This window comes from Spirillospora sp. NPDC047418 (assembly GCF_040643275.1).
GTDB lineage: Bacteria > Actinomycetota > Actinomycetes > Streptosporangiales > Streptosporangiaceae > Spirillospora.
This window is the reverse complement of sequence record NZ_JBEYTW010000005.1, coordinates 55,617-166,640: the sequence shown is the minus strand read 5'-3', so window position 1 is coordinate 166,640 and position 111,024 is coordinate 55,617. Positions and strand designations below refer to the sequence as shown.

The following is a 111,024-nucleotide window of genomic DNA, read 5'->3' as shown; positions in this document are numbered from 1 at the left end:
GCTGCCGGCGTCGACGCTGCCGGTGGTCTCGCCCTGCTCCTTGGTGAGGCTGTTGATCGTGTCGCTGATGGCGTCGAACACGCCGAGGCCGGACAGGATCGCGTACAGGACGATCACGGCGACGAGCAGGACGACGAAGCAGACCAGCGACATCACGAAGCTGAACTTCATCACCGACCACGGCTCGAGCCGCGACAGCTGGAGCTGGGCCTTGCGGGCCGGCTTGCCGTTCGCCGGTTTGGTGGAGTTCGCCGGGGTCATGGCGGTGGACGGCCGGTCCTTCAGGACGGTGCCCGCGAAGCCGCGGCCGGAGCCGCCCGAGGAGGGCGAGGGCGAGGGCGAGGGCGACGAGGCGGCGGCCGAGTTCCCCCCGGCCGGGTTCCCCGCGGCGGCGGAGTTGCCGGGGGACCGGTTGAACAGCTTGCGGGCGCTCTCCGTACGTCCTGCCGAGACCGAACCGGACGGCTCGGCGGGTTTGGCCCAGCCCGCCGAGCCGGAGGAGGACGACGGCGACGATGACGGCGAGGACGGAGAGGAGGAGGCCGCGGCGGACGGCGCCGAGGGCTTCGCCGGCGAAACAGACGAATCCCCGACAGTGTCCTTGACCGGGGCGATCTCGGAACTGCCGGAGTCCTTCGCCGACTTGTCCTCGATCTTCGCCAGGTCGATCCGGGTCGTGTCGGCGCTCGACGAACCCGACTTTCCAGACGAGCCCGGCTTACCGGCGGCGTCCGACGTGTCGAGGTCGACGGTCGTCTCGTCCCGCCCGGACTTGGCGGACGCGGCGGCGACGGTCTTCGCCGGCTTCGTCCCGGGCTTGGACGATCCCGACCCCGATCCCGCACCCGGCTTCTTGCCGGCGCCACCCGTACCGCCGCCCGTGCCCTCCGCGCCCGTGCCGTCCGCGCCGGGCGGTCCGCCCTTGTTCTTGCCGGGCTCGGTGCTCACGTGTCCTCCTGGCCTAGCGGCTCGGTGACGATGCAGGATACGTCACTCACCGTCGCCCCCTTCGCCATCGTCCGAGTCCTCGGCGGACTCGGAGTCGTCAATGGACTCTACGTTCCTCGCGATCGCCACGATGCTGTTCCCGTCCGCCAGGTTCATCAGGCGGACGCCCATGGTCTGCCTGCCGGACTGCTTGATCTCCGCGGCGGTGGTACGGATCACGCCGCCGTTCGACGTCATCGCGAACACCTCGTCATCGGGGCCGACCATCAGCGCCCCTACCAACATCCCGCGCGATTCAACGATCTTAGCGGTGAGGACGCCCTTACCCCCACGTCCTTGGAGCGGGTATTGGTCCACTGGAGTGCGCTTGGCGTAGCCGCCACGGGTGGCCACCAGGACATCGTCCGAGCCGTTGTGGACGACGAGCATGTTGAGGACTTCCTGGTCCTCGTCGAAGCGCATGCCGATGACGCCGGACGTGGCGCGTCCCATCGGCCGGAGCGACTCGTCGTCCGCGTGGAACTTGATCGCCTGCGCGCCGGAGGAGATCATCAGCAGCCGGTCGTCGGCGGAGACGAGCCGCGCGGCGATCACCTCGTCGCCCTCGACGAGGTTGATGGCGATGATGCCGCCGGTGCGCGGCGAGTCGAAGTCGCGCAGCGCGGTCTTCTTGACGCGGCCCTTCTTCGTCCCGAGGACGAGGTAGGGCGCGACGTCGTAGTCGCGCAGGGTCATGACCTGGGCGATGCGCTCGTCCGGCTGGAAGGCCAGCAGGTTCGCGACGTGCTGGCCGCGCGAGTCGCGGCCCGAGTCGGGCAGCTCGTACGCCTTGGCCCGGTAGACGCGGCCCTTGTTGGTGAAGAACAGGATCCAGTTGTGCGTCGAGGTGACGAAGAACTGGTCGACGATGTCGTCCTGCTTGAGCTGCGCGCCGCGGACGCCCTTGCCGCCGCGCCGCTGCGCCCGGTACAGGTCGGTCTTGGTGCGCTTGGCGTAGCCGCCGCGGGTGATCGTGACGACGACGCCCTCTTCGGCGATGAGGTCCTCGTAGGAGACGTCCCCGTCGAAGGGGATGATCTCGGTGCGCCGCTCGTCGCCGAACTTCTCGACGATCGGGGCGAGCTCGTCGGCGACGATCTGCCGCTGCCGCTCAGGGGAGCCCAGGATGTCGTTGTAGTCGGCGATCTCCGCCATGAGCTTGTCGTACTCGTCGATGATCTGCTGGCGCTCCAGGGCGGCGAGCTTGCGCAGCTGCATGTCCAGGATGGCCTGCGCCTGGATCTCGTCGATCTCCAGCAGCCCCATCAGGCCCTGCTGCGCCTCGGACGCGGACGGCGAGCGCCGGATCAGCGCGATGACCTCGTCGATCCGGTCGAGGGCCTTCAGCAGCGCGCGCAGGATGTGGGCGCGCTCCTCGGCCTTGCGGAGCAGGAACCGGGTGCGGCGGACGATGACGTCGATCTGGTGCGTGACCCAGTGCCGGACGAACTGGTCGATGCGCAGGGTGCGCGGCACCCCGTCCACCAGCGCGAGCATGTTCGCGCCGAACGTCTCCTGTAGCTGGGTGTGCTTGTACAGGTTGTTCAGGACGACCTTGGCGACGGCGTCCCGCTTCAGCACGATGACGAGCCGCTGCCCGGTCCGGCCGGACGTCTCGTCGCGGACGTCGGCGATGCCGTCGAGCTTGCCGTCCTTGACGCCGTCCGCGATCTTCAGGGCGAGGTTGTCCGGGTTGACCTGGTACGGGAGTTCGGTGACGACGAGGCAGGTGCGGCCCTGGATCTCCTCGACCTCGACGACGGCCCGCATCGTGATGGAGCCGCGCCCGGTGCGGTACGCCTCTTCGATGCCCTTGCGGCCGACGATCAGGCCGGCGGTCGGGAAGTCGGGGCCCTTGACCCGCTCGATCAGCGCCTCGAGCAGCTCCTCGTCGGACGCGCCGTAGTTGTCCAGGAACCACCGGACGCCGTCGGCGACCTCGCGCAGGTTGTGCGGCGGGATGTTCGTCGCCATCCCCACCGCGATGCCGGCGGACCCGTTGACCAGGAGGTTCGGGTACCGGGACGGCAGGACGTCCGGCTCCTGGGAGCGGCCGTCGTAGTTGGGGGAGAAGTCGACGGTCTCCTTGTCGATGTCGCGCAGCAGCTCCATCGCGAGGGGCGCCATGCGGCACTCGGTGTACCGCATCGCCGCGGCGGGGTCGTTGCCGCGCGAGCCGAAGTTGCCGTTGCCGTCGACCAGCGGGTACCGCATCGACCAGGGCTGGGCCAGCCGGACGAGCGCGTCGTAGATGGCGGAGTCGCCGTGCGGGTGGTAGTTCCCCATGACGTCGCCGACGACGCGGGCGCACTTGAAGTAGCCGCGGTCGGGCCGGTAGCCGCCGTCGTACATCGCGTACAGGACACGGCGGTGGACGGGCTTGAGACCGTCGCGCACCTCGGGCAGCGCGCGCGCGACGATGACCGACATCGCGTAGTCGAGATAGCTCTTCTGCATCTCGACCTGGATGTCGACCGGCTCGATCCGTTCGCCGGGGTAGCCGCTCTCTGTGGTCACGTCCGTCACTCTCAAAACCTCTTCTGCTCGGTGGGAAGCTCAGCGGGAGAAGTACGCCTGCCTGCGGGAGTCGCGGGAGCCTGGGAGCCGGCTGGCGGTGGGCCGGGGCCCGGGACCGGGGCCGTCCTACGGCCGGGTGGGCCGATGGGCCGGGTGGCCGGTGCCTGGCCGGGTGGCCGTCGTGGTCAGGCCGCTGGGAGCTCGGCGCGCGGCGCGTACCTCAGATGTCGAGGAAGCGCACATCCTTCGCGTTGCGCTGGATGAACTCCCTTCGGGGCTCGACCTCCTCGCCCATGAGCACACTGAACAGCTCGTCCGCCTGGGCGGCGTCGTCCAGCTGGACCTGCAGCAGGACCCGGTTGTCGGGGTCCATGGTGGTGTCCCACAGCTCGTTGGCGTTCATCTCGCCGAGGCCCTTGAAGCGCTGCACCAGGTCGCGGGGGCGCGGGTCGCGCTTCCCGGCGGCGATCCCGGCCTCGATGACCGCGTCGCGCTCGGCGTCGGAGAAGGCGTAGTCGGCCTCGTTGCCCCGCGCGTCCCACTTGATCTTGTAGAGCGGCGGCTGCGACAGGTACACGTGGCCGGCCTCGATCAGCGGCTTCATGAACCGGAACAGCAGCGTCATCAGCAGGGTGTTGATGTGGTGGCCGTCGACGTCGGCGTCCGACATCAGGATGATCTTGTGGTAGCGGAGCCTGCTGATGTCGAACTCGTCGTGCACGCCGGTGCCGAGCGCCGTGATGATCGCCTGCACCTCGTTGTTCTTCAGGATCTTGTCGATCCTGGCCTTCTCCACGTTCAGGATCTTGCCGCGGATCGGCAGGATCGCCTGGAAGTGCGGGTTGCGGCCGCCCTTCGCGGAGCCGCCCGCCGAGTCGCCCTCGACGATGTACAGCTCGGACTTGGCCGGGTCGGTGGACTGGCAGTCCGACAGCTTGCCGGGCAGCGACGTCGACTCCAGCAGGCTCTTGCGGCGGGTCAGGTCGCGCGCCTGCCGCGCCGCGACCCGCGCCCGCGCCGCCTGCGACGCCTTGTTGATGATCTCCTTGGCCTCGCCCGGGTTCTCCTCGAACCAGTCGCGCAGGTGCTCGTTGCACGCCTTCTGCACGAACGACTTGGCCTCGGTGTTGCCGAGCTTGGTCTTCGTCTGGCCCTCGAACTGCGGGTCGGCCAGCTTGATGGAGATGATCGCGGTGAGGCCCTCGCGGACGTCCTCACCGGTGAGGTTGTCGTCCTTGTCGCGCAGCAGGCCCTTGTCGCGGGCGTACCGGTTGACGATCGTGGTCAGCGCCGCCCGGAAGCCCTCCTCGTGGGTGCCGCCCTCCGCCGTGTTGATGGTGTTGGCGAACGTGTGGACGGACTCGGCGTAGGACGAGTTCCACTGCATGGCGATCTCGATCGACATGCCGTCGGTGTGGTCGTCGAAGTACACGACCGACTCGTGGACCGCGTCCTTGCGCGCGTTGATGTAGCGGACGAAGTCCTCGATGCCGCCCTCGTAGTGGTACCGGACGACGTGCGGCTCACCGTTGGAGTGGTCGGGACGCTCGTCCCGCAGCGTGATGGCGAGGCCGCGGTTGAGGAACGCCATCTCCTGCATGCGGCGGGAGAGGGTCTCGAAGTTCCACTCGGTGGTCTCGAAGATGTCGGGGTCCGGCCAGAACCTGATGAGGGTGCCGGTGCCGGAGGTCTCCTCGCCCTGCTGGAGCGGCGCCTCGGGCCCCCGCCACGTGTACGCCTGGCGCCAGACGTGGCCGTTCCGGCGGACCTCGGCCTCCAGCCGGCTGGACAGCGCGTTGACCACGGACGAGCCGACACCGTGCAGACCGCCGGAGACGGCGTAGGACTTGCCGTCGAACTTGCCGCCCGCGTGCAGCGTGGTGAACACCAGCTCGATGGCCGGACGTTTCTCCACCGGGTGCTCGCCGACCGGGATGCCGCGGCCGTTGTCGTCCACGCTCACGCCGCCGTCGGCCAGCAGCGTCACCACGATGCTGTCGGCATGGCCGGCAAGGGCCTCGTCGACCCCGTTGTCCACGATCTCGTAGACGAGGTGGTGCAGGCCGCGCTCACCGGTCGAGCCGATGTACATGCCGGGTCGCTTGCGAACCGCCTCGAGTCCTTCAAGGACAGTGATCGAACTAGCGTCGTACGCCAAAGGAGATCCTCCTGCCGGGGATGTCTGCCGCTCCGCGCCCGAGGGAGGCGCGGTGTGCCCCGTAACACACATGGGGGCACCCGGTTCGTGCTCTGTTCACGTTGGTGAGAGCCCCGGGCACCCCATGACGGCGCAGCATCCTGAACCCTCAAACATTCTACCGGGTGACGCGGCGAAAAGTGGCACTCACGAGCGCTGTATGCGCGTGTGGCGGCCGATCTGACCGGGAGCCACATCCCCCCATAGGTCCCAGGGCGTTCTCTGGCCTACGTGGCGCTGGCCGCTGAACTGGGCACCCCGCCCCCGAACAGATGTTCCCCGCCACCCACCGCGACCCCACCGCGACCCCGCCGCGACCCCGCCGCGACCGCGCGCCTCACCGGACCCGCCAGGCGCCGGGGCGGCGGGGGCCGGACGACGGGCCCACGACCTTCACCCGGCGGACGGTGCCGTGCCCGAGTTCCTCGTTCAGCCGCCGGACGAGGGTGGACGACAGCAGGCGCAGCTGCGTCGCCCATGTCGTCGAGTCGGCGGCGACGGTCAGCACGCCGTCCTCGAAGCGGTCCGGACGGGTGTGCTCGGCCAGGTCGGCGCCGACGATGCCCGCCCAGTTGCCGAAGACGCCGCCGACCGCCGCGCGCTGCTCCCAGCCGCGGGACGCCATCAGCTCGCGGATCGCCGCGCCGAACAGCTTGGGATCACCGCCGCGGCTGGGGTCCCTGACCCGGACGACACGTCCGGTGCCCTTGCGCCTGCCGTTCTGGCCGGGGAGGGTGCCGCGCTTCAGCGCGTCGGCCTTCGCCTGGGCGAGCGCCTCGCGCGCCAGCTCGATCCCCGACTTGGCCGGAGGGGTCCCAGCCTCGACGGAGTTGTCCACATCCTGTGGATCATCACTCACACGCTCGCCCCTTTCCGCTCAGTCCGGAGACGCCCCGGGTGACGGCCTTCCGCGCTCAGTCCCGGACGACCTCACCGTCGGAGACGGTATACGAACCCCCTGTCAGTTCGGCCGGCACGTCGGCGGGGACGGCCGCCGTGATGAGGACCTGCTCCGCCGTCACCACCATGTCGGCCAGCCGGTCGCGGCGGCCCGTGTCCAGCTCGGCGAACACGTCGTCCAGGATGAGGACGGGGTCGTCGCCGTCCGCGCGCAGCAGTTCGTACGCGCCGAGCCGGAGGCCCAGGGCGAACGACCACGACTCGCCATGGCTGGCGTAGCCGCGCGCCGGAAGCTCCCCCAGGCGCAGGACGAGCTCGTCCCGATGCGGGCCGACGAGGCTCACGCCCCGTTCCAGCTCCTGCTTCCGTGATTCGCCCACAGCCGCCATGAGCTCCTCGGAAAGTTGTCCACGGTCTGTGGACAACTCCACGTCACCGAGCGAACTCCGGTAGACGAGGTCGGCCGCGCCACTGTGCGGAGCGAGAGCGGCATAGGCGCGCGCCACCAGCGGACGCAGCGCATCGATCAGCTGCAGCCGCCCCGCCAGCAGCTCCGACCCGGTGCGCACCAAGTGTGAATCCCAGACGTCGAGGGTCGCGAGCACCTCCTGGCCGGGGGAGCGCCTGTGCGCGGCCGCCGACTTCAGCAGGGCGTTGCGCTGCTTGAGGACGCGGTCGTAGTCGGAGCGCACCCCGGCGAAGCGCGGAGCCCGCGCGGTGAGCAGCTCGTCCATGAACCGGCGCCGCTCCCCCGGGTCGCCCTTGACGAGCGCGAGGTCCTCCGGGGCGAACAGGACCGTCCGCACCATCCCCAGGATCTCGCGCGGCCTGGGGACGGGGGACCGGTTGAGCCGGGCCCGGTTCGCCCTGCCCGGGTTGATCTCGAGCTCGATCAGCGCCTTGCGGTCGTCCTTCACCACCCCGGCCCGGACGATCGCACGCGCCGCCCCGTGCCGGACGAGCGGCGCGTCGGTCGCCACCCGGTGGCTCCCGTGCGAGGCGACGTACCCGATGGCCTCGACCAGGTTCGTCTTGCCCTGCCCGTTGGGCCCCACGAACGCCGTGACCCCCGGCTCGAGCGCGACCTCGGCGGCCGGGTACGAGCGGAAGTCCTGCAGCGAAAGGTGGGCGACGTGCACGAGACACGAGAGTAGAGCCTTCAGCACCCTGCCCATGCCCCACGCACCCCCGCCCGCGAGTACCCGCACGGGCCCCGCCGGCGGCGGGGCTCCGTGACATCACCCGACATCCTCCGGGCACGGCGGGGGCGCCGTCCCGGAAACCACAACCTGTGGATAACTCCGCGGGCGGACGATCACACCTTCGGCGGGTCGACGTCGGCGCCGGGGGAGTCGGCGCCCTTCGCGGTCTCCACGGCGTGACCGCCGAACTGGTTGCGGAGGGCGGCGACGACGCGCATCGCGGGGGAGTCGTCCTGGCGGGAGGCGAACCGGGCGAACAGCGAGGCGCTGATGACGGGCAGCGGCACGGCGTGCTCGACCGCGGCCTGCACCGTCCAGCGCCCCTCGCCCGAGTCGTTGGCGTAGCCGCGCAGGTCGTCGAGCTCGGGGTCGTCGGCGAGCGCGCGGTTCAGCAGGTCCAGCAGCCAGGACCGGATGACCGTGCCCTCCTGCCAGCTGTGGAACGTCTCCGGCACCCGGGTGACGATGGGGCTCGCCTCGATCAGCTCGAAGCCCTCGCCGAACGCCTGCATCATCGCGTACTCGATGCCGTTGTGGACCATCTTCACGTAGTGGCCCGCACCGATCTCACCGGAGTGGACGAAGCCGTACTCCCCCTCGGGCTTCAGGGTGTCGAAGACGGGCATGAGCCGCTTCACGTTGTCCTCGTCGCCGCCGACCATGAGCGCGTAGCCGTTCTCCAGGCCCCACACGCCGCCGCTCACCCCGCAGTCGACGAACCCGATGCCCTTGGCTGCGAGTGCCTCACCGTGCTTCTGGTCGTCCACATAGTGTGAATTGCCGCCGTCAACGACGACGTCACCCGCCTGCAGGACTTCCCCGAGGCTGTGGATGGTCTCAGCGGTGGGCTTCCCTGCGGGCACCATCACCCACACCGCGCGCGGCGGGGACAGCCGTTCGACCAGTTCCTGCAGCGAACCGACGTCGCTCACCTGCGGGTCACGGTCATACCCGACGACCGTGTGGCCGCCGCGGCGCAGCCGCTCGGCCATGTTGCCGCCCATCTTGCCCAGGCCGATGATCCCAAGCTCCATGAAGCTCACTCCCCTGTGCGTAACCCTGTGCGTAACTGCCTATGCCTCTGCCTTACCGCGCGAACACGCGACCGTGCGAACGCGCGAACGCCAAGACGCGCGTGTCCGACCGCCTGGGCGGCTCCCCCGCGCGGGTCGTCGTCCCCGGCGTGCCCCGGGGCATGCCCCAGGGCACGGTCCTCATCCGGACAGCCGTACAGGCATGATCAGGTAACGGTAGTTCGGGTTCTCCCCGTCCTGCGGCGGCTTCCCGGTGAGGACGGCCGGCTTCGTCGGCGTCGTGAACGACAGCCGCGCCACGTCCGAGCCGATCGCTGAGAGCCCGTCGAGCAGGAAGCCGGGGTTGAACGCGATGTCGATGTCCTCGCCCTCCAGGGACGCCTCAAGGGCCTCCACGGCCTGGGCCTCGTCCCCGGTGCCCGCCTCCAGGACGACCTCGCCCTGGCTGAACGAGAGCCGGACGGGCGTGTTCCGCTCCGCGACCAGCGAGACGCGCTTGACGGCCTCGATGAACGGCGCCGTCGGGATCTCGGCGAGGCCGGCGTACTCGCTCGGCAGCAGCGACCGGTACTTGACGAAGTCGCCGTCCAGCAGCCGGGACGTGGTGCGGCGGCCGCCGCCCTCGAACCCGATCATGCCCTCGCCGGTGCCGCCCGTCCCGCCGAGCGCGATCGACACCTCGGCGCCGGCCGTCAGCGACTTGGCGGTGTCGGCGAGCGTCCGCGCCGGGACGAGCGCGACGGCGGAGAAGTCGGGACGCTCCGGCTTCCAGTGCATCTCGCGGACGGCCAGCCGGTACCGGTCGGTGGACGCCAGCGTGACCGTCTCGCCCTCGATCTCCACCCGCACGCCGGTCAGCATCGGGATCGTGTCGTCCTTGCCCGCGGCGATCGCGACCTGGGAGACGGCGGCGGCGAACTCGTCACTGCCGACCGAGCCGGCGGCGGGCGGCATCTCCGGCAGCGTCGGGTAGTCCTCCACAGGCATCGTGAGGAGTGTGAACTTCGCGCTGCCGCAGCGCAGCATCACCTTCGCGCCGTCCGTCGTGACCTCCACAGGGTGGGGAGGAAGGCTGCGCGAGATCTCGGCGAGCAGGCGCCCGGACACCAGGGCCGTCCCCGCCTCCTCGACGTCGATCTCCGTGGACACCTGGGCGGAGACCTCGTAGTCGAACGCGGACAGCTTGAGGCGGTCGTCGTTGCCCTCGCCGCCCGCGACGAGGTGCATGCCCGCGAGGACGGGCACCGGGGGACGGACGGGCAGCGTGCGCGCGGTCCACGCGACCGCGTCGGCCAGGGCATCTCTGTCGATGCGGAACTTCAACGGGACCAGCCTCCTGCAGGTGTCGGGCAAGGGTGAGGTGCTCTCGGCCGGGGCGGGGCGCTCGCGGCACGTTGTCCCCAGGCCCTGACTTGAGATGGATCTTTTCTTGGATAGAGAAGTAGAGCAGTACTAGTAATAGGGGCGGTGGATAGTGTGGACAGAGCTCGTTTCCGCAGGTCATCCCCCGTTTCTCTGTCCACCGGGCCTGTGTACGGCCGGTGGACGGCGCGGAGCCGCCTGGGGACGGCGAATCTGTCCCCACAGGTCATCCTCATGTCATCCACCGGTTTTCCACGAGTTCTCCACGGGTATGTGACCGGATTCGACGCCCTGTGTACAGCGGGCGGCTGATCGCGGGGCCGGCCCACCTGCCCGTCCCCAGGCCGTCCCCAAGGTGTCCCCAGGTCGTCCACCGGTTTTCCCCAGGGCGGCGGCGCGGCCGCTCGGCCGATCCACATCCGTCCACACTTCATCCTCAGGTTTTCCAGTGGTCGTCCACCGGGTTATCCACGAAAATCCCCAGGGTTTTCCACAACCTGTGAGTAGCCGCCGCGATTCTCTGGGGAAGCGCGCATTTTGTCGGTTCTTTGCCGTCGACCGGCTGTGGACAGCCGGACGGCGGCTCGTCCACAGGGGCGAAACGGGGCTGTCCACAGTGTGTACGACGGGTTGCGTCAGCGCTTGCGGGCCTGGTGCTTGATGCGTCCCGTCAGCTCCGTGACCTGGTTGTATATGGCACGGCGCTCGGCCATCAGCGAGCGGATCTTGCGTTCGGCGTGCATGACCGTGGTGTGGTCGCGGCCGCCGAACTGCTGCCCGATCTTGGGAAGGGACAGATCGGTCAGCTCCCGGCACAGGTACATCGCTATCTGCCGGGCGGTGACGAGCATCCGGGAGCGGGACGGCCCGCACAGGTCCTCGATCGTGGTGCCGAAGTACTCGACCGTCTGCGCCATGATCATCGCGGCGGTGATCTCGGGGCCGGAGTCGTTGGGGATCAGGTCCTTGAGGACGATCTCGGCGAGCTTCATGTCCACCGACTGCCGGTTCAGGCTCGCGAACGCCGTCACCCGGATCAGCGCGCCCTCCAGCTCGCGGATGTTCGTCGCGATCTGGGAGGCGATGAACTCCAGCACGTCCGGCGGCGCGGCGAGGCCCTCCTGGCGCGCCTTCTTCTGCAGGATCGCGATGCGGGTCTCCAGCTCGGGCGGCTGGACGTCGGTCGTCAGCCCCCACTCGAACCGGTTGCGGAGCCGGTCCTCCAGCGTGACCAGCTCCTTCGGCGGACGGTCGCTGGAGATCACGATCTGCTTGCTCGCGTTGTGCAGGGTGTTGAAGGTGTGGAAGAACTCCTCCTGCGTCTGCTCCTTGCCTTCAAGGAACTGGATGTCGTCGACGAGGAGGATGTCCACATCCCGGTACCGGCGACGGAACCCGTCGGCCTTACCGTCGCGGATCGAGTTGATGAAGTCGTTCGTGAACTCCTCGGAGCTCACATAGCGCACGCGAGCCCCGTTGAAGAGGCTCTGCGCGTAATGCCCGATCGCGTGGAGAAGGTGCGTCTTGCCGAGACCGGAGTCGCCGTAGACGAACAGCGGGTTGTACGCCTTGGCCGGCTGCTCGGCGACCGCGACGGCCGCGGCGTGCGCGAACCGGTTGGACGAGCCGATGACGAACGTCTCGAACGTGTACTTGGGGTTCAGGCGGGCGTGTTCGGACGCACCTGCTCCCTGCGGCGGGGCGGGGGCGGTGCCCGGGCCCTCGTCGTCCCGGAAGGATGTCTCCCCCCGGTACTGCTTGTCGCCTCCGGGGAACTCCGCGCCCTGGAAGTCGTCGTTGTGCCCGAGCGGTGGCTCGTTCCCACCGTGCTGGGGTTCGCGACCCTGCTGCTCTGGGCGGCCCCGTAGCGGGCCTAGCGTGCGGTCATTGAGATGGGAGTGCGGCGGCCGTCCGGACGACTCGCCACCGAACCCTTCCTGGCCCCCGAACCCCTCTTGGCCCCCTCCGAACCCCTCCTGGCTTCCACCAAAACCTTCTTGGCCCCCACGGAAGACTTCCTGCCCGCGATAACCGGGATAGCCGTGACCCTCGTACGGGTTCCGTCCCCCTGGGCCCGTCCCATAGGACGGTGGACGCGGGGCAGGCGGATAGGTACCGCGGTCGTCATCCGCAGCCTGTGGATAACCTCCGGGCGGACCGGGGCTGTGGGTAACTCCCGACTGCGACCGGTACCCCTGGTCGCCATAAGACTGATCGCTGTACGGCTGCTCCGGGTAAGGACGGTCGGACCGCTCCCCGTAGGAGGAGTCACCGTTGTTGTAGGAGCGATCACGGTCACGGTCTCCTGGCGGCCGTTCACCGTAGGACTCGCCATAAGAAGAAGGAGGCTCCTGCATACCGAGCCCTGCACCGGGCCCGGGAACGGGCGCCGAGAGAGGCTCGCCGGACCGGGAACCGGGGCCCGGCCCTGAGCCGGTCGCCGACCCCGCCGGCGGCTCGGGCTGGACGGTCACCGCAACGCGGATCTCCCTGCCCAGCTCATGGGAAAGGGCCTGCGTGATGAGGTTCCGGAGGCGCGTCTCCAGGGCGTCCTTGGCGAACTCGTTCGGCGCGGCCAGCAGCGCCGTCCCCTCGACGAGGGCCAGCGGGCGGACCATCGGAAGCCATGCGCGATAGCTCGGAGACAGATCGCTCTCGGCCAGTGCGATGAGAGTGCGGGCCCAGACCGATCCGAGATCCTGACCGTCCATGCGCAAGGTCCCCCTCCCACCGACTCCGCCGTACGGAGTACCTGACTACCCGGCTCTCCCACGGGACACGAATCGCCTCTCAGGGCACGACCGTGACGCGGAAGCCTTACTCTCTCACGAGTTGTCCACAGAGTTGTCCACATGCTGTGCATAGGCATGCGGCGCCTGTGTAAAACCCGTGAGGCGGGTCTCAGGGAAACGGGGTGGGAAAGACTCCGGCCTTCGTGCGGCCGGTACGGGGCGGTTCTCGGAACGGGGGGCTTGAGGGGCGGAAGGCCGACATCAGCTCGTCGAGTTCGTCGAAGGAGCGTCGGCTCGCCCGGACGACCCTAACCGCTGCCGCCCCCACCCGCAACACGATCCCCGCCCCACCCACCCGCTCCTCACCCGCACGCGACCGGGCCCGGTATGCCGCTCCCCGCGGATGCACGGAGGGGTACTCCGTTTGACCGGGTGCCCCGTGAGCCCGTAACGTGCTGAGGTCGAGTCGCATCGACGGAGATGCCGCGTGCCCGCCGGCAGCCCCTCCAGGCGAGTCCGGGTGGGCCCCCGCTGCGGGGGACCGGACGCGGCCCTCGACGCGACCTATCGAGCCTTTCGGAACCGACCGCAGCACTGGAGCCCCAAAGTGAGCAAGCGTACTTTCCAGCCGAACAACCGTCGCCGCCACAAGAAGCACGGCTTCCGGCTGCGGATGCGCACGCGCGCCGGCCGCGCCATCCTGGCCGGCCGACGCGGCAAGGGCCGCGCCCGCATCGCGGTCTGAGCCACCCCAGCTGTGCTGCCGTCCGGCAATCGGATGCGGCGGCGGGACGACTTCACACTGGCCGTCCGGCGCGGTCGCCGCGCCGGACGGCCGACTGTCGTAGTTCACCTGCTCCGCCAGGACGAGGCACCGGCGGCGGACGCTCCGCCGCTGGTCGGGTTCATCGTGGCGCGCACCGTCGGCAACGCCGTCGTCCGCAACCGGGCGCGGCGCCGGCTCCGCCACCTGATGCGCCCGCGCCTCGACCTGCTTCCAGCGGGTAGCCTGCTCGTAGTGCGCGCCAACCCCCGCGCGGGAACGGCGCGTCCAGACGAACTGGCCGCGGATCTGGAGTCGGCACTCGGCCGGCTGCTGCGGCCCGCGTCCAAGGGGCGAAGATGAGGAGTCGGCAGGGGACCGCGTCCCCCGCGCAGCACGAGACGGGCCGCCACCCCGGTCCCGTCGCGACCGTGCTGATCCTTCTCGTCCGCGCCTACCGCCGCTTCTTGAGTCCCCTGCTCGGGCAGCAGTGCCGTTTCCACCCCACCTGCAGCGCGTACGGCCTGGAGGCTCTCCAGGTTCACGGGGCGCTGCGCGGGACGTGGCTGACGGCCCGCCGGATCGCGCGGTGCCATCCCTTCCATCCCGGGGGTTATGACCCGGTACCGCCGAAGAAGACGTCCGGAACGGTCGGAACGAGCCCCACCGGGGAATCCGACGACTCCGGGCAGACGTTGTCTCTTGGACCGTCGGTCTTCTCCGGGGATTCCGAGGGGACGACCCCTCAGCAGCGATCCGCGGCGGTCTCCTCGAACTCCGGCCGTGAGGAAAGCGGCCACGCCCCAGCAGAGCCCAAGGAGCTGCCCGGTGCTTGATTGGTTGTACGAGATCGTCTCTCAGCTCATCGTGTGGATTCACACGGGGCTCAGTACGGTCGTCCCCAAGGACAGCGGATGGGCGTGGGGCGGTTCGATCATCCTGCTCACCGTCCTGCTGAGGCTCGCCCTCGTGCCGCTCTTCGTGAAGCAGATCCACGCCTCACGGAAGATGCAGGACCTGAACCCGAAGGTTCAGGCGCTGCGCAAGAAATACAAGAACGACAAGCAGCGCATGAACCAGGAGGTGATGAAGCTCTACCAGGAGAACGGGGCCAACCCGCTGGCGGGCTGCCTCCCCCTCCTGGTGCAGATGCCGATCTTCATCGGCCTGTTCCAGACGCTGAAGCGGATCTCGGACGCCAAGCCGGGGCAGAGCGTCTTCGCCGTCTCGTCCGACCTGGTCACGAGCGCGCAGAACGCCAACATCTTCGGCGCGCACATCCCCGACACGTTCCTGAACGCGTGGGGCGCCGACCCGAAGAGCTGGACCGCGATCATCGTCACGGGCATCGCCGTGGTGATCAGCTCCTGCACGACCTTCTTCACCGTCCGGGCCAGCATGAAGCGGCAGCCGGTCGCCGACGACGCGAACCCGATGATGCAGGCGCAGAAGATGATGGTCTTCTTCGCGCCGCTGTTCGGCCTGTTCGGCCTCGGGTTCCCGCTGGGCGTGCTGATGTACTGGGTCACGTCCAACAGCTGGACGCTGGCGCAGCAGCACTACATCTACAAGAAGTACCCGCCGCCCGGCACCGACGGCGACACCGCGACCACCACCGCGAAGGCCGGTACCAAGGCGGGTGGTGCGAAGGCGGGTGGTGCGAAGGCCGCCGGCACCGCGAAGGCGGGGACGAAGGCGGGGACGAGGACGGCCGGTTCGAAGGCCGCCGCCGCCAAGAACGGCCAGAGCCAGTCCGGCACGCGGGCCAAGGCCAGGCTGAAGAAGGAGCCGGAGCCGGAGCCGGAGGCCGAGGAGAAGCCGAAGGTCGTGCGCAACCAGCCGACCCGCAAGTCGCGCAGCAAGCGCAGTGGCACCCAGAAGCGCTAGTTTGAACCCCGAGCAAGTGCCCGAGAAGGAGACCCCGTTGAGCCAGACCGACACCACCGAGGTCGACGTCCAGGCGCTCGAACAGGAAGGCGAGATCGCCGCCGACTACATCGAGGGCCTGCTGGACATCGGTGACTACGACGGCGACATCGACATGGACGTTGAGGGCGAGCGCGCCCTCGTCGCCGTCGTCGGAGCCGAACTGGACGAGCTGGTCGGCAAGCGCGGGGAGGTCCTGGAGGCGCTGCAGGAGCTGACCCGGCTGGCCGTCCACCGCCAGACCGGCAACCGCACCCGCCTCATGCTGGACGTCGGCGGCTACCGGGAGCGCCGTCGCGCCGAGCTCACCAAGCTCGGGACGGACGTCGCGGACGAGGTCAAGCAGGCCGGCGAGTCCAAGCCGCTCGCCCCGATGACCCCGTTCGAGCGGAAGATCGTCCACGACGCGGTCGCCGCCGCCGGCCTCCGCAGCGAGTCCGAGGGCGAGGAGCCCGACCGCTACGTGGTGGTCTATCCCGCCTGATTCCCGTCCCTCCACGGCCGTCCGCCGAGAACCTGGACGGCCCGCTTGGACCAGACCTCCGAACGGCCCCGGCTGCACCCGCACCGGGGCCGTTCGCATGCCGGCAGATCCCCGCGACCCGGCGGCCTGCCGCAGTGGCGGGGGTGGAAAGCCTCGCGGTGGCATGGGGTGGGCCCACCGTGGCATGGGGAGGGCCCCGCGCCCTGGCCGGCGCGGGGCCCCTGGTGCTCGGTGTGCTTCGCCGCCCGAGCACACCGAGCTGGTACCCGAGTCCTCTGCTATCGGCGCGCGGTGCGCCGCCACCTGCGACGCGGCGGCAGACGATCGCCGGAGTCCACGACGGACGGGTTGTTCTCCTCCGCCGGATCCTGCGCGTAGGCGGGATCCTGGGCGTAGGCCGGGTCCTGAGCGACGTGGCCGTGCGGCACGCCCTCGTCCGCCGGGTGTTCGATCACCCGTTCGACCCGCTCCGCCGGGCGGCCCATCGGGGCAGGGTCCTCGATGATGTGCTCTTCGCGGACGATGGTTCCGGGCTCGTCCCCGTAGGCGGGGTCGGCGCCGACGACACGGCCGGCGCGGCGCCGCGGTCGCGTGTACTTGTAGGTGAAGGCCATGCTGGCGAGCCCCACCAGGATCAGGATCCAGCCGACCATGTGGATATCGACGCCACTGAGGTCGACGCGCAGGGCGAACGCGAGGATCGCGCCCACGGCGATGAATGCGAGGCTGACTCCGATTCCCATGTGTCGGAGCTCCTTCCGGGGGGACGGTCGGGCGACACACAGCCCCTACCCGACGAGCCTCGAATATGCCGCGGGGTCATGTGGTTCTTGCCATAACGCAAGGGTCTGGGCAGGGGGCCGCCCGGCGTAGGCGCCCGAAGTTATCCACAGGGACGTTTCGCGTGTACGCCGCTGCCCCGTCATGTGGAACGATTCGTCTGGTGGGGATTGGACGTGAGGTATTTGGTGACGCGCTGCCGGTCGCGGAGCGTTATGCGGCGTTTCTCGCCGAGGCCGGGGTCGAGCGCGGGCTCATCGGGCCGCGCGAGGTCGACCGGCTGTGGGAACGCCACCTGATCAACTGCGCGGTGGTGTCCGAGGCCGTTCCGGGTGACGCGCATGTCGTGGACATCGGCTCGGGTGCCGGGCTTCCCGGCATCGTGCTCGCCATCGTCCGCCCGGATCTGCGGATCACGCTGCTGGAGCCGCTGCTGCGCCGAACCACCTTCCTGGACGAGTGCGTCCAGATGCTCGACCTGGGCAATGTCGAGGTGCGCCGCGCCAGGGCCGAGGAGGTGGTGAAGGAGTTCTCGGTGGACGTGGCCACCGCGCGGGCCGTCGCGCCCCTCGAACGCCTCGCGAAATGGGCGCTGCCGCTGCTGCGTCCGGACGGGGAACTCCTCGCGCTCAAGGGGGAACGGGCCCAGGCCGAACTGGACGAGGCGGAGCCCGTTTTGAAGCGGCTGGGGGCGCGCTCGACGGAACTGCTGCAAGTTGGGCGCGGTATGGTCGACCCGCCGACAACACTCGTCCGTGTGGTCGCCGGCCGAGGAGAGGTTGTCGGGCGACGACAGCGCGCGCCCCGGCGTGCCAGAGGGTCGAGGAAGAGGTCTTCATGAGCACGGGACCAGGACTGGGCCGGCCTGACCGCGCCGACGAATCCCCCGACGAGCAGCCGTCCGGCCCGGGCGGATCGGGTGCGACCAAGGGCGCGCAGCCACCGTCCGCCGGGGAGGCGCAGGCGGGTTCCGGCTCGGGGGCGACGCCGGGGACCACGCCCTCGGGGCACGCGATGTGGGGCAACACGACGTCTGGTACCGCGGAGAACGTCGGATACGTTCCGACGCACTCCGGCGCACAGCCGCCGGGGCCGCGCAAAGGACCGAATCAGGGGGAGTCAGAACTCGTGCGCGAGGCGCTCAAGGACGCCAAGGTTTCACATGAAACAACGGTGACCGCACTCAAAGCGATGTCGGGCCGCAGGGAGCAGGAGTGGCCGCGGCCGGACAGTTGCCGGATCATCACCATCGCCAACCAGAAGGGCGGCGTGGGCAAGACCACCAGCTCGGTGAACCTTGCCGCGTCCCTCGCCATGCACGGCGCACAGGTGCTCGTGGTCGACCTCGACCCGCAGGGCAATGCGTCCACTGCGCTCGGCGTCGAGCACCATGCGGAGATCCCGTCGATCTACGACGTGCTGATCGAGGACATGGCGCTGGCCGACATCGTCGTCAAGGCGCCCGAGATCCCGAACCTGTACTGCGCGCCCGCGACGCTCAACCTCGCGGGTGCCGAGATCGAGCTCGTCTCGAAGGTGGCCCGCGAGTCGCGGCTTCGGCGGGCTCTCGAAGCCTACGAGACCGAAAAGTTCGACTATGTGCTGATCGACTGCCCGCCGTCGCTCGGTCTGCTCACCGTGAACGCGCTCGTCGGCGGGGACGAACTGCTCATCCCCATCCAGTGCGAGTACTACGCACTGGAAGGGCTCGGGCAGCTCATCCGCACCGTCGACCTCGTCAAGGCGCACCTCAACCCGCAACTGAAGGTGTCCACGATCCTGCTCACGATGTACGACGCCCGGACGCGTCTCGCCGCACAGGTGGCCGATGACGTCCGCAACCACTTCGGGGACGTCGTGCTCAACACGGTGATCCCCCGGAGCGTCCGAGTGTCGGAGGCCCCCAGTTACGGGCAGTCCGTCATGACCTACGACCCCGGTTCGAGCGGGGCGCTCGCCTACAGCGAGGCCGCCTCCGAGATGGCCCATGGAGGAGCTGTCCAGTGAGCCAGCAGCGACGCGGTCTGGGCAAGGGGCTCGGCGCCCTCATCCCCACCGCTCCGCCTCCGCCGACGCGGGACGAGCCCGGCAGCGCGGGAGAGCCCGGATTTCCCGGCGGTCCCGCCTCGAACGGCACCGCCGTCCATGAACCGGCCCTCGAACCGGTCGCCGGCGCCCACTTCGCGGAGCTGCCCGTCGGGTCCATCACGGTCAACCCGCGCCAGCCGCGCGAGCACTTCGACGAGCAGGCGCTGGCGGAACTCGCCGAGTCGATCGGCATCGTCGGGCTGCTGCAGCCGATCGTCGTCCGCACAACGTCGTCGGGCGAGCACGACTACGAACTGATCATGGGGGAGCGCCGGTGGCGGGCCTCCCAGATGGCCGGACTGGACGTCATTCCGGCCATCGTCCGCGACACCGGTGACAACGATCTGCTCCGTGACGCGCTCATGGAGAACCTTCACCGCCAGCAGCTCAACCCGCTGGAGGAGGCCGCCGCGTACCAGCAGCTGCTGCAGGACTTCGGCGCCACCCACGAGCAGCTCGCCGGGCGCATCGGCCGGTCGCGTCCGCACATCACCAACACGCTCCGGCTGCTGAACCTCCCGCCCGCGGTCCAGCGCCGGGTGGCCGCCGGCGTGCTGTCGGCCGGCCACGCCCGCGCCCTTCTTTCCCTCGACAGCATCGAGGCGCAGGAGCACCTGGCGCAGCGGATCGTCCAGGAAGGCCTCTCCGTCCGCGCCCTCGAAGAGATGATCGCCCTCCGCGAGGTCGACGACGAGCCGAAGGCGCCACGGCAGGGCCGCCGGAAGAAGCCGGTCGCCCCGGGCCTGAAGGAACTGGCCGACCGCCTCTCCGACCGCTACGAGACCAAGGTTCGCGTGGACATGGGCCGCAACAAGGGCAAGATCGTGGTCGAGTTCGCCACGCTCGAAGACCTGGACCGCATCATCAAGTCAATGGCCCCTGACGACAACGACGTAGAGGACGCCTAGCGCCCACCCACCCGACGCGCCCCGGAAGCCACCCACCTCCGGGGCGCTTCTCATTGCCCCCGCTCCCCCAACGACCACCCGACGAGGATGGCCAACCCCAGCGCCGGCAGCCGGGATACAGGCATAGGCCGGGACATCGACGGCGAACCAGACCGCATAGTCCCCGTCATCACCAGGCCCGCCCAGACCGGCACCGGCCGCATCGCCACCGGCGACACCGGCCCCACACCCACGGTCTCCTGAGCACCCGCCTCACCCCGCCGGCGGCTGGCACCCCGGACACCAGAACAGGTTCCGCGACGCCACCTCCGCCGCCGCCATCGGCGTCCCGCACACCAGGCACGGCAACCCCGCACGCCGGTACACGTACACCTCACCACCATGATCGTCCACCCGCGGCGGACGCCCCATCGCCTCCGACGTGTGCTCCGGACGGACCGTGTCGATCACCGTGGCAGCGTGGCTGGCCGTGCTGCATTCGGGGCGCGGTCGATGGCGTCCCGCTGTCGCTCGCTTCCGCACGCCGTGCAGACAGCGGCGTTCAGGCCCTGGGGCGCATCGCGGGTGCCTTGGCGGTGTGGCTGCGCGTGATGCGCTCGGAGTACGTCGGCGTGCTCGAGGCGCGCCCAGGGCCTGGACGCAATCGGTTCGCACGGCGTGCGGAGGCGGTCGATGGCGGAACGCCGTCGGTCCGTACCGGCCGTGCGGAGGCGGGCGACGGGCGGGACGCCGGACGGCTGCTTGCGGCGAGCAAGATCGAGCCGAGCGGTCGTTTCTAATGTTTCACCAGAAACCACGCGACCACTGTCGGGCCACACACCTCCTAGCGGCCGACTTGGCCCCAGGGCCCTTCCGATGCCACTAGAGCTATCGCTTGGCGGCCTCGTAAGTGCCTCCGGCCGCGTCGGTAGAGCCACGGCCACAGCGGACACAGTCCACGGGGCGTGAGTGGGCGCCGCGGGGCGGGACACGAGCGCGGGATCGACAGCGAGGGTGCGGACGTAGACCGGAAGCCAGGAGGTTTGCAACGCGACTGGATCCGGCCGGGGACGCCGATGTTTCTCGTGAAACATTGGGGCGGCCGTGCGGGTGGAAGTGAGGACCCCTGCGATGCTGCTGGACCCGGGTCTGCGGTTTGGGCGCGTGGACGTTTCACGAGAAACAGCGGTACTGGAGCGTTAGGTACTCGGTGGGCGCGTCCAGCCGCGCGGAGAGCGCGTCCCAATCGCCGCCGACCGCCAGCGCCACCGTCCACGCGGCCGAGCCCCGCCCACGCCGCCGGCGGCAGCGTCCGACGCGGCAGCCGCACCGCGAGCGCGGGCAGTCCCCGACTGTGATGCGACCACACTGCACCAGGAATGGCTGGCCCTCCTCGGCCCCCCTGGACCCCACAAAGTCCAGGGAAGCCGGTCCGATGTTTCCCGTGAAACATCGACGGCGACTACTCACCCGATCAGCAGCGCCGCAAGCGCTCCCGGCGGGTTCAGGCCGCCACCCTGCACGCGCCACTCAGACGGGCGCGCTGAGCCGGACACCGACCTAACTCAGAGGAGGACGACACTCCGTTCCCCTTGACGAACGCCACGAGCACCGCAGAACAGCCGGGCCGGACCGTCCGACGTCGCCCTGGCGCCGGATGAGTCGTGCCACGGCACGATGATGTCGAAGCGTGTCCGAATCAGGCAATGACCCGGCCGAGGAACCGGCGCCCACCATCGGCCAACGGTCAACGCAAGGCAGGGGGCGGGTCGAAGAGCTCGAAGCTGGCCTAGCAAGCAGATGCTCCCCGAATGCGCGGCATGCGCCCGTGCTGCTCGTAGACATGAGGGCAACATCGACGGTCGGGCAGGCACTGAGTCGGCCACGCCCCCACGGCCAACCCATAAGCGTCGCCCCAGTTTCGCGGGGCGCGTAGTCGCCCACGCTTCGCCCGTTCCCGCCAGAGAGCCCTCACCACCAAGCATCCAATCCACACAGCGGGGCCGACGGTCTCTGAGTAGCCCTCGGAGGAAACCGGAACCGCTCCCGAGATCGTGTCCAACGTGACCACCCAGCGGCGCGCGTGGTTCCCGGATGCGGCGGCGGTACAACTTCGCATTCGCCGGCCGGCGCGACCACCACGTCGGATGGCCGCTGCGATGCTTCACCCGCTCCTGCCCCGACGAGGCGCTCGCGACGGACGCTCCTCCGCTGCAGATGGGGCGCGCACGCATCACCTGATACGCCCTTCTCATCGGAGCCGCCGCACCGCCTGAGCCGCCGCACCGACTTCGCCGCGACCGGCGGAAAGGAAATCGCGTCCGAACCCCGTCCATCTCACATGCCTCCCGGGGATTCACGCCTTCTACCTCGCTTCGGTGGGATGCTTCCTCCTCTTGCGCATCCACCCTCCCTGGTGCTCTTACGCGCTCAGCAGCGTGACCCCGCGGTCTGGCCTTCCAGCGGTGGACCGTGGACGTTCGGGCTTGGCGGGCAATATCCTCTGGCGGAGCGGGCTCCCAGTGGTTCGATCTGAGGGGGTTCGGTTGGATCGCGAAGAGATGTGGCGGCACATCGGTGGACAGCGGCTGGCCATCGCGGAGAGCCTCACTGAGATTCGCTTGGACGAGTGGGAGCGGCCCTCGCTGTGTGAGGGCTGGCGTGTCCGAGACGTTGTCGCCCACATCGGCCTAGCCACGGAAATCACCTTGGGCTCGGCCCTGCGCGAGCTCGTGCGGGCGCGCGGGAACTTCCACCGATTCGTTCGGGAGACGGCGATCGAGCGCGCCGGCCTCCCGAACGATGAGCTGATCGCCATCCTGCGAAGAACTGCGGCTTCTCGACGACTCGCGCCAGGCACCACGACCAAGGAGCCGCTCCTGGACATCCTCGTCCACGCGCAGGACATCTTCGTTCCGCTCGGTCGCGAGTTCGCGATGCCGGAGCGTGCCGCACTGGTGGTGGCCGACCGTATCTGGCAGATTCCGCCGCCCTTCGGCTTCGGTGCCAAGAGGCGCCTGCGCGGACTTCACATCAAGGCAACGGACGCTCCCTGGTCGCGGGGTGAAGGGCCGCCTGTTTACGGCCCGCTCAATGTGATCATCCTTCTCATCGCCGGACGAGTCCCCGCGGCCCTCCCCCATCTTTCGGGGGATGGCATGGAAGTCCTCGCTGCCCGCCATGGCCAAGTCGGGACGGCGGAGTAGAAACCCGCGCCCACCCAGAATCGACTCCGGTGGATCAACCGGCCAAACGGACGGTCCCCGTCGCGCCGATCAAGAGACGGTCATTGCATGTCTGCCGTGCCGTCGCAGGTGACGGCCTGGGGTGAAGCGGTGTAGCACCAGCCTCCTCCGCCGAAATACCGTGTGCACCGTCGTACCGCTCTGACTGTCTCTCCAGAACACATCGACCGAGCAAGTGCTGTCGTTCGGTTAGGGACCGAGCCTGTTCGGGAGTTTCCCAGAAGCAGGGGCCGACGGCCGGCGGCCCGAACGCGGTCGTTGTCGACGCCTTCAGGGCTTCCCATGTTTCACGTGAAACCGAAGCAAGCGTCCTGGGCTCAGTTCGGACTTCGTCGCGTACCCGATGTGGCTGGGACGTCGCTCCACCATCGGCCGAAGCACCATCACACCATCCGCGAGGCGGCAGTGTCGGCGACGACCCGCCCCTCATCACAACCATTGCTGGCGTGATGCTCGGTGATCGCCAGATCAAGCTCGACGGTATCAACATCACCTACGAGAATCTGATCCCGCGGATGCGCAAGTCGTTCCCGGGGACCAGGAGCCGACGCACCGCACAGCGCACATCCGCGCGTTCGTGGATCGGGTGATCAGCTTCAGCGCCCGCCGCGGGGCAGCGCGGTGACCTTCGCGTGGCCGCGCGCCGGTGGTGGAGGGGACGCCAGCAGCTCCGCGTCGCGGGTGCCCGCCGGGGACGGGTCGGCGGCGCAGACCGCCAGAAGTGCGGCGAATGGGAGCTGGCCGCACCTGCCGGGGCGGCCCCGACACGTCCAATCCTCCGCGGGCCTGGGCGCCATCCACGATCTAGAAGCCACACGGACACCTGTACCGACCCCCGGTGGTGACTGAATGGGCGGATGCTGGCGGACGCGCACGCGCACGGTAAGCATCTTCTACTGGGGGTTCGACGACGACCTGACGCTGCCCGTCCACCCGGGAATCTACGGCGGGCTTGGAATACCACGCTCGCCGACCCGCTCAACGAGCCGTCACATCGGCCGCGATGGGGAGCAGCACTGGGCCATCATCCGACGGGCGGCCGGCAACGGCGTCCGACCGAGGATCAGGTGCGTCGTGGTCGCCGAGGACAACTCCACACCGACCCAGGGAGCCGCGCCGTGGAGTGGAGGTCGGGGCCGGGCTCGCCGAGGCTATAGGCCATCGCGGTCAGGCTCGCTCGCCTCAGGTGGCGGCCGCCCTTCAGCCACTGTGCCTCTCCGTCCGACAGGTTGTGGGTTCCGCGGTCCAGGGGAGACAGTCAAGGCGTGTTGCCCGGCAGCTGGCGCGAGGTGAAGCCAGCCATCCGGATACGGGCGGAGCGCGGGAAGTGCCCTGGTGTGTGTCCCGTGTGTCCGTGGTGTGAGGCGCTGGACCGGTGTGTGATCCGCCGATGGCATGTCGGCCATGGGGCCTCGGCCAGGGGCCAGCGGTGGATGAAGCCGTGGTTTCGCTAGGGCTGTGTGTGGCGCCGCCCGGGGTGGGGAGTTAGGTGATGCGCGTTTGGAGGAGGGACTCGCAGACTTCGCCCAGGTCCAGGCCGGCGACGCTGATGGCGCGGGGGAGAAGGCTTGTCTCGGTCATGCCGGGGGCGACGTTGACTTCGAGGAAGTGGACCTCGCCGTCGGGGGCGACGATGAGGTCAGTTCGGGAGATGTCGCGGAGGCCCAGGGCACGGTGGGCGGTGACGGCGGCGGAGGTGGCGCGGGCGGCGGCGTCCGGGGCGAGGCGGGCCGGGGTGACGAACTCGGTGTCGCCGGCGTCGTAGCGGGCCGTGTAGTCGTACAGGCCGCCGGGCGCGACGATCTCGACGGCCGGGAGGGCGACGGGGGCGCCGTCCTGCTCGATGACGCTCACGGAGACCTCGGTGCCGGAGATGTAGCGCTCGACGAGAGCAGCGTCGCCGTAGGCGAAGCAGCCGACCATGGCGGCCGAGAGTTCGGACGGCTCATGGACGACGGACGCGCCCAGGGCCGATCCGCCGCGGGTCGGCTTGACGAACAGGGGGAGGCCCAGGGCGCTCAGGATGCGGTCGAGGACGGATGCCGCACCGAGGTCGTGGAAGACCTCCTTCGGGAGGGCGACCGACTCGGGGGTGCGGAGGCCGGCGCGGCGGATGACCGCCTTGGCGGTCGGCTTGTCCCATGCGACACGACAGGCGTCCGGACGGGCGCCGAGATACGGCACATCGAGGAGTTCGAGGACTTCGCGGATCGAGCCGTCCTCCCCTGCGGCACCGTGCAGGACGGGGAAGACGATGTCCGGCGGGTCGTCCGCCAGGGAGTCCAGGAGTGTCGCGTCGGCGTCGCGTAGTTCGACCGGGATGTCGCGAGCGCGGAGCGCGTCGGTGACGCGCCGGCCGGACCTGAGCGACACCTCGCGCTCGTACGACAGTCCCCCGGCGAGGACGACGACATGCCTGAGTTCCACCGCGCTGCCCCTCTTGCTGGTGTCGTGCGCGTCCGCCGACGACCATCGGCGGACGCGCGTTTCACGTGAAACCTTCAGACGACGTCCGGTCCGGGAGCCTGGACACCGGTAGAGGTACCGCCGACGGAACCGCCGAACATGTCCCGGAGGCGGATCTCCTTCTCGACCACGTTCGCGAGCCGCCGGACGCCCTCCCGGATCCGGTGCGGCTCGGGGAAGCAGTACGACAGCCGCATGTGCCGGTGTCCGGTGCCGTCGGCGAAGAAACCGGTGCCCGGGACGTAGGCGACCCGCTCGGCGATCGCGCGCGGGGCCATCGCCTTGGCGTCGAGGCCCTCGGGCAGCGTCAGCCAGACGAAGAAGCCGCCGGCCGGACGCGTCCACGTGCAACCGTCCGGCATGAGCTGGTCAAGGGACTCCAGCATCGCGTCACGACGCTCCCGGTACAGCTCACGGAAGTCCTTGATCTGCTCCCGCCACGGCTGGGTCGCCAGGTACTCGCGGACGGCGAGCTGGGAGAAGTTCGACGGGCACAAAATCGCGGACTCGGCGGCCAGGACCAGCTTGGCCCGCACCGCGTGCGGCGCCAGCACCCAACCGACGCGGAGGCCGGAGGCGATCGTCTTGGAGAACGAACCGAGGTACAGGACGCGCTCGGAGTCGTCCGCCCGCAGCGCCCGCATGGGCTCGGCGTCGAAGCCGAGCAGCCCGTAGGGGTTGTCCTCGACGATCAGCACGTCGTACTCGGCGCAGATCTCCAGGATCTGGGCACGGCGCGCCGTGGTGAGGGTGACGCCGGCCGGGTTCTGGAACGTCGGCACCGTGTACAGGAACTTGACGCTGCGGCCCTGCGCGCGGAGCGACGAGAGCGTCTCGCGGAGCGCGGACGGGATGAGCCCGGCCTCGTCCAGCGGCACGTGCACGACCTCGGCCTGGTACGACGCGAAGGTGCCGAGCGCGCCGACATAGGACGGTGCCTCGGCCAGGACGACGTCGCCCGGGTCGACGAAGATCTTGGTGATGAGGTCGAGCGCCTGTTGCGCGCCGACCGTGACGACCACGTCGTCCGGGGACGCCTGAACGCCCTCCAGGGACATGACCTCGCAGATGTGCTCGCGGAGCAGTTCGTCCCCCTGCGCGGAGCCGTACTGCAGCACCTCGGCGCCCTTGCCGGCGACGAGGTCGCCGATCATCTGGCCGACGGCGTCGAGGGGCAGCGCCGACACGTACGGCGCGCCGCCCGCGAGCGAGACGATCTCCGGGCGAGCGACCATCGCGAACAGGGCCCGGATCTCGGACGGCACCATCCCGGCGGCGCGGGCGGCGTAGCGATCGGCATAGACGTCCGTCCGCGAATGCTGTTCCACGTGGCACCTCCGAGATGTGATGGCTTCCCAGAAAACTACGGCATGGCGGCCGCGCCGGACCGCTCCGGGTGTGGCGTGCCGCCCGGTCGGGGAAACTCCTGTCCGATACGATGCCCGCGGGTCCCGGTTTGTTGCCGGGAAGTTCCACCGCTACGGGTCCAGGCCGGGCGGGCGAGGATCGAGGCAGGGGGTGCCGACCCGGTGTCGCGTCGTCTCGTCAACATCACGCTGGACAATCTCGATGATCTACCGCACCGCTGTCGCGGCTGCGTGTTCTGGGAGCTGGATCCGGTCAGCCGGGACCGTGCGCTGGAGAGCGGCGACTCGGGACTGGAGAAGGAGGCGTGGATCTCCTCGACGCTCCTGGAGTGGGGCAGCTGCGGCAAGATCGCGTACGTGGACAACGTGCCGGCGGGCTTCGTGATGTACGCGCCGCCGCTGTACGTACCGCGCTCGGTGGCGTTCCCGACGAGCCCGGTCAGCGCGGACGCGGTGCTGCTGATGACCGCGCACATCCTGCCGGAGTTCGCGGGCGGCGGCCTCGGCCGGATGCTCGTCCAGGGCGTCGCCAAGGACCTGACCCGGCGCGCGGTGAAGGCGATCGAGGCGTTCGGCGACCTGAAGGGCGAGGACGGCGGGTGCATGGTGCCCGCCGACTATCTGCTGTCGGTCGGGTTCAAGACCGTCCGGCCGCACCACCGGTATCCGCGGCTGCGCCTGGAGCTGAAGTCGGCCCTGTCGTGGCGTGAGGACGTCGAGGTGGCCCTGGAACGGCTGCTGGGCTCCATGACCCCGGAGGGGGCGCTACGACCCGTCTGAGGGGATCTGAGGCGCTTTGACGCGTGTGGCCCGCACCCCGGCATGGGGTGCGGGCCACACGCTTTCGCGCTCGCCGCGGGAGACGGAGAGGCGGCTCGTTGGATCCCGCTCGTCGGATCCGCTCAGATGAACTCGGCGAGATCCCGCAGCAGGGCGGCCTTCGGCTTGGCGCCCATGATCTGCTTGACGACCTCGCCGTCCTTGTAGATGTTCATCGTCGGGATCTGCATGATCCCGTACTGCTGCGGCACCTGCGGGTTCTCGTCGATGTTCATCTTCACGATGTCGATCTTGTCGCTGTGCTCCTTGGAGATCTCCTCCAGGATCGGCGACACCATCCGGCACGGGCCGCACCACTCGGCCCAGAAGTCGACGAGGACGGGCTTGTCGCTCTTCAAAACCTCGATCGCGAAGTCGGCGTCGGTCACGGCTTTCATGGTTCTCCTTCTGTTCTCACGTGGCCAGGGCCCCCGGCCGTTCGTCCGTTCGCGTAGGCCGCGCGGGTCGGTCAGCGGGACGGGGACTCCCGCGTGCCATCAGGCTCCGAACGTGCGGTCACATCGACCTCCGCCCTGCCACCCTCCGCAACTGCGGGTTGGGCTGTGGAGCGAGGGCCTTCCGGGGCTTCGGGCCGCTGGTGTGCAGTCCCGGTGCAGTGCCGCTGTCGTGCGGGCTCCGGCGCCGCGGAGCCGAGGGCCCTGCGGGCCTTCGCGCCGCTGGCACGCGGTCTCAGTGTTGTCGTCGTGTGGGCTTCAGTGCCGCGGTTCGGCCGCGGAGGCGGGCCCTGTCCGGCTGTTTGGGCCCTTGGTCCGCAGGTCCGGGGTTGTCGTGGACTCCGGCGCCGCGGTTTGGACGCGGTCTCGGGGCCCTGCCGGGGGCTTCGGGCCCTTCGTACGCGGTCCGGGGGGTTGTCGTCGTGGAGGTTCCAGTGCAGCGGGCCTGGCCGACCCAGGGCCCTGTGGGACGTCGGGCCGCTGGTGCGGCGCAGTCCCACAGGGTGGCTCGACGGCCGCCGGGGAGGGTGGTCAGGCCTGGGGGACGGTCTCGGCGGCGTCCTGGTCCTGGAGCCAGCGCTCGGCGTCGATCGCGGCCGAGCAGCCGCTGCCCGCAGCGGTGATCGCCTGCCGGTAGATGTGGTCCACCACGTCACCGCACGCGAACACCCCCGGGATCTTCGTCCGGGTGGTGGGGGCGTCCACCAGCAGGTAGCCGTCGGTGTCGGTCTCCAGCTGGCCGGCGAACAGCTCGCTGCGCGGGTCGTGGCCGATCGCGATGAACAGCCCGGTGATCTCCAGCGCCGACTCGGCGCCGGTCTTGGTGTTGCGGACCGTCACGCCGGTCACCCGGTCCTCGCCCTGGATCGAGGCGACCTCGCTGTCCCACAGGAACTTGATCTTCTCGTTCGCGAACGCCCGATCCTGCATGATCTTGGACGCGCGCAGCTCGCCCCGCCGGTGAACCACGGTCACCGACCTGGCGAACTTGGTCAGGAAGATCGCCTCCTCCATCGCGGTGTCGCCGCCGCCGACGACGGCGATGTCCTGCTCGCGGAAGAAGAAGCCGTCACAGGTGGCACACCACGACACGCCGCGACCCGACAGCCGCTTCTCGTCCGGCAGCCCCAGCTCCCGGTATCCGGAGCCGGTCGCCACGATCACCGTCTTGGCCAGGTAGGTCTCGTCCCCGACCTTCACCACCTTGGGGTCGGCGGTCAGGTCCACCTCGGTGACGTCGTCGGTGATCAGCTCGGCGCCGAACCGCTCGGCCTGCTTGCGCAGGTTGTCCATGAGGTCCGGTCCCAAGATCCCGTCGGGGAACCCGGGGAAGTTCTCCACGTCGGTGGTGTTCATCAACGCGCCCCCGGCCGTCACCGACCCCTCGAACACCAGCGGCTTCAGATCGCCGCGAGCCGCGTAAACGGCGGCCGTGTAGCCCGCGGGTCCGGACCCGATCACGATGACGTTACGGACGTCGCTCACTGTTCTGCGCCTCTCCTCGTTGGCCGTTCGGTGCCGCACGACCCGGCCTGCCAGTCGCGTCAACCGATCCTAGGCCCCGGGGATTCCCGGGACACCCCGACCGGCCGTCCACCAGGCTCTACCCCCTCTAGGGTGAGGTGCATGGCACGCATTCTGCTTCTCCACTCGATGTACGGGCTGCGTCCGGCGGTGCACCAGGCGGCGGACCGGCTGCGCGCGGCGGGCCACGACGTCCACGTCCCCGACCTGTACGACGGGCGGGTCGTCGACGACGCCGAGGCCGGCATCGAGATCAAGGAGGAGATCGGCCGGGACGAACTGCTGCGCCGCGCCATCGCCGCGGCCGCGCCCCTGATCGGCGACGGCGGCCTGGTGTACGCGGGGTTCTCGCTCGGCGGGTCCATCGCGCAGAACCTCGCGTTCGCGGACGAGAGGGCAGGCGGCCTGCTGCTGATGCACGGCACGTCCGACATCGCGGAGGACGCGTCCACGGAGGTCCCGGTGCAGTTGCACGTCGCCGACCCCGACACGTGGGAGCCCGTCGACTGGCTGAACGCCTGGTACCTGCAGATGCGCAAGGCGGGCGCGGACGTGGAGGTCTACCGGTACCGCGGCGCCGGCCACCTGTTCACCGACCCGGACCTCCCCGACTACGACGCCGAAGCGGCGGAGAACGCCTGGACGACCGCCCTGGCCTTCCTCGACTCCCTGTAATTCCGCGCTACCGGATAGATGCCGCGGGTTGGCCCTGAACGATGAGCGCGACCGGTCGCCCGGCCCGCCCGCTGCCAGCTGCGCCCTGACGCCCGGCCAATGCCCCGCACACCCTCGACTCACGCCCGGTTCGTGGGGAGTTCGCATCCGGCTCATATCTAACTGGTGGCGAGTTCGCGCCCGTTTGTGGCCGACTCGCGTAGGTGTGTGGCCCGGCTCGTGGGGAAGCTCGGCGCCGGTTTGTGTCCAGCTTGTGGCGAGGTCGCGCCCGTTCGAGGCGAGTTCGTGCGCGGCTCGTGCCCGTTGGTGGCGAACTCGCGTCGGCGCGTGGCCCGGTTCGCGGCGAGCTTGTGCCCGGCTCGTGGGGAGTTCGCGTTCAGCTCGCGGGGAAGCTCGGCAGCCGGCTCGTGTCCCGGCCTGTGGTGAGCTCACGACCGTTTGTGGCGAGTTCGAGGTCGGGGTGCTTTCGGGTTGTGGTCGTTGGTGGGGGCCGTTCTCGGGGGTGAGCCGAGAACGGCGGGCGGTGGCGGTTGTGTTAGGCGTTGTCCAGTTTCTTTAGGACGTGCTGGTTTCGGGCGGAGCAGTCCGCTCCGACGACCCAGATGTTCCATTTGCCGGACTGGTCGCCGTGGACGGCGATGACGGTCGCGGGCCGGCCCTCGTACTTGGCGTTGTCGACGAGGGCGGGCGTCAGCCCGTGGGTGACGCCGTTGACGCACCCCTTGAGCTGCGCGGACGGTTCCCTGGAGGCGTTCTTGGCCTGCCGGTCGCCGACGAGCAGCCGGTCGACCTGCGCGCCCAGCGTCCCGGAAAGGTAGTCGGTGCCGCTGCTGGCGACCGTGAACGCCGCGGCCGGGGCGGCGTTCGGCGCCAACCCATGTTCCGAACTGGATTGGTCGGGATTGTCCTGTGCGGGGGCCGCCGCCTGACCGTGGTCGCCGGACACACCGTCCAGCGCCATCGTGCCGATGGTCGCGCCGCCTCCGGCGACGATCACCGCCGCCGCGGCCGCCGACAGTATCCGCCAATGCCGCCTTCCGCGCCGCTGCTCCATGCTCACCACGGTGGCGCTGTGCATCGATTCCGCGGCGATGGCGGTATCGATGCGCTCGGCCAGTTCGGCGGGCATGGACGGTACGGGTGCCTCCGCCAGGATCCGTGAGACGTCCGCAAGGTCGGCGGACAGGTCACGGCATTCGGCGCAGGTGTCCAGGTGCGCGTTGACGGAGGCGGCTTCGTCGTCTTCGAGCAGTCCCTCGGCCAAGTCGGCCAGGATGTCGTAGTCGTAGTGTGCGGGGTTCACTTGGGCATGCCACCTCCTTCCACACCTCCGACGTTTTTGCGATCCCGTCGGTTCCGGTGGTGGGTGAGAAGCGGCGCGAGGCGGGCGCGTCCGCGCGCGCAGCGGCTCTTGATCGTCCCGGCCGGGACCTCCATGACCCGCGCGGCGTCGTCGACGGAATAGCCCATCATGTCGACGAGGACGAGGGCGGCCCGCTGCTCGAACGGCAGCTGCTCCAGCGCGGTGCGGACGTCGAGGGACACGCCGTGCGCGTCCGTCGGGTCGGGCATCTTCGGCGCGACGGCGTCGAACGTCGCGTCGTCGCCCATCGGCGTCGCCGGCCGGACGGACTTGCGCCTGATGCGGTCGAGGCACGCGTTCACCACGATGCGGTGCAGCCAGGTGGTGACGGCGGCGTCCCCGCGGAACCGTCCGGCCGCGCGGAACGCCGAAAGGCACGCGTCCTGGAGCGCGTCGGCGGCCTCCTCCGGGTCGCCGAGGGTGCGCAGCGCGACCGCCCACATGCGGTCGCGGTGCCGGTGGACCAGTTCGGCGAACGCGTGCGGGTCCCCCTGGGCGTGCCGGGCGAGGAGTTCCTTGTCGGGCACCTCGCCCACGCGATGCATGCTCACCGACGTCATGAGCGCCCGCTTTCTCGTTCGGAACGCGGGGTCGGCGCCGGGCGTCCGCGACCGGCTGCTGGGGTAGGCACCACGGATTCCTGGGGGCGAGGGGATAATCTGCTCACAGGCACGATACAGACATGCGCCGCTCCACGTCACAGCGCTTCCGTACCGCGCGGACGCGGGTCAGCCTGCGGCTCCGTAGACGGTGACCTCTCCGAGCCGCCCCTTGAAGGACGCCGGCAGCTTCGTGAACCACACCACGACGTACTGCCCGGTGGCCTGCGGCGACGCGGTGATGGTCAGCTTGCCGCCGTTGGCGGGCTGCTCGCCGACGCGCTTGAGGTCGCTCGGGGACCGCGAGTCACCGACCCTGACCTGCAGCGTTCCGCCGCTCTCCGGCGAAATGATCTCGACTCGGGAGACCTTCACCGGCTTGCCCATGTCGAGCAGGACGCCCATGCCCTTGGAGTAGTTGCCGAAGTCGGCGTCCCGGTAGCTCTGCGTCTCCCACTTGCCGCTCGGCTTGCCGTCGATGACCGATTCGGCGTCCTTCGCGATGGACGTGTCCGGGTGGTCGGGCCGCGACTGCTGGACTCCCTCGATGTGCTGGACGTCCAGCTTGACCACGGTCGGCTGGGCGGGCGCGCTCGTCTTGGACCCGTCGGTGGCGCCGCCACCGCTCGGGTCGTCGCCGCCGCCGGTGCTGGTCAGCGCCCACGCGCCGATGCCGACGATGACGGTCAGCGCGGCCGCGGCGATGCCGAGCAGCGCGCGGTTCGCGGGGCGCTTGGGCGCGCCGGGACCGTGCGCCGGGGCCGTCCGGGTGGACGTGGACGGCGGCGGCGCGCCGTGCTGCGCGCGCGGCGGCGGGACGTGCGACGCCGTCGGCTGCTCGTGCGGCGGCTGCCGGTGCGGCCGCGCCGGGCCCGGTCCGGGCGCGGCGGGACGCTGCGGCGCCGCGGGACGTGCGGGCGGCGGAGCGGTCTGGCCGAGCCCGGCGAACAGCGGCAGCGGGGTGCGCGGCACGCCGCGCAGTGCCCTGGCGAGGTCGGCGGGGGACGCGAGCGGTTCGCCCGGCCCGATCCCGAGGCAGCGGCAGACGATCGCGTCGACCGCGTGCGAGATGCCGGCCTGCACCTGGCGGGGCGCGTGCGGGACCCCGTCGGCGGCGGGCGGGGCGGGCAGGTCGGAGGCGCTCTCGTCGCCGGGCCAGTGCGCGGTGAGCGCCGCGTACAGCATCCGGCCGAGGCCGCGGACGTCCTCGGCGGCGGGGTCGTCGGCCTGCCGGTCGTTCAGCACCGCGTCGGTCGCGATGCCGAGGATCTTGACGGTGCCGCCGGTCGTCCAGACGAGGTCGCGGGGGGTGAGGCAGAGGTGGGAGAGCCCGGCGGCGTGCGCGGCGGCGACGGCCTCGGCCGCCTCGTACAGCAGCGTCGCGGCGCGGCCCGGCTCCAGCGGGGCCTTGCCGAGCATGCCCTCGAGGGTTTCGCCGACCACCCATTCGCTGACGACGTAGGCGCTCTCACCGGAGTCGTCGGCGTCGAACACCTGGGTGCAGCGGGGGTCGGTCAGCCTGCTGGCCGACCGGGCGGAGGTGACGGCCTCGGCGATCCGGGGGAACTCGGGATCGAAGGTGCGGACGGCGACCGCCCGCGCGAGGATCTCGTCGATGGCCTTCCAGAGCGACGATCCACCGGAATCGCTGATGCGCTCTTCGAGGCGGTAGCGGCCGGCGAGACGCGTGCCGGGCTCGATGACTGACGTGCTCACGGCAACGTCCTGCACAGGTGGTCAGATCCCATGTTCGTGGCGTGGCAGCTTACGCCTCCGACCCTCCTCTTTGCGTTCCCCAGGGTGTCGCCCCGCAAGCCGTAGTCCCCCACATGGTAGTGCTTACTCGCCTGAGTGGCCGCCTTATCGCCGCGCGTCCTTTTTACTTTCCGATGTGATCCGCGCCCGTCGCGCCCGTCGCGCCCGTCCTCACCGTGCCCGTCCTCACCGTGCTCGTCCTCACCGGCCGGGCAGCCGGCGCGCGAACGTCCCGATGGCGGTCTGGATCTCCTCGACCCGCATCAGCTTGGCGAAGACCACGTACAGCAGCCCGCCGCCGACGGACCCGACGACCAGGGTGACCAGCGCGGGGACCATCGCCGAGGTGTTCCCGACGGCGTCGGCGACGGTGTGCGCGGCGTAGGCGAACCCGATCAGCGGCCAGACGGCGACGAGGAGCTTCAGGTGGCCGCCGATGATCCGCCGGCCGTCGATCCCGCCGAGCTTGCGGCGCAGCACCAGCCAGCAGGTGATGGTGCCGACCACGTTGGCGATCGCGAACCCGCCGGCGATGCCGACCACGATCCACTTGACGCCGAGGAGGTTGTAGGCGGTGAACGCCATCGCGATGTTGGCCGTGGTGACGACGAGGCCGATCAGCGCGGGCATCTTCGTGTCGCCGTGGGAGTAGAAGACGCGGAGCATGAGCTGGTAGATCGAGAACGGCACGAGCGCGATCGCGAACATCTGCATGACCCGCGCGATGACCAGCGCGTCGTCCGGCGAGGTGTTGCCGTGCGCGAACAGCACCGTGGTGATCTCCGGGCCGAGCACCAGCATCAGCGCCGCCGCCGGCATGATGATCACCGAGGAGAGCCGCAGCCCGCTGGAGAACGCGGCGCGCACGTCGGCGGTCTTGCCCTCGGCGGCGAACCGGCTCATCCGGGGCAGCAGCGCGGTGATCACCGAGACGCCGACGATCGCGTAGGGCAGCTGGAAGAGCTGGTAGGCGTTGAAGTACGGGGTGTAGCCGTAGCCCTCGCCGAGCCCCTCGTCCACGGCCAGGTTGCCGGCCGCGTTGGCCAGCGCGGTGACGACGGCGAGCGCGGCCTGGGTGGCGATGACGTACAGCAGCGTCCAGCCGGCCATCCGGCCGACCTCGCCGATCTCGCCGCGCTTGAAGTCCAGCCGGGGCCGCCAGCGGAAGCCGACGCGGCGCAGCGACGGCCACAGCGCGACCGTCTGCAGGACGATGCCGCCGGTCGTGCCGAGGTACAGCAGCATGAGCTGGGAGTCGGAGATGCTGGACGGGTCGACGCGTCCCGTGGTGATCGCCAGGAACGCGCCGCCGACCGCGATCACCACGATGTTGTTCAGGACCGGCGCCCACATCGGCGCGGCGAAGCTGCCGCGCGTGTTCAGGATGGCCCCGGCGAACGCGCCGACGCCGTAGAAGAACAGCTGCGGCAGGAAGAACTGCGCGAACAGGACGGCGACCTTGCGCTGGTCGCCGGTGTAGCTGCCGGCCAGGATGTCGATGAAGAGCGGCGCGCACAGCACGGCGACGATGGTGAGGGCGCCGAGGCCGATCACCGCGAGGGTGAACACGCGCTGCTCGTACTGCTCGCCGTAGGCGCGGTCGCGCTGCTTGGCCCGCACCAGCAGCGGGACGATGACGCTGGTCAGGATGCCGCCGAGCAGCAGGTCGTAGATCTGGTTGGGGATCGTGTTGGCGGTGTTGTAGGCGTTGGCGAGCAGCCCGGTGCCGAGCGCGGCGACGATGACGGCGGTGCGCAGGAAGCCGGTGATGCGGGACGCGAGGGTGCCCACCGCCATGATCGCGCCGGACCGCAGGATGCCGCCGGAGGTGCCCTTGCCGCCGTCCCCCTCGCCGGGCGGGGGGACGGGCGTGTCGACGACCGTCTCGGCTACGGGCGCGTGCCCGCCGGGGACGGGAAGGTCAATCGCCGTCTCGGCGGCGATGTTCGCCGCGCCGCGCGGAGGGCCCATCGGCGGCGGGCTCGGATATCCCGCCGGATTCGGCGCGTTCCGCGGCGGCGGTCCCGGTGGGCCCGGCGGGACCGGTGGCCTCTGGGAATGCCTCCCCGGAGGCGGCCCCTGCGGCCCCTGTGGGCCCTGCGGAGACTGCCCCTGTGGCCCCTGGTGCGGCGGGCCCTGACGCGGAGGCCCCTGGTGTGGAGGCCCCTGGGGAGGCGGGCCGTGCGGCCTCTGCCCCGGGCCCGGTGGCGGCGGACCCGGCGGATATCCCTGACCCTGGGGATATCCCTGGTCCGGCGGGTTGCCCCCCGCCGGACGTCCCTGCCCCGGGCGCCCCGGGGAATTCGGCGGCGGGTATCCCGGCCCCCGGGAACCCGGGGCCGGGGAATCCGGTCCCCTGTTCCCCTGCTCCCGCCGATCCCATTCCGGTCGACCCGTCACCGGCTGCCTCCGCTTTCCGGCGGCGCCTCGCTCTGATGGCCCGCACTCCGACGCCCACGAAGAGTACGGCAAGTCCGCCGCCGGTGATGAGCAGTGCGAGGCGTCCGTAGCCCGTGACGGTCACGGTGATCGATTCGCCGTCCCCGTACGTCCGGCCGCCCGAGCCGGGGATCTGCAACTCCAGCGAGACGTGGAAGTTGCCGTTGCCGGCCGCCTGGGCGGGGATCCAGCGCTGGGCCCGCTCCCCGGGCGCCAGCTCGATGACGGCGTCCTCGGGCGCCAGCGCCCCGAGCCGCAACTTCGCGCTGTTCTCCGACGTGGCGACGAGCCGGACCTTGACCGCCTGGTCGGGCAGCGTGTTCTCCACGAGCACCGGCAGCCGGCCCGAGCTGCCGCCCATCAGCACCCGTTTGCTCTTGGTGGTGACGATGCGGACCAGGTGCATGTCCCCGGTGAGCTCGTCCTCCAGCTGCTTGCGCGCGGCCCTGGCGTGTCGCGGCGAGGTCCGCCACGCCGCCGACTCCATGCGCAGCAGCGCCCGCTCGTAGGAGATCCGGGTCGAGCCGGTCATCACGGCCTCGAACGACCCGGCCTGCCGGGCGATCTCCTGCACCTGGGCGAGGTGCGCGTCGCCGAGCTCGTACTGCTGGTAGTCGTCGGAGTAGCCGTTGAAGACGCGGCCCTGCGGCTGCGCCGACTCGATCTTGCTCAGCGGCACCTCGCGCAGCCATTTGGCGCCCTTGGTGTACTTCAGCAGGTTCTTCGCGACGCCGTCCGCCGGGTTCCAGTGCCGGTCGGGGGCGAGGACGACGGTGCGCGGCCGGTTCGGCGCCTCGCCCGCGATCATCGCCGTCTCGGCCAGGAAGCGCTGCTCGGTCAGCAGTCCCCCGGAGACCGATCGCGACCCCTCGCTGACGATCTTGTTGAGCTTCTCGTCGTACAGCAGCGCCTTCTTGTCGCCGTAGTGCGTCGGGAGCGTCGTCGTCGCGTTCGGCAGCGCCCCGGCCGCCGGGTTCTGGAACTGCGAGCTGCTCATCAGGAAGGCCCCGCCGCCCTTCAGGGCGTTCTTGGCCAGCTGGTCGACGGTGCCGGGCCCGGCGGCGCCGGACGGCGGCCAGGCGACGTGCGCGTCCGCGGCGCGTCCGAGGACCTGCGTCGCGACGCCGGTGTTCCGCTCGTCGAACGCGACGCCGATGTCGCGGGGCGTCTTGCGGCGGACGAGCGCCACGACGTCCGGGTCGGCGTAGGGCAGGGTGAAGTAGGGGTCCTTCTTCGAGGCGTTCTTCAGCGCGGTCAGCCAGGCCGCCGCGGCCGCGCTCTTCTTCTTCTGGACGCCCTTCTTCGCGCCGGGCGCCCGGACGGTGTAGTCGCCGGACGCCATCTGCCGCACGTCGTCCAGCAGCGCCGGGTCGATCCCCCACGTGACGGGCGTGTCGGTCGCGGACGCCGCGTTGACGAGCCTGTCGAGCCGGCCGCCGGGCGCCACCGACTTGGCGAGGTCGTCGTCGATGAACGTCCGGTCGTTGGTGCGGTGCATCCCGTCCACGAGCGGCCAGACCCAGCCGACCGAGACCGGCGTGAACGCGGCCTTCTTCGGCATGAACGTCAGGAATGTCGTGATGCCCCCGACGACCTGCCGCGCTGAGTTCAGGACCTCGACGCCGACCGGGTAGACGCCGGGGGTGCCGGTCGGTGCGCGGAGGCCCAGGTCCTTGACCGTGGTCTCGAACCGCCAGCTCTGCTTCACCCCGGGTGCCGCCGCCCCCGGGATCTGCTTCTCCGGGCCGACGTTCGGCAGCGCGTTCGGCGGGCTGGCCGCGAGCTGGTCGAGCTGGCTGCGGCTGAGGACGGGCGTCGTGCCGTACCGGAGCCGCAGGCGGAGGCCGGGCAGCTCGTGGCCGGTGCGGTTCTTGGCCAGCCCGGCGATCTCGATGCGCGACTTCTCGTTGACGCTCTTCGGATCGACCTTGGTGAGCGCCATGGCGACCTGCGCCTTCGCTTGTGCCCGGGTCTTCGCCTGCGCCTGTACCGGCGGCTGAGCCTGCGCGGAGGCGGGCGCGCGGCGCGCGAGGTCGGGGGACGCCAGTGCCGCCGGCGCCGCCATCGCCATGCAGGGCAGCAGAGCGGCCAGCGCCACCGCGCGTTTGACCGTCCTCACGCCTTACCGGCCGCCTCGGGACGGCGGGCGAACATTTCCCGCACCACGGCGTCGATGGTAGTCCGTCGGGCTGATGGAGAGTGCCCGCGCGCCGGAGGCGGGTCAGGTTCGGGAGCGGGTGGTCTCCGGAGCCGCGGCGGGAGCGGGGACGGCGGGCGGGGCGAGAGGGTCGACCGGCTTGGCGTGGCAGAGGGCGTAGAGGGAGCCACCCCTGATGCCGAGGGCCGTGGACGCCTCCCCGGTCGCGGTGTAGACGACGTCGTCGGAGCCGACGCCGTCCACCAGGCGGTGGTCGATGAGCAGAGGCATCGTGTCGGGCAGCAGGAGCGGGCAGACGAGGCCGGCCGCGTACTCGGTGACCGCGTTGACGAGGTCGGGGTGCGCGGGGCGGACGGTGCGGGCGCCGACCGTCCGCCGGACCGCCTCCATGACCGGCCGCTCACCCGCCGGGACGATCACGCCGGTCAGGAAGCGGCGGCCGAGCCGGCCGCCGTCGCAGGCGTAGACGCGCGTCACCAGGCACCGCTGCGCCGGGAGCCCGAGGGCCTTCGGGAGTTCGTCGGCGTGGGACATCGCGACGGGCAGCCGCACGATCTCGTGCACGGCCTCCCATTCGAGCAGCGCGCGGTGGATGGCGAGAGCGTCCTTCATGTTCGGCTCCATTCCGCGGGGGTCTCCCCGCTCACCCCCCGGAACTGGTTTCGCTGAGTCCCCGTGCTTCGCACTCTGCGGGGGGTTTCCCCACATACCCGGATCGACTGGCCTAACGCGCGTCATACGTCACGTAAACCCTTACGATGCGCCGCAGCCGCACGTGCGGCGGACCGGGGCCCTTGTGGATCCCGCTACCGTTGTCGTGCGGGAGGCTCACCGGCGGTCGCGCTGGCGTCATCGGGGTGTCCAGAACGTAACCCGGAGATCGCGGCATGTGAAGGGGCCCGTCCGGCTCCGGCCCCGCAAAGGCTCCGCGCGGGGCTGCGGCGATCACCAGAAAGTCCTTTGTCAGCCCGTCAATCAAGGAAATACGCTCGATGGCCGTGCCCAACCAGAACGTGACCCCAGAGTCCTCGCGGCGTACCGCGATCACCGAGCTGCTGCACGGGATCGCCCCCGTCGCCGACGACCTCGGCGCCCTGTTCGCGGCGGCCGGGCACGAGCTGGCGCTGGTCGGCGGGCCCGTCCGGGACGCGCTGCTGCGCCGCCGCAGCAAGGACGTCGACCTGACCACCGACGCGCCGCCCGAACGCACCCTGGAGATCATCCGCGACTGGGCGGACGCGCACTGGACGATCGGCATCGATTTCGGCACCGTCGGCCTCCGCAAGGACGGCGTCGAACTGGAGATCACCACCTACCGCAGCGAGTCCTACGACCCGAAGTCCCGCAAGCCGGACGTCTCCTACGGGACGTCCCTCGTCGAGGACCTGCGCCGCCGCGACTTCGCGGTGAACGCGATGGCGGCGCGGCTGCCCGGCCACGAGTTCGTCGACCCGTTCGGCGGCCTCGCCGACCTGCAGCGCAAGGTCCTGCGGACGCCCGGCAGGCCCGAGGACTCCTTCAGCGACGACCCGCTGCGGATGCTGCGCGCCGCCCGGTTCACCTCGCAGCTCGGGTTCACCGTCGCACCGGACGTCGTCCGCGCGATGAAGGACATGGCGTCCCGCATCGAGATCGTCTCCGCCGAGCGGATCCGGGACGAGCTGTCCAAGCTGATCTGCGGCCGGTACCCGCGGCAGGGCCTCGCGCTGCTGGTGGAGACGGGCCTCGCCGCGCACGTCCTGCCGGAGCTGCCGAAGCTGCGGCTGGAGATCGACGAGCACCACCGGCACAAGGACGTCTACGAGCACTCGCTGATCGTCCTGGAGCAGGCCATCGCCCAGGAGCAGGAGGGGCCCGACCTCGTCCTGCGGCTGGCGGCGCTGCTGCACGACATCGGCAAGCCGCGGACGCGCCGGTTCGAGGACGGCGGCCGGGTGTCGTTCCACCACCACGAGGTCGTCGGCGCGAAGATGACCCGCAAGCGGCTGACCGCGCTGCGCTACCCGAAGGACGTCATCAACGACGTGTCCCGCCTCGTGGAGCTGCACCTGCGCTTCCACGGCTACGGCACCGGCGAGTGGACGGACTCGGCCGTCCGCCGCTACGTCCGCGACGCCGGGCCGCTGCTGTCCCGGCTGCACAAGCTGACCCGCGCCGACTGCACGACCCGCAACCGGCGCAAGGCCGACCGGCTGCGCCGCACCTACGACGACCTCGAAGTGCGCATCGAGCGCCTCGCGGAGGAGGAGGAGCTGGCCGCGATCCGCCCGGAGATCGACGGGAACGAGATCCAGGACATCCTCGGCATCACGCCCGGCCCCCTCGTCGGCAGGGCCTACCGCTTCCTCCTGGAGGTCCGGCTGGACCGCGGCATGATCGGCAAGGAGGCCGCCGCGGACGAACTCCGCGCCTGGGCCGCCACCGAGGGCATCCTCCCCGCCCCCGCCGAGTCCTCCGCCGATGGCACCGACGGCGGGGGTGCGGCGTGATCCCGCTGCAGCTCGGGCGGATGAGCCCGCAGGAGGCCGAGCGGATCCTGGCATTCGATCGGGAGCACATCTGGCATCCGTACGCGCCGATGCCCACGTCCGCGCCGGTGCTGCCGGTCGTGTCGGCGAGCGGCGTGCGGCTGACGCTCGCGGACGGCACCGAGCTGATCGACGGGATGTCGTCGTGGTGGGCGGCCGTGCACGGCTACAACCACCCGAAGCTGAACGCGGCCGTCACCGGGCAGCTCGGCAAGATGGCGCACGTGATGTTCGGCGGGCTCACGCACCCGCCGGCGGTGCGGCTGGCCGAGCGACTCGTCGAGATCACGCCGGAGCCGCTGACGAAGGTGTTCTTCGCCGACTCCGGGTCGGTGGCGGTCGAGGTCGCGATCAAGATGGCACTGCAGTTCTGGCGGTCGCAGGGGCGGCCCGAGCGGCACCGGCTGCTCACCGTCCGGGGCGGCTACCACGGCGACACGTTCGGCGACATGGCGGTCTGCGACCCGGTGAACGGGATGCACCACCTGTTCGGCGACGTCCTCGCGAAGCACGTGTTCGCGCCGCCGCCCCCGCTCGGGTACGCGGCCGAGCCCGACGGCGCCTACCTGGACGAGCTGTCCCGGCTCGCCGCCGAGCACGCGGGCGAGCTGGCCGGGATCATCGTCGAGCCGATCGTCCAGGGCGCCGGCGGGATGCGCTTCTACGCCCCCGAGTACCTGGCCGCGCTCCGCGGGATCGCCGACGAGCACGGCCTGCTGCTGATCCTGGACGAGATCGCCACCGGGTTCGGCCGGACGGGTGAGCTGTGGGGCTGCGACCACGCCGAGGTCACGCCCGACATCATGTGCGTCGGCAAGGCTCTGACCGGCGGATACATGACGATGGCCGCCACCCTGTGCACCGACCGCGTCGCGTCCGGTATCGCCTCCGGTGAGGCGGGCGTCCTGATGCACGGCCCCACGTACATGGCGAACCCGCTGGCCGCCGCCGTGGCGTCCGCGTCCATCGACCTGCTGCTGTCCCGCGACTGGCGGGACGAGGTCGACACCATCGAGGCGATCCTCACCAGCGAACTCGACGACGCCGCCGACCTCCCGGGGGTGGCGGACGTCCGCGTCCTCGGCGCGATCGGCGTGATCGAGGCGCGGGAGCCGGTGGACGTGCCGTCCGTCCAGGAGATCGCCATGGCGCACGGCGTCTGGCTGCGCCCGTTCGGCAAGCTGATCTACACGATGCCGCCGTACGTCTGCACGGAGGACGAGGTCCTCCACATCGCCGCCGCCCTCAACGCCATCGCCGAGTCCCTCTAGCGCCGCGCCGCGCCGTGCCGGTCCGGGTCGGACCGGCCCGGGTCGGGCCCGGCCGGGTCAGCGGAGGGCGGGGGCGGTGCGGCGGATGCGGGACGCGGCCGTCCGGTAGGCGACCGCGCCGGCGGCGTAGGCGGCGATCACCGCGAGCAGGGTCGGGACGGCGCGGCCGTCCGACGGGAGCCAGGTGGCGGCGGCCGCCGCGGCGGCGGCGAACGTCGCGTTGAACAGCATGTCGTAGACGGCGAACACCCGCCCCCGGTAGGCGTCGTTGATGATCTCCTGCAGCGTCGTGTCGACGCACAGCTTCACGCCCTGCGACACGACGCCCAGCAGGAAGGCGCCGACCGCCCAGGGACGCTCCGCGAACGGCGTCCCGAACAGCAGCAGGCTGAGCGCCGCCGCGGCGAGCAGCCACGCCGTCCACGCCTGCTTGCTGATCCGCCGCACCACCGCCGGAGTGATCAGCGCCGCCGCGAAGTACCCGGCGCCGGACACCCCGAGCATGAGCGCGAACGTCTCCAGCCCCCGGTCGGGGTCGTCCGCGAAGTGGTTGCGGCTCAGCAGCAGCGTCATGATCAGGACGACGCCGTACAGGAACCGGTGGAACGAGATCGCGCCGAGCGCCAGCGCCGCCTGCGGCCGCCGCCCGATGTGCCGCGCCCCGTCCACCAGGCCGGACACGACGCCGCCGAGCGTGTCGCGGACGCGGGACAGGTCCGGCGCGTCCGGCCCGAGCAGCCCCTTCGGCAGCGTCGTGGCGACCAGCCCCGCCAGCAGGTACAGCGCCGCCGCGGACACGAGGATCAGCGTCGTCCCGTCGTCCCCGGCGCCGAACAGCAGGCGCAGCAGGTAGCCGAGGCCCGCGCCGGCGAAGGCGATGATCGTCCCGGAGGTGACCGTGAACGCGTTCGCCGTCACCAACTGCTCCCGCCGCACCACGTGCGGCAGCGCGGCCGACAGTGCCGCGAGGAAGAACCGGTTGACGCCGAGCACGACGAGGACGCCGAGGAAGAGGCCCGCGCCGTCCTGCCCGGCGGCGACGAGGCCGGCGACGAGCAGCACCAGCACGGCCCGCAGCACCGGCGCCCACACGAGGATCTGGCGGCGGCGCCACCGGTCGATGAACACGCCGGCGAACGGGCCGAGCACCGAGTACGGCAGCAGCGTCACCGCGAACGCCGCCGCGGCCTTGCCGGCCGTGGTCTGCCGCTCGGGGGAGAAGAACACGTAGCTGGCCAGCGCCACCTGGAACACGCCGTCGGTCAGCTGGGAGGCCAGCCGCGTCGCGTACAGCCGCTGGAAATCCCGTTCTCGCAGGATCTCCCGCAGCTGACCGGCCTTCACCCGATCACCCTACGTGCTCCACCCCACCACCCGCCCCGCTTGGCGCTGTGGCCCGGTGGTGCTGGCGCCGCCGGAGACCGTCCGGCGGGGTGGTCGGCCCGGCGGTGCTGCGGCCCGCCCGGGGCTGTGGCCTGGCGGTGCTGCGGCCCGCTCGGGGCTGTGGCCTGGCGGTGCTGCGGCCCGCTCGGGGCTGTGGCCTGGCGGTGCTGCGGCCCGCTCGGGGCTGTGGCCTGGTGGTGCTGCGGCCCGCTCGGGGCTGTGGCCTGGTGGTGCTGCGGCCCGCTCGGGGCTGTGGCGCGGTGGTGTTCGGCGTGGGTTATTGGTGGCGGGAGGTGGTGCGGGTCAGGCCGTCGAGGAGCGCGTTCAGGCCGAACTCGAAGGTGGCGTCGGTGTAGCCGGTCGCGGCGGCGGTCTCCAGGCGGGCGCGTAGGCGCGGGTGGTTCGCGGCGATCTCGTGGGCGGCGGTCATAGCGGCGGCCAGCCGTTCCCGGGCGCCGTCGCCGCCCGGGGCGAGGCCGCGGGTGAGCGAGGCGGTCGCGGCGACGGCCGCCGCGTTGCCGAGGACGTAGGTGAACACCGCGGCGGCGGCCCGGTCGGCGACGGCGCCGGTGAATCCCGCGGCCTCGTAGACGGCGAGCTGGTGCTCGTCGTGGCGCGCCCTGCTCTCCCCGTAGACGACGTGGCCGGCGAGGACCTGGACGAGCCAGGGGTGGCCGGTGAACATCCGGTACAGGTCGGTGGCCATGGCGGTCGCGGCGCCGCGCCAGCCGGTCGTGTCAGGGTCGGGGAGCGCGAGGTCGCCCCAGACGAGGTCGGTGGCCAGCAGTACGAGGTTGTCCTTGCTCTCGACGTGCCAGTAGACGGCCGTGGCGGCGGAGTTGAGCCGCCTGCCCAGCGCGCGCATGTTCATGCCCTCGAGCCCCTCGGCGTCGAGGACCTCGACGGCGGTGCGGACGATCTGGTCGCGGGAGAGCGTGTCGCGCGGCATGACCTCCACCGTAGGGACGACCTTGCACAACGTTCAAGTGGTGGTGGCGTCCTCGCGGAGGCCGCTCAGCTGAGCCAGAGGCGGGTGTAGTCGTAGCCGGCGGTGGTCGGCAGGTAGACGGCGCCGTGGACGCGGGACGAGTGGAACAGCGTCTGCGCGCGGTCCAGGAGCGGCACGATCGCCGCGTCCTCCATGATCTTCTGGTCGGCCTGCTGCCAGTAGCCGGCCGCGTGCTCGGCGTCCGGTGCGGTGAGGGCCGCGTCGATCAGGGCGTTGACCTGCGGGTTGTCGTAGCCGCCGTAGTTGGTGGAGTTCTGCCCGTAGGTGCGGCCGTCAAAGAGCGGCTGGATGATCGAGCGGCCGTTGTTGCCGTACCAGTCGGGCACCCAGCCGGGGGCGGCGATGTCCCACTCGCCGGCGCGGGCGCGGGCGGGCGTGCCGAGGGTGCCGGCGTAGAACGAGCCGCCCGAGTCGGCGACGAGCTCGGTGTCGACCCCGCAGGCGTCCAGGTTCTCCGCGATGGACTGGGCGATGAGCTTGTGGACGCTGTTCGTCCGGTAGGGGAACTTCAGCGTGAGCTCCGGCTGCCCCGCCTTCCCCAGCAGCTCGCGGCATTTGGCGGGATCGCCCGACTCGCCGGGCGTCGGGTAGAGGTCGGTCGCCGAGTACCCGGAGTTGCCCGGCGGGATCACCGTGTGCAGCGGCTTCGCCACCGACGGCCCGCCGACGATCTTGATGAGCGCGCTGCGGTCGACCGCGTACTCCAGCGCCTGCCGGACCTCCCGCCGGCCGAGTGCGCCGCCGTTGTTCGGGCTGCGCGTGTTGAACACCAGGTACGGGCTGTTGTTCGGCGTCTCCCTGATCGCGAACCGGTCATCGTCGCGGAGCCGGGGGATCGCCGACGTCGGGACGGGCTGGTCCCAGGCGAGATCGGCGGTGCCCTGCTCGATCTGCTGCTGGACGGCCTCCGGCGAGTCCTGCCCGAGGGTGATCCGGATCTTGGCGACGTGCCGCTCGCGCAGCGGGTCGGCGCCCGCCTGCCAGGCCGGGTTGCGGGACAGCAGGTACGACAGCCCCGGACGGTACTCGGTGATCTGGTACGGGCCGTCCGAAATCGTGTGCCGGCGGAGTTCCGGGCCGTCCGGAACGTAGGCGTCGTACTCCTTCGGCGCGGCGGCGGTGTACGGCAGCGTCAGCAGGTTCAGGAAGTCGCTCGCCGGGCTGCGCAGCGTGAACACGAGCGTCCGGTCGTCCTTCGCGCGGACGCCCTTGATCTCGTGGTCGCGCTGGTAGGCGGCCATCGCCGCGGGGTCCTTGCCGTCGACGCCGCCGTAGCCGCGGCAGAACTCGTCCATCCCCTTCAGGGTGGACAGGAAGTAGCCCTTGCCGGCGGACGGCGCCGCCGGGTTGCACAGCCGCTCGAACCCGCGGACGAAGTCGTGCGCGGTCACCGGGCGCGGCGGCTCGGTGTTCCACTGCACGCCGTCGCGCAGCCGCACCGTGTAGGTGCGCCGATCCTTGCTGAGGCCGCCGTTCTCGCGGGTCGGGATCCGCTCGGCCACGTCCGGCCGGACGGGGACCGTCTCCTGGAAGTCGTTGGACGCCCGCGTCCCGAACAGCGTCCGCGCGAACGTGCGGGCGAGACCGTAGGCGCCGACGCTCGCCACCGCCGTCGGGTCGAGGTGCTCGACATCGGACGACCCGATGATCCGCAGCGTCCCGCCGTCGCGGCCCTCGCCCGACGCGGACGCGTCGTCACCTCCTCCCGCGCATCCCGCGAGGGCCACCATCAGCCCCGTCAGCCCCACCGTCACCTTGAACACTTGGCGTGCCGTCACGTTCCCACCTCGAACTCCGAACCTGGCGCGCAGTCACCGGCAGTGTCACAGTAGGGCCACAGAGTGACAAAGGACCGGTACATCACCGTTTTCTCTCCAAAAGTAAGGACGCCCTGACAGTGGAAGTCCACTGTCAGGGCGTCCCTTGGAGACTTTGTGATCAGACTCTCAGCGAGCCTTCATCAACGGTCGACCTCGCCGCGGATGAACTTCTCCACCGCCTCGTGCGCCTGGTCGTCGGTGTACTGCTCCGGGGGCGACTTCATGAAGTAGGAGGACGCCGACAGGATCGGGCCGCCGATGCCGCGGTCCTTGGCGATCTTCGCGGCGCGCACCGCGTCGATGATGACGCCGGCCGAGTTCGGGGAGTCCCAGACCTCGAGCTTGTACTCCAGGTTGAGGGGCGTGTCGCCGAACGACTTGCCCTCCAGCCGGACGTAGGCCCACTTGCGGTCGTCCAGCCACGGCACGTGGTCGGACGGGCCGATGTGCACGTCGGCCTTCGCCATCTCGTGCGGGATCTGCGAGGTGACCGACTGCGTCTTGGAGATCTTCTTCGACTGGAGGCGCTTGCGCTCCAGCATGTTCATGAAGTCCATGTTGCCGCCGAAGTTGAGCTGGTACGTGCGCAGCAGCTCGACGCCGCGGTCCTCGAAGAGGCGGGCCATGACGCGGTGCGTGATAGTCGCGCCGACCTGCGACTTGATGTCGTCGCCGACGATCGGGACGCCCGCGTCGGTGAACTTCTGGGCCCACTCGGGGTCGCTCGCGATGAACACCGGCAGCGCGTTCACGAACGCGACCTTGGCGTCGATCGCGCACTGGGCGTAGAAGCGGTCGGCATCCTCCGAGCCCACCGGCAGGTACGACACCAGGACGTCGACCTCGGCGTCCTTCAGCACCTTCACCACGTCCACCGGCTCGGCGTCGGACTCCTCGACCATGTCGAGGTAGTACTGGCCGAGGCCGTCGAAGGTGTGCCCGCGCTGAACGGTGATGCCGGTCGGCGGGACGTCGGCGAACTTGATCGTGTTGTTCTCGCTGGCGTGGATGGCCTCGGACAGGTCCATCCCGACCTTCTTGGCGTCCACGTCGAACGCCGCGACGAACTCCACATCGCCCACGTGGTACTCACCGAACTGCACGTGCATCAGGCCGGGGACTCGCGTGTCGAGGGCCGCGTCCTTGTAGAACTCGACGCCTTGGACGAGTGAAGAGGCGCAGTTGCCCACACCCACGATGGCTACGCGCACCGAACCCATCCGGTTGCTCCTTCTCTCTTGCGGAACATGTGGTTTCACCCGCCCCCGAGGGCGCCGGGTCGCCGCTCAGCGGCCCTCGTCCCGAGGCATGTCCTGGTCAATTCGTTTAGCTGACAGTGCTTGCTGTTCCTGCTCGGCCCGCTCGCGCCCGATGAGCTCGTTGAGCCACCTGACCTCGCGCTCGACCGACTCCAGCCCGTGGTTCTGCAGCTCCAGGGTGTAGGAGTCGACCCGCTCGCGGGTCCGCGCCAATGCGGCCCGGACGCTCTCCAGCCGCTCCTCCAGCCGGCTGCGCCGGCCTTCGAGGATGCGCAGCCGGACGTCGGCGCGGGTGTGCGAGAAGAAGGCGAAGTGCACGCCGAACCCCTCGTCCTCCCACGCCGCCGGTCCGGCCTCGGTCAGGAGCCGCTGGAGGCGCTCCTTGCCGTCGGCGGTGAGCTTGTAAACGATCTTCGACCGGCGGCTCTGCAGGGCCAGGGGCGTGTTCTCCTCGGCCGAACGGTCCTCGACGATCATGCCGTCCGCGAGAAGCTGCTTCAGGCACGGATAGAGGGAGCCGTAGGAGAACGCCCGGAACATGCCCAGCAGGGCGTTGAGCCGCTTGCGCAGCTCGTAGCCGTGCATCGGGGCCTCGTGCAGCAGCCCGAGCACGGCGAGCTCCAGCACGCCCGCGCCCTTCCTGGCCGCCATCCGGTTCCCTCTTCCGCAGAAGCCGATGTCTCGATCCGATGTATCGAGTGAATGTATCGACTCGATACATCGACAAGATACGTACGGCGCCCCGTCCTGGCAAGTGGACCGTCCAAACCCGGTGGCCGGCGCCGGATCGAGCCGCGGCGGGCCGCCGCTTCGTACTGGACGGTGTGACCTCACCCCTACGCGCCGCCGGCCCGCGCGAAGACGATCTTCAGCCGCACGGGCGGGACGACCGCCGAGGTGGGACGCGGAATGCGGAGAATTCAGGGTGTATAGGGCCGAAGTGTGCCAAAGTTGCGGCTGATACCACCCGGCCATGTCGAGCGTCCTCGGCCACGGGGCCAAGCGCCCCGGACGGCGGACGAACAAGGAGGATCAACCCGGCCGTTTCCATCGGCGGGGGCGTTGACCAGCCGGGATGGTCTTTCGCGGTGCACGCGCTCCCCCCGCTCACCAGCCCGCACAGTACTCTTCGGACGGCGCACGAGTCGCAACAAGGGCCGGAGGGCCGCCCCAGGGCCCCTGGCAACCACCGTTGTCCCCTGTTGATGAGGTCGCGTGAGTAATCCAAGCCAGCCCCGACCGGAACCCGGGTCGCACGGGCCGGGCGGGCAGCAGAACCCCCGTCCCGGCGACTCCGCACGCCCGGCCGCCTCCGGCATGCCCGCCGAGTCACAGAACTCTGGCGCCCCGGAGACACCGGACACCGGTTTCCCAGGGGGCCGCGCGGTCCCGGGCGGCCCGGCCGCCCCTCCGGGCGGCGCCGCACCGACCGCACCGACTCCCGCGATCCCGTCGGCCCCCGCCTCCCCCGGCCGCCACAGCGCCGGGCGGCCCCCGGCCCCGGACGGGTCCAGCGCGTGGAGCGGTCCCGGCGGTTCCAGTTGGTCGACCCCGACGGGCGCGTCCGGTAACCCGGCGCCGGGTGCCCCCCTCCCGCCCGGCGGCGGACAGTTCACGCCCGGAGCACCCGCGCCGAGCGCCTCCGGCCCCTGGAACCCGGGCGGACAGACTCCGCCCGGCGGCCCGTCCGCACCTGGCGGACAGGCCCCGTACGGCGGGGGCGCGCCTGGTGGGCCTCTCGGTTCCGGTGGTCAGGCCGCGCCTGGTGCGCGCGGTGGGCAGGGCGCGCTCGGTGGTCCTGCTGGGACTGGCAGGCAGGCGGCTCCGCACGGCGGGCCGGCGTCGGGCGGGCATGGCGTTCCCGGTGGAGCGTCCGGGCCCGGTGGGGCGATGGTGCCGAGTGGACGGAATGCGCCTGGTGGCCCCGGTGGACCTGGTGGCCCCGGTGGCGGCGGCTTCGGTCCAGGTGGTCCTGCTGGTCCAGGTGGTCCAGGTGGTCCTGGTAGGCCAGGTGGTCCGGGCGGTCCCGGTGGGCCCGGTGGGCCGAATGTAGCGGGGATGGGTGGGATGCCCGGTGGGCCCGGTGGGCCCAGTGGGCCTCGGGCGTTGAACGGGCCCGGGGCTCCTGGTGGGCCCGGTATGGGCGGTGCGCCTGGAGTGGGCGGGATGGGCATGCCCGGTCCTGGGATGGCAGGACCCGGGATGGCCGGGCCGGGGATGGCCGGAGCTGCCGGGTTCGGCGCTGCCGGAGTGCCCGGGGCGGTGCCCAAGCCGGGTGTGCGGGCGAAGCTGAGCGAGCTCGGGAAGGCCGGGCAGGAGCTCGGGTCGAAGGTGACCGCGAAGTTCCAGAACAAGGGCGTGCGGGTGGCGAACCGGACCGGCGGGCCGGGCGGGCCCGCGGGACCCGGCGGGCCGGGCGGTCCCGGTGGGCCCGGCGGCCCCGGGGGACCTGGTGGTCCCGGCGGGCCGGGTGGTCCCGGGCGGCGCGGGGCGCCGGTGCCGCCGCAGAAGAAGGGGATGCTCGGGCATCTGCGGTCCAGGGAGACGGGCTGGCGGCGGTTCATCCCGTCCTGGAAGGTCGTGGCCGGTGTCTCCGGGCTCGGCATCGCCGCGTTCGTCACGCTGATCTGGGTCGCCTACACCAACACGCCGACCCCGGCGGAGCCGACGGTCGCGGGCGTCGAGGACCAGGCGTCGATCTTCTACTACACCGACGGCACCGAGATCGGGCGGATCGGCAAGAAGCGGCAGAGCGTCGAGCTGAAGCAGGTCCCGCCGTTCGTCCAGGACGCGGTCCTCGCGGCGGAGAACCGCAGCTTCCGCACCGACCCGGGCTTCTCGATCAAGGGCACGACGCGCGCCGTGTGGGACAACCTGACCGGCGGGTCCGGCGGCGGTTCCACGATCACGCAGCAGCTCGCGAAGAACTACTACTCCGACCCGACCAACCGGACGGTGGACCGGAAGTTCAAGGAGCTGTTCATCTCGGTGAAGCTGGAGGACAAGTACAGCAAGGACGAGATCCTCAAGCTCTACCTGAACACGATCTACCTCGGCCGCGACACCTACGGGATCCAGGCGGCGTCGCGGGAGTACTTCGGCAAGGACGTCTGGGAGCTGAAGCCCGACCAGGCGGCCGTCCTCGGCGGCATCATCCAGAACCCGAACCGGGACGCGGGCGACGCGAAGAACAAGGCGTGGGTGACCGCGCGCTACCAGTACACGCTCCGCGGCATGGTCTCCATGGGCAAGCTGAGCCAGGCCGACGCCGACAAGTACCTGCAGCGGCTGCCCAAGATCAGCAAGCCGGGCAGCGACAAGCAGCTGTACGGCGGCCAGCGCGGCTACATGCTGACGCGCGCCATGGAGGAGCTGCGCCGGCAGGACATCGACCGCAAGGAGCTGACGACCGAGGGCCTGCGCGTCTACACGACGTTCGACCGCAGGCGGATGGCGATGGCCAAGCGGGCCGCCGAGAAGACCGTCCCGCAGGTGAACCCGAAGAAGCTCGCGAAGAAGAAGATCCGCGTCGGGCTGGTGTCGGTGAACTCGGCGAACGGCGAGGTCGTGGCGTTCTACGGCGGGCCGGACTACCTGGACCAGTCGTTCAACAACGTGTGGCAGGGCTCGGCGCAGGCCGGGTCGGCGATGAAGCCGTACGTGCTGGCGACGGCGCTGAAGCAGAACTACAGCCTGAAGAGCATGGTCGAGGGGCGGTCGAAGACGCCGATCGGCCCGGACGGCAGCGTGGTGTCCAAGGACGATCCGAACGCCACGATCGTCCCGAACAGCCATGACGTCGGCCCGGCGATCAACCTGATCACGGCGACGCAGGACTCGGTGAACACCGCGTTCATCCAGCTGATGGGCAAGGTCGGCATCGAGGAAGTGATCAAGACCGAGACGGACGCCGGTATCGCGCCCGACCTGCTCGAACCGCACAAGTGCTGCCTGAACCTCGCGCTCGGCGTCAACAACATCCGCCCGATCGAGCAGGCGGCGGGCTACTCGGTGTTCGCGAGCGGCGGCGTGTACCACGAGCCGCACGTGATCCGCGTGGTCAGGTACAGCGACAACAAGAGGGTCCGGCTGAAGCCGAAGGTCAAGACGCGCCGCGTCTTCAGCCCGAAGGTCGCGGCGGACGCCACGTACGCGATGCAGCAGGTCATCAAGGCCGGTACCGCGACGGCGGCGGCGCTGCCGGACGGACGCCAGGCGGCCGGCAAGACCGGTACCACCGACCGGAACGTCTCGTCGTGGTTCGTCGGGTACGTCCCGCAGGTCTCGACCGCGGTGACGATCTACAACGACTCGGTCGGCCCGGACGGGAAGAAGAAGTCGGTCATCCTGCCGGGGATCGGCCAGGTCGAGGGCGGTACGATCCCCGCCCGCATCTGGCGGTCCTACATGTCGAACGCGCTGAAGGGCATCGACGCCAAGGCGTTCCCGCCGCCGGCGTGGGGCGGGATCGTGCAGAAGTGGGCGAAGCCGCCGGAGAAGAAGAAGGACGACCGCAGGCCGCCGTGGTGCAACAACCCGATCGGCCAGCACGACCCCCGCTGCCAGGGCGACGGCGGTGACACCGGCAACCTCCCGCCGTGCCAGGGGCCGTTCTCCAACGGCAACTGCGACCCGAACAAGCCGCCGAGCAACCCGCCGCCCAGCTGGTGGTGCCAGATGCACCGCGGGGACCAGGCCTGCCGCGGCCGCCGCGGGGGCCGGGGCTTCGAGCCCGAGGCGCAGCATCTGACGCCGCTGCTCCCGTTGTCGAGGCCCCCGGGATGACCGCCGGGACCATCGCCGGAACGGCCGGCGCGACCAGCCGGCGGCCCGGACCAGCAGCCCGAACCCCGCGGCCCGAACCGGCGGGCTGCCGCCATCCCGCCATCCCGCCATCCGAACCGTCCATGGAACCTGGGGGTGTGACATGAAGCATGTCCGCGAGTATCCGCATGCCAGCGGCACCGTTCGCGTGATCCCGTCCGGCCGGAGGAAGGGCAGCCTTGCCTCATCGGCCTCCCCCGTCACGGGAGCGCAGTACGCTCGGACGACGCATAGCCGTCCCCCAGTTGATGAGGCCGCGTGAGCAACCCAAGCCGGTTCGGACCGGACCACGGAGAGAGTGCTGGCCGCCGGGGCTCCCCCCGCCCCGGCTCCGCGGGCATGCCGTCCGGCGGGCAGCGCGGCGGGCCGTCCGGCTCGCCGACGCCCGGCCGGACGCCGCGTCCCGGCGGCAGGGCCGGCGGACGGGGCGGCGGGCCCGCGCGGATGGGCGGGGGCGGTGGCGGCGGACGCCGCCGCGGCACCCCGGCGACCTCCCGGTCGGGCCCCGGCGGGCCCCCGCCGCAGCACGGCCAGGGCGGTTCCGGCGGACGTCCGGGCGGCCCCGGGCGTCCGGGTGGGCCAGGCGGGCCAGGCGGGCCCGGAGGCCCGGGAGGTCCCGGCGGCCCGCCCGGAGGCCCGGGTGGCCCCGGTGGACGCGGTCCCGGTGGTCGCGGCCCAGGCGGTCCCGGCGGCGGTGGCGGGGACGACTTCTGGGGCGGCACCGAAGGACGCGGCCGCCGCGAGAAGCGTCCCGACGACCCGGACAAGAAGACCGGCTGGCGGCGGTACGTCCCGTCCTGGAAGATCACGGTCGCGGCCGTCAGCGTGCTGATCCTCGGCATATCCGTGCTCGTCGTCGTCGCCTACGCCAATACCCCGCTGCCGACGAAGAAGCAGCAGGACGCCCTCCGCCAGGAGTCGGTGATCACCTATTCGGACGGGTCGACGCTCGCCCGGATCGGCACCCACCGCGAGGACATCGCGCTCAAGGACGTCCCGCAGTTCGTCCAGAACGCGGTGCTCGCCGCGGAGGACCGCAACTTCTGGACCGAGCCGGGCATCTCGCCGACCGGCATCGCCGGCGCGATCTTCCGCGCCGCGACGGGCGGCGAGGTGGCGGGCGCCTCGACGATCACCCAGCAGCTGGCCCGCAACTACTGGGCCAACCTCAGCCAGGACCGCACGGTCAGCCGGAAGTTCAAGGAAATCCTCATCTCCGTCCGGATGGGCAAGGAGATGGACAAGAAGAAGATCCTTGAGCTGTACCTCAACACCGTCCCGTTCGGGCGGCGGTCCTACGGCGTCCAGGCGGCGTCCCGCGCGTACTTCCACAAGCCCGTCACCGAGATCAACGAGTCGCAGGCGGCGATGCTCGCCGCGATGATCCAGCGGCCGAACTACTTCGCCACCTACGGCCCGTCGTCCAACCCGGCCAAGCAGGCGCTGATTAACCGCTGGAACTACGTCCTGGACGGCATGGTCGAGAAGGGCTGGCTCGACCAGACCAAGCGCGCGGGGGCGAAGTTCCCGCAGACGCAGAAGAACTGGAGCGACGCCCCCGACGACCCGAACACCGGCTACCTCCAGGACCGCGTGCTCCGGGAGCTGAAGAGCCTCGGTATCGACGAGGCGCAGATGGAGAGCAGCGGGCTGAAGATCACGACGACCTTCGACAAGGGCCTGCAGGACTACATCAACAAGCTCGTCAAGCAGATGCGCAAGGAGAAGGGCCTCAAGTCCGACATCAAGTTCGGGCTCGCGACCATCGACAACAAGACGGGCGGTGTGCTGGCCGCCTACGGCGGGGCCGACTACCGCAAGCAGCAGTTCGACAACTCCTTCCAGGGCAACGTGCAGCCCGGTTCGTCGTTCAAGCCGATCGTGCTGGCCACCGCGCTCGACCAGGGCATCAGCCTGAAGACGACGATGGACGGCGGCTACAAGCGGACGATCAACGGCGCGACGTTCACCAACGACAGCCGGAGTGAGAACGGCGTCTACAACCTGAAGCAGATGACGGCGATGTCCATCAACACGGCGTACGTCGAGCTGGGGCAGAAGGTCCAGCTGACCAACGTCATCGACATGGCCAAGAAGATGGGCATCCCGAAGGAGACCGAGAACCTCAACCCGACCTATACCTCGCTGCCGCTGGGTGTCATCGACGCGAGCCCGGTCACGATGGCGTCGGTCTACTCGACGTTCGCGGCCGGCGGCAAGCACCGGCAGGCGCACGTGATCGCTAAGATCACGGACGCCCGGGGCAACGCGATCATGAACAACGAGCACAAGTCGCTGGAGAAGCTGCCCTGGCAGAAGCCGACCACGGCCTTCTCCGAAGGGGTGGCGGCGGACGCCACCTCCGCGATGCGGGCGGTCGTCACGTCCGGTACCGGTAAGGGCGCGAGCCTCGGTTCCCGTCCGGTCGCCGGCAAGACCGGTACCACGGACGAGAACAAGTCGGCCTGGTTCGTCGGCTACACGCCGGAGCTGTCGACGGCGTCGGCGATGTGGCGGGAGGACAAGAACGGCAAGCGCAAGTCGCTGATCGGCGTCGGCGGATACAACCAGGTCTACGGTGGTACGGTCCCGGCCGAGATGTTCAAGCGCTTCATGACGAAGGCGCTGGACGGCAAGGAGATCAGCCAGTTCCCGCCGCCGGTCAACGGCGGGCAGCTCGCCCCGTGGGCCAAGGCGAAGCCGGAGCCGAGCCCGTCGACCACGCCGAGCACGACGGCGACGCCGAGCTGCCGTCCGGGGCAGCAGAACCCGCAGCAGCCGGGCTGTACCCCGACGACGCCGACGACGCCGACCTCGCCGACGCCGACGACGGGGGCGGGCCAGCCCTGCAACGATTTCAACATGCCGATCGGCTGCGACCCCAACCTCCCGCCGGAAGGGGACAAGAGCCGGTGGTGCGCGAAGCCCGAGCACCGCAACGACCCCGCCTGCCGGGAGGAACCGGATCCGAACGGAGTCCAGGGCGGCTAGCGGAACCGGCATCGTGAGCGGCGGCCCGGAGCCCATGGCGGCTCCGGGCCGTTCCCGTGCCGAGCGGGAGGCGCGGCGCCCGGTGATCGCGGAGTGCCGCGGGACGAATAGTCTTGCTGTCCATGTCGTCGTCTTCTGAGAGGGTCGCGATGTCCGCCGGCAGCGACACGGCGGATCGTCCCGGCCGGCTGATGCGGCTCGCCCCGGTGCTGACGGGGCTCACCGCCCTCGTGTGCCTGCTCGGCTGGCTGCAGAAGCAACCGTGCGCGTCGGTGCGGTTCGACTTCCTCAAGACGACGGCGAACGCCTGCTACACCGACATCTACCCTCTCTACTACGTGCGCGGGCTGAGCGACGGCAAGATCCCCTACTTCGACGCGCTCCCCGGGTCCGACATCCACTATGTCGAGTACCCGGTGCTCAGCGGCGGTTTCATGCAGCTGGTCGCGTGGCTCGTCCAGCCGTTCGGGGTGGACGCGCGCGGGATGGCGTTCTACAACGTCACCGCGCTGATCCTCGCCGTCCTCGCCATCGTGGCCGTCCTCGCCACGGCGTACGCGGCGGGACGGCGCTCGCTGCGCGTCGGGCTGATGGTGGCGCTGTCCCCCGCGCTGCTGCTCACCGCCTACATCAACTGGGACCTGCTCGCGGTCGCGCTGTCCGCGCTGGCGGTCGCCGCGTGGGCGGCGCGCCGCCCGGCGCTCGCGGGCGCGCTGCTCGGGCTGGCGATCGCCGCGAAGTTCTACCCGCTGCTGTTCCTCGGCCCGCTGGTGCTGCTGTGCGTCCGCGCCGGGCAGTGGCGCGCGATGGGACGGCTGTTCGCCGGGACGGCCGGGGCCTGGCTGGCCGTCAACCTGCCCGTGATGGTCTTCGCGTGGGACGGCTGGAAGGAGTTCTACTCGTTCAGTCAGGAGCGCGGCATCGACTGGGGCTCCATCTTCTTCGTCCTGCAGGACCACGGGCTGGAGAAGCCCGCCGCCGACACCGGTCTGCTCAACATGCTCGGCACCGGGACGTTCCTCGTCCTCGCCGCCGGCATCGCCGTCCTCGCGCTCGCCGCGCCGCGCCGCCCGCGCCTCGCGCAGCTGATGTTCCTGGTGCTGGTCGCGTTCATGCTGCCGAACAAGGTCTGGTCGCCGCAGTACGTGCTGTGGCTGCTGCCGCTCGCGGCGATGGCCCGCCCGAAGCTGCCGGCGTTCGTCGCGTGGCAGGTCGGGGAGGTCGTGTACTTCTTCGGGATCTGGTGGTTCCTGCTGTCGGTGTCCGGCCAGACCCCGGGGCAGGACCTGTCCGGCACCATGTCGGCGGTGCTGAGCTTCGACGCGCCGGAGGGCGGCATCAGCCAGGACGTCTACTCGCTGGCCCTGCTCGCCCGGTTCGTGACCGTTCTGCTGCTCGCGGCGCTGGTGGTGCGGGACATCCTGCGACCGTCCGCGGACACCGTCCGGTCGGACGGCGAGGACGACCCGGCGGGCGGCCTCCTCGACGGCGCCGCCGACGTGATCTCGCTGGGACGCTGGCGCGGCGCGCGCCACGCCGGCGTCCCAGCGACGTCCTAGCCGACGCCGCCCTGGTCGCGCAGGGCCTCGGCGAACCATTCGAACGACGGGGTCATCGCAGGCCAGACGGGCCAGCCGTTGATGATGGCGATCAGCTGCCAGTACCGCTCGGCGCGCCGGTCGGTGCCGATCTCCGTCCGCCTCCGCAGCTCGCGCCGGAACTCGGCGCCGTCGGTGGCGCCGAAGGCGTCCGCGTAGGCGGCGACCAGCTCGTCGACGATGGGACGGGCCGCGTCCGAACCGGGCTCGATCCCGTCCGCGATCGCCGCCGCGACCTTCTCCCCCGTCAGCCTGCCGAGGTGCGCCGGGTCCTCCGGATAGGAGCCCTTCCCGATGTCGGCGGCCTGGTACTCGGCCATCCGCCGCACCGCCGCCCGGAAGTCCGGGTCGCCGACCAGTTCGGCCAGTTCGACCCAGGCGTCGACCTGCTCGGGTTCGGGGTCGTCGGGCAGGTCCGGCAGCGCGGACCGCATCTTCGCCTCGAAGTCGGGGTTCACGTCGAGTCCGGCGAACGACGCGTCGATGAAGTCGGTGATGATCCGCCGGCGCTCCTCGTCGGACAGCCGGGCGAGCTTGTGCATGAGTTCGATCTCCTCGGGGTCGGATCCGCGTTCGGCCACCGCCCGCAGCACGGCCCGGCGCAGCCGGAGCGTCCGGATCTGCGCGTCCAGCGCCTCCGCGTGCGCCGCCGCGACGTCCCCGACAGCGATCTCGCGGTCCAGCACCCGCTGGATCGTGCCGAGGTCGACGCCGAGGTCGCGCAGTGTCCGCACGAGATCGAGGCGTGCGGCGGCGTCCGCGTCGTACAGCCGGTAACCGGCTTCGGTACGGCAGGTGGGCGGCACGACACCCTCGTCGGAGTAGAACCGGATCGTCCGCACCGGAAGCCCGGTGCGCCGTGCCAGCTCCCCGATCGTGAACAAGGTGTCGCCGTCCATGCCCCTCACCTTGCGTCCTCCACCCACTGGAGACTCAAGCGCGAAGAACAGCGGCGCACCCCCACCCCCATGACGGTGCCGATGGCCGGCGTCGGGGTGGAGGTGGAGGTGGCGGGCGTCGCCCGGCTCGTCCGAGCGGTCAGTAGGTGGTGCCGCTGCTCGCGGCGAACATCGCGATGCCGAGGATGTAGAGGACCCAGAAGATCAGCCACCCCGCGCTGACCAGGTAGCCGAGGATCAGGCCGGTGACGGCCATGCCGTGGCCGCCCTCGCCGGTCCGCTTGATCTGGCTCAGCGAGACGTGCCCGAAGATGATCGCCAGGATGGACGTGACGCCGCAGGCGAAGAAACCGATGAGCCCGCACACGAGCGACGCGGTCGCCATGCCGTTCGTCGGCGGCGCGACCGGCACCGACCCCCCGTAGTAGTGGTGCTGCACGGCCGGGGGCTGCTGCGAGTACGACTGGGCGTAGGGGTCCTGCTGGCCGTAGCCGTAGGGGTCGTAAGGGGGCTGTGCCATGTGCATCCCGATCGGTTCGCGCGCCCGCCGCTGGAGAGAACGCGCGTGCGCTGGGGGCTGGGTTCCGGATTATGCCAGTGTGACGTGACCTTCTGATTTTGTCGTCAGGCTGGTCGTATACGGCTTAGATGTCGCGCACACGCTGCGGGTTCCAGTGACGCCCCCGACTTTCCCCGCTCAGAGCTTCGAACGCAACCACGAGATGTCGTCGGCCTGCCCCGCCGCTGGCGTCTCCACCACCACGGGGGCGCCCGCGGCCCGGACGACGCCCAGGATCAGCTCCGGGTCGATCTTCCCGTTGCCCAGGTTGGCGTGCCGGTCGGCTCCCGACCCGAACGCGTCGCGGCTGTCGTTGCAGTGCACCAGGTCGATGCGGCCGGTTATGGCCTTGATCCGGTCGACGGCGTCGACGAGTTCCTCACCCGCCGCGTGCGCGTGGCAGGTGTCGAGGCAGAAACCGAGCTTGGACTCCAGCCCCGGGACGCCGGACAGCACCTCCCACAACCGCGCGATCCGGTCGAACGTGCGGGCCATGGCGTTCCCGCCGCCCGCGGTGTTCTCGATGTAGACCGGAATCGGGCACTCGATCCGCTCGAACACCTTGCGCCAGTTCTCGAAGCCCGCCTCGGGGTCGTCGTCCTTCAGCACGTGCCCGCCGTGGACGATCAGCGCCGTGGCCCCGATGGACGCGGCCGCCTCCAGCTGCTGGGCGAGGTTCTTGCGGCTCGGGATGCGGATCCGGTTGTTGGACGTCGCCACGTTGATCGTGTACGGCGCGTGGACGAAGACGTCCACCCCGGAACCCGCCAGCGCCTCGACGCCCTCCGGCAGGACGGGCTTCTTCCAGCCCTGCGGGTCGCCCAGGAAGAACTGGACGACGTCCGCCCCGACGGCGCGGGCGTTGTCGAGCGGATTCTGCTGGTCGACGTGGGCTCCGATGCGCATGCCCACGAGCCTATCCGCGCGCTGCGACACCCGGCACGCCCGTCGCCGCCCGCGCGCGTCCGGCCGCCCGGGGCGGGGGGGCGGGTCAGATCGAGAAGCCTCCGTTGCTGAGCGCGAAGCCGGCGCCGATGAAGGAGGCGACCATCCCGATCACGTTCAGCCAGCGCTCGTTGGTCGTCGCGGAGATCATCTGCGAGTACAGCGCGAGGGGCAGCCCGATCACGCCGAGCACGGCGCCGGGGAAGTGGGTCGCGGGGATCCAGCCCAGGATGAGGGCGGCGATCCCGATGGTGACGGCGGCCACCGCCAGCACGTCCTGCAGCCGATGGGACTCCTGCCGGGTCTCGGTGCGGGCGGGCGCCCGCCTCGCGCCGGTTGCCTGCTGCGGCATCGGGAACCTCCTCAGGTCATGGCTCCCGCGCCTGGGGCGCATGGTGAACGCGGGACCGGACGGACCATGCCGGTAAAGGGATTCCCTTCCCGGGCGTAGATCAACCAGCGTGGGCGGGCGGAAAATGTCGGCGGCACCCGGTACTGTCGAACATGGATTCGAGAACACCGGCTCGGTCCGGCCCCCCGAGGGGAAGCGGGGGAGAGCAGGAGGTGCACACCGTGGTGACGAAAGCGGAGTTGGGGCTCATCGGGGACGCGGAGCTCGTGGAGGAGCTGTCCGTGCTGACGACCCAGACCGCCCGAATGCGCGCCCGCATGGCCGACATCATGGCGGAGCTGGAACGCCGCCGCTGTACCAAGACGGCCGCCCGTGCGCGGGCACGCCACTGACGTCCGCCGTCCGCGGAGGCGTTCGCCGTCCGCGGCGGCGTCCGGTGGAGACGGCGCCGCCGGCGCTCTGCGCCGCGAACCGGCCCGTACGCTGCCGACTGTTGGTAGCCTGTACCGGTCTCGTGGCAGGTGCCCCCGGCGATCCGGGGTCCGGCGCCGCCGCGAGGGACGCAACAGCCCTCCTGTCACGGAGAGACCGTGACCGCCTGAGTCCAGAGGAGGTAGGGACACAGCATGCGTCGTTACGAACTCATGACCATTCTCGACCCCGCCATCGACGAGCGCACCGCCAACACGGCGCTCGACCCGTTCCTGAAGGTCGTCCGGGACGGCGGCGGCACCGTGGAGAAGGTCGACGTCTGGGGCCGCAAGCGCCTGGCGTACGAGATCCAGAAGAAGTCCGAAGGCATCTACGCGGTGATCGACCTGTCGGCCGAGCCTGCCACGGTCAAGGAGCTCGACCGGCAGCTCAACCTGAGCGAGTCGATCCTGCGTACCAAGGTCATCCGCCCCGAGGTCCACTGAGCCGGGCTCAGCCCTCCAAGCAGCCGGAGCAAGCCCCATGGCAGGCGACACCGTAATCACGATCGTCGGGAACCTCGTCGAGGACCCGAATCTGCGCTTCACCCCGAGCGGCCAGGCGGTCGCCTCCTTCCGCATCGCCTCGACCCCGCGGTTCTTCGACCGCCAGTCGAACGACTGGAAGGACGGCGAGGCGCTGTTCCTGACCTGCAACGTCTGGCGGCAGGCCGCCGAGAACGTGGCCGAGACGCTGCAGCGCGGCATGCGGGTCATCGTCCAGGGACGCCTCAAGCAGCGGTCGTACGAGACCCGCGAGGGTGAGAAGCGCACCGTCTTCGAGATCGAGGTCGACGAGGTCGGCCCGTCGCTGCGCAACGCCACCGCCAAGGTCAACAAGACCCAGCGGCAGGGCGGCGGCGGTGGCGGCTTCGGCGGCGGCGGTGGCGGCGGCCAGGGCGGCGGCGGTTTCGGTGGCGGCGGCCAGGACGGCGGCTTCGGAGGCGGCGGCGGCCAGCAGGGCGGCGGCGGCTTCGGAGGCGGCGGCCAGCAGGGCGGCGGCGCCCCCGCCGACCCGTGGGCCACCGGCGGCGGTGCCGGCGGTGGCGGCGGCTACTCCGACGACCCGCCGTTCTAGTCCCGCCGCTCCGGCGCGACCACGGCAACATCCAGTACACGTCCATTCCCGCGTGAGCGGGGCTCTCCCAAAGGAGCACCACGATGGCGAAGCCACCTCCCCGCAAGCCGAAGAAGAAGGTTTGCGTTTTCTGCCAGGAGAAGATCTCCTACGTCGACTACAAGGACACGGGCCTGCTGCGGAAGTTCATCTCCGACCGCGGCAAGATCCGTGCCCGGCGGGTGACCGGCAACTGCACCCAGCACCAGCGGGACGTCGCCACGGCGATCAAGAACGCCCGCGAGATGGCGCTGCTGCCGTACACCAGCACGGCGCGCTGAGTCCGGGGGTTATAGATCATGAAGCTCATCCTGACCCAGCAGGTCTCCGGGCTCGGCGAGCCCGGTGACGTCATCGAGGTCCGCGACGGCTACGGCCGCAACTACCTCGTCCCCCGCGGGTTCGCGATCCAGTGGACCCGGGGCGCCGAGAAGCAGATCGACTCCATCAAGAAGGCGCGTTCGGCCCGCGAGATCGCGACCGTCGAGCACGCCAAGGAGGTCGCCGACCGGCTCGGCGGGCTGCGCGTCACGCTGCGCACCCGGACCGGCAGCAACGGCCGCCTGTTCGGCGCCGTGACCGCCGCCGACATCGCCGAGGCGGTCAAGGCCGCCGACGGTCCCGACCTGGACCGCCGCCGCATCGAGATCGGCAACCCGATCAAGACGGTCGGCACCCACCGGGTCAGCGTCCGCCTGCACAGCGACGTCAACGCCACGATCGACGTCGACGTCGTCGAGGCCTGACCCTCCGCACCGCACCGAACGGCCCCCGTCCCCACCAGGGCGGGGGCCGTTCTGCGTCCACCGACCGGGCCGGGTGGTGGCGGATCCCTGTAATGACTTGCACAAGGGCGGGGTGGCGGGCGTCCAAAAACGGGGGCGGCGCGCTGGGTTTCATGTGAAACGTCCCTGAACCGCCCTGTGTTTGGGGGATCGGCAGAGCGGCCATTACGTTCCGTGATCAGTGATCGCCGGAACGAGGGGGGACGGTGTTGATCGCGCATTCGGGGGACGGCGCGGACGACGGGGGGCAGGCCGGCCGGCCGGTGACCCGCCGGGCGATCATCGGCGGCGTGGCCGGGGCCGGCCTGCTGGAGATGCTGTCCATGGCGGCGCCGCTGCGGGATGAGGCCATGGCCGACGAGTCGGCCGCGGGCCGCGCCCTGTTCACGGCGGAGGCCCCGCACGTCTACACGCGTGCGCAGTGGAAGGCGCGGCCGCCCAGGCGGCCCGCCAAGGTCCTCGACCGGGCACCGGACCACATCATCGTCCACCACACGGCCACGGCGAACTCCAGCGACCGGTCCCTGTCCCACGCCTTCGCCCTGTCGCGGGGCATCCAGAACATCCACATGAACAAGAACGGCTGGGACGACACCGGCCAGCAGCTCACCATCAGCCGCGGTGGCATCGTGATGGAGGGGCGCAACCGCAGCCTGAAGTCGATCCGGGCCGGTGACCTCGTGGTCGGCGCGCAGGTACTGCACAACAACGACCACACGATCGGCATCGAGAACGAGGGGACGTACACGTCGCGGGCGGTGCCCGGCAGCCTGTGGAAGTCGCTGCTGGAAGTGTGCGTGTGGCTGTGCCGGGAGTACGGCCTCGATCCGTCCGAGGCCATCGTCGGGCACCGCGACTACAACAAGACGTCGTGTCCGGGGGACAAGCTGTACGCCCGGCTGCCGGAACTGCGCCGGGCGGTCGCCGCGCGCCTGGAGGGCGCCCCGAGTTCGAACAGCACGACCACGGACCCTGGCCTGTCGCTGTTCCCGGCCCTGGACGGCCTGACCTGACCCGGGCTCGACCGGATCAGGTGTCCGGGGTCGTGTAGCGGGTCCGGCGGCGGGCGATCTCGGGGTCGATGCCCTCGACCAGCGACCAGATGCCCGTCACCCGTTCCACGAGGGTCTCCGGAGGCAGTCCGGCCAGGCCCTCGGCCGCCAGGTCGTCGATCGCCTGCGTCAGCCGGGCCATCCGCTCGCCGTGTGTGGAACACATGTTCGAATAGTAGCGGGTGGGGCGGCCGGTGCGGGTGCGGTTTCGCCGAATCGGGTCAGCGGACGGCGCCGGTGACCAGCCAGCGGTCGCCGCGGGCGCGCAGGCCGAGGGTGATCCCGCGGGTCAGCATCCACAGGCCGATCGCCGACCAGAGGCCGACGATGCCCGCGTCCGCCCGGTACAGGACGATCGCGGCGGGCAGGAAGACGACGGTCGCGACCAGCGTCGTCACAGCGAGGTAGGCGCCGTCCCCGGCGCCGATCAGGATGCCGTCCAGGACGAACACCACGCCCGCGACGGGTTGCAGCACCGCGACGAGGAGCAGCGAGGCGAGCAGCAGGTGCCGGACGTCGCCGTCCGCGGTGAACAGGCCCGGCAGCCAGGGGCGCACGGCGAGGATGCCCAGCCCGAACACGATGCCGCAGCCGACGCCCCACCACACCATCCGGCGCGTGACTGCGCGCGTGCCCGTGATGTCGGACGCGCCCAAGTGGCGTCCGGTGATGGCCTGCCCGGCGATCGCGATGGCGTCGAGCGCGAACGCCAGCAGCGTCCACACCTGGAAGCCGACCTGGTAGGCGGCGATCTCCGCGTCCCCCATCCGGGCGGCGATCGACGTTCCGACGATGAGGACGACGCGCAGTGCGGCCGTCCGGACGAGGAGGCCGAAGCCCGCCTTGGCCGACGTCCGCAGCCCGTCCAGATCGGGACGGACCCGGGCGCCGTACCGGCGCGCCGCGCGCAGGACGACGGCCACGTAGACGGCCGCGCTGCCGGTCTGGGCGATCACGGTGCCCCAGGCGGAACCGGCGATCCCCCACTCCAGGACGATCACGAACACCACGTTGAGCAGCAGGTTCAGCGAAAACCCGCCGACGGCGACGAGGAGCGGTGTGCGGGTGTCCTGCAGGCCGCGCAGGACGCCGGTGCCGGCGAGCACGACCAGCATCGACGGGATGCCGAACAGGCTCACCCGGAGGTAGGTCTCGGCGTAGGGCGTCACGGTGGGGGACGCGCCGAACGCGTCCACGATCCAGGGGACGAGCGGCAGGCCGACGGCGATCAGCGCCGCCCCGATGGCGATCGCGAGCCACATCCCGTCGATGCCCTGCCTGATCGCGGCCGGCATGTTCCCGGCGCCGACCTGCCGCGCGACCCCGGCGGTCGTCCCGTAGGCGAGGAAGACGCACAGGTAGACGAGGGTGTTGAGGGCCTGACCCGCGACGCCGAGCCCGCCCAGCTGGGCGGTGCCGAGGTGCCCGATGATGGCCGAGTCGGACAGCAGGAACAGGGGTTCGGCGACCAGTGCGCCGAAGGCCGGCACGGCCAGGCGGAGGATCTCGCGGTCGTGCGTGGTCGCGAGCCGCCGGGATGTCGTCACCGCGTCGAGGCTATCACCGGCGTAACTGTCCTCATGACTTCAAGCCTTACATCGCCGAGCGCGGCCGACTTTCTTTCCCGCACAGCCGGTGGATGACGTTACCGCAGGTCAGTGCGCGGTCGCGCGCGTCGTCCACGGAGAATCCACAGAGTTGTCCACAGGTCGTGCACAACCAATGCGGCGTGTCTGCACAGGGAGTCCACAGGGTTGTCCACAGGCGGCTTTGCTCAGGGAGGCGCGGGGTCGGGAGAATGTCCGACGCGTCAGGTAGACGTTAGGGACGGTCGGCGATGGGCGGACGGGGCCGCCGCCCGGCTGAGACGAAGGGGGTGCGGCGGTGAGCGTGGCCGATATCGGATCGCAGGAGCACGAGTTCGAGCGCACCCCGCCGCACGACATCTCGGCGGAGCAGGGCGTGCTCGGCGGCATGCTGCTGTCCCCGGACGCCATCGCCGAGGTCGTCGAACTCCTGCGCACCCCCGACTTCTACCGTCCGGCGCACCAGATCATCTACGACGTCGTCCTCGACCTGTACGGCCGCGGCGACCCGGCCGACGCCGTCACCGTCGCCGGCGAGCTCACCAAGAACGGCGAGATCGCCCGCATCGGCGGCGCCCCCTACCTGCACACCCTCATCTCCCTGGTGCCCACGGCGGCCAACGCCGGGTACTACGCGAAGATCGTCCACGAGCGCTCGATCCTGCGCCGGCTGGTCGAGACCGGCACCCGCATCGTCCAGATGGGCTACGCCGCCGACGGCGCCGACGCCGACGACGTCCTCGACCGCGCCCAGGCCGAGGTCTTCGCCATCGCCGAGAAGCGCGCCGGCGAGGACTACGTCGCCCTCTCGGAGATCATGCCGGGCGCCCTGGACGAGATCGAGGCCATCGGCAGCCGCGGCGGCCAGATGGTCGGCTGCCCCACCGGCTTCGCCGACCTCGACGCCCTCACCAACGGCCTGCACCCCGGCCAGATGATCGTCGTCGCCGCCCGCCCCGCCATGGGCAAAGCGCTCGAATTGGGCACACCGCTGCCAACCCCCACAGGTTGGACGACGATGGGCGACGTGCGGGTGGGCGACCACCTGCTCGGCGCAGACGGCAGGCCGACCCGCGTCGTCGCCGCGACCGAGGTGATGCACGGCCGTCCCTGCTACGAGGTCGAGTTCTCGGACGGCGAGGTCATCGTCGCCGACGCCGAACACCAGTGGCGCACCACAACCACCGCCTCGTCGCCGCGCGCGGACGAGACCGCGTCCGGGTCCGGCGAGGGCGCGGCCGGCTCCGGCCGTATCCGCCAAGGCGCGCTCCCCGGCCGGACGCCGGGGGACTTCGAGGAGATCCTCCACATGGCGGTCTCCGGGCAGCGGGGCGACGGCATCGGACGAGCCGGGCCCGCTGTCGAGCCGGGGGCGAACGGCTCCGGCTTCACCCATTTCCTCGGCACCACCAGGAGCGTCGGCCGCTGGCCGACCAAGGAGATCAAGGCCCAGGCCGGAAGGGCGAGCGGGCACCGTTCGCCTGTCGGCAGGGTGCACCACCCGCACGGGTCGCCAGGGTCTACCGGCGCGGCCGGGACGGGGACGGATCTCGGGCACGGGCGATCCGCCTGCCTCGCCGTGGAGGCGGAGAGCGCGACCGGCACGTCCGTGACCAGGTCGTCCGAGGGGCATCGTCGGCTGATCCGGGACCGCGACGGCACCATGCCCGCCCCCCCGCACGCCGGCCGCTCGGCGCCCGGCGACCGCGCCGGGATCCGGACGACCGAGGAGATCTTCGCGGCGCTGCGGCATGAGGGACACCTTCTCCACGCCGTTGAGGTCGCCGCCGCCTTCGACCTCCCCGAGGCCGACCTCCCCATCGCCCCCTACGTCCTCGGCGTGTGGCTCGGGGCGGGAGAACCAGACACCGATCAGATCACCTGCCTGGACGGCGAGGTCATCGCCCAGATCGAGGCGACCGGCCAGCAGGTCGAATCCGAGCCGATTCCCGGCTGCTACCGCCTGCCTGGGGTGGGCGGCCACCTCGGCTCTCTCGGTCTGCTGTCCGGCGCGCACGTCCCGGCGGGATACCTGCGGGCGTCCACGGCCCAGCGGCGGGCGCTGCTGGCCGGGCTGCTCGACATCCGCGGGCACGTCTCCGCCGACGGAAGCGTCGACCTGCTGTTCTCCTCCGCGCGACTCGCCGAAGGGGTCCACGAACTCGTCCTCGGCCTCGGCCACCGCGCCGAGCTGGCGACCGGCCCCGCCGGAGACCTAGCGGACGAGCCGGTGCACGAGATCACCTTCACTCCCACCGCCGCGCGGGTGTTCCGGCTGCCGCGCAAAGTGGCCCGGCAGCGCACGGCCGCCCGCGCGAAGGCAGGCGTCCACGCGAAGGCGGGCGTCCACGCGAAGGCGGGCGTCCGCCACATCGTCGACGTCCGGCCCGTCGAGAGCGTGCCGGTGCGGTGCGTCCAGGTCGACAACGACGACCACATGTACCTGGCGGGGCGGCACTGCGTCCCGACGCACAACTCGACGCTCGCGCTCGACTTCGCCCGCGCCGCGTCCATCAAGCATGGCCTGACCTCGGCGTTCTTCAGCCTGGAGATGGGGCGCAACGAGATCACGATGCGGCTGCTGTCCGCGGAGGCGCGGGTGGCGCTGCACGCGATGCGGTCCGGCACCCTGCAGGACGAGGACTGGACGCGCCTCGCCCGCCGCATGAGCGAGGTCGCCGAGGCGCCGCTGTTCATCGACGACTCGCCCAACATGTCGATGATGGAGATCCGCGCGAAGTGCCGGCGCCTCAAGCAGCAGCACGACCTGCGCCTCGTCATCATCGACTACCTGCAGCTGATGACGTCCGGCAAACGGGTGGAGAGCCGCCAGGTCGAGGTCTCGGAGTTCTCCCGCTCGCTGAAGCTCCTCGCCAAGGAACTGGGCGTCCCGGTCATCGCGCTCTCCCAGCTCAACCGAGGCCCGGAACAGCGAACAGACAAAAAGCCCATGGTGTCCGATCTGCGCGAATCGGGATCTATCGAGCAGGATGCGGACATGGTGATTCTGCTGCATCGCGAGGACGCCTATGAGAAGGAGTCGCCGCGCGCCGGTGAGGCCGATCTGATCGTCGCCAAGCACCGCAATGGCCCGACCGCCACCGTCACCGTCGCGTTCCAGGGCCACTACAGCCGTTTCGTCGACATGGCCCAGTAGCCGCCTCCGAGCGCACGTCCCCACCTGCCCCAACACCGCATGCCCGGCGGCCGGGCGGTGATGGCGTGGCGCACCGTCCGCGTCGGGAGTCGGGAGTCGGGAGTCGGGGGTACTGCGTCGTCGGCGGCCCGTTCCCGGCATCGACGCTGAGAACCTTCGCCCGGTGGGACGGTTGCCGGTAACGATGGTGGGGGTCTCGACACGTACGGGGTGTCACCGCAGTGAAGGAGAGACCCGTGCGTCATGAGAGACCTTGCCATCGGGGCTTCGATGGATGATCGCGAGGCCGGGTTCGAGGCGATCTATGCCGCGACCTACGAGCCGATCCTGGGGTATGTGCTGCGGCGCTGCGCGTCCCCGGACGATGCCGCCGACGTGGTCGCCGAGACGTTCACGATCGCGTGGCGGCGGCTGGACGAGATCCCGCCCGGTGCGAGGGCGCGGCTGTGGCTGTACGGCGTCGCGCGCCGGGTGCTGGCCAATCACCGTCGGGACGAGGCGCGGCGTCGGCAGCGCACGACGAGCCTGCGCGACGAGATCGCGGCGGTCGAGACCGACCCCGTGGAGGCGTCGGCGATCGCCGCGGCGTTCCGCGGGCTGTCCGACGACGACCGCGAGCTGCTCGGGCTGGTCGCGTGGGAGGGGCTGGACCATTCCGCCATCGCGGCGGTACTCGGCTGCTCGGTGGGTGCCGCGCGCGTCCGGCTGCATCGGGCGCGCAAGCGCCTCGACCGCGCGCTGCGCTCCGATGCCAGGCCCGCGGCCGCCCAGCGTCCCATCACCGAACGGAGGTCCCTGACATGAAGCCCCATTCCACCGACGAGCTGGTGCGGTCGATGGCGCGCGTCCGCGACGAGTCCCTGGCGGGGTTCGCCGAACGGCCGGCCGCGCAGAGCCTGAAGGAGGACGTCGTCCGGGACGGGACCGGGCCCGCGTCCAGGGCGGTGAAGCCGGCGCGCTTCCGGCTGGGCGTGCGGCTCGCCGCCGTCGGGGTGCTGGCGGCGGTCGCCGTGGCCGGCGTCGCCCTGCGCGGGGCGGACGACGCCGGACCGGCCGGGGCACCGCCCGCGGACATCGCGCTCGGTACTCCCGCCGAGGCCGCGCACGTCCTCGACCGGGCCGCCGCGGTCGCCGCGACCAGGCCGTCCGCCGCGGCGGAGCCGCGCCAGTGGGTCTACACGAAGATGCGGCTGACGTCGGCTGCGAAGCCCGCCGGGCTCGTCACCGGAGGCCCGTACAAGACGGAGACCTGGGAGGTGTGGCGGCGCGGCGACGGCAAGCGGTACACCGCCTACGAGGATGGCAAGCCGAGGGCCGGACACGAGCGGGTGTCCTCCGCCGTCGCGACCAGGTTCGAGCCGCTGCCCAGTGATCCGGGGGCGCTGCTGCGGAAGGTCCGCGGGGGGCCCAAGGGCGGGGGCGGTGACCAGATGGCCTACGAGACGCTGGTCACGATCCTGCGGGACAGCCTCCACTCCCCGGAGACGGAGGCGGCGATCTTCCAGGCGATCAAGCTGGTCCCCGGTGTGACGCCGGTGGAGGGCGAGGTCGACATCGCCGGCCGGCCGGCGATCGCCCTCGGCCTGACGGTGGACGGGTGGCTGCACGAGGAGGTGCTGCTCGATCCGAAGACGTTCGCCTACCTCGGGGAGCGGGCGATCGCGGTGAAGACCCGCACGTTCGCGTCGGAGGGCGATCCCACGGTCACGGTGAAGGCGGGGACGCTGCAGCGCCTCATGGTCCGTGTCGCGATCGGGGTCGTCGGGAAGTCGGGTCAGCGCCCCTGAACGAGCGCCCGCGGCCCCGCCGCACAGGCGGGGCCGCGCCGCGCAGGCCGCGCAGGCCGTGCCGCGCGGGCGGGGCCGCGCTGGGCGGGCCGGGCGGGCCGTGCCGGGCGGGCCGTGCAGCGCCGGCGGGGCTGGGCGGGCGGGGTTGCGGGCTAGGTGTCGAGGCCGGACGGGCAGGACGTGGGGGTGCGGTTGGTCAGGATCGTCAGGGCCTGTTCGCACCAGCGGAGGTTCTCGCGTTCGAAGGCGAGGCCGCGCATCAGGGTGAGGTAGGGGCCGATGCGGTCGGCGGTGGCGAGGTGCTCCTGCTCGGTGCGGCCGTCCAGGAGGCGGGCGCGGAGGCGTTCGAAGCGGGCGACCTTGGACTCGGCCCAGGTCATGCGCTCGCGGATCGCGTTCATGACCGCCCTGGCGTCGCCGGCGTCGACCGCCTGCACCTGGACCATGAGCTCTTCGCGGATCGCCCCCGGGCGGGGCGGCGTGGCGGTGAAGTCGTGCAGGGCGCGGCGGCCGGAGACGGTCAGGGAGTACAGGCGCTTGTTGGGACGGCGTTCCTGCTGGACGACGCGGGCCTGGATGAGGCCCTCGACCGCCATCTTGTCCAGTTCCCGGTAGAGCTGCTGCGGGGTGGCCATCCAGAAGTTGGCGACCCCGGCGTCGAAGCTCTTCGCCAGGTCGTATCCCGATGCCTCGCCCTCCAGGAGCGTGGCGAGGACCGCGTTGCGCAGCGACATGGCTACGAGCGTAGCGGCGGCGGTGGGTGCTTCGGCCATTAATCAACTTCGTGACTATCCGCATGCCGCGCCGCGCTGGACTGGCGGGTGCGGCCGCGACTAGTGTTATCCGCACCTAGTCAACTAGTTTCATATCGGGGGGCTCTCATGCATCCGTTCCGCCGAGCGGTGGAGACCGGCGACGTCGCGGCCCTGGAGGCGCTGTTCGCGGCGGACGCCGTGTTCACGAGCCCGGTGGTGTTCAAGCCGTACGAGGGGAGGGCGATCACCGCGGCGATCGTGCGCGGCGCGGCGCGGGTGTTCCAGGACATCCGCTACACGCGGGAGATCGCCGGCACGGACGGCCGCGACTACGCGCTCATGTTCCAGGCGACGGTGAACGGCCTCCAGGTACAGGGCTGCGACTTCCTGCACATGGACGAGGACGGCCTGATCGACGACCTCACCGTGATGGTGCGCCCGCTCTCGGCCGCCAAGGCGCTCGCCGAGGCGATGGGCGCGCAGTTCGATCAGATAGAGCGCGAGGCGTCCGGCGCCCAGGCGGCCGCGGCAGAACCGCAGTAGGGCCTGCCCCGGCCGGTGCTCCGGTCAGGTCGCGGGCAGGTGGGAGCGGCGGGCGGGACGGTCGAAGATGAGTTCGCGGCCGTCCTCCTCGTCCCATTGCTCGCCGATGTAGGTGAAGCCCTGGCCCGCGATCGTGGCGAGGGACGCCTTGTTGTCCGGGCTGATCGTGGCGCGGACGGTCGTGACGGAGGGCTCGGTGGCGGCGCGTTCCAGGAGGGCGGCGAGCATCGCGCGGGCGTAGCCCTTGCGGCGGTGGGCCGGGTCGACGGAGTAGGCGATCGTGACCGTGCCGTTCTCCGGTGCTCCGTGGAAGCCGGCGTGGCCGACGACCTGCCCGTCCGGTTCCGCGACGGCGGCCCGGACGATCCAGGGGGCGTGGGACGGGTCACTGCCGAGCTGGGCGAGGCGGAAGGCCCAGAGCGACTTCGCCTCGTCGGTCGTGAAGTAGCCGGTGAGGGGGATCCCGGCCGCGGCACTGGCGAGCGGCAGGTCCGCGTCCAGTAGTGCGGTCATCGCGGCGGGCGGGAGTTCTGCGAGCCGGATCGCGGGAGGCATAGGCGGGTTCCTTTCGGGCGGGGGCCGAGCCCGCGGCCGGGCGTGCCGCGGCCGCGAGCGATCTACCGGCTCTTCGCGTGGTGGTCGGCGAGCCGGGCCAGCAGGCCGGTGAGCTGATCGCGTTCGGCCGGGGAGAGCGGCGCGAGAAGCTCCTCCTGGATGCCGGTCAGGACCCCGTCCAGCTCCAGGAGGTGGCGGGTGCCGTCGGCGGTGAGCGTGACGATGTTGCGGCGCCGGTCGGACGGGTCGGGGGTGCGGTCGACGAACCCCTGGGCGGCGAGTTCGTTCAGCGCGGCGACGACGTCGCTGCGGTCGACCGCGGTGGCGCGGCCGAGTGCGGCCTGACTGGACGGGCCGTACTCGTCGAGGGCGGCGAGCAGCCGGTAGTGGTACCCGCGGGCGCCCGCCGCGGCGAAGCCGGCGCCGACCAGGCGATGGCTGTGCGCCGAGACGAGACTGATCAGCCAGCTCGGGGTATGCCGGAGGCGCGCGGGCGTCCGGGCGTCGGCCGTCGTCATGCCGCCCAGTGTACGGGCTTGTTGGCGTGGCCAACGATATGTATTGTTGGTTGCGCCAATGTTGGCCCGACCAATACAGGAGTGGTCATGGACGACCGTCAGCAGCTGTCCGCGCTCGTCAGCCGCCTCGGGCGGTGGCTGGACGACAAGAACTTCGGCGACGGACGCGCCCTGTTCGCCGAGGACGCGGAGGTGCACACCCCCGGCGGTGTCTCGAAGGGCGTCGACGCCCTCACCGCGCAGGCGCGCCGCAACCACACGGTGCCGACCCAGCACTTCATCACCAATCCGCTCATCGACGTGGACGGCGACAAGGCCGCGATCAGCGCGAACCTGCTCGTCGTCTTCGCGCACGACCAGGGGCCACGCATGCTGGGCGAACGCTACGACCTGCACGCCGCCCGGACGCCGAACGGCTGGCGCCTCACCCGAATCCAAGCCCGCACAATCTGGGAGGCGACCCACGCCACAGCACAACCCACTCCAGCGTGACGTGTCAGGGGGACGTGAGGTCGTCCGAGAGGGCGCGGAGGCGGCCTCGGGCTCCAGAGTCGTATGCCTGGGCGTCCGCGCGGGTCTCCTGGAGGCCGTTGAAGAAGCGGCCGGAGACGTCGTCCAAGGCCGGGTCGGTGACGAGGCGGTGCGTGGCCTCGACGCCCTCTTCGAGGGTGCTGGCCGGCGCGGAGACCATCTTGGTCGGCATGAAAGTGGCCGGGTGCAGGGCGTTCGCGGTGACGCCGGTCCCCGCGAGCTCGTCGGCGAGGTCGATCGTGAACAGTACTTGCGCGAGCTTGCTCTGGCAGTACGCGCCGAAGCCGCGGTAGTGGCGCTTCAGCATCACGTCGTCGAAGTCGATCGCCTGCTGGCCGAGGCTGCTGACGTTGACGATCCGGGCCGGGGCCGAGGAGATCAGGGTCGGCAGCAGCAGTCGTGTCAGCAGATATCCGGACAGGTAGTTCACGGCGAACGTCAGCTCGTGGCCGTCCGCGCTCGCCTGCCACGAGTCGGGTCCGGCGATGCCCGCGTTGTTGACCAGGACGTCCAGGCGCGGATGGTCGGCGCGGACGGCCTCGGCGAGCGCGCGGGTCTCGGCCAGCGACGACAGGTCGGCGCGGTACCAGGACGACCGGCCGCCGATCTCCCGGAGGGCCGCCTTGCCGCGCTGGTCGTCCCGTCCGTGGACGAGGACGGTCGCGCCTTCGGCGGCCAGTTGCGCGGCCAGGGCGCGACCGAGGCCGTCGGTCGCGCCCGTGACGAGAATGGTCTGCTGATCGATGGGACGCATGTCCTCCATCGTGCTCGGCGCGAGCGCCGGATAACAGCGCCGCCCGGCCCGTCGTCCAGTCGCCAAGATGCACCAGCTGCGTTGACCTGCGGCGTGTTGTTGTTATGAGCACGTCGAAAACAACAACACGCCGCAGATCAACGATGTGGGGCACCGCGTTAGGGGCGGTCGAGGAAGTCTCGGATGAGTTTGACGAACTCGTCCGGCCGTTCCATCGGCACGACGTGCCCGCTGTCGAGTTCGATGTACTCGCTGCCGGCGATGCCCGCGGCCAGCTCCCGGTGGTTGCCGACGGGGACCGTCCGGTCCTGCGCGCAGCCGATGACCAGGGTGGGCGCCTCGATCTTCGGGAGCAGCCCCCGGATGTCGAGGCGCCGCAGGAGGTCGAGCTGGCGCAGCCGGGCGCCGGTCGGACGCATGAAGCCGTGGAGCTGCTCGACCGTCTCGTGCCCCACGCTGGCCAGGAACGGCGGGCTGTAGGCGGCGAGGGTGCCGAGGCGTCCGAACCCCTCGGGGCTGGCGGTGAGGCTGAGCCACGCGTCGACCAGCTGCCGGAGGTACTCGTCGCCGCTGTGCGCGAGGCCCGCGACCGGGACCAGGCGCCGGACGAGGTCGGGACGCAGCGCGGCGGCCGCGGCGGCCGTCGGCGCGCCCATCGAGAAGCCGACCAGGTCCGCCGGCGCGCCGCCGGCGTCCTCGATCACGGCGATGACCTGGGCGGCGAGGGCTTCGATGGTCAGCGGCGAGCCGTCGTCCTCGGCGGTGTCGGAGCCGGCCAGGTCCGGCAGGATCACGGTGTTGCGGTCGGTGAACCGGTCGGCGAGCGCGTCCCACATGCCGGCGCCGGGGCCCACGCCGTGGACGAGGACGAGTGCGGGCCCGGAGCCCTGCGTCCGGTAGCCGATCCGGGTGTTTCCAACGGTCAGGTTCGTCATGTCACCGACGCTGCCAGCGGGCGGCCGGCATGAGGAGCGGACCGCCGTGGCTAGGACAGGCGGTCCGGGTCTCGGCCGGGGCCCGAGCGCGGAAGATGGAGGCATGCAGATGAACCGCCGCGATCTCGCCGACTTCCTCCGCCGCTCGCGGGAGCGGCTGCGCCCGCAGGAGGTGGGTCTCGCGGCGGGCCCGCGGCGCCGGACGCCGGGGCTGCGCCGCGAGGAGGTGTCGCAGCTCGCGGGCATGTCCGCCGACTACTACATGCGGCTCGAGCAGGCGCGGAGCCCGCAGCCGTCCGCCCAGGTGCTGACCGCGCTCGCCCGCGCGCTGCGGCTGACCGCGGACGAGCGCGACCACCTGTACGTCCTCGCCGGGCACCGGCCGCCCGCCGGTCCCTTCGCCGGCGAGTACGTCCGGCCCGGCCTGCTCTACCTGCTGGACCGGCTGGACGAGACGCCCGCGCACATCATCGGCGACCTCGGTGACCTGCTCGCGCAGAACGCCATGGCCGAATCCCTTTTCGGGTGCGTTTGTACCGTCGAGGGGCCGGATCGCAACATCATCTGGCGCTGGTTCACCGACCCGTTCGTCCGCGAGGCGTACCCGCCGGAGGAGCACGAGCACTACAGCCGCGTGCACGTCGCCGACCTGCGCGCCGCCGTCGCGCGCCGCGGCGGCGACGAACCGGCGCGGGCGCTCGTCCGGCGCCTGCGGGAGGCCAGCGACGCGTTCACCCGGCTCTGGGACCTGCACGAGGTCGCCGTCCGCCGCACCAGCCGGATGAGGGTGCTGCACCCGCAGGTCGGGCCGATCGAGTTCGACGCGGAGGTCCTGCTCACGCCCGCCGAGGACCAGCGCCTCGTCGTCTTCACCCCGCCGCCCGGCACCGCGGCGTCCGACGCCCTCGCACTGCTGCGCGTCGTCGGCCCCGAAACCGCGCACCGCAGCCACGTCCATCCCTGACCGAGCGGTCAGGTGGAGGGCCGCAGCCGCCAGAGGGACGTCGTCTCGGCGGCGCGGGCGGCGTGCAGGGGGTCGTCGGCGTCGGCGGCGCGCGGGTGGGCGGGCCTGGTGTCGAGCCTCCCCGCGACCTCCAGACCGGACGACGCGAACAGCTCGCGGAGTTCGTCCCGGGTGCGGAGCCCGAGGTGCTCGGCCAGGTCGGACAGGATTAGCCAGCCCTCGCCGCCCGGTTCCAGGTGTTCGGCGAGGCCGCCGAGGAACCCGCGGAGCATCGCCCCGCCCGGGTCGTAGACGGCGTGTTCGAGGGGTGAGCTCGGCTTGGCGGGCACCCACGGCGGGTTGCAGACGACCAGCCCGGCACGCCCCGGCGGGAACAGGTCAGCCTGCACGACCTCGACTACCGCGTCCACCTTGAGCCGGTCGACGTTCTCCTGGGCGCAGGCAAGCGCGCGCGGGTCGAGGTCGGTGGCGACGACGCGTTCCACACCGCGACGGGCCAGAACCGCCGCGAGGACACCCGTCCCGGTTCCGACGTCGAACGCCGTTGCCGCTGACGGGAGGGGCGCCTCGCCGACCAGGTCCACGTACTCCCCTCTGATCGGGGAGAACACTCCGTAGTGCGGATGGATCCGGTCGCCGCCCAGCGCGGGAATGGCGACGCCCTTCTCCCGCCATTCATGGGCACCGATGACGCCCAGCACCTCGCGCAAGGAGACGACGTAGGGCTGGTCGTCCGTCCCATAGACCTCCGCACAGGCGTCCTGGACGGAGGGTGCGCGACGGAGCGGAATCACGTGTCCCGGGTCGAACGGTATGAGCAGCATGCCGAGCGTCCGCGCGCGCTGGGCTCGTGCCTGACGGTAAAGGTGGAACGCCTGTACCTGGGACGGTTCCGGCTTGCGCTTGCGCCGACGCGGCGGGCGGTCGATGCGCCGTGCCATCGCCTGGAGGAGCTGCCGGGCGTTCTGGAAGTCGCCGCGCCACAGCAGCGCGGTGCCCTCGCAGGCCAGCCTGTAGGCGTCGTCCGCGCGGGTCTCGTCGTCCGCGACCACGATGTGGCGGGGCGGGGGCGCGCCGCTCTCCGACCGCCAGCGGACGCGATGATCCCGGCCGCCCTCCCGCCAGGAGATGTCGTCCACGAGCAGTACCGTATCGGCGTGCGTCTACCTGGGCCATTGCATGTACTGAACGAGGGTCTCGCCTTTGTCTTGGAGGTCGCGGCCATCGTCGCGCTGGCCTGGTGGGGCTTCACCACCGGCGGGAACATCATGGTCAACATCATCTTGGGGGTGGGGGCGCCGGTGGCCGCGATGGTCCTGTGGGGCCTGTTCGCCGCTCCACGCGCCCGTTTCAAGGTCGCGCTACCGCTCGTCCTTCTGGTGAAGGCCGTCGTCTTCGGTGCGGGCGCACTGGCGTTCTACGGCGTGGACCATGCCGCACTGGCGCTGGGGTTCGCCGTTGTCGCCGTCCTCAACACCGCCTTGGCGACGCTCGATCGCGAAGCCCACTTCCGTACCGCCGTCTAGCCGAGGCCCACGCTCGGCAGGTCCGCGCTCGATAGGTCCGCGCTCGACAGGTGGGTGGACGTTTCGGCCAGTTTCCGGAGCGCCCTCTCCGAGGGCGACCCGGGGTCCGCCGCGTACAGCATCAGGCGGCTGAGGTCGGGGTCGCCGGGCAGGTGCAGGGTCTCGAACGGCAGGACGAGCCGTCCCACCCGCGGGTGCTCGATGCGGGCCTCGCCGTGCGTCAGGTCCGTGACGTGGTGCTCGGACCACATCCCGGCGAACTCGGGGCCGCGCTCGCGCAGGCAGTCGATCAGCGTGCGCAGGCGCGGGTCGTCCGGGTCCTGCCCGGCGCGGAAACGCAGATAGGCGACGTTGCGGCGCGCCACGACCGGCCAGCCGGCGCCGAGCCGGGCCCGGTAGTCGGCGTTCAGGTGGATCTGGTGCGACCAGGTCCGCTCGTCCGGCGGGACGTTCGCGAGGTCGACGAACACGGCGGCGGTGAGCCGGTTCCAGGCGACCACGTTCGTGTAGTGGCCGACGATGTACGCGGGCGCGTGCGTGATCGAGTCGAGGAGATGGCGGAGCGGGGTCCGCAGGCGCGGCGGCTCTGTGATCGGCGCGCGGTGCGGCGGGTGCGCGAGGCGGTGCAGGTGGGCGTGCTCGTCGCCGTCCAGCCGCAGCGCCCGCGAGACCGCGTCGAGGACCTCGGCGGACACGCCGCCGGCCGTGCCCTGTTCGAGCCGGATGTAGTAGGCGACGCTGACGCCGGCGAGCTGCGCGAGCTCCTCGCGGCGCAGCCCGGGAACGCGCCGCCGCGTCCCGTAGGAGGGGACGCCGGCGTCCTCGGGCCGCAGCCGGGCCCGCCGCGACCTGAGGAAGTCGCCGAGTTCGTTGCCGCGCGCCATGCCACCGAGGTTATCGGCGGCTGGGTTACGGTTGCTCCGCACTTGTCCGGGTGAGGGAGGCAGGGGCCGGATGTATCCACAGCGGTTCGGGAACTACGAGTTGCTGTCCGAACTGGGCGAGGGCGGGATGGGCACCGTCCATCTGGGGCGGGCGCCGGACGGCCGGATCGTCGCGCTGAAGACGATGAACCGGATCGCCTTCCGCAGCGAGGACGGGCACCGGAGGTTCGAGCGGGAGACCGCCGCGCTGCGCAAGGTCGACGACCCGCACGTCGCCGCGTTCGTCGACGCCGACCTGGCGGGGCCGTCCCCCTACCTGGTCACCGAGTACGTCCAGGGACGTCCGCTGGACGCGGTCGTGGCGGCGGGGCCGCTCGGGCAGGACGGCCTCCGACGGCTCGGTCTCGGCCTGGCGCGGGCCCTGCGCGCCCTGCATGCGGCGGACCTGATCCACCGGGACGTCAAGCCCGCCAACATCATCATGGCGGGCGGGGAGCCGGTGCTCATCGATCTGGGCATCGCCCATCACATCGACAAGACCCGGATGACGACCAGGACGATCGGCACGTGGAGCTACCTTGCCCCCGAACTCGTGGCGAACAAGAAGCCGACCGGGGCGGCGGACGTGTTCGCCTGGGGCGCGGTGATGGCCTACGCGGCGACCGGCCGGCCGTGCTTCGCGGCGGACTCGGACCCGGCGCTCCTCAACCAGATCCTCACCATGGAACCGGACCTGTCCGGCGTTCCCGGCTGGTTGCGGGGCATCGTCGGCCGGTCGCTCGCCAAGGATCCGGACCACCGCCCGTCCGTCCGGTCGCTGTGCGAGGCGATGGCCGACCGCCCGCACGTGGAACTGCTCCGCACCGCCTACCTGGACGCGCGGGCCGCCCACGAGCACGCCCGTGCCGAGGGCATCGCGTTCGGCCTGCACGCGATCGCCGTCGCGGCCGGGGACACCGTGCTGGCGGCGAGCAGCCTGCTGGACCAGGCGCACGCCGCACGCTACGCGGAGCGGTTCGACCGCGCCGAGACGCTGTTCGAACAGGCGCGGGTCGCCTCCGCCGCCGTCCGGGCCCGCCAGGACGAGGGCTGGGCGTGGGACGGGATCGGCGTCTGCCGGCACCGGCGGGGCGAGTACGCCGCGGCGGAGGAGGCGTTCGCCGCGGCGCTCGCCATCGCCGAGGAGGTCGGCGACACCGCGCTGCGCGCGTGGAACCTGTGCAACCTCGGGAGTCTCGCGCTGCGGCGCGGCGACCCACACCGCGCGGGAGATCGGGGACCACCGCCGGGAGGGCTGGGCCTGGTACGACCTCGGCGAGTCCGCGCGCGGGCGGAAGGGGTTCGACGTGGCCCGGGACGCGCTCGAGAGCACCCTGCGCATCGCCACCGAGCACGGCGACCGCCTGATGGAGGGCTGGACCCGGTGCAAGCTCGGCGGGTGCCTCCGCGACACCGGCGGCCGAGACGAGGCGATCGCCATGTACGAGCAGGCCCGCGACGTCGCCGACCTTCTGAACGATAAGAAGATGCGGGACTACGCCACGATTCGCCTGGACGCGCTGACCTCCGCGTCCTGACCCTCCTGACCCCCCGAGCCTGCTACTGGGAGTGGTACGACCGAGCGGGGTCTGGGTAAGCGCGCCCTACCGCGCGATGGTCGCAGGCATGACCGCACTAACCACCGCTGTCTCCGCACCCATCGAGCGGATGTCGTCGCGGAACAAGCTGGTTCTGACCCTTCTGCTCGGTGCGCAGTTCATGCTCGCCATCGACTTCTCCATCCTGAACGTGGCGTTGCCCGTTGTCGGCAGGGGATTGGGCTTCAGCCTGGACGACTTGCAGTGGATCGCCACGGCGTTCGCACTCCCCGCCGCCGGTTTCACGCTTCTGTTCGGTCGCGTAGCCGATCTGTTCGGACGGCGCCGGATGCTGCTCGCGGGCATGGCCCTCCTGGCCGGAGGGTCTCTGATCGGCGGGCTGGCCCCGTCACCGGAGATGCTGCTGTTCGGACGCGTTCTGCAAGGGCTGGCCACAGCGATCGCGACACCGGCGGCCCTGTCGCTGCTCACCACTTCCTTCCCGGAGGGGCCGCTCAGAACGCGGGCGCTCGGGCTCAGCGGCGCGCTCATGTCGGCGGGGTTCACCGTCGGCGCGATCCTGGGCGGAGTGCTGACCGATCTGCTGAGCTGGCGCTGGGCGTTCCTGGTCAACGTGCCGGTCGCGGTGCTGATCGTCGTCGTCACCCCGATCGTGATCGGCGAGAGCCGGACGCAAAACAGGGCGAAGCTGGACGTTCCGGGAGCGGTGACCGTCACCGGCGGGCTGCTCGCCCTCGTGTACGGGATCACGGCGGCCGGCTCGCGGACGTCGCCGGCCGCGCTCGGGGCACTCGCGGCCGCGGCCGTCCTGCTGGTGGCGTTCGTGCTCATCGAGCGGCGCTCGCCGGCCCCGCTCGCGCCGCTGCGCGTGCTGACCCGCCGGACCGTCACCTGGGGCAATGTGGGCGGGTTCATCGCCTTCGCCACCGAGACGTCGCTGGTGTTCCTGCTGACGCTCTACTTCCAGCAGGTCCTGGACTTCTCGCCGCTGGCCACGGGCCTCGCGCTCGGCGTCCTCGGCGCCGGAACGTTCGCCGGCGGCGTCGCCGCGCCGCGGATCATGGGCCGGCTCGGCGGCCGGGCGACGCTCGCCTCCGGGCTCGTCCTGCAGGCCGCGGCGACGGCCGTGCTGCTGGGGCTCGGCGACTCGCGCGACGGCCTCGGCCTGCTGCTGGCCGCCACTGCGATCGGCGGTTTCGGGAACCTCGTCGCGATCGTCGCGTTCATGGGGATCGCGACGTCCGGGCTGCCGGACGGCGAGCAGGGCCTCGCGACCGGCCTCGCCACCATGACGCAGCAGGTCGCGATCACCCTCGGCATCCCCGTGATGAGCGCGGTGGCCACCGCGAACTCGTCCGTGCTGGGCGGCCTCCAGACCGCGATCGCGGTGAACGCCCTGATCGTCCTCGCCGGAGCGGCCCTCGCCTGGACGTTCCTGCGCCGCGCCTGAAGGGGGACGGCCAGGCAGATCCGCGGGCGCCGGACGCCGGGGCGCCTGGCCGTGTGGCGCGCCGGAGCCGACCGGCGCGCGTCCGGCTGTGGCGCGCCGGAGCCGGCCGGCGCGCCACGAAGCCGTCTCAGCCCGGGACCTTGTCGAGGAAGCCGGTGACGCGGTCGAAGCGGCCGTCCTCGGTGAACGTCGCCACGTCGAAGCCGGCGGCGACCGCCTCCCCGCCCTCGGGGCCGAGCTCCCAGGTGAAGCGGGCCACATTGTGGTGGGCGTCCACGGGTCCCGCCGGACGGAACACCAGGCCGGCGAACTGCTGCTGCGCCGCGCCGACGAACGCGTCGATCGCGTCGCGCCCCTCGGCCACCCCGAGCGGGTCGACGTAGACGGGGCTCTCCGCCCACACCTCGTCGATCGCGGCGCGCCGCGCGGCCGGGTCCGTCTCGTTCCAGATGGCCAGGTAACGCTCGACCCGCTGCTCGATGTCGCTCATGTCGTGACTCCCGTCTGATCGCTCCGGTTTCGTTGGCGCCTACGCTGCCAACCGGGCGACGGAAGATCGATTACCTGCGACGTCATGGCCGTTCAGCCGAGGACGACCCGGTCGGCGGCGGTACGGACGAGGCGCTCGGCGAGCGCGACGGCCTCGTCCGCGGAGTCCCTGCCCGCGGAGTCCTTGCCCTCTCGCCGGGGCGTGTAGGAGAGCCAGATGGTGACATTGCCCTTGCGCGCGGCGATCTGGACCTGCGTCGCGCGGCCCGGGTTCCGATGGGCGGACGTGACGAGCGTCGCCTCGTCGCCTATGCCGGGCAGCGGGCGGGCGCCCTCGGCATCGGGCGCGGGCCCGGGAAAGCCGTCGCGGAAGTTCTGTTCGGCCTGCTCGATTCCGCCGTCCCGGCCCAATGCGTACTTGTGCAGCCGGTACTCCAGGCTCAGTGAAATGGTGTCGAAACGGCACATGGATCTGCCGGAGGGGTCGCGGACCGACAATGGCTTCTCCGTGGTCGCCATTTGCTTCGCCGCCGGGACGAGGACGCGGCAGGCGTCGGGTACGGCGCTCGCTTCCACGCGGCCGGGCCATGACTGGTGATGCCAGATCGGATCGAACGTGACGAAGACGAACGTCCAGGCCGAGAGGATCGCCACGTGCGCGAAGACGTATCTCCAGGTCAGCAGGGACCTGCCACGCTTCACCTCCCGTCCCGACCGCTTGGAGAGGTCGGCGACGGCGGCGTCGAAGCGCCGGTCGCGGTGGAAGCGGAGGCGGATCGGCGCGCCCAGGGTCACCGAGGTCGCGGGGCTGACGGCGCCTATCCCCTCCGTCCAGAGGCGACGGCGCCTTTCGAACTTCGTGATGCCCTCCCAGGCCATGTAGACCTGGCCGACGGAGTCTTTGTTGTTGTGCAGCCCGTCCGGCCCGAGTTTCACCTTGCCGAACAGGATGCTCAGTGTCGCGGCAATGGCCGTCACACCCAGGAATGCGATGCATGCGGCCGGAATAATGGCCTGGATCCAGAGGGCGTACGCGGCGGCGAGGATGAGCAGGGTTCCGGCGGTCGCCTGCGCATAGGCCAGGTACCGGAGCGTGCGCGGCGGCCTCAGCACGACCTCGTCGGACTCGGAGGCCGGCAGCACCGGGCCATCGGGCAGGCTCTCCATGATCTCCTCCTCGCGGTGTGAGGAGATCGTAGTGCCGTGGACGATGATGTCGTTTTCTCGCTAGTGAGAGCGTGCCGTATCGGTGATGCTGGATGCATGCACGAGGACGTGGAGAGGTGTGTACGGGCCGTCCAGTCGAAGGACGCCCGGTTCGACGGGTGGTTCTTCACCGGGGTGGTGACCACCGGGATCTACTGCCGTCCGAGCTGTCCCGTCGTTCCGCCCAAGCGGGAGAACATGCGCTTCTACCCTAGCGCCGCGGCGGCCCAGCAGGCCGGTTTCCGGGCCTGTAAACGATGCCGCCCGGACACGTCCCCCGGCTCCCCCGAGTGGAACCACAGGGCGGATCTCGTCGCGCGGGCCATGCGCCTCATCGCGGACGGTGTCGTCGACCGCGAGGGTGTGCCCGGCCTTGCGGGAAGGCTCGGCTACAGCACGCGCCAGATCGAGCGGCAACTCAACGCCGAACTGGGGGCAGGTCCACTTGCCCTAGCGCGGGCCCAGCGTGCCCAGACGGCACGGCTCCTCATCGAAACGACCGCCCTCCCGATGGGGGACGTCGCGTTCGCCGCAGGGTTCGCCAGTATCCGCGCCTTCAACGACACCGTCCGCGAGGTGTTCGCGCTGACGCCCTCGGGTCTGCGCGACCGTGTCGCCAAGGGGCAGCCGCCGGCCGGCTCAGGGGTGCTCTCCCTGCGGTTGCCCTTCCGGACGCCGCTCTGCCCGGACAACCTCTTCGGCCATCTCACGGCCACCGCCGTCCCAGGCGTCGAGGAGTGGCGGGACGGCGCGTTCCGCCGCGCCATGCGGCTCCCCCACGGACACGGCATCTCGACCCTCCGGCCCCAGCCGGACCACATCGCGTGCACGCTCAACCTCGCCGACCTGCGCGACCTCACCATCGCGATCAGCCGGTGCCGGTGGATGCTCGACCTGGACGCCGACCCCGTCGCCGTGGACGATCTGCTCCGCACCGACCCCGTCCTCGCCCCGCTGGTCGACAAGGCCCCCGGACGGCGTGTACCGCGCACCGTGGACGCCCCCGAGTTCGCCGTCCGGGCCGTCCTGGGGCAGCAGGTGTCGACGGCCGCCGCACGCACCCACGCAGGACGTCTGGTCACCGCCTATGGCGACCCCGTGGACGACCCGGGCGGAGGGCTGACGCACCTCTTCCCGACACCCTCCGCCCTGGCCCGGCTCGACCCGGAGGACCTGGCGTTCCCGAAGACCCGTCGCACTACGCTCATCACCCTTGTCGAAGCACTGGCGAACGGTGAACTCGACCTCGGCGTGGGGAGCGACTGGGAAGAGGCCCGAGCGCGCTTGTCCGAGCTGCCGGGCTTCGGCCCATGGACCATCGAGACCATCGCGATGCGTGCCCTCGGTGACCCGGACGCGTTCATCCCAGGCGACCTGGGAGTCCGGGCCGCCGCCAAGTCCCTCGACCTCCCGAGCACCCCGGCCGCCCTCACCCGACGCGCCGCCCAATGGCGTCCATGGCGGGCCTATGCCGTCCAATACCTGTGGGCGACGGGCGACCACCCCATCAACCTGCTTCCAGCACACTGAGGAACCTCATGCCTACACACGTCGTCCTGGACAGTCCCGTCGGCCCGCTCACCGTGGTCGCCACAGACGGAGCCCTGTCCGGGCTCTACATGGAGAAGCAACGTCACCTGCCGTCCGAGGAGACCTTCGGCGCACCCGGCGACCCGGACACCGAACCCTTCGCAACGGTCGCCGCACAGCTCACCGCCTACTTCGCGGGGGAGCTGACCGAGTTCGACGTTCCGCTCAACCTCCACGGGACACCGTTCCAGCGGCGGGTCTGGGCGGCACTCCAGGAGATCCCCTACGGCGAGACGACCACCTACGGCGAACTCGCCGCCGAACTCGGCAACCCGTCCGCGTCCCGCGCGGTCGGCCTCGCCAACGGACGCAACCCGGTCGGCGTCATCGTCCCCTGCCACCGCGTCGTCGGCTCCACCGGCTCGCTCACCGGCTACGGCGGCGGCCTGGACCGCAAGCGCTACCTCCTCGACTTCGAGCGCAAGACCCGCACGGGGGCAGGCGAGGCGATGCTCTTCTGACTCTTGTCAGAGGTGGGGGCTAACGTGCAGGGCGTAGACGTCCACCGTGGGAAGGGTGATCGAGGTGGAGTTCCGAGTCGACCGGCAGACGCTCGCCGACGCCGTCGCGTGGGCGGCGCGGACGCTGCCGACGCGCCCAGCCCTCCCCGTCCTCGCGGGGATGCTCATCGAGGTCACCGACAAGGGCGAGCTGACCCTGGCCGGGTTCGACTACGAGGTGTCCGCGCACGCCCGCGAGGACGCCACCGTCACCGAACCGGGCCGCGTCCTCGTCCCCGGACGCCTGCTGTCGGACATCGTCCGGAACCTCCCCCACCACCCGGTGGAGGTCTTCACCAAGGGCTCCGAGGTCGTCGTCCGCTGCGGCCCGGCCGAGTTCGGCCTGCTGACGCTGCCCGTCGAGGACTACCCCACCCTCCCCGAGCCGCCCGCCCGCGCCGGCACCATCCCCGGCGACCTGTTCGCCACCGCGGTCGCCCAGGTCACCCCGGCCGCCGGGCGCGACGACACCCTGCCTATGCTCACCGGCGTCCGCATCGACATCGAGGGCGACACGATGTGGCTCGCCTGCACCGACCGCTACCGCATCGCCGCCCGCGAGCTGACCTGGTCGCCCGACGACCCCGCCTTCACCGCCGGCGTCGTCGTCCCGGCCCGCACCCTCGCCGACACCGCCAAGGCGATCAAGCGGGGCGCGGACGTCGCCATCGACCTCGGCGGCACCGCCGACACCCTGATCGGCGTCTCCGGCGGCGGCCGCAGCATGACCAGCCGCCTGCTGGACGACCAGTACATCAACTACCGGTCCCGCCTCACCGGCACCTGGTCGTCCATCGCCGAGATCCCCGTCGCCCCGTTCGTCGAGGCGATCAAGCGCGCCGCCCTCGTCACCGAGCGCGGCACCCCCATCCGCCTCGCCTTCACCGCCGACGAGGTCCGCATCCGCGCCGCCACCGGCGACTCCGCCCGCGCCAACGAGGCGCTGGCCGCGACCCTCACCGGCGACGACATCGACATCGCCTTCGCACCCCAGTACCTCTTGGACGGCCTGGCCGGCATCGACACCGAATACGCCCGGCTCGAATGCGCGGGCCCCACGAAGGCCGCCCTCCTGACCGGCATCCCCGACAAGAAGGACGACGAGGAGGCCCCGCCCGAAACCGACACCGGCTACCGGTACCTGGCCATGCCGGTGCGCCTGACCTCCTGACCCGGCCTCGCGCCCGCTCAGAGGTCCAAGACGGCGAGGACGAACCGAACCTCGGTGGCACTCGCGTTCCCGTACGAGTGGGGGCGGTCGCCGACGAACACGGCCGCTGCGCCCTCCTCGACGAGGTCCGTCCGGCCGTCGACACCGAGGGTCAGCGTGCCCTCCTGCACGAACACGATCTCCTTGGTGCCCGGTACATGCGCGTCGCTCTCCCGCGTCTCACCGGGCTGGAGCACCCAGTTCCACAGTTCCAGCGACGGCCGCGGGTCGCTTCCGGCGAGCAGCGTCCCCGTTCCGCCGTGCTCGCCCTCCCACAGGACGACGTGCCGCTCCGGCCGGAACATCCGCACCGGCGGCTCCTCCTCCACCTGCACCAGCCGCGTCAGCGGCACGCCGAGCGCGTCCGAGATGCGGATGAGCGTCCCCAGGTTCGGGTTGCCGCGCCCCTGCTCCAGCCCGACCAGCACGCCCTTGCTGACCCCGGCCCGCCCGGCGAGCTCGTCCAGGCTCCACCCATGCCCGGCCCGCAGCGCCCGCACCGTCCGCGCCACGGCCTCCCCGATCGCCTCCTGCCCGCCCATCACCCTCCAGCCCTCTTCAGCGTTGCCGCCAGACGAACGGACGCCTCCGCCAGTGACGGCGTGCGCCTCGCCCACTCCACACCGATCAGTCTCCCGCAGTCCCAAGTCGGCACCCGTGCAACCGTGACGTGGCCGGCATCGCTTGCCGCGGTTGGCAGGGCGGTCGTTGCATCGCCGGCGGGCCTGGTGACGGTCGGGGATCATCGGTGGGTGTTCCATGTTCATCTTGTGCCGCGCCGGCGCGGGGACGATCTCCGCCTCATGTGGGACCCGGCGCCGGCGTCCGCCGAGGACCTGGCCCGGACGTGGGAGCGCCTCACCGCACGATGACGTTATTGCCGGGTGCGAAGCCCAGCGGTCGGTATAGTGGTATGGCGATATCATTAAAGTGACCGGTGGAGGGGTTCGGATGTTGGAGCGGATCGGGGTGGACGAGGCCGTCCTGGAGTTGCGGCCGGACTTCGCCGTACTCGTCATGACCGCCCAGGGCCTGGCGAACGGGCCGAGCGACCAGGTGTCGGAGGAGTGGCTGGCCGAGGCCGCGGGGAAGGCGGACGCCGATGACCCGCACGTCGAAGCATGGCGCGAGGCGTACCGGGCGTTCGGAGCCAAGCCGCAGCGGACGCGGCCGTCCGTGGACGCCCTGCTCCGGCGCGCGGACGCGCTCCCGTCCATCAACAGGGTCGTGGACGCCTACAACGCGGTGAGCGTCGAGTACGCGCTGCCGATCGGCGGCGAGGACCTCGACGCCTACCAGGGGCCCGCGCGCCTGGTCCGGGCCACGGGCGACGAGCCGTTCGACGTGGTCGCGGGCGGCGAGCCCGCCGTCGAGCACCCGAACGCGGGCGAGGTCGTCTGGCGGGACGACGCGGGCGTGACCTGCCGGCGCTGGAACTGGCGGCAGTGCGTCCGGACCCGGCTGACCGAGGACACGAAGAATGCCCTGTTCCTCCTCGAAAGCCTGGAGCCGTACCCGATCGAGCGGCTGACCGAGGCGGGCGACCGGCTGGCCGAGCGCCTCCGCGTCATCACGCCGGACGTGCGGATCGAAAGCCGGCTCATCGGCGGGCGGTGATGGTCACCGTCCTCGCGCTGAGCGCCGCACTGGCATACGGGGTCGCCGACTTCCTCGGCGGCACGGTCACCCGGAGATCGACCGCGATCCGGGCCCTGACCTGGTGCGTTCCGATCGGCTTGGCGGTCGTCCTGGTGGCCGCGCTGCTCAGCGGCGGCAGCCCCGGCGCAGGGCCGATGACCTGGGGCTTCGTCGCCGGGATCTCCGGCGGCGCCGGCCTGATCACGTTCTACCGGGCGCTGGCGCGCGGCCCGATGAGCGTGGTGGCACCGGTGTCCGCGCTGGCCGCCGCGGTCCTCCCGGTCGCCGTGGGCATCGCGGAGGGCGAGCGGCTCGACGCGTCCGTTCTGCTCGGGGTCCTGCTGTGCCTCGTGGCGATCGGCCTGGTCAGCATGGAGGCGAACGACCCGGCGAGAACAGCGGTGTCGCGCCCGGCCGGGTGGCGGCGGCTCCTCGACTCGGGCCCGGTCATGGCCGCGGTATCCGGTATCTGCTTCGGCGTCTTCTTCGTCCTGCTGAAGGAGGCCGGAGACGGCAGCGGCCTGTGGCCCATCGTCGGCGCCCGCCTGGGCAACCTGGTCATCGTCATCGTCGCGCTGCTGGTCCTGGCGTTCCGCGGCGGAGACAAGGGCCCGCGAGTGTCCGGACGGACGCTGATCGGGCTCGCGCTCCTGTCCGGCAGCCTGGACGCGGGCGCGAACGTCCTGTACTTCCTCGCGGTGCACAACGGCATGCTCAGCCTGGCCGCCGTCCTCACATCCCTCTACCCGGCCATCACCGTGCTGCTCGCAAGAGTCGCCTACAGCGAACACCTACGCACCGTCCAACGCGTCGGCCTGGCCGTAGCAGTCGCCGGCGTAGCCCTCGTCACGGTCGGCTGAGCTAGACGCTCAGCACCGTGATCGCCTCGGTCGCGGGGATCTGGCCCAAGTACGCCTGAATGTCCATGGAATCAGAGGTCGCGATGATCGCCGCCGCGATCTCCACTGCGGCCAGGGCCACCAGGCCGTCCACCGGATCGGGCTTCTTCTTGGACGCCAAGCCCGCCTTGCCGATCAGTTCACCGATCCGACGCCACTCGGTCTCGGTGTAGCAGCAACCACCGCGCAGTCCTTGAGCGCCCGTGCGAGATGTGCCCGGGTCGGGCTACCCCGGTTCATACCACCATCCGTCGGGAGCGGATGGTGGCGGCGCGGGCACGGGCTGCCGCGTTCTCCGCACGGATGCGTTCCGCTTCGCCGGGTGCCACCTCCTCTTGCGGCCAGGGCAAGGTCTCGGCTTCGGTCTCGACGACGTCCCGGCCGGCCGCAACGGCGGCCGCTCTGATCTGCTCGCTGGGACGAGAATGGCCGCCACCGTCGGGCGCGGCGCTAGAGATCGTGGCTGCCCGCGCGGATCTCGGCCACTAGAGCGTGGAATGCGGGGCGCCCCAGCGTCAGCGATGGACCATCAGGGTCTGTTGAGTCTCGCACCCCAACAGCGTCCGTCAGGTCGTATGCGACTTCAACGCAGGTGTCGGCGTCCTTGCTGCGGCTGCTCTTCCGCCACTTGGCGCCGGTCAGGTTCTGCGGGATCGTCATGAATCGGCAAACCCTCATCTCTTGGCAGCGGCGTTGATCAGTGAGAGGGAGTCGTCAGGGTCGAGTGCCGCTTCGCAAATCATCTCAAATGCCAACCTACAGTGAGCGACCTGCTGAGGGCTCTCCATGTAGACGACACCGAAGAAGCCTTCGGCATAAGCGACATCGGGATCGGCGGGTTGGGCGAAGCGGAGCACGATCAAGGACCCCTCGAGTCCGCAGTGCGTGCCCGCGGCCTGTGGCAAGACCTGGATCGTGACGTTCGGGCGTTGGGCCTCTGCGGTGAGACGATGCAACTGCTCGCGCATCATTGCCGAGCCGCCGATCGGACGGCCGAGCACGGCCTCGTCGAGGACGACGTGGAGGTTCGGCGGGCCGTCCTCACGGGTGAGAAGAGTCTGCCGCACCATGCGAGCCTGGAGACGGCGTTCGATGTCGCTGGCCTCGCCGAGCTCACCGGCTTTGATGATCTCACGTGCGTAGTCCTGAGTTTGGAGCAAGCCTGGAATCACCTGGGGCGCCCAATTGCCGATCTCCGCGGCGGCGTCTTCGAGCGCGACGTAGGGACCGTTCAGGACGTCGATGTAGTCGGTCCACCAGCCCCGGTCTTCGGCTTCCCGAGCGAGACTCAAGATCGCTTCGCGGTCGGGGCTGCCGACACCGTAGAGATTGAGCATCAACTCGACGTCGCGTTCGTTCGGCTTGTTGCGGGCGCTCTCGATGTGGCTGACCTTGCCCTGGCTCCAACCGAGCCTGGCAGCGGCAGCGGTGACGCCTAGTCCGGCTTGTTCGCGGAACTCGCGGAGGCTGCGCGCGAGTCGTCGAGCGCGCACGGACGGGATGTACCGGGGTGGCATGTCTCAACTGTCGCTTTCAGTGATCGTCAAACGACACTGCGTGGCCAAGTGTGGCCAAAGTGATGTGATGGAATCCTTGCAGTAGGTAATCATTACTCACATGATGTCATCATGACGTCACGTCGCGTGTATGACGCATGAATCAGCGGACGGATGTCCACCGGCGGAAACGCCGATGCGCGCGCCGTGAAGAGCCGCCGCGCGGTCGGGGATGAGATTGGGAGACCTCCCCCGGCCGCGCGGCTACCACCCCAACAGAGGAGGTGCCGCCATGGTAGACGCGCCGAGGGCGGCGAACGGAACCACGGTCGACAGAATCGACCTGAACGGTCTGTGCCCCGGCTGGTGCACGGAGCGGATCGACGGACGGCTCGTCGCCAGGCGACTCGGGCCGCTCACCGACTACCAGCTCGGTCACGGGTGCTTGGAGGAGGTGACGGCGCGGTCGATCACCGAGCTGGTGATCGTGTGCGAGGCCCAGCACACCCTGGCCGGACGGATCGAGGTCGCCGAAACGGTCGAACGAGGCTTCAAGGCGTCGGCGTCATGACCGTCACCGTCGACGAGGTCGGCCGTCCCCCATGGGACATGGTCGAGGCCGACCCCGGCGTCGTGCTCGCCGAGGCGCATCGAATGCTGCCGGGCGTGGTCGCATGGGCGGGCGAGTTCACCGGCTCATTCTGGCTGTTGCGCGGTGACCGTCTGGAGGAGTTCAGGGACCCGCGCGCCCTGCTCGCGCGGATCAGTGAGATCGCCGTGCCGGCTCTGCTGGCATCCCGATCGTCGGGAGTCTGGTCGCCGGACGCTGGACGGCAGGGCACCCAGTCGGGCGCGGACGCCATCGGGACACACGCCAGACAGGTGTCCGGCAAGCCGGCCATGCGTCCTCAGCCGACGGATCTCATCTTCCCGCCGCCGGGCCGGTTTCGGCGGCTCCTCGAGAAGTGCCGGCAGTTCGTCGATAAGGAGAACGACGACTGCCTGTGAGCAGGCCCCGTAACGGGAGTCGGCCACCGGCCCAAGTGCGCTTATGCGCGGCAGCACGAAGTTCACGAGCACACCCTTTTCAGCTGCCGAGAGAGGGCGCGTCCGCCCTCTCTCGGCAGGCGGAACAGCGCAACAGAGTCCCGGCCCAGCGGACTCTCGGAACTATGGAGGAGCGCATGATCTCGCGTCTCGATCCCCAGCGGCCGAACGGGCTGCTCTGCTCGCCGGACGGCGAATCACGCGGTCTGATCGCGCGGGTCGGCGACCTGTTCCCCCTCGACCCCGCTCCGGAAGTGCACGCGGCGAGCACTGAACCGCCGTCGGCGTCCGGCGTCCGGCCGTGGGGGCTGCGGTTCGTTCGCCTGCCCAACGCCCGCCTCGTCCCCTCCGCGAAGCCGGCGACCTACGACCCCATATCGCAGTTGGCGGTCGACGTGGCCACAGGCCGCCCCGTGTTCAAGCACAAAGGCGGAACAAAGGAGACGACGGGTACCCCTGACGGGAGCAAGCCGTCTCCCGAAGAGACGACCAAGGATTGAGCGGTGACGACTTCCACCGTTCTCGTCATCACGAACCGCGAAGACAGTACGGCCGACCGGGTCGTCCACGAACTCAACGAGCGCGGGACCCCGGTCATGCGGTTCGATGCGGCCGACTTCCCGCAGCGACTGGCACTGTCGGGTGAATGCGGGCCGGACGCATGGTCAGGCTCACTGGTCGGTGACCACCACTCGGTTCGGCTGGACTCCGTCGCCGGCGCCTACTACCGGCGTCCGGGGCAGTTCGAGCTACCGGACGGAATGACGCAGCCCGAACAGCTCTGGTCCTACGGCGAGGCGCGCATCGGCTTCGGCGGTGTACTCCAAGCACTGGACTGCGCATGGGTGAACCATCCGCAATGCGCGGCCGCCGCCGAGTACAAGCCGGTCCAGCTCTCGGCCGCCGCCGCCGCCGGGCTCCGCATCCCGCGGACATTCATTGGCAACTCTCCCGAGCACGCGCTCGCATGGGCGAAAGAGGTCGGTGCACCGATCGTTTACAAGCCGCTCGCCGGGTCGGTGCACATCGAAGCGAGGACGACGAAGATCGTATACGCGACGTCGATCGATGACCTTTCGATGCTCGACGATCCAGCGGTCCGCGTGACCGCACATTGCTTCCAAGAATGGGTGCCGAAGCAGGCGGAGGCTCGTGTCACCGTGGTCGGCGACGACATGTTCGCCGTCGTGATCCACGTCGGCTCGCCCGAGGGGCGGATCGACTGGCGCGCCGACTACGCCGCACACCGATACGAGGTCACACCCGTCCCCGCCGGCGTGTGCGCCGGACTACGGTCATGCCTGGATCGACTCGGGCTGGTCTACTGTGCGGCGGACTTCGCCATCAACCCGGGCGGAGAGTGGGTCTTCCTCGGTGATCTCAACCCCAACGGCGAGTGGGGATGGCTCGCCCATCACTGCGAGCTGCCGATCGCCGCGTCGATCGCCGACGCGCTGGAGAGGGGCATGCGTTGACCCGGACCGATCGTGATGCGGGCGGGCGTCCCGTCGCCCTCGCGGACCGGCTTTTCCGAGCCGGTGACATCAGCGACCCGGCCTGGCGCGATGCGTTCGCTCGCGTCCCGCGGCATGTCTTCGTCCCGTCCTACGGACGCTACGAGCACGCTGTGGATGGCACGCGATATGTGCTCGTCAGCGGTGATGACCCCGGACAGCGCGAGGAATGGCTCAACGGCGTCTACTCCGACGAAACACTGATCACGCAGGTCGAGAGTCGGCCGGTCGAGGACGCCCTCTCCGGCGGGCGCGGTACGGGTGCGTGGACCAGCTCCTCGACCGCCCCCGGACTCATGGCCCGCATGCTGGAAGCTCTCGACGTCGCGGACGGTATGACGGTCCTGGAGATAGGGACGGGAACCGGCTACAACGCCGCACTGCTGAGCGAACGTCTCGCCGCGCACGATGTCACGTCCGTGGACATCAGCGAGCAACTGGTCGACGCAGCCCGGCGGCGCCTCCGAAGTCTCGGGTACCGGCCGGCCGTCGCGGTGGCCGACGGCCGCGAGGGCCACCCCGGTCGCGCGCCCTATGAGCGGATCATCGCGACCTGTGCGTTCCCCCATATCCCTCCCGCATGGCTCGACCAACTCAAGCCCGGCGGGCTCGTCCTCGTCAACATCGCCGGAGGGATCGGCGGTGCCATGGCCGTCGCCCGCATGGACGAAGGCGGAACGGCGACCGGCCGCTACCTCCCCGAGTGGGCCGGGTTCATGCCCGCACGATCCCTCCGCTCCACTCCTGAACCGAACTACCCTGACGCCGAATGTTCGCGCGAGACGTCACTCGGCCCCGACTGTCTCGACAGCGCCGCGTTCGCGTTCATGGCACAACTACATGTCGGTGAAGCCGCGCCTTACTGGGCAACGCACGAAGACGGCTTCCAGCTCTACGGGCTGAGCGCTCCCGATGGCTCTTGGGCTGAGGTCCATCTCACCGGTGAGCACGGCCTCCGACGTGCCGAACAGGGCGGTCCACGCGGGCTCTGGGACTTGATCGAGTCGGCCGACCAGACCTGGCGCGACCTCGGCCGTCCCGACTGGTCGGGCTTCGGGATCACCGCGACCGCCGCAGAGCAGTGGGCGTGGTTCGACACACCCGCCGGCCCTTCATGGCGGCTTCCCTCATGGCCGGGCAGTGCGACACGGACCAATGCGAAGGCCCGTTGACGTGTGTTCGGGTCAACGGGCCTTGAGCGGTGGCGGTGGTGGTGGGATTCGAACCCACGGAAGCTTGCACTTCACACGCTTTCGAGGTCTGCGGCTCCCCGTCCACTCATGATCGCCGGAGTACTTCGCACTCACTCAAGCGTCGTCAGGGCGCGTAGGAAGCCATCCGGCGTTCGTGGCCAGACGCTTATGAACGAGCCTGAACGAACCTCGGTTAGCGACCAACTGAGACTAAAAGTGAGACTGCTCAATGGTCCCCGCTGGCTGGCACGAGTGGGCCTGAGTCCTTCAGAACTTGGTTCTTTTATCGGTCTTCGCTATCCGGCGGATCTCATCTGCACTCTGGTTCAACTTCGCGCCGCTCAGGTCCGCGCCGCTCAGGTCCGCGCCGCTCAGGTCCGCGCCGCGCAGGTCCGCGCCGCGCAGGTCCGCGCCGCGCAGGTCCGCGCCGCGCAGGTACGCGTCGCGCAGGTCCGCGTCGCGCAGGTCCGCGTCGCGCAGGTCCGCGTCGCGCAGGTCCGCGTAGCTCAGGTACGCGTAGCTCAGGTCCGCGTCGCTCAGGTCCGCGTCGCGCAGGTCCGCGTCGCTCAGGTCCGCGTCGCGCAGGTACGCGCCGCGCAGGTCCGCGTAGCTCAGGTACGCGTAGCTCAGGTCCGCGTCGCGCAGGTACGCGCCGCGCAGGTCCGCGTAGCTCAGGTCCGCGCCGCGCAGGTCCGCGTGGATCAGGTTGGCTTTACTGAAGTGGGCTTTTGGAAGGCTGATTTGGGGAGTGCGGATCTGGTGGAGGTCGAGGGGTGGAACGGGGTAGGGGTTGTTGGCCAGGGTGGTGAGTGCGGCGGCGATGTCGGTGGAGGGTTCTTCGGGGAGCTTGGCCTGCTTGATCGTGGGTGCGGGGTCGTGTTCGCGGGTGAAGCCTGCCAGCAGGGCAGTGATGGCGTCACGGTCGCGGGGGGAGTCGGTGAGGAGCCGGTTGAAGGCGTGGATGGCGCCGAGGCGGATGGTGGTGTCGTCGTCGGCTAAGGCTTCGAGGGCCTTGGCGTATCGGTCGGTGAGCTGGCTTTCCTGGGCGACCTTCAGGTTCTTCTGGGAGTTGCGCAGGTCCTCCTGGGAGGTGCGCACGGCCAGACCGGTGGCGATCAGGCTGCCTGCGGTGAACAGCACACCGAACAGAATGCCCAGCGAGTTGAGCCATTGATGTCGTTCGGCCCGGTGCCGGTCGCGCAACTCCAGTCGCACCTCGGCGGGGAGCCGGTCGAGTTCATCCTGGGTCGGCAACGTGATCCTGAGTGACCGCCTGGTGGGCGGCGCCTGCGCGGTTTCGTCCTGCCCCTGTCCCTGACCGTCGCCTTCGGTTTCAGAGTCGCTCACAGGCAGTGCCCACGGGGCGGAGGACTGTCGCCGGGCAGGCCCGGTTCGGGCACGGTGTGGTCATCGACAAGGGCTGGGCCGGGCAAGGCGACTCCTGGCGGGCGGAGGAAGAGGAGAACTCGTCTTGACGATAACGATCTACAACTGGAACGACCCGCGGGGACGTGAGGCGGCAGGCGACCAGGTGTGGCCACACTTCCAAAAACGCCCGTTCTGTCAACTGCCTAGAACCGCGCCATCGACGGCTCTCACTCTGCTGCCTGCGTTCGGATCTTCTGGCTTCCCAGCGCAGCAGACAAGCTAGGCCGCCGTCACTCCGTGGGGCTTACCGACCCCTTCAACCGGAAGCCTCTGACCGTCGGCGCACAGCATCTGAGTGATCTGAGATTTCCGGATCTCAGTCCTCAGTTTCCGCCTGGGGTTCTACTCCGGCGTCGTTTTGGGGTGGATCGGCTACGAAGGTGCCCTTGTCGTGAACGGTGAGAATCAGGTCGCGGTCGCGTAGTTCCTGCGTGCCGCGCCGTACCGTCATGTACGCGATGCCGTATTCGTCCGCAAGTTCGCGTTCGGAGGGCAGTCGAGCGCCGGGCCGGAGGTCGCCGGCAGCGATCCGCGCCGCGATGTGGTCAGCGAACGCCATGTAGACGAGTTGCGGCCCCTGCGGATCGAACTTCGGAACCTCTGAACGATCACCCACACGACCAACGTAGAGCCCCGTTGACCTATATAAAGGCACTGGAGCTATGCATAGCTCTATGTAGCACGTACACTGCGCTGGCCGTCCGTCCGCCGAGTTCGCCTCGCTCCGGCGCCACTGGCCTTAGGGGATCCTGTGTGATGCCCAGCAGCGGTTGGCCGAGCGGCTCGCCCTGGCGGAGGCCGCCCGACCGAGGATCGCTCCGCATCCCAAGGTCATCGCACGTAAGGCCGGTCATGGTGGGCCGTCATGCCTGGAGACCTCGCATCGAGAGTCTCTCGTCAGCGGCTCGGACGAAGCGGGGTGCCCATGAACGGCGGACCCCTCACAGCGGGGGCCGTCGGCCGTCCGGACGGTGAGGACCGCGATGGCCATCATGGGATGGTCGAGCGCCTCCATGGCCAAGCGGTACCAGCACATGAGCGACGTCATCCGCAGCGACGTCGCGGAGCGCGTGGCGGGTCTCCTCTGGGAGCCGACCGAGGACCAGGACGACGACCCTGAAGGGGGTCAGGAGACGGCCTAGCGGCATCAACTGAGACTAGAACTGAGACTAGAAAGCGCAGAGGGCGGGACCGTCGGTCCCGCCCTCTAGACGTTTGGCCAGATGAACGGCCATCTGGGGTGGCGGTGGTGGTGGGATTCGAACCCACGGAAGCTTGCACTTCACACGCTTTCGAGGCGTGCGCCCTCGTCCACTAGGCGACACCACCGCGGGAGAGCCTACCTGACTCTGCGGCGCGTGAAGAACTCGATTAGCGGTTCGGCGCACTCGTCGGCCATCAGTTCGGCGATCACTTCGGGGCGGTGGTTGAGCCGCCGGTCGCGGACGACGTCCCACAGCGACCCGACCGCGCCGGCCTTTGGGTCGACGGCGCCGTAGACGACGCGGTCCAGGCGTGCCTGGACGGACGCGCCCGCGCACATCGTGCACGGCTCCAGCGTGACGACCAGTGTGCAGCCCGACAGGCGCCATGTGCCGAGGGTCGCTGCTGCCGTCCGCATCGCGATGATCTCCGCGTGGCCGGTCGGGTCGGCGGAGTGCTCGCGGTCGTTGCGGCCGGTACCGATCACCTCGCCGGACGCGTCCAGAACTACCGCACCGACCGGGATCTCCCCGGCCTCGGACGCCTTCCGCGCCTCCTGCAGCGCCAGCCGCATCGCCGGCGCGTATCGCGCGAGCACCGGGTCCTCGAAGCTCGGGGGGTGGCCGGGGTCAGTCACGGAGGCGGTCGAACTCTTCGCCGAAACCGGCCCGCTCGGCGACGGTGAGGAGGGCGTCGCCGGGGAGGGCGCGCTCGCCGAGGTCGGTGAGCTGCTCGGCGCCGAGGCCGAGGTCTTCCAGGAGGGCCGGGTCGCCGGCGGCGTCGCCGTCCGGGACCTCGCCGACGAGCTGCTGGAACAGCGCCCCGAGCCCGTCCTCCCGGACGGTGGACACGAACGCGCGCGGCTCGTCCTGCCCGTCCATGCGGACGACGGCGAACCAGTCGTCGTCCTGCTCGATCATCAGCAGCACCGGGTCGCCGTAGGACTCGACGGCGGCCTCCCGCATCAGGTCGGCGACGTCGTCGACGTGGTCCGCCTCGGCGAGCACGGCCTCGGTGCCGACCCAGCCCTGGGGGGTCTGCGCGAACACGGCGGCGAAGTAGGACACGTGCTCATTCTGACCCACGGGAACACCCCGGTCACAACCCTTTGCGCGGGTGTGGTTCCGGTACCGGCTGCCCGGCGAAGGTTGTGAATAAACTTCGGGTTTTGTCCGGTGGCGGACTGGCCGTCCTCCTTCCGCTCGCGTCCCGGGAGTCCGCATACTGCTCAGCGGCCCCGATCCGGGAGGAAACGCGATGAGCGCGGACGAACTCACCAGGCGCGGGTTTCTCGCCGGGACGGCGGGCGCCGCGGCGATCCTCGCGACGAGCGCGGCCGGCGGTTCGTCCGCCGAGGCCCATGCCGCCCAGCTCGTGGCGGCGAAACGGGCGCCCGTCGCGGAACTCCCCGACCCGGCGGAATCCGGCATCGACCACATCGTGGTCGTGATGATGGAGAACCGGTCCTTCGACCACTACATGGGCTGGCTCCCCGGTGCGGACGGTCGCCAGGCCGGCCTCACCTTCACCGACACCGCCGGCGACGCGCACGACACCCACCACCTGAAGGTGCCGTGGGGCTGCGGCTTCCAGGACCCGGACCACTCCTACACGGGCGGACGAACCGAGTACAACGACGGCAAATGCGACGGATGGCTGCGCGCCGGCGGCAACGACGTCTTCTCCATCGGCTACTACGAGGGTCCCGACCTGGGCTTCCACGGCCACGCCGCCCTCGACTGGACGGTCTGCGACCGCTACTTCCCGGCGATCATGTCGTCCACGTTCCCGAACCGGATCTTCCAGCACTCGGCCCAGACCGACCGGATCAACAACGCGCTGACGATCGCGGAGATCCCCACCATCTGGGACCGGCTGAAGGCCAAGGGCGTCTCCTGCCGCTACTACTTCAGCGACGTCCCGTTCACGGCGATCTGGGGGCTGCGCCACCTCGACATCAGCCGGCCCATCGGGGAGTTCCGCAGCGACGCCCGGAACGGCCGGCTGCCCGCGGTCAGCTTCGTCGAACCCGGCTTCCTCGGCGAGATCTTCCTGCCGGGCATGTCCGAGGACGAGCACCCGCTCGCCGACATCCGGTTCGGGCAGGCGTTCCTGAACGAGGTCTACACGGCGGTCGTCACGTCGCCGAACTGGCCGCGCACCCTCTTCGTGATCAACTACGACGAGTGGGGCGGGTTCTTCGACCACGTCCCGCCGCCGGCCGGCCCCGACCCGCGTCCCGACCTCGGCACCGGGCTGCGCGGCTTCCGCGTCCCCTGCCTGCTGATCTCCCCGCGGGCCCGGCGCGGCGCCGTCGCGCACGAGGTGTACGACCACACGTCCGTGCTGAAGGCCATCGAGTGGCGCTGGGACCTGGAGCCGCTGACCGTCCGGGACGCCGCCGCCCGCAACATCGCCGAGGTCCTCGACTTCACCGCCCCGCCCGACACCCGCGCACCCCGCTACGGCGCGAAGCGCCCGATCAGCCTCGGCTGCCTGGACCCGGCCCACAGCCACACCGGCGACGACTGGGCCGGCCTCAGCGACTACGCCCGCACCAGCGGCTTCCCCCGCCCCGCCTGACGACCCGCGGGCGGACGGCCTACGGGACGGTCTAAGGGGACGGCCTACGCGACGGCCCGGGGACGGCGTCTACGGGACGGCGTCGAGGGCGCGTTCGAAGGCCGGCGCGAAGCCGATGCGGCCGGCGATGCTGAGCAGCATCTCGTCCGGGTAGAGCTCCAGGTCGCCGGAGATGGCGCCGAGCTCCATCTCGTCCAGCCCCAGGTCGGCGAAGATCGACATGTCCCCGACGGGGAGGACCTGGTCGAGTTCCTCCTCGTCGGGGATCGGGATGTCCAGGTACTCCAGCACCTGCCCGGCGAGCGGCCAGTCGACCGACGCCGTGACGTCCGACAGGAACACCATGACGTCGTCGCCGAGCAGGCGGATCGCCACGAAGAAGTCGTCGCCGACCGACACCAGCCCGACCGTGCCGCCGAGGCTCGGCTGCTGGCGCAGGGCATGGATCATCCCCGCGAGGTCCTCGGTCAGCGCGACCGGGAGGATCTCGGCCTCCCAGCCCTCGTCTTCCCGATACACCACGACGGCGAAGTCCGCCGCGTCCACATCCGTCATTTCCACCCCACCGGCGCGTCTCCTGCCAGGGCATGGTCGCAGATGCGGCGCGCGCTCGCGTGCCCCACCGTCAAACTCGGCGCCGCGCCCCGAGCCGAATCCGGGAGGCAGCACCATGTACGGGTACCTGGCGCCACGAACCTATCCAACCCGCATCAATTGATGCGGAAAGTGCGGCGGCGCAGTTGCGCGTGGATCCGCGCCCGGCGGGACCGGTGCGGTGTCACCCGGGCGCGCAGCTCGCGGGCCTCCGCCAGTTCGCGCAGGAAGATCGCCCGGCGGCGCAGATGCTCGCGCACCTCCTCGGGGGAGATGTCGCCCTGCGGGCCCGGCCGCGGCGGGGCGTCCGCGGCTGTGACATCGGTCACCTCGGGCTGCGCGGGCGGGGGCGCGGTCTCGGCGGACGGGGCGGGAGCAGCGCTTTCGGGAGGCTCGGGAGGCCGGGGGGCGGCGGGTTCTGCGGGGGGCGCGGGCCCCCTCGGCTCGTGCTCGCTCTCGCTGTTCATACCGCCATACTGCCCAGCTCAGCGGCGTCCTATCCTAGATCGGCACGGTCCGGCCGGGCGGGCGGGTTGGGCTACGGTGACCCCATGCAGACCCTCGCCGTCGACCACCCCCTCGTCGCGCACAAGCTCACCACGCTGCGGGACGTCCGCACCGACTCCCCCACCTTCCGGCGCCTGGCGGACGAACTCGTCACCCTGCTCGCCTATGAGGCCACCCGCGACGTCCGGGTCGCGGACGCGACCGTCGCGACCCCGCTCGTCGAGGCGCGGGGCGTCCAGCTGGCGAGCCCGAAGCCGCTCGTCGTGCCGATCCTGCGCGCCGGCCTCGGGATGCTGGACGGCATGACGCGGCTGCTCCCCACCGCCGAGGTCGGCTTCCTCGGCATGATCCGGGACGAGGGCACCCTGCAGGCCCAGACGTACGCGACCCGGCTGCCGGACGACCTGTCGGGGCGCCAGTGCTACGTCCTCGACCCGATGCTCGCCACCGGCGGGACGCTCGCCGCCGCGATCCGGCTGCTGCTCGACCGCGGCGCCGACGACGTCACCGCGATCTGCCTGCTCGCCGCGCCGGAGGGGCTGAAATACCTGGAGCAGGCGTTCACCGACATCTCGGCGCCGGTCAAGGTGGTGACGGCCGCGATCGACTCCCACCTCAACGAGCAGGGCTTCATCATGCCCGGCCTCGGCGACGCGGGGGACCGCCTGTACGGCGTCGTCTGACCCCTGCCCCCGCGCCTCCCGCGGAGTGCACGTCACGGTCCCGCGACCTGCGGGTCACGGCCCGATACCGGACGTGACCTGCGATGTTCGTTCACGGCCGCAGGGGGTAACTAGCCCCTACGGAACGCCAGTGCGCGTTCCCCTCCGCCGTCCCGGCACAGGGGACCGTTTCGGACCGGGCGGCGCGAGCGAGTCTGGGGGAAACGTCATGGCTCACCAAGGGGACGATCTGCCGCGCTACGCCGCGATCGGCGAGCGGCTCATCGAGGAGTTCGACGGGGTGCACGGGGCCGACACGGTGGACCGGTGCGTCTCCGCCGCGCGCTACGGCGCCGAAGAGGTCACGGGGTCGGCGCCGCCCGACTTCGTGGAGCGCATCGCGCGCCGCCATCTGGAGGTGCTCGCGACCGTCGCGGCCGAGAAGCGCCGCAAGGCGAGCCGCTCCTCGCTGGACAACGCTCCCTAGACCGGACGCGCCACAGACCTTGCTTTGCCGGTAGGGCGGGCTGTGCGAAACTGAACCGGGGTCCGTGAGTCAACGCTCCGGGAGGCAGCCGTGCCCGCAAAGAAGTACATCACGTGGGCCGCGGTGGCCTTCGTGGCGTTCTACGTGATCAACCAGCCGGACGGCGCGGCCCAGTCGGTGGAGAACGCCGCCAACGGGATCGCCTCCGCCGCCGACTCCCTGGCCACCTTCGTCAACGCGCTCGCCTGAGGCCGGGATGAGGCTCGTCACTCCCGGCGACTCCGCGCCCGCGTCGGTCAACAAGTACCTCCTCCCGCACGAGAACCAGGTCATCACGGTGCGCCGGCATCCGGCCATCCTGATGGTCCCGGTCGGGCTCGTCCTCGGCGGTCTGATCATCGCGGGGGTGCTGAGCAACACCGTCGCCAGCGACGCCGGGACGGTCATCAGCTGGATCTGGTGGGGCTGGCTGATCCTGCTCGCCTGGTTCGTCTGGCGGGTCGCCGAGTGGTCCGTCGACTACTTCGTGATCACCAACCAGCGGATGCTGCTGACCACCGGCCTGATCACCCGCAAGGTCGCGATGATGCCGCTGGCCAAGGTCACCGACATGAGCTTCAAGCGGACGATCGCGGGCCGCATGCTCGGCTACGGCGAGTTCATCCTGGAGTCCGCCGGCCAGGACCAGGCGCTCACGAACGTCGACTACCTCCCCTACCCGGAGCAGTTGTACCTCGAAGTCTGCGAGATGATCTTCCCGAACAAGAACCCGGAACCCCCGGAGAAGACGCTCCCCCCGCCGCCGCCCCCGCGCAGGCCCCGGCGCACCGAGGACGTCCCCACCTCCCCCGGCCCCGACGCCGACCTCTGACCCGCCGCGCCCGCCCCCGGCGCGGGTGCTGGCCGGAAAGCGCGGTGGAGTGGTCAATATCGGCGGTGTCCGAGATCTCGGGCGCTCGGTCGGATAGCGTCTGCTGCGTGACAGACGTCGCGACCGCCGGACGTTCCACGGCACGGACCGGCGCGCCCACCGGGATCCGGCAGGGTGCGCGCGGCAGCCGGACGGGTCCGGCCGGACGGCGTCCCAGACCCCCGCTTCCTTGCTCTCGATGTGCGATAACGCGCAATGTGCAATCATGTCGGCACCCCAGTCGCCTGTTTACTTCCGCTAAGTGAGTCCACATGCCGGGTCCAGGCAATGTCGGAGAACGTGTCCGCAACCTGCGGCTGACCAGACGCTTGTCGCAGGCGCAGCTCGCCGGTCACGACCTCTCCGACAGCTATATCTCTTTGATCGAGTCGGGCAAGCGCACGCCGACGCCGACCGTCCTGCGGATGCTGGCCGAGCGCCTCGGCTGCACCCCGGAGTACCTCGCGGAGGGCGTCGAGCCGGAGCAGCGCGCCCACCTGGAGGTACGGGAGCGGCACGCCCACCTCGCGCTGCTGCGCGGCGACGCCGCCACCGCCGAGGCCGGGTTCGACGAGGTGATCGCGCGCAGTGACGACCCCGACCTGACGTCCCGGGCCCGCTGGGGCCGCGCCCGCGCCCTGGAGGAGCTGGGCCGGACCGACGCCGCCATCGCGCTGTTCGAGGAGCTGCGCGAGCAGGCCGAACGCGACCCGGGCCGGGCCAGCTGGCTGCCGCCGGTGATCGCGCTGGCCCGCTGCTACCACGCCGTCGGCGACCTGGGGCAGGCGATCGCGCTCGGCGAGCGGGCCGTGGCACGGCTCGAGCAGCTCGGGCTCGGCGTGGGCCACGAGTTCACCGAGGCCGGCCGGATCCTGCTCCTCGCCTACGTGGATCGCTCCGATCCCGCGCGCGCACACGAGCTCGGACGGCGCCTCCTGCACCCGGAGCAGTCCGCGGACGTCGATCTGGTGAGCGTCCACTACCAGCGGGCGAGCATGCGGGCGCTGGAAGAGGGCACCGTCGGCGACTCCCTGTACTTCGCCGATCAGGCCCTGGCGGCGCGTACCGACGCCAGTCCCGTGCAGAGCCGTGCGCGTCTCGCCCTGGCCGGGGCGAAGGCGCTGCTCAGGGGCGTCGTCCCGTTCTCGGCCATCGCGCCCCCGGGGGCGATGGCGCCGGCCGAGTTCGGGTTCGAGAACCCGCGGCCGGAGGGCACGCGCGAGGCCGCGCGAGAGGCCCTGGAGCTGCTGCGGGCGACCGATGACCTCGAAGGCGACGAGTCCACCGAGCGCACGATCGCCAAGGCGCGCGCACTCGTGCTCATGGGCGAGCTGGACGACGCCATCGCCACGCTGGAGCAGTTCCTCAACACCGGCATGGCCCTCGCCGCGCCGACCAGCAACCACTCCGTGACCCCGCAGCCCGGCGGCGACCTCGCCGTGCGGACGCAGAAGACCGTCCTGGCCCGGCTCGTCCTCGCGCGCGCACGCGTGGCCCAGGGCGACAACATGGCGGCCAAGGTCGTCCTGCGGGCCGCGTCCGAGCAGCTCACGACGCTGCCCGCGGGACGTCCGGCGGCGCACCTGTTCAGGGAACTGGGCGAACTGGACGAACTCGTCCAGGACATCGAAGGCGCGGCCGCCGCCTACCGCCAGGCCCTGCAGGCCGCCGGCCTCTCCGCGTCCCAGCTCACGTCCCCGCCGCCCGGCGCCCGCGCCCACTCCCTCCACGGCCCCCACGACGACCCCGGAGCCTGACTCCCGCGCCCGCGGGCGAGGACGAGGCGCCGGGTGCGCTGTGACGGACGTCCCCATCGGAGGGGAACAAAGCGGACCCGATCTTGCTTTAACCTAAACGTAGGATGACTGGTTGACCGGAGGTTCGAGGATGACGTTGCGCACGGCCCGGCGGTCCTCGCTGGTCGACCAGGTGATCGACCAGCTCAGGGACGAGATCGTCGGACGGAACTGGCCGGTCGGCGAGAAGATCCCGCCCGAGCCGGTACTGGCGGAGACGCTGGGGGTCGGGCGCAACACCGTCCGCGAGGCGGTCCGCGCCCTCACGCATGCGGGCCTGCTGGAGAGCCGGCAGGGCGACGGGACCTACGTCCGGGCGACGAGCGAGCTGTCCGGGGCCGTCCGGCGGCGCCTGGAGACGGCGGAGCTCGTCGAGACCCTGGAGGTCCGGCGCGGGCTGGAGGTCGAGGCCGCGAGGCTCGCCGCCACGCGCCGCACCGACGCCGACATCGCCGCCATCGCGGTCGCCCTCGCGCGCCGCGACGCCGCCTGGGCGGCCGGAGAGCACGCCGCGTTCGTCGAGGCCGACCTGGCCTTCCACACCGCCGTCGTCGAGGCCACGCACAACCGCGTCCTGACGGACCTGTACCGCGACTTCAGCGCCGCGCTGCGGGCCAGTATCGGCACCGCGGGCGCCCTGCTGGAGCACGCGGACGTCCCGCACGGCCCCATCGCCGCCGCCGTCGAGGCGGGCGACGCCGACGCGGCGAGCCGGGCCACGCACGCGTGTCTCGACCAGATCCTCGCCTCCACCGCGCCGGTCGCGCGTCCCGCCGAGCCCTGACCGGCCCCGATTCCCCTGTACAGCGAGGTGCCCGGCGTTCGGCGCCGGGGTCGATGACGTGATGAGCAAGGTGAGATGAGTACTTCTGCGACGACTCCGGTCTCCCGCGCGACGGCCGTCTGGTCGCTCGTCGGGCTGGTGCTGCTGACGGTCAACCTGCGGGCCGCGATCACCGGGATCGCCCCGGTGCTCGGCGAACTGCAGGACGCGTTCGGACTGTCGGGCGCCGAGGTCGGCGTCCTCACCACGCTGCCGGTGCTGTGCCTCGGCGCCTTCGCCGGCCTCGCGCCGGTGGTGGCGCGGCGGCTCGGCACCGAGACGGTCATCGCCGGGTCCCTCGTCATGATCACGGCGGGGATCGTGCTGCGCGTGGTGCAGTCGCCGGTGTCGCTGTTCGTTGGAACGGTCCTGGCGGGCGCCGGGATCGCGATGGGCAACGTCCTCATGCCGGCCGTGATCAAGCGCGCGTTCCCGTCCCGCATCGGCTCCCTCACCGGGCTCGCCATGATGCTCATGGCGACCAGCGGCGCCGTCGCGGCCGGGCTCGCGGTGCCGCTGGACGAGACCGGCGGGTGGCGGCTCGCCCTCGCCGTCTGGGCCGTCCCGTCGCTGGTCGCCGCCCTGGTGTGGGGGCCGCTCGCGCTCCGCGGCCGCCGCGCGCCGACCGCCCCCGTCACGGCGCCGCGCGGCGAGGGGTCCCTGCTGCGCTCCCGGGTCGCCTGGCACGTCGCCGTCTTCATGGGGCTGACGTCGCTGATGTTCTACGTCCTGATGTCGTGGCTGCCGGAGATCATGCAGGACGCCGGGTTCGCGCCCGCCGCCGCCGGGATGATGGTGTCGGTGATGCTGGTCGTCGGCATCCCGCTGGGCTTCATCGTCCCCGTGTTCGCGGCGCGGTTGCCCGACCAGCGCCCGCTGATCGTCGCCGTCGCGGTCACGATGGTGGTGGGCATCGGCGGGCTGCTGCTCGCCCCGTCCGCCGGCTGGGTGTGGGTGATCCTGCTCGGGCTCGGCACCGGCAGCGCGTTCCCGCTGGCGTACACGCTGCTCAGCCTGCGCGCGCCGAGCCCGTCCGTGGCGGCGGCGCTGTCCGGGATGGCGCAGACGGGCGGCTACCTCCTGGCCGCCACCGGCCCGCTCGCGGTCGGGGTGCTGCACGAGGCCACCGGCGGCTGGGACGTCCCCCTCGCCCTCCTGCTCGTGCTGGTCGTGCCGGAGGTGGTGTTCGGGCTGCTCGCGGCGCGCCCCGGGTTCGTCCGCCCGGCCCGCACGCGGACCCGTGCCGCCGAGCCGGCCCCCGCCCTGGCGCCCGCCCGTACGCGCTGATCAGGACATGTCGACGGCGTCCAGGTCCAGGACGCGCGCGTGCAGGACGAGTCGCTGGTGCAGCGCCGCCCGGAGCGCCCGGTGCAGGCCGTCCTCCAGGTAGAGCTCACCGCGCCACTGGACGACGTGCGGGAACAGATCGCCGTAGAACGTGGAGTCCTTCGAGAGCAGCGACTGCAGATCCATCTCGCGCTTGGTGCTCACGAGCTGGTCGAGGCGTACCTGGCGAGGCGGGATCTTGGCCCAGTCACGGGACGAGAGCCCGTGGTCGGGATAGGGCCTTCCATCACCCACCGCCTTGAAGATCACCCTTCGAGTCTACGGCGTGGCACTCCGCCCGGAGAAGGCAACGCAACAACACGTGTCACTCGAGTTGCCCCATTCGGTAAACCAGTTACATCCCAGCTCAACCCACCCGTCACTAACTTCCGCCCGCCCCGGCGCCCACTCCCGCGTCCGGCCCGGCGTCCGGCCTGGTGACGGGAACGACGGTCAGCAGATCCTCCAGACCGACGAAGTCCTGCGGGTTGGTGGTGTAAAGAGGCAGCCCCTCCGCGACGGCGACGGAGGCGATCATCAGGTCGGCGATCCGGCGCCGCGGTCTGCGGCCCGCCGCGACCACGGCCGCGCACACCCGCCCGTAGATCCGGGCGGCCTCGACGTCGAACGGAATCGGATCGAACTCGTTCTCCGTACGCTGCAGCACGTCCAGCCGCCGCTCGCGTCCTGGTCGGCGAGCCCTGTGCCACGCGGTGGCACGGGTGGGTTTGGGGATGCGAAAGGCCGGTGCCCGTTGTGGGCACCGGCCTCGGTGTGGCGGAGGATGCGAGATTCGAACTCGCGAGGGCGTGAACCCAACACGCTTTCCAAGCGTGCGCCCTAGGCCACTAGGCGAATCCTCCACGGGGAAGCCTACCGGTTCTCGGGCAGTGACCTGACACCAATTACGGCAGAGACCGGGATCGGGCCGTAGACGTGGGGGAACACGTCATCGCCGACGGGCTCGTAGCGGACGGGGACGTCCAGTTGGGGCACGTCTATGACCAGAAGGACGAGGTCCTCCCGCTCGATGCCGGTGTAGAAGCGGCCGAGGACGCCGTCCACCTGGGCCATGTCGGACGAGCAGTGGACGAAGCCCTCCTCGTCCAGCGTCCGGCCCAGCGTGGACATGGTGTACGACACACCGGCGGCGCGCGCGGATTCCCAGTGGGTTCGTTCGGCGATGTGCAGGAGCGTGTCCTGGGGTGCGGCGGGCATGGGGCGGAGACTACGCGGGAAGCGTGGCGATCCGGGGTCGGGGATGGCATAGACTCGGGGCAGACCCCTCGCATGGCGTCATCCTGTGAACCTCCCCAGGGCCGGAAGGCAGCAAGGATAAACAGGCTCTGGCGGGTGTGCGGGGGGTCCCTTTCGTTTGTGACGCTCTGCTTCTCCAGGAGGGCGGACCCCCGATGAGTCTGGCGCTGTACCGCAAGTACCGGCCTGCGACGTTCGCCGAGCTGAAGGGGCAGGAGCACGTCGCCGAGCCGCTGCAGCAGGCGCTGCGCAACGGCCGGATCAACCACGCGTACCTGTTCAGCGGTCCGCGCGGCTGCGGCAAGACGTCCAGCGCCCGGATCCTCGCCCGTTCGCTGAACTGCGAGAAGGGGCCGACGCCCGACCCGTGCGGCGAATGCGACTCGTGCGTCGCGCTCGGCCCGTCGGGGACCGGCCACATCGACGTGATCGAGATCGACGCCGCGTCCCACGGCGGTGTCGACGACGCCCGCGACCTGCGGGAACGCGCCTTCTTCGCGCCGGTGGCGGCGCGCTTCAAGGTGTACATCATCGACGAGGCGCACATGGTGACCCGCGAGGGCTTCAACGCGCTGCTGAAGCTCGTCGAGGAGCCGCCGCCGCACCTGAAGTTCGTGTTCGCGACCACCGAGCCCGAGAAGGTCATCGGGACGATCCGGTCCCGGACCCACCACTACCCCTTCCGGCTGATCCCGCCGGGCGTGCTGCAGGAGCTCGTCGAGGAGATCCTGCGGGCCGAGGACGTGCCCTACGAGACGTCCGCGCTGCCGCTGGCGGTGCGGGCCGGGGCGGGTTCCGCCCGCGACACGCTGTCCATCCTGGACCAGCTGCTCGCCGGGTCGGACGAGAAGGGCATCACCTACGCGCGGGCCGTCTCGCTGCTCGGATACACCGACTCGGCCCTGCTGGACGAGGTCATCGCCGCCTTCGCCGCCCGCGACGGCGCCGCCGTCTTCGCCGCCATCGACCGGGTGGTCGAGAGCGGCCAGGACCCGCGCCGGTTCACCGCCGACCTGCTGGAGCGCATCCGGGACCTGGTGATCCTGTCGAACGTCCCGGAGGCCGGCGGGACGGGGCTGCTGAACGTCCCGCCGGACGAGTTGGAGGCGATGCGGCGGCAGGCGTCCTCGATGGGGCCGGGCGAGCTGACCCGCGCCGCCGACCTGCTGCACACGGGCCTCACCGAGATGCGCGGCGCCACGTCCCCGCGGCTGCTGCTGGAGCTGATCTGCGCCCGCATCCTGCTGCCCGCGGCCTACGACGACGAGTCCTCGATGTTCGCCCGCCTCGACCGCCTCGAACGCCAGGCCTCCCAGGGCGGTTTTGCCTCCTCTTCTCAGGGTGGCGGCGCGTCCGCGGCGGTCAATCCCCCTGCCCCTGCTTCTGCCCCTGTCCCTGCTGAGCGGCCTTCCCCGGCGCCCGCCGTCGTCGAGCGTCCTGCCGCTCCGGAACGTCCCGTCGAGCCTCCGCCGTCCGCGCCCGCCGAGACGCGGCCGAGTCCCCCGCGTGCCGAGCCGACCCCCGCCCCGCGTGCCGAGCCGACCCCTGCCCCGCCCGCCTCCGCCGGCGGGGTGGACTTCGGGAGCGTTCAGCGGCTCTGGCCGGACGTCGTCGAGGCGGTCAAGCAGAAGAGCCGCGCCACCTGGATGACGATCATGTCCGGGGTGCAGCCGATATCGCTGGACGGCAAGGTCCTGACCTTGGGCTTCGACGCCGAGGGACGCCGCCTGGGGTTCGTGAACGGCGGCCGTGACACCGTCCTCCGCGAGGTCTTCAAGGAGCGCATGGGCGTCGACTGGCGCATCGAGACCGTCGTCGGAGGCGGTGGTGGCGGGGGCGGACGTCCCCCGAGCCAAGGCCCCGGCGGGGGCGGGCGGCCAGGTCCCGGCAGCAGCCCCGGCAACGGGTTCGGCTCCGCACAGTCCTCCGGTTTCGGATCGGGCGGCGGGCAACCCGCGTCGGGCGGGTTCGGCAGCGCGCCGGAGCCGCAGGCGGCGCAGCCCGCGTCCCAGCCGTCCCGCCCGAACCCCGTCCCCCGCCCCGCGAACGGCGAGAGCCGGGCCCGGCAGGCGGATCCGGGGCCGATGCACCCGCCGCCGGACGAGCCCCCGCCGCCGCCCGAACCCGCACCGGTGGACGAGAGCGACGAGGTCGACCCCGAAGGCGACGCGGACGCCGACGGCACCGAGGCCGAGATGAGCGGCATGGCCCTCATCCAGCGCGAACTCGGCGGCCAGGTCATCCGCGAGATCGACAACTCGAACTAGCGGGCGGCGGCCCGGCCCCCGGGCTCAGTGCCGGCTCAGTGGTGGCTGAGGACGTTGACCACTCGGCCGTTGGGGTCGCGGACGAAGAATCGCCGCACTCCCCACTCCTCGTCCTGGAGGGGATGCACGATCTCCGCACCCCTCTCGCGCATGGCCGCGAAGGCCGCGTCCACGTCGTCCACCTCGATGCTCATGTCGGGGACGACCGGCCCCGTCTTGTCCTCGGTCATGAAGCTGACCTGTGCCATGGGAGCGGACGGGGAGGCGACCGTCATGATCCAGCCCTGGTTCATGACCTCCTCGAAGCCCAGCAGCCCATAGAACTCCCGGTTCACCTCCACGGACTCCGTCTGGACGTTGGGCACGACACGGCGAATAGACATCGACTACTCCAAATCTGCATCTGACCACTGACGTCCATCGTCTCCGGCGAGCCCGCCGTCGTCTTGGACGGATGGCACCTGGGCAAGTCGGAGCCCTTACAGGTGTCGGATCACCTTCGCGGGGTTGCCGACGGCCACGACGTTGGGCGGGACGTCCTTGGTCACGACCGAGCCGGCGCCGATGACGCTGTTCGTGCCGATGGTGACGCCGGGCAGGACGATGGCGCCGCCGCCCAGCCACACGTTGTCCTCGATCACGATCGGCTCGGCCGCCTCCAGCTTGGCGCGCCGCTGCGCGGCGTCGAGCGGATGGGTCGGCGTGAGCAACTGGACGTTCGGGCCGATCTGCACGTCGCTGCCAATGGTGATGGGTGCGACGTCCAGGGCGGTCAATCCGTAGTTGGCGAACGTGCCGGAGCCGACGGTGATGTAGGAGCCGTAGTCGACGTACAGCGGCGGACGGATGTGCGCGTCCGCGGCGATCGAACCGAGCAGTTCCTCCAGGATCGGCCGCGCGGCCTCCTGGTCGGTGGCGTAGACCTCGCCGTACCGGTGGGCCAGGGCGATCGCGCGCTTGGAGGCCGCTTCCAGGGCGGGGTCGTCGGCGATGTAGAGGTCACCGGCCAGCATCCGTTCGCGGTTGCTCCGCGTGTCCCCGGCGAAGAAATCAGTCATCGAACACGACCCTAACCCCGGGACGCAGGCCCGCACGTGACCTCAGGGGGTCAGAGCCTGGCGGATGGACTGGGCGGCCTCCCGGTGCTCTGCGGCCGTGGACGCGTCGTCCGGCTCAAGGACGGCGGCGATCCCCTCGTGGGCCAGTGCCTCCGCGTACCGGTAGCCCAGTTTCGGCGCCAGCTCCAGGGCGAGGCGGTGCAGGCGCAGTG

Annotated in this window: 108 protein-coding genes, 2 tRNA genes, 1 other RNA gene and 2 pseudogenes (2 of these 113 running past the window's edge); 54 read left to right on the top strand and 59 right to left on the bottom strand. The window is 70.8% G+C overall.

All coding sequences use genetic code 11. The features are described from left to right. From ABZ806_RS05005 to dnaA, 8 genes are all read right to left on the bottom strand, one after another. Positions 1–948, bottom strand: partial view of a DUF3566 domain-containing protein gene (locus ABZ806_RS05005; RefSeq protein ID WP_500215435.1) — the 5' portion only. 156 nt of this gene lie to the left of the window's left edge; the window shows 948 of its 1,104 coding nt (coding positions 1–948); the start codon lies at positions 946–948; its stop codon lies off the left edge, out of view. Positions 949–990: 42 nt separating this feature from the next. Next, positions 991–3,513: a DNA gyrase subunit A gene (gene gyrA / locus ABZ806_RS05000; RefSeq protein ID WP_500215433.1), complete on the bottom strand. Its 2,523-nt coding sequence runs from the start codon at positions 3,511–3,513 to the stop codon at positions 991–993. 211 nt (positions 3,514–3,724) lie between these two features. Continuing rightward, positions 3,725–5,662 carry a DNA topoisomerase (ATP-hydrolyzing) subunit B gene (gene gyrB, locus ABZ806_RS04995; protein ID WP_500215431.1) on the bottom strand — a complete coding sequence of 646 codons (1,938 nt, stop codon included), beginning with the start codon at positions 5,660–5,662 and terminating at the stop codon, positions 3,725–3,727. Positions 5,663–6,038: 376 nt separating this feature from the next. After that, complete coding sequence (locus tag ABZ806_RS04990) at positions 6,039–6,560, bottom strand: DciA family protein (protein ID WP_500215430.1); 522 nt, start codon at positions 6,558–6,560, stop codon at positions 6,039–6,041. A 55-nt stretch (positions 6,561–6,615) separates the two neighbouring features. Then, the gene (recF, locus tag ABZ806_RS04985; protein WP_500215428.1) at positions 6,616–7,740 is read right to left on the bottom strand and encodes a DNA replication/repair protein RecF; all 1,125 of its coding nucleotides are present in this window, start codon (positions 7,738–7,740) and stop codon (positions 6,616–6,618) included. Positions 7,741–7,916: 176 nt separating this feature from the next. Continuing rightward, the gene (gnd, locus tag ABZ806_RS04980; protein WP_500215427.1) at positions 7,917–8,846 is read right to left on the bottom strand and encodes a phosphogluconate dehydrogenase (NAD(+)-dependent, decarboxylating); all 930 of its coding nucleotides are present in this window, start codon (positions 8,844–8,846) and stop codon (positions 7,917–7,919) included. Positions 8,847–9,017: 171 nt separating this feature from the next. Beyond that, a complete protein-coding gene (gene dnaN, locus ABZ806_RS04975) occupies positions 9,018–10,160 on the bottom strand; it encodes a DNA polymerase III subunit beta (protein ID WP_500215425.1) in 1,143 nt (380 codons plus the stop codon). A gap of 674 nt (positions 10,161–10,834) precedes the next feature. Beyond that, positions 10,835–12,910, bottom strand: a complete 2,076-nt coding sequence (dnaA, locus tag ABZ806_RS04970; protein ID WP_500215424.1) for a chromosomal replication initiator protein DnaA — start codon at positions 12,908–12,910, stop codon at positions 10,835–10,837. 628 nt (positions 12,911–13,538) lie between these two features. Here dnaA and rpmH point away from each other — a divergent pair. The 5 genes from rpmH to ABZ806_RS04945 are packed head-to-tail and all read left to right on the top strand — an operon-like array spanning position 13,539 to position 16,104. After that, a complete protein-coding gene (gene rpmH, locus ABZ806_RS04965) occupies positions 13,539–13,676 on the top strand; it encodes a 50S ribosomal protein L34 (protein WP_500215423.1) in 138 nt (45 codons plus the stop codon). Positions 13,677–13,688: 12 nt separating this feature from the next. Beyond that, a complete protein-coding gene (rnpA, locus tag ABZ806_RS04960) occupies positions 13,689–14,057 on the top strand; it encodes a ribonuclease P protein component (protein WP_500215421.1) in 369 nt (122 codons plus the stop codon). Further along, on the top strand, positions 14,054–14,530 hold the full coding sequence (yidD, locus tag ABZ806_RS04955; RefSeq protein WP_500215419.1) for a membrane protein insertion efficiency factor YidD: 477 nt from the start codon (positions 14,054–14,056) through the stop codon (positions 14,528–14,530). Before rnpA ends, yidD begins: the two co-directional genes overlap by 4 nt. Next, complete coding sequence (yidC, locus tag ABZ806_RS04950; protein WP_500215417.1) at positions 14,523–15,581, top strand: membrane protein insertase YidC; 1,059 nt, start codon at positions 14,523–14,525, stop codon at positions 15,579–15,581. Before yidD ends, yidC begins: the two co-directional genes overlap by 8 nt. Positions 15,582–15,618: 37 nt before the next feature. Continuing rightward, positions 15,619–16,104, top strand: coding sequence for a Jag family protein (locus tag ABZ806_RS04945; protein ID WP_500215416.1), 486 nt, complete (start codon positions 15,619–15,621; stop codon positions 16,102–16,104). A gap of 278 nt (positions 16,105–16,382) precedes the next feature. On the opposite strand, the gene ABZ806_RS04940 is transcribed toward ABZ806_RS04945, so the two are convergent. Then, on the bottom strand, positions 16,383–16,847 hold the full coding sequence (locus ABZ806_RS04940) for a DUF6458 family protein (RefSeq protein WP_500215415.1): 465 nt from the start codon (positions 16,845–16,847) through the stop codon (positions 16,383–16,385). Positions 16,848–17,047: 200 nt separating this feature from the next. Here ABZ806_RS04940 and rsmG point away from each other — a divergent pair, with 200 nt between their 5' ends. The 3 genes from rsmG (at position 17,048) to ABZ806_RS04925 (ending at position 19,880) form a co-directional block, all read left to right on the top strand. Next, positions 17,048–17,725 (top strand): 16S rRNA (guanine(527)-N(7))-methyltransferase RsmG, encoded by a 678-nt coding sequence (gene rsmG / locus ABZ806_RS04935; protein WP_500215516.1) that lies wholly within the window; start codon positions 17,048–17,050, stop codon positions 17,723–17,725. Between the two features lie 350 nt (positions 17,726–18,075). Then, complete coding sequence (locus ABZ806_RS04930) at positions 18,076–18,891, top strand: ParA family protein (RefSeq protein WP_500215514.1); 816 nt, start codon at positions 18,076–18,078, stop codon at positions 18,889–18,891. Beyond that, positions 18,888–19,880 (top strand): ParB/RepB/Spo0J family partition protein, encoded by a 993-nt coding sequence (locus tag ABZ806_RS04925; RefSeq protein ID WP_500215413.1) that lies wholly within the window; start codon positions 18,888–18,890, stop codon positions 19,878–19,880. Before ABZ806_RS04930 ends, ABZ806_RS04925 begins: the two co-directional genes overlap by 4 nt. 252 nt (positions 19,881–20,132) lie before the next feature. Here ABZ806_RS04925 and ABZ806_RS04920 read toward each other — a convergent pair whose 3' ends face one another. Next, complete coding sequence (locus ABZ806_RS04920) at positions 20,133–20,330, bottom strand: zinc finger domain-containing protein (RefSeq protein WP_500215412.1); 198 nt, start codon at positions 20,328–20,330, stop codon at positions 20,133–20,135. 2,075 nt (positions 20,331–22,405) lie between these two features. Here ABZ806_RS04920 and ABZ806_RS04915 point away from each other — a divergent pair. Next, positions 22,406–23,065, top strand: coding sequence for a maleylpyruvate isomerase family mycothiol-dependent enzyme (locus tag ABZ806_RS04915; RefSeq protein ID WP_500215411.1), 660 nt, complete (start codon positions 22,406–22,408; stop codon positions 23,063–23,065). A 485-nt stretch (positions 23,066–23,550) separates the two neighbouring features. Beyond that, positions 23,551–23,694 carry a hypothetical protein gene (locus ABZ806_RS04910; protein ID WP_500215409.1) on the top strand — a complete coding sequence of 48 codons (144 nt, stop codon included), beginning with the start codon at positions 23,551–23,553 and terminating at the stop codon, positions 23,692–23,694. A gap of 6 nt (positions 23,695–23,700) precedes the next feature. On the opposite strand, the gene ABZ806_RS04905 is transcribed toward ABZ806_RS04910, so the two are convergent. The 3 genes from ABZ806_RS04905 to ABZ806_RS04895 all read right to left on the bottom strand — a co-directional run bounded on the left by ABZ806_RS04905 (position 23,701) and on the right by ABZ806_RS04895 (position 26,838). Then, the gene (locus ABZ806_RS04905) at positions 23,701–23,901 is read right to left on the bottom strand and encodes a hypothetical protein (protein WP_500215407.1); all 201 of its coding nucleotides are present in this window, start codon (positions 23,899–23,901) and stop codon (positions 23,701–23,703) included. 688 nt (positions 23,902–24,589) lie between these two features. Then, positions 24,590–25,531, bottom strand: a complete 942-nt coding sequence (locus tag ABZ806_RS04900) for a D-alanine--D-alanine ligase family protein (protein ID WP_500215405.1) — start codon at positions 25,529–25,531, stop codon at positions 24,590–24,592. 74 nt (positions 25,532–25,605) lie between these two features. Then, positions 25,606–26,838 (bottom strand): aminotransferase-like domain-containing protein, encoded by a 1,233-nt coding sequence (locus ABZ806_RS04895; protein ID WP_500215512.1) that lies wholly within the window; start codon positions 26,836–26,838, stop codon positions 25,606–25,608. 261 nt (positions 26,839–27,099) lie between these two features. Between ABZ806_RS04895 and ABZ806_RS04890 the strand changes: the two genes are divergently transcribed. Then, a complete protein-coding gene (locus ABZ806_RS04890) occupies positions 27,100–27,717 on the top strand; it encodes a GNAT family N-acetyltransferase (RefSeq protein ID WP_089327674.1) in 618 nt (205 codons plus the stop codon). A gap of 122 nt (positions 27,718–27,839) precedes the next feature. On the opposite strand, the gene trxA is transcribed toward ABZ806_RS04890, so the two are convergent. Together trxA and trxB are read right to left on the bottom strand one after the other, a co-directional pair. After that, complete coding sequence (gene trxA / locus ABZ806_RS04885; RefSeq protein WP_500215403.1) at positions 27,840–28,154, bottom strand: thioredoxin; 315 nt, start codon at positions 28,152–28,154, stop codon at positions 27,840–27,842. 588 nt (positions 28,155–28,742) lie between these two features. Next, a complete protein-coding gene (gene trxB, locus ABZ806_RS04880; RefSeq protein WP_500215402.1) occupies positions 28,743–29,696 on the bottom strand; it encodes a thioredoxin-disulfide reductase in 954 nt (317 codons plus the stop codon). Positions 29,697–29,837: 141 nt separating this feature from the next. On the opposite strand from trxB, the gene ABZ806_RS04875 reads away from it, so the two are divergent. After that, on the top strand, positions 29,838–30,410 hold the full coding sequence (locus ABZ806_RS04875) for a dienelactone hydrolase family protein (RefSeq protein ID WP_500215401.1): 573 nt from the start codon (positions 29,838–29,840) through the stop codon (positions 30,408–30,410). 535 nt (positions 30,411–30,945) lie between these two features. Here the strand turns inward: ABZ806_RS04875 and ABZ806_RS04870 are convergent. The 6 genes from ABZ806_RS04870 to ABZ806_RS04845 all read right to left on the bottom strand — a co-directional run bounded on the left by ABZ806_RS04870 (position 30,946) and on the right by ABZ806_RS04845 (position 39,336). Beyond that, on the bottom strand, positions 30,946–31,713 hold the full coding sequence (locus ABZ806_RS04870; RefSeq protein ID WP_500215399.1) for an anti-sigma factor family protein: 768 nt from the start codon (positions 31,711–31,713) through the stop codon (positions 30,946–30,948). Next, positions 31,710–32,333 carry an RNA polymerase sigma factor SigM gene (gene sigM, locus ABZ806_RS04865; RefSeq protein ID WP_396452468.1) on the bottom strand — a complete coding sequence of 208 codons (624 nt, stop codon included), beginning with the start codon at positions 32,331–32,333 and terminating at the stop codon, positions 31,710–31,712. Before sigM ends, ABZ806_RS04870 begins: the two co-directional genes overlap by 4 nt. 168 nt (positions 32,334–32,501) lie before the next feature. Further along, positions 32,502–34,088, bottom strand: coding sequence for a protein kinase family protein (locus ABZ806_RS04860; protein WP_500215397.1), 1,587 nt, complete (start codon positions 34,086–34,088; stop codon positions 32,502–32,504). A 240-nt stretch (positions 34,089–34,328) separates the two neighbouring features. Continuing rightward, a complete protein-coding gene (gene murJ, locus ABZ806_RS04855) occupies positions 34,329–36,098 on the bottom strand; it encodes a murein biosynthesis integral membrane protein MurJ (RefSeq protein WP_500215395.1) in 1,770 nt (589 codons plus the stop codon). Beyond that, on the bottom strand, positions 36,049–38,685 hold the full coding sequence (locus ABZ806_RS04850) for a DUF6049 family protein (protein WP_500215393.1): 2,637 nt from the start codon (positions 38,683–38,685) through the stop codon (positions 36,049–36,051). The genes murJ and ABZ806_RS04850 overlap by 50 nt, the downstream gene beginning before the upstream one ends. 102 nt (positions 38,686–38,787) lie before the next feature. Then, on the bottom strand, positions 38,788–39,336 hold the full coding sequence (locus ABZ806_RS04845; protein ID WP_500215392.1) for an aminoacyl-tRNA deacylase: 549 nt from the start codon (positions 39,334–39,336) through the stop codon (positions 38,788–38,790). A gap of 380 nt (positions 39,337–39,716) precedes the next feature. On the opposite strand from ABZ806_RS04845, the gene ABZ806_RS04840 reads away from it, so the two are divergent. Further along, entirely contained in the window at positions 39,717–41,213 is a 1,497-nt protein-coding gene (locus ABZ806_RS04840; protein WP_500215390.1) for a CCA tRNA nucleotidyltransferase, read from the top strand. Then, complete coding sequence (locus tag ABZ806_RS04835) at positions 41,210–42,523, top strand: adenosylmethionine--8-amino-7-oxononanoate transaminase (protein WP_500215388.1); 1,314 nt, start codon at positions 41,210–41,212, stop codon at positions 42,521–42,523. Before ABZ806_RS04840 ends, ABZ806_RS04835 begins: the two co-directional genes overlap by 4 nt. A gap of 57 nt (positions 42,524–42,580) precedes the next feature. On the opposite strand, the gene ABZ806_RS04830 is transcribed toward ABZ806_RS04835, so the two are convergent. The 5 genes from ABZ806_RS04830 to ABZ806_RS04810 form a co-directional block, all read right to left on the bottom strand. Then, positions 42,581–43,867, bottom strand: coding sequence for an MFS transporter (locus ABZ806_RS04830; protein WP_500215386.1), 1,287 nt, complete (start codon positions 43,865–43,867; stop codon positions 42,581–42,583). Positions 43,868–44,183: 316 nt separating this feature from the next. Further along, positions 44,184–44,855, bottom strand: a complete 672-nt coding sequence (locus ABZ806_RS04825) for a TetR/AcrR family transcriptional regulator (RefSeq protein WP_500215385.1) — start codon at positions 44,853–44,855, stop codon at positions 44,184–44,186. Positions 44,856–44,920: 65 nt separating this feature from the next. Continuing rightward, complete coding sequence (locus ABZ806_RS04820) at positions 44,921–46,693, bottom strand: ABC transporter substrate-binding protein (RefSeq protein ID WP_500215384.1); 1,773 nt, start codon at positions 46,691–46,693, stop codon at positions 44,921–44,923. A 182-nt stretch (positions 46,694–46,875) separates the two neighbouring features. Further along, positions 46,876–47,955: an inositol-3-phosphate synthase gene (locus tag ABZ806_RS04815; protein WP_500215382.1), complete on the bottom strand. Its 1,080-nt coding sequence runs from the start codon at positions 47,953–47,955 to the stop codon at positions 46,876–46,878. A gap of 66 nt (positions 47,956–48,021) precedes the next feature. Beyond that, a complete protein-coding gene (locus tag ABZ806_RS04810; protein ID WP_131944740.1) occupies positions 48,022–48,645 on the bottom strand; it encodes a PadR family transcriptional regulator in 624 nt (207 codons plus the stop codon). A 1,611-nt stretch (positions 48,646–50,256) separates the two neighbouring features. On the opposite strand from ABZ806_RS04810, the gene ABZ806_RS04805 reads away from it, so the two are divergent. From ABZ806_RS04805 to ABZ806_RS04795, 3 genes are all read left to right on the top strand, one after another. After that, positions 50,257–52,779 carry a transglycosylase domain-containing protein gene (locus tag ABZ806_RS04805; protein WP_500215381.1) on the top strand — a complete coding sequence of 841 codons (2,523 nt, stop codon included), beginning with the start codon at positions 50,257–50,259 and terminating at the stop codon, positions 52,777–52,779. Between the two features lie 297 nt (positions 52,780–53,076). Next, on the top strand, positions 53,077–55,809 hold the full coding sequence (locus ABZ806_RS04800; RefSeq protein ID WP_500215379.1) for a transglycosylase domain-containing protein: 2,733 nt from the start codon (positions 53,077–53,079) through the stop codon (positions 55,807–55,809). Positions 55,810–55,931: 122 nt separating this feature from the next. After that, positions 55,932–57,368, top strand: a complete 1,437-nt coding sequence (locus tag ABZ806_RS04795; RefSeq protein ID WP_500215378.1) for a glycosyltransferase family 87 protein — start codon at positions 55,932–55,934, stop codon at positions 57,366–57,368. Here the strand turns inward: ABZ806_RS04795 and ABZ806_RS04790 are convergent. From ABZ806_RS04790 to ABZ806_RS04775, 4 genes are all read right to left on the bottom strand, one after another. Next, positions 57,365–58,306, bottom strand: coding sequence for a MerR family transcriptional regulator (locus ABZ806_RS04790; RefSeq protein ID WP_500215377.1), 942 nt, complete (start codon positions 58,304–58,306; stop codon positions 57,365–57,367). The two genes, ABZ806_RS04795 and ABZ806_RS04790, sit on opposite strands and share 4 nt — an antisense overlap. Before the next feature lie 139 nt (positions 58,307–58,445). Next, the gene (locus ABZ806_RS04785; protein ID WP_500215375.1) at positions 58,446–58,826 is read right to left on the bottom strand and encodes a DUF4190 domain-containing protein; all 381 of its coding nucleotides are present in this window, start codon (positions 58,824–58,826) and stop codon (positions 58,446–58,448) included. A 177-nt stretch (positions 58,827–59,003) separates the two neighbouring features. Then, the gene (locus tag ABZ806_RS04780; RefSeq protein ID WP_500215373.1) at positions 59,004–59,771 is read right to left on the bottom strand and encodes a deoxyribonuclease IV; all 768 of its coding nucleotides are present in this window, start codon (positions 59,769–59,771) and stop codon (positions 59,004–59,006) included. Positions 59,772–59,856: 85 nt separating this feature from the next. Next, positions 59,857–60,162: a hypothetical protein gene (locus ABZ806_RS04775; RefSeq protein WP_500215371.1), complete on the bottom strand. Its 306-nt coding sequence runs from the start codon at positions 60,160–60,162 to the stop codon at positions 59,857–59,859. A 221-nt stretch (positions 60,163–60,383) separates the two neighbouring features. Between ABZ806_RS04775 and ABZ806_RS04770 the strand changes: the two genes are divergently transcribed. The 6 genes from ABZ806_RS04770 to ABZ806_RS04745 all read left to right on the top strand — a co-directional run bounded on the left by ABZ806_RS04770 (position 60,384) and on the right by ABZ806_RS04745 (position 63,547). Then, on the top strand, positions 60,384–60,554 hold the full coding sequence (locus ABZ806_RS04770; protein WP_500215369.1) for a hypothetical protein: 171 nt from the start codon (positions 60,384–60,386) through the stop codon (positions 60,552–60,554). A gap of 234 nt (positions 60,555–60,788) precedes the next feature. Beyond that, positions 60,789–61,079 (top strand): 30S ribosomal protein S6, encoded by a 291-nt coding sequence (gene rpsF, locus ABZ806_RS04765; protein ID WP_067628213.1) that lies wholly within the window; start codon positions 60,789–60,791, stop codon positions 61,077–61,079. Between the two features lie 37 nt (positions 61,080–61,116). Beyond that, positions 61,117–61,710 (top strand): single-stranded DNA-binding protein, encoded by a 594-nt coding sequence (locus ABZ806_RS04760; protein WP_500215367.1) that lies wholly within the window; start codon positions 61,117–61,119, stop codon positions 61,708–61,710. Positions 61,711–61,793: 83 nt separating this feature from the next. Then, positions 61,794–62,030 (top strand): 30S ribosomal protein S18, encoded by a 237-nt coding sequence (gene rpsR, locus ABZ806_RS04755; RefSeq protein ID WP_019631633.1) that lies wholly within the window; start codon positions 61,794–61,796, stop codon positions 62,028–62,030. A gap of 18 nt (positions 62,031–62,048) precedes the next feature. Further along, positions 62,049–62,495, top strand: coding sequence for a 50S ribosomal protein L9 (gene rplI / locus ABZ806_RS04750; protein WP_500215366.1), 447 nt, complete (start codon positions 62,049–62,051; stop codon positions 62,493–62,495). A gap of 389 nt (positions 62,496–62,884) precedes the next feature. Beyond that, positions 62,885–63,547, top strand: coding sequence for a peptidoglycan recognition protein family protein (locus tag ABZ806_RS04745; RefSeq protein WP_500215510.1), 663 nt, complete (start codon positions 62,885–62,887; stop codon positions 63,545–63,547). 16 nt (positions 63,548–63,563) lie between these two features. On the opposite strand, the gene ABZ806_RS04740 is transcribed toward ABZ806_RS04745, so the two are convergent. Both ABZ806_RS04740 and ABZ806_RS04735 read right to left on the bottom strand, forming a co-directional pair. Further along, positions 63,564–63,752: a hypothetical protein gene (locus tag ABZ806_RS04740; RefSeq protein WP_500215365.1), complete on the bottom strand. Its 189-nt coding sequence runs from the start codon at positions 63,750–63,752 to the stop codon at positions 63,564–63,566. 55 nt (positions 63,753–63,807) lie between these two features. Next, on the bottom strand, positions 63,808–65,133 hold the full coding sequence (locus tag ABZ806_RS04735; RefSeq protein WP_500215364.1) for an MATE family efflux transporter: 1,326 nt from the start codon (positions 65,131–65,133) through the stop codon (positions 63,808–63,810). A 337-nt stretch (positions 65,134–65,470) separates the two neighbouring features. On the opposite strand from ABZ806_RS04735, the gene dnaB reads away from it, so the two are divergent. The 3 genes from dnaB to ABZ806_RS04720 all read left to right on the top strand — a co-directional run bounded on the left by dnaB (position 65,471) and on the right by ABZ806_RS04720 (position 70,116). Continuing rightward, positions 65,471–68,329 carry a replicative DNA helicase gene (gene dnaB / locus ABZ806_RS04730; RefSeq protein ID WP_500215363.1) on the top strand — a complete coding sequence of 953 codons (2,859 nt, stop codon included), beginning with the start codon at positions 65,471–65,473 and terminating at the stop codon, positions 68,327–68,329. A 270-nt stretch (positions 68,330–68,599) separates the two neighbouring features. Continuing rightward, entirely contained in the window at positions 68,600–69,133 is a 534-nt protein-coding gene (locus tag ABZ806_RS04725) for an RNA polymerase sigma factor (protein ID WP_500215361.1), read from the top strand. Then, a complete protein-coding gene (locus ABZ806_RS04720; protein WP_500215359.1) occupies positions 69,130–70,116 on the top strand; it encodes a CU044_5270 family protein in 987 nt (328 codons plus the stop codon). Before ABZ806_RS04725 ends, ABZ806_RS04720 begins: the two co-directional genes overlap by 4 nt. Positions 70,117–70,268: 152 nt before the next feature. On the opposite strand, the gene ABZ806_RS04715 is transcribed toward ABZ806_RS04720, so the two are convergent. Continuing rightward, the gene (locus ABZ806_RS04715) at positions 70,269–70,850 is read right to left on the bottom strand and encodes a PadR family transcriptional regulator (protein ID WP_500215358.1); all 582 of its coding nucleotides are present in this window, start codon (positions 70,848–70,850) and stop codon (positions 70,269–70,271) included. A 147-nt stretch (positions 70,851–70,997) separates the two neighbouring features. Here ABZ806_RS04715 and ABZ806_RS04710 point away from each other — a divergent pair, with 147 nt between their 5' ends. Then, positions 70,998–71,414, top strand: coding sequence for a nuclear transport factor 2 family protein (locus ABZ806_RS04710; protein ID WP_500215356.1), 417 nt, complete (start codon positions 70,998–71,000; stop codon positions 71,412–71,414). Positions 71,415–71,438: 24 nt separating this feature from the next. On the opposite strand, the gene ABZ806_RS04705 is transcribed toward ABZ806_RS04710, so the two are convergent. After that, a complete protein-coding gene (locus ABZ806_RS04705) occupies positions 71,439–71,969 on the bottom strand; it encodes a GNAT family N-acetyltransferase (RefSeq protein WP_500215354.1) in 531 nt (176 codons plus the stop codon). 62 nt (positions 71,970–72,031) lie between these two features. After that, complete coding sequence (locus ABZ806_RS04700) at positions 72,032–72,487, bottom strand: MarR family winged helix-turn-helix transcriptional regulator (protein ID WP_500215353.1); 456 nt, start codon at positions 72,485–72,487, stop codon at positions 72,032–72,034. Positions 72,488–72,574: 87 nt separating this feature from the next. On the opposite strand from ABZ806_RS04700, the gene ABZ806_RS04695 reads away from it, so the two are divergent. Next, a complete protein-coding gene (locus ABZ806_RS04695; RefSeq protein WP_500215351.1) occupies positions 72,575–72,979 on the top strand; it encodes a nuclear transport factor 2 family protein in 405 nt (134 codons plus the stop codon). 4 nt (positions 72,980–72,983) lie between these two features. Here the strand turns inward: ABZ806_RS04695 and ABZ806_RS04690 are convergent, their stop codons facing one another. Beyond that, positions 72,984–73,772, bottom strand: a complete 789-nt coding sequence (locus ABZ806_RS04690) for an SDR family NAD(P)-dependent oxidoreductase (protein ID WP_500215350.1) — start codon at positions 73,770–73,772, stop codon at positions 72,984–72,986. Between the two features lie 158 nt (positions 73,773–73,930). Next, positions 73,931–74,707 carry an alpha/beta fold hydrolase gene (locus ABZ806_RS04685; protein ID WP_500215349.1) on the bottom strand — a complete coding sequence of 259 codons (777 nt, stop codon included), beginning with the start codon at positions 74,705–74,707 and terminating at the stop codon, positions 73,931–73,933. 109 nt (positions 74,708–74,816) lie between these two features. Between ABZ806_RS04685 and ABZ806_RS04680 the strand changes: the two genes are divergently transcribed. Then, complete coding sequence (locus tag ABZ806_RS04680; RefSeq protein WP_500215348.1) at positions 74,817–75,671, top strand: helix-turn-helix transcriptional regulator; 855 nt, start codon at positions 74,817–74,819, stop codon at positions 75,669–75,671. Positions 75,672–75,679: 8 nt separating this feature from the next. On the opposite strand, the gene ABZ806_RS04675 is transcribed toward ABZ806_RS04680, so the two are convergent. Then, positions 75,680–76,810: a methyltransferase gene (locus ABZ806_RS04675; protein ID WP_500215346.1), complete on the bottom strand. Its 1,131-nt coding sequence runs from the start codon at positions 76,808–76,810 to the stop codon at positions 75,680–75,682. Positions 76,811–76,828: 18 nt separating this feature from the next. Between ABZ806_RS04675 and ABZ806_RS04670 the strand changes: the two genes are divergently transcribed. Further along, positions 76,829–77,197 (top strand): YrdB family protein, encoded by a 369-nt coding sequence (locus tag ABZ806_RS04670; protein ID WP_500215344.1) that lies wholly within the window; start codon positions 76,829–76,831, stop codon positions 77,195–77,197. Here the strand turns inward: ABZ806_RS04670 and ABZ806_RS04665 are convergent. After that, positions 77,194–78,081 (bottom strand): helix-turn-helix transcriptional regulator, encoded by an 888-nt coding sequence (locus tag ABZ806_RS04665; RefSeq protein ID WP_500215342.1) that lies wholly within the window; start codon positions 78,079–78,081, stop codon positions 77,194–77,196. The two genes, ABZ806_RS04670 and ABZ806_RS04665, sit on opposite strands and share 4 nt — an antisense overlap. Between ABZ806_RS04665 and ABZ806_RS04660 the strand changes: the two are divergent. The 3 genes and pseudogenes from ABZ806_RS04660 to ABZ806_RS04650 all read left to right on the top strand — a co-directional run. Next, positions 78,080–79,336, top strand: a pseudogene (locus tag ABZ806_RS04660) (serine/threonine-protein kinase); the annotation flags it as partial. The gene ABZ806_RS04665 and the pseudogene ABZ806_RS04660 sit on opposite strands and share 2 nt — an antisense overlap. A gap of 91 nt (positions 79,337–79,427) precedes the next feature. After that, complete coding sequence (locus tag ABZ806_RS04655) at positions 79,428–79,658, top strand: hypothetical protein (RefSeq protein ID WP_500215340.1); 231 nt, start codon at positions 79,428–79,430, stop codon at positions 79,656–79,658. Between the two features lie 88 nt (positions 79,659–79,746). Then, a complete protein-coding gene (locus ABZ806_RS04650) occupies positions 79,747–81,129 on the top strand; it encodes an MFS transporter (RefSeq protein WP_500215339.1) in 1,383 nt (460 codons plus the stop codon). Between the two features lie 127 nt (positions 81,130–81,256). On the opposite strand, the gene ABZ806_RS04645 is transcribed toward ABZ806_RS04650, so the two are convergent. Together ABZ806_RS04645 and ABZ806_RS04640 are read right to left on the bottom strand one after the other, a co-directional pair. Beyond that, positions 81,257–81,619 (bottom strand): nuclear transport factor 2 family protein, encoded by a 363-nt coding sequence (locus ABZ806_RS04645; protein ID WP_500215337.1) that lies wholly within the window; start codon positions 81,617–81,619, stop codon positions 81,257–81,259. Between the two features lie 92 nt (positions 81,620–81,711). Beyond that, complete coding sequence (locus ABZ806_RS04640) at positions 81,712–82,785, bottom strand: hypothetical protein (protein ID WP_500215335.1); 1,074 nt, start codon at positions 82,783–82,785, stop codon at positions 81,712–81,714. 96 nt (positions 82,786–82,881) lie between these two features. On the opposite strand from ABZ806_RS04640, the gene ABZ806_RS04635 reads away from it, so the two are divergent. From ABZ806_RS04635 to dnaN (ABZ806_RS04625), 3 genes are all read left to right on the top strand, one after another. After that, positions 82,882–84,354, top strand: a complete 1,473-nt coding sequence (locus ABZ806_RS04635; RefSeq protein WP_500215334.1) for an AlkA N-terminal domain-containing protein — start codon at positions 82,882–82,884, stop codon at positions 84,352–84,354. 8 nt (positions 84,355–84,362) lie between these two features. Further along, positions 84,363–84,875 (top strand): methylated-DNA--[protein]-cysteine S-methyltransferase, encoded by a 513-nt coding sequence (locus tag ABZ806_RS04630; protein WP_500215332.1) that lies wholly within the window; start codon positions 84,363–84,365, stop codon positions 84,873–84,875. A 64-nt stretch (positions 84,876–84,939) separates the two neighbouring features. Next, positions 84,940–86,085, top strand: coding sequence for a DNA polymerase III subunit beta (gene dnaN / locus ABZ806_RS04625; RefSeq protein ID WP_500215508.1), 1,146 nt, complete (start codon positions 84,940–84,942; stop codon positions 86,083–86,085). Between the two features lie 17 nt (positions 86,086–86,102). On the opposite strand, the gene ABZ806_RS04620 is transcribed toward dnaN (ABZ806_RS04625), so the two are convergent. Further along, positions 86,103–86,666 carry a helix-turn-helix domain-containing protein gene (locus tag ABZ806_RS04620; RefSeq protein ID WP_500215330.1) on the bottom strand — a complete coding sequence of 188 codons (564 nt, stop codon included), beginning with the start codon at positions 86,664–86,666 and terminating at the stop codon, positions 86,103–86,105. 409 nt (positions 86,667–87,075) lie between these two features. On the opposite strand from ABZ806_RS04620, the gene ABZ806_RS04615 reads away from it, so the two are divergent. Beyond that, positions 87,076–87,741 carry a B3/B4 domain-containing protein gene (locus ABZ806_RS04615; RefSeq protein WP_500215328.1) on the top strand — a complete coding sequence of 222 codons (666 nt, stop codon included), beginning with the start codon at positions 87,076–87,078 and terminating at the stop codon, positions 87,739–87,741. After that, a complete protein-coding gene (locus ABZ806_RS04610) occupies positions 87,741–88,622 on the top strand; it encodes an EamA family transporter (protein ID WP_500215505.1) in 882 nt (293 codons plus the stop codon). The genes ABZ806_RS04615 and ABZ806_RS04610 overlap by 1 nt, the downstream gene beginning before the upstream one ends. A 1-nt stretch (position 88,623) precedes the next feature. Here the strand turns inward: ABZ806_RS04610 and ABZ806_RS04605 are convergent, their stop codons facing one another. The 3 genes from ABZ806_RS04605 to ABZ806_RS04595 all read right to left on the bottom strand — a co-directional run bounded on the left by ABZ806_RS04605 (position 88,624) and on the right by ABZ806_RS04595 (position 90,154). After that, positions 88,624–88,782 (bottom strand): hypothetical protein, encoded by a 159-nt coding sequence (locus ABZ806_RS04605; protein WP_500215327.1) that lies wholly within the window; start codon positions 88,780–88,782, stop codon positions 88,624–88,626. A 329-nt stretch (positions 88,783–89,111) separates the two neighbouring features. After that, positions 89,112–89,321 (bottom strand): DUF397 domain-containing protein, encoded by a 210-nt coding sequence (locus tag ABZ806_RS04600; protein ID WP_500215326.1) that lies wholly within the window; start codon positions 89,319–89,321, stop codon positions 89,112–89,114. Between the two features lie 14 nt (positions 89,322–89,335). Next, positions 89,336–90,154: a helix-turn-helix domain-containing protein gene (locus ABZ806_RS04595; RefSeq protein WP_500215325.1), complete on the bottom strand. Its 819-nt coding sequence runs from the start codon at positions 90,152–90,154 to the stop codon at positions 89,336–89,338. 295 nt (positions 90,155–90,449) lie between these two features. Between ABZ806_RS04595 and ABZ806_RS04590 the strand changes: the two genes are divergently transcribed. The 5 genes from ABZ806_RS04590 to tgmC all read left to right on the top strand — a co-directional run bounded on the left by ABZ806_RS04590 (position 90,450) and on the right by tgmC (position 93,890). After that, a complete protein-coding gene (locus ABZ806_RS04590; RefSeq protein WP_500215324.1) occupies positions 90,450–90,728 on the top strand; it encodes a hypothetical protein in 279 nt (92 codons plus the stop codon). Further along, complete coding sequence (locus ABZ806_RS04585; RefSeq protein ID WP_500215323.1) at positions 90,725–91,165, top strand: hypothetical protein; 441 nt, start codon at positions 90,725–90,727, stop codon at positions 91,163–91,165. The genes ABZ806_RS04590 and ABZ806_RS04585 overlap by 4 nt, the downstream gene beginning before the upstream one ends. A gap of 164 nt (positions 91,166–91,329) precedes the next feature. Beyond that, the gene (tgmA, locus tag ABZ806_RS04580; protein ID WP_500215321.1) at positions 91,330–91,704 is read left to right on the top strand and encodes a putative ATP-grasp-modified RiPP; all 375 of its coding nucleotides are present in this window, start codon (positions 91,330–91,332) and stop codon (positions 91,702–91,704) included. Between the two features lie 3 nt (positions 91,705–91,707). Continuing rightward, entirely contained in the window at positions 91,708–92,679 is a 972-nt protein-coding gene (gene tgmB / locus ABZ806_RS04575) for an ATP-grasp ribosomal peptide maturase (RefSeq protein ID WP_500215319.1), read from the top strand. Then, positions 92,676–93,890 carry an ATP-grasp peptide maturase system methyltransferase gene (tgmC, locus tag ABZ806_RS04570; protein ID WP_500215318.1) on the top strand — a complete coding sequence of 405 codons (1,215 nt, stop codon included), beginning with the start codon at positions 92,676–92,678 and terminating at the stop codon, positions 93,888–93,890. Before tgmB ends, tgmC begins: the two co-directional genes overlap by 4 nt. A 288-nt stretch (positions 93,891–94,178) precedes the next feature. On the opposite strand, the gene ABZ806_RS04565 is transcribed toward tgmC, so the two are convergent. Together ABZ806_RS04565 and ABZ806_RS04560 are read right to left on the bottom strand one after the other, a co-directional pair. Further along, positions 94,179–95,258, bottom strand: a complete 1,080-nt coding sequence (locus tag ABZ806_RS04565) for a pentapeptide repeat-containing protein (protein WP_500215316.1) — start codon at positions 95,256–95,258, stop codon at positions 94,179–94,181. 397 nt (positions 95,259–95,655) lie between these two features. After that, positions 95,656–95,955, bottom strand: coding sequence for a GntR family transcriptional regulator (locus ABZ806_RS04560; RefSeq protein WP_500215315.1), 300 nt, complete (start codon positions 95,953–95,955; stop codon positions 95,656–95,658). A 367-nt stretch (positions 95,956–96,322) separates the two neighbouring features. Between ABZ806_RS04560 and ABZ806_RS04555 the strand changes: the two genes are divergently transcribed. Then, entirely contained in the window at positions 96,323–96,481 is a 159-nt protein-coding gene (locus ABZ806_RS04555) for a hypothetical protein (protein ID WP_500215314.1), read from the top strand. A gap of 99 nt (positions 96,482–96,580) precedes the next feature. Here ABZ806_RS04555 and ABZ806_RS04550 read toward each other — a convergent pair. The 3 genes from ABZ806_RS04550 to ABZ806_RS04540 form a co-directional block, all read right to left on the bottom strand. Beyond that, positions 96,581–96,668: transfer RNA gene (locus tag ABZ806_RS04550), tRNA-Ser, on the bottom strand. Between the two features lie 10 nt (positions 96,669–96,678). Then, positions 96,679–97,116: a tRNA adenosine(34) deaminase TadA gene (gene tadA, locus ABZ806_RS04545; protein WP_500215503.1), complete on the bottom strand. Its 438-nt coding sequence runs from the start codon at positions 97,114–97,116 to the stop codon at positions 96,679–96,681. Between the two features lie 55 nt (positions 97,117–97,171). After that, on the bottom strand, positions 97,172–97,627 hold the full coding sequence (locus ABZ806_RS04540) for a tRNA adenosine deaminase-associated protein (RefSeq protein WP_500215312.1): 456 nt from the start codon (positions 97,625–97,627) through the stop codon (positions 97,172–97,174). A gap of 172 nt (positions 97,628–97,799) precedes the next feature. Between ABZ806_RS04540 and ABZ806_RS04535 the strand changes: the two genes are divergently transcribed. Further along, positions 97,800–99,125, top strand: a complete 1,326-nt coding sequence (locus ABZ806_RS04535; protein ID WP_500215310.1) for an alkaline phosphatase family protein — start codon at positions 97,800–97,802, stop codon at positions 99,123–99,125. A gap of 69 nt (positions 99,126–99,194) precedes the next feature. On the opposite strand, the gene ABZ806_RS04530 is transcribed toward ABZ806_RS04535, so the two are convergent. Both ABZ806_RS04530 and ABZ806_RS04525 read right to left on the bottom strand, forming a co-directional pair. After that, entirely contained in the window at positions 99,195–99,680 is a 486-nt protein-coding gene (locus tag ABZ806_RS04530) for a tRNA adenosine deaminase-associated protein (RefSeq protein ID WP_500215308.1), read from the bottom strand. Between the two features lie 155 nt (positions 99,681–99,835). Next, positions 99,836–100,186, bottom strand: a complete 351-nt coding sequence (locus ABZ806_RS04525) for a hypothetical protein (protein WP_500215307.1) — start codon at positions 100,184–100,186, stop codon at positions 99,836–99,838. Between the two features lie 84 nt (positions 100,187–100,270). Here ABZ806_RS04525 and upp point away from each other — a divergent pair, with 84 nt between their 5' ends. The 7 genes and pseudogenes from upp (at position 100,271) to ABZ806_RS04490 (ending at position 106,191) form a co-directional block, all read left to right on the top strand. Further along, complete coding sequence (upp, locus tag ABZ806_RS04520) at positions 100,271–100,909, top strand: uracil phosphoribosyltransferase (RefSeq protein WP_500215305.1); 639 nt, start codon at positions 100,271–100,273, stop codon at positions 100,907–100,909. Positions 100,910–101,117: 208 nt separating this feature from the next. Next, the gene (locus ABZ806_RS04515) at positions 101,118–101,375 is read left to right on the top strand and encodes a hypothetical protein (protein ID WP_346041143.1); all 258 of its coding nucleotides are present in this window, start codon (positions 101,118–101,120) and stop codon (positions 101,373–101,375) included. 90 nt (positions 101,376–101,465) lie between these two features. Beyond that, positions 101,466–101,624, top strand: coding sequence for a hypothetical protein (locus tag ABZ806_RS04510; protein WP_500215303.1), 159 nt, complete (start codon positions 101,466–101,468; stop codon positions 101,622–101,624). Positions 101,625–101,631: 7 nt separating this feature from the next. Continuing rightward, positions 101,632–102,141 (top strand): annotated as a pseudogene (locus tag ABZ806_RS04505) (PH domain-containing protein); the annotation flags it as partial. Positions 102,142–102,557: 416 nt separating this feature from the next. Further along, positions 102,558–104,042 (top strand): helix-turn-helix domain-containing protein, encoded by a 1,485-nt coding sequence (locus ABZ806_RS04500; protein ID WP_500215302.1) that lies wholly within the window; start codon positions 102,558–102,560, stop codon positions 104,040–104,042. Between the two features lie 130 nt (positions 104,043–104,172). Beyond that, positions 104,173–104,865, top strand: coding sequence for a FadR/GntR family transcriptional regulator (locus ABZ806_RS04495; protein WP_500215301.1), 693 nt, complete (start codon positions 104,173–104,175; stop codon positions 104,863–104,865). Positions 104,866–104,940: 75 nt separating this feature from the next. Further along, a complete protein-coding gene (locus ABZ806_RS04490; protein ID WP_500215299.1) occupies positions 104,941–106,191 on the top strand; it encodes a CynX/NimT family MFS transporter in 1,251 nt (416 codons plus the stop codon). Here ABZ806_RS04490 and ABZ806_RS04485 read toward each other — a convergent pair whose 3' ends face one another. The 4 genes from ABZ806_RS04485 to ABZ806_RS04470 form a co-directional block, all read right to left on the bottom strand. Beyond that, positions 106,192–106,500, bottom strand: a complete 309-nt coding sequence (locus ABZ806_RS04485; RefSeq protein ID WP_500215297.1) for a type II toxin-antitoxin system VapB family antitoxin — start codon at positions 106,498–106,500, stop codon at positions 106,192–106,194. A gap of 112 nt (positions 106,501–106,612) precedes the next feature. Further along, positions 106,613–106,966 (bottom strand): PIN domain-containing protein, encoded by a 354-nt coding sequence (locus tag ABZ806_RS04480; RefSeq protein ID WP_500215501.1) that lies wholly within the window; start codon positions 106,964–106,966, stop codon positions 106,613–106,615. A gap of 39 nt (positions 106,967–107,005) precedes the next feature. Next, positions 107,006–107,093: transfer RNA gene (locus tag ABZ806_RS04475), tRNA-Ser, on the bottom strand. A gap of 10 nt (positions 107,094–107,103) precedes the next feature. After that, a complete protein-coding gene (locus ABZ806_RS04470) occupies positions 107,104–107,448 on the bottom strand; it encodes a DUF952 domain-containing protein (protein WP_500215295.1) in 345 nt (114 codons plus the stop codon). Between the two features lie 59 nt (positions 107,449–107,507). Between ABZ806_RS04470 and ffs the strand changes: the two genes are divergently transcribed. Both ffs and ABZ806_RS04460 read left to right on the top strand, forming a co-directional pair. Continuing rightward, positions 107,508–107,603: signal recognition particle sRNA small type (ffs, locus tag ABZ806_RS04465), an RNA gene on the top strand. Between the two features lie 39 nt (positions 107,604–107,642). Next, positions 107,643–109,754 carry a DNA polymerase III subunit gamma and tau gene (locus tag ABZ806_RS04460; RefSeq protein WP_500215294.1) on the top strand — a complete coding sequence of 704 codons (2,112 nt, stop codon included), beginning with the start codon at positions 107,643–107,645 and terminating at the stop codon, positions 109,752–109,754. A 35-nt stretch (positions 109,755–109,789) separates the two neighbouring features. Here ABZ806_RS04460 and ABZ806_RS04455 read toward each other — a convergent pair whose 3' ends face one another. From ABZ806_RS04455 to ABZ806_RS04445, 3 genes are all read right to left on the bottom strand, one after another. Further along, entirely contained in the window at positions 109,790–110,137 is a 348-nt protein-coding gene (locus ABZ806_RS04455) for a VOC family protein (RefSeq protein ID WP_500215293.1), read from the bottom strand. Positions 110,138–110,233: 96 nt separating this feature from the next. Then, positions 110,234–110,812 carry a sugar O-acetyltransferase gene (locus tag ABZ806_RS04450; RefSeq protein WP_500215291.1) on the bottom strand — a complete coding sequence of 193 codons (579 nt, stop codon included), beginning with the start codon at positions 110,810–110,812 and terminating at the stop codon, positions 110,234–110,236. A gap of 42 nt (positions 110,813–110,854) precedes the next feature. After that, positions 110,855–111,024, bottom strand: the 3' portion of a protein-coding gene (locus ABZ806_RS04445) for a tetratricopeptide repeat protein (RefSeq protein ID WP_500215289.1). It continues 2,311 nt past the right edge of the window; the window shows 170 of its 2,481 coding nt (coding positions 2,312–2,481); its start codon lies off the right edge, out of view; it ends in the stop codon at positions 110,855–110,857.

What these genes read in the sequence shown, in the direction of transcription:
- dnaA (WP_500215424.1), bottom strand. Translation starts at nt 12,910, where the DNA reads ATGGACGGTCAGGATCTCGGATCGGTCTGGGCCCGCACTCTCATCGCA.
- yidD (WP_500215419.1), top strand. Translation starts at nt 14,054, where the DNA reads ATGAGGAGTCGGCAGGGGACCGCGTCCCCCGCGCAGCACGAGACGGGC.
- ABZ806_RS04940 (WP_500215415.1), bottom strand. Translation starts at nt 16,847, where the DNA reads ATGGGAATCGGAGTCAGCCTCGCATTCATCGCCGTGGGCGCGATCCTC.
- ABZ806_RS04930 (WP_500215514.1), top strand. Translation starts at nt 18,076, where the DNA reads ATGTCGGGCCGCAGGGAGCAGGAGTGGCCGCGGCCGGACAGTTGCCGG.
- ABZ806_RS04905 (WP_500215407.1), bottom strand. Translation starts at nt 23,901, where the DNA reads ATGGCGCCCAGGCCCGCGGAGGATTGGACGTGTCGGGGCCGCCCCGGC.
- ABZ806_RS04895 (WP_500215512.1), bottom strand. Translation starts at nt 26,838, where the DNA reads ATGGTGCCGTCCGAGATCCGGGCCCTGTTCGCGATGGTCGCTCGCCCG.
- trxA (WP_500215403.1), bottom strand. Translation starts at nt 28,154, where the DNA reads ATGAAAGCCGTGACCGACGCCGACTTCGCGATCGAGGTTTTGAAGAGC.
- ABZ806_RS04875 (WP_500215401.1), top strand. Translation starts at nt 29,838, where the DNA reads ATGGCACGCATTCTGCTTCTCCACTCGATGTACGGGCTGCGTCCGGCG.
- sigM (WP_396452468.1), bottom strand. Translation starts at nt 32,333, where the DNA reads ATGACGTCGGTGAGCATGCATCGCGTGGGCGAGGTGCCCGACAAGGAA.
- murJ (WP_500215395.1), bottom strand. Translation starts at nt 36,098, where the DNA reads ATGGGCCCTCCGCGCGGCGCGGCGAACATCGCCGCCGAGACGGCGATT.
- ABZ806_RS04845 (WP_500215392.1), bottom strand. Translation starts at nt 39,336, where the DNA reads ATGAAGGACGCTCTCGCCATCCACCGCGCGCTGCTCGAATGGGAGGCC.
- ABZ806_RS04840 (WP_500215390.1), top strand. Translation starts at nt 39,717, where the DNA reads ATGGCCGTGCCCAACCAGAACGTGACCCCAGAGTCCTCGCGGCGTACC.
- ABZ806_RS04825 (WP_500215385.1), bottom strand. Translation starts at nt 44,855, where the DNA reads ATGCCGCGCGACACGCTCTCCCGCGACCAGATCGTCCGCACCGCCGTC.
- ABZ806_RS04815 (WP_500215382.1), bottom strand. Translation starts at nt 47,955, where the DNA reads ATGGGTTCGGTGCGCGTAGCCATCGTGGGTGTGGGCAACTGCGCCTCT.
- ABZ806_RS04810 (WP_131944740.1), bottom strand. Translation starts at nt 48,645, where the DNA reads ATGGCGGCCAGGAAGGGCGCGGGCGTGCTGGAGCTCGCCGTGCTCGGG.
- ABZ806_RS04795 (WP_500215378.1), top strand. Translation starts at nt 55,932, where the DNA reads ATGTCGTCGTCTTCTGAGAGGGTCGCGATGTCCGCCGGCAGCGACACG.
- ABZ806_RS04790 (WP_500215377.1), bottom strand. Translation starts at nt 58,306, where the DNA reads ATGGACGGCGACACCTTGTTCACGATCGGGGAGCTGGCACGGCGCACC.
- ABZ806_RS04785 (WP_500215375.1), bottom strand. Translation starts at nt 58,826, where the DNA reads ATGGCACAGCCCCCTTACGACCCCTACGGCTACGGCCAGCAGGACCCC.
- ABZ806_RS04780 (WP_500215373.1), bottom strand. Translation starts at nt 59,771, where the DNA reads ATGCGCATCGGAGCCCACGTCGACCAGCAGAATCCGCTCGACAACGCC.
- ABZ806_RS04775 (WP_500215371.1), bottom strand. Translation starts at nt 60,162, where the DNA reads ATGCCGCAGCAGGCAACCGGCGCGAGGCGGGCGCCCGCCCGCACCGAG.
- rpsF (WP_067628213.1), top strand. Translation starts at nt 60,789, where the DNA reads ATGCGTCGTTACGAACTCATGACCATTCTCGACCCCGCCATCGACGAG.
- ABZ806_RS04760 (WP_500215367.1), top strand. Translation starts at nt 61,117, where the DNA reads ATGGCAGGCGACACCGTAATCACGATCGTCGGGAACCTCGTCGAGGAC.
- rpsR (WP_019631633.1), top strand. Translation starts at nt 61,794, where the DNA reads ATGGCGAAGCCACCTCCCCGCAAGCCGAAGAAGAAGGTTTGCGTTTTC.
- rplI (WP_500215366.1), top strand. Translation starts at nt 62,049, where the DNA reads ATGAAGCTCATCCTGACCCAGCAGGTCTCCGGGCTCGGCGAGCCCGGT.
- ABZ806_RS04745 (WP_500215510.1), top strand. Translation starts at nt 62,885, where the DNA reads ATGGCCGACGAGTCGGCCGCGGGCCGCGCCCTGTTCACGGCGGAGGCC.
- ABZ806_RS04740 (WP_500215365.1), bottom strand. Translation starts at nt 63,752, where the DNA reads ATGTGTTCCACACACGGCGAGCGGATGGCCCGGCTGACGCAGGCGATC.
- ABZ806_RS04725 (WP_500215361.1), top strand. Translation starts at nt 68,600, where the DNA reads ATGGATGATCGCGAGGCCGGGTTCGAGGCGATCTATGCCGCGACCTAC.
- ABZ806_RS04720 (WP_500215359.1), top strand. Translation starts at nt 69,130, where the DNA reads ATGAAGCCCCATTCCACCGACGAGCTGGTGCGGTCGATGGCGCGCGTC.
- ABZ806_RS04715 (WP_500215358.1), bottom strand. Translation starts at nt 70,850, where the DNA reads ATGTCGCTGCGCAACGCGGTCCTCGCCACGCTCCTGGAGGGCGAGGCA.
- ABZ806_RS04710 (WP_500215356.1), top strand. Translation starts at nt 70,998, where the DNA reads ATGCATCCGTTCCGCCGAGCGGTGGAGACCGGCGACGTCGCGGCCCTG.
- ABZ806_RS04705 (WP_500215354.1), bottom strand. Translation starts at nt 71,969, where the DNA reads ATGCCTCCCGCGATCCGGCTCGCAGAACTCCCGCCCGCCGCGATGACC.
- ABZ806_RS04700 (WP_500215353.1), bottom strand. Translation starts at nt 72,487, where the DNA reads ATGACGACGGCCGACGCCCGGACGCCCGCGCGCCTCCGGCATACCCCG.
- ABZ806_RS04695 (WP_500215351.1), top strand. Translation starts at nt 72,575, where the DNA reads ATGGACGACCGTCAGCAGCTGTCCGCGCTCGTCAGCCGCCTCGGGCGG.
- ABZ806_RS04690 (WP_500215350.1), bottom strand. Translation starts at nt 73,772, where the DNA reads ATGCGTCCCATCGATCAGCAGACCATTCTCGTCACGGGCGCGACCGAC.
- ABZ806_RS04685 (WP_500215349.1), bottom strand. Translation starts at nt 74,707, where the DNA reads ATGACGAACCTGACCGTTGGAAACACCCGGATCGGCTACCGGACGCAG.
- ABZ806_RS04680 (WP_500215348.1), top strand. Translation starts at nt 74,817, where the DNA reads ATGAACCGCCGCGATCTCGCCGACTTCCTCCGCCGCTCGCGGGAGCGG.
- ABZ806_RS04665 (WP_500215342.1), bottom strand. Translation starts at nt 78,081, where the DNA reads ATGGCGCGCGGCAACGAACTCGGCGACTTCCTCAGGTCGCGGCGGGCC.
- ABZ806_RS04650 (WP_500215339.1), top strand. Translation starts at nt 79,747, where the DNA reads ATGACCGCACTAACCACCGCTGTCTCCGCACCCATCGAGCGGATGTCG.
- ABZ806_RS04645 (WP_500215337.1), bottom strand. Translation starts at nt 81,619, where the DNA reads ATGAGCGACATCGAGCAGCGGGTCGAGCGTTACCTGGCCATCTGGAAC.
- ABZ806_RS04640 (WP_500215335.1), bottom strand. Translation starts at nt 82,785, where the DNA reads ATGGAGAGCCTGCCCGATGGCCCGGTGCTGCCGGCCTCCGAGTCCGAC.
- ABZ806_RS04635 (WP_500215334.1), top strand. Translation starts at nt 82,882, where the DNA reads ATGCACGAGGACGTGGAGAGGTGTGTACGGGCCGTCCAGTCGAAGGAC.
- ABZ806_RS04630 (WP_500215332.1), top strand. Translation starts at nt 84,363, where the DNA reads ATGCCTACACACGTCGTCCTGGACAGTCCCGTCGGCCCGCTCACCGTG.
- ABZ806_RS04620 (WP_500215330.1), bottom strand. Translation starts at nt 86,666, where the DNA reads ATGGGCGGGCAGGAGGCGATCGGGGAGGCCGTGGCGCGGACGGTGCGG.
- ABZ806_RS04615 (WP_500215328.1), top strand. Translation starts at nt 87,076, where the DNA reads ATGTTGGAGCGGATCGGGGTGGACGAGGCCGTCCTGGAGTTGCGGCCG.
- ABZ806_RS04610 (WP_500215505.1), top strand. Translation starts at nt 87,741, where the DNA reads ATGGTCACCGTCCTCGCGCTGAGCGCCGCACTGGCATACGGGGTCGCC.
- ABZ806_RS04600 (WP_500215326.1), bottom strand. Translation starts at nt 89,321, where the DNA reads ATGACGATCCCGCAGAACCTGACCGGCGCCAAGTGGCGGAAGAGCAGC.
- ABZ806_RS04590 (WP_500215324.1), top strand. Translation starts at nt 90,450, where the DNA reads ATGGTAGACGCGCCGAGGGCGGCGAACGGAACCACGGTCGACAGAATC.
- ABZ806_RS04585 (WP_500215323.1), top strand. Translation starts at nt 90,725, where the DNA reads ATGACCGTCACCGTCGACGAGGTCGGCCGTCCCCCATGGGACATGGTC.
- tgmA (WP_500215321.1), top strand. Translation starts at nt 91,330, where the DNA reads ATGGAGGAGCGCATGATCTCGCGTCTCGATCCCCAGCGGCCGAACGGG.
- ABZ806_RS04555 (WP_500215314.1), top strand. Translation starts at nt 96,323, where the DNA reads ATGGCCATCATGGGATGGTCGAGCGCCTCCATGGCCAAGCGGTACCAG.
- tadA (WP_500215503.1), bottom strand. Translation starts at nt 97,116, where the DNA reads ATGCGGCTGGCGCTGCAGGAGGCGCGGAAGGCGTCCGAGGCCGGGGAG.
- ABZ806_RS04535 (WP_500215310.1), top strand. Translation starts at nt 97,800, where the DNA reads ATGAGCGCGGACGAACTCACCAGGCGCGGGTTTCTCGCCGGGACGGCG.
- ABZ806_RS04530 (WP_500215308.1), bottom strand. Translation starts at nt 99,680, where the DNA reads ATGACGGATGTGGACGCGGCGGACTTCGCCGTCGTGGTGTATCGGGAA.
- ABZ806_RS04525 (WP_500215307.1), bottom strand. Translation starts at nt 100,186, where the DNA reads ATGAACAGCGAGAGCGAGCACGAGCCGAGGGGGCCCGCGCCCCCCGCA.
- upp (WP_500215305.1), top strand. Translation starts at nt 100,271, where the DNA reads ATGCAGACCCTCGCCGTCGACCACCCCCTCGTCGCGCACAAGCTCACC.
- ABZ806_RS04515 (WP_346041143.1), top strand. Translation starts at nt 101,118, where the DNA reads ATGGCTCACCAAGGGGACGATCTGCCGCGCTACGCCGCGATCGGCGAG.
- ABZ806_RS04500 (WP_500215302.1), top strand. Translation starts at nt 102,558, where the DNA reads ATGCCGGGTCCAGGCAATGTCGGAGAACGTGTCCGCAACCTGCGGCTG.
- ABZ806_RS04495 (WP_500215301.1), top strand. Translation starts at nt 104,173, where the DNA reads ATGACGTTGCGCACGGCCCGGCGGTCCTCGCTGGTCGACCAGGTGATC.
- ABZ806_RS04490 (WP_500215299.1), top strand. Translation starts at nt 104,941, where the DNA reads ATGAGTACTTCTGCGACGACTCCGGTCTCCCGCGCGACGGCCGTCTGG.
- ABZ806_RS04470 (WP_500215295.1), bottom strand. Translation starts at nt 107,448, where the DNA reads ATGCCCGCCGCACCCCAGGACACGCTCCTGCACATCGCCGAACGAACC.
- ABZ806_RS04460 (WP_500215294.1), top strand. Translation starts at nt 107,643, where the DNA reads ATGAGTCTGGCGCTGTACCGCAAGTACCGGCCTGCGACGTTCGCCGAG.
- ABZ806_RS04455 (WP_500215293.1), bottom strand. Translation starts at nt 110,137, where the DNA reads ATGTCTATTCGCCGTGTCGTGCCCAACGTCCAGACGGAGTCCGTGGAG.
- ABZ806_RS04450 (WP_500215291.1), bottom strand. Translation starts at nt 110,812, where the DNA reads ATGACTGATTTCTTCGCCGGGGACACGCGGAGCAACCGCGAACGGATG.